The organism is Collimonas sp. GW821-FHT02H07 (assembly GCF_059421505.1).
The window spans coordinates 225,129-320,645 of sequence record NZ_JBWKVC010000005.1; the positions used below are offsets into that span (position 1 = coordinate 225,129).

74 protein-coding genes and 1 pseudogene (1 of these 75 cut by a window edge) are annotated in these 95,517 nt (G+C 59.8%); 28 read left to right on the forward strand and 47 right to left on the reverse strand.

Annotation, left to right across the window (positions count from 1 at the left end; genetic code table 11):
• Positions 1-670: the 3' portion of a LysR family transcriptional regulator gene (locus tag AC07V8_RS10650; RefSeq protein ID WP_494677836.1), read on the forward strand. It extends 212 nt beyond the left edge of the window; the window shows 670 of its 882 coding nt (coding positions 213-882); its start codon lies beyond the left edge, outside the window; the stop codon is at positions 668-670.
• Positions 671-685: 15 nt separating this feature from the next.
• Here AC07V8_RS10650 and AC07V8_RS10655 read toward each other — a convergent pair whose 3' ends face one another.
• Positions 686-1,168 carry a GNAT family N-acetyltransferase gene (locus AC07V8_RS10655; protein ID WP_494677835.1) on the reverse strand — a complete coding sequence of 161 codons (483 nt, stop codon included), beginning with the start codon at positions 1,166-1,168 and terminating at the stop codon, positions 686-688.
• A 230-nt stretch (positions 1,169-1,398) separates the two neighbouring features.
• On the opposite strand from AC07V8_RS10655, the gene AC07V8_RS10660 reads away from it, so the two are divergent.
• The gene (locus AC07V8_RS10660) at positions 1,399-2,190 is read left to right on the forward strand and encodes a ParA family partition ATPase (RefSeq protein WP_494677834.1); all 792 of its coding nucleotides are present in this window, start codon (positions 1,399-1,401) and stop codon (positions 2,188-2,190) included.
• Positions 2,191-2,297: 107 nt separating this feature from the next.
• On the opposite strand, the gene AC07V8_RS10665 is transcribed toward AC07V8_RS10660, so the two are convergent.
• Positions 2,298-4,418 carry a carboxy terminal-processing peptidase gene (locus AC07V8_RS10665; RefSeq protein ID WP_494677833.1) on the reverse strand — a complete coding sequence of 707 codons (2,121 nt, stop codon included), beginning with the start codon at positions 4,416-4,418 and terminating at the stop codon, positions 2,298-2,300.
• Positions 4,419-4,990: 572 nt separating this feature from the next.
• A complete protein-coding gene (locus tag AC07V8_RS10670; RefSeq protein ID WP_494677832.1) occupies positions 4,991-5,113 on the reverse strand; it encodes a hypothetical protein in 123 nt (40 codons plus the stop codon).
• Between the two features lie 87 nt (positions 5,114-5,200).
• Here AC07V8_RS10670 and AC07V8_RS10675 point away from each other — a divergent pair, with 87 nt between their 5' ends.
• From AC07V8_RS10675 to AC07V8_RS10685, 3 genes are all read left to right on the forward strand, one after another.
• Positions 5,201-7,174 carry a phosphocholine-specific phospholipase C gene (locus tag AC07V8_RS10675; protein ID WP_494677831.1) on the forward strand — a complete coding sequence of 658 codons (1,974 nt, stop codon included), beginning with the start codon at positions 5,201-5,203 and terminating at the stop codon, positions 7,172-7,174.
• Positions 7,175-7,239: 65 nt separating this feature from the next.
• Complete coding sequence (locus AC07V8_RS10680; RefSeq protein ID WP_494677830.1) at positions 7,240-7,731, forward strand: hypothetical protein; 492 nt, start codon at positions 7,240-7,242, stop codon at positions 7,729-7,731.
• 136 nt (positions 7,732-7,867) lie between these two features.
• Positions 7,868-8,281: a hypothetical protein gene (locus AC07V8_RS10685; protein WP_494677829.1), complete on the forward strand. Its 414-nt coding sequence runs from the start codon at positions 7,868-7,870 to the stop codon at positions 8,279-8,281.
• A 47-nt stretch (positions 8,282-8,328) separates the two neighbouring features.
• Here AC07V8_RS10685 and AC07V8_RS10690 read toward each other — a convergent pair whose 3' ends face one another.
• From AC07V8_RS10690 to AC07V8_RS10720, 7 genes are all read right to left on the reverse strand, one after another.
• On the reverse strand, positions 8,329-8,757 hold the full coding sequence (locus AC07V8_RS10690) for a TOBE domain-containing protein (RefSeq protein ID WP_494677828.1): 429 nt from the start codon (positions 8,755-8,757) through the stop codon (positions 8,329-8,331).
• A 163-nt stretch (positions 8,758-8,920) separates the two neighbouring features.
• Positions 8,921-9,886 carry a Gfo/Idh/MocA family protein gene (locus AC07V8_RS10695; protein ID WP_494677827.1) on the reverse strand — a complete coding sequence of 322 codons (966 nt, stop codon included), beginning with the start codon at positions 9,884-9,886 and terminating at the stop codon, positions 8,921-8,923.
• 36 nt (positions 9,887-9,922) lie between these two features.
• Positions 9,923-10,354, reverse strand: coding sequence for a GNAT family N-acetyltransferase (locus AC07V8_RS10700; protein ID WP_494678036.1), 432 nt, complete (start codon positions 10,352-10,354; stop codon positions 9,923-9,925).
• An 85-nt stretch (positions 10,355-10,439) separates the two neighbouring features.
• Positions 10,440-12,368 carry a retroviral-like aspartic protease family protein gene (locus tag AC07V8_RS10705; RefSeq protein WP_494677826.1) on the reverse strand — a complete coding sequence of 643 codons (1,929 nt, stop codon included), beginning with the start codon at positions 12,366-12,368 and terminating at the stop codon, positions 10,440-10,442.
• A gap of 40 nt (positions 12,369-12,408) precedes the next feature.
• On the reverse strand, positions 12,409-13,035 hold the full coding sequence (locus tag AC07V8_RS10710; RefSeq protein WP_494677825.1) for a helix-turn-helix domain-containing protein: 627 nt from the start codon (positions 13,033-13,035) through the stop codon (positions 12,409-12,411).
• A 254-nt stretch (positions 13,036-13,289) separates the two neighbouring features.
• Complete coding sequence (locus tag AC07V8_RS10715) at positions 13,290-13,517, reverse strand: hypothetical protein (protein WP_494677824.1); 228 nt, start codon at positions 13,515-13,517, stop codon at positions 13,290-13,292.
• A gap of 76 nt (positions 13,518-13,593) precedes the next feature.
• The gene (locus tag AC07V8_RS10720; RefSeq protein ID WP_494677823.1) at positions 13,594-14,268 is read right to left on the reverse strand and encodes a M24 family metallopeptidase; all 675 of its coding nucleotides are present in this window, start codon (positions 14,266-14,268) and stop codon (positions 13,594-13,596) included.
• A gap of 193 nt (positions 14,269-14,461) precedes the next feature.
• Here AC07V8_RS10720 and AC07V8_RS10725 point away from each other — a divergent pair, with 193 nt between their 5' ends.
• Complete coding sequence (locus AC07V8_RS10725) at positions 14,462-15,430, forward strand: GlxA family transcriptional regulator (protein ID WP_494677822.1); 969 nt, start codon at positions 14,462-14,464, stop codon at positions 15,428-15,430.
• An 18-nt stretch (positions 15,431-15,448) separates the two neighbouring features.
• Here the strand turns inward: AC07V8_RS10725 and AC07V8_RS10730 are convergent, their stop codons facing one another.
• Both AC07V8_RS10730 and AC07V8_RS10735 read right to left on the reverse strand, forming a co-directional pair.
• Complete coding sequence (locus AC07V8_RS10730; protein ID WP_494677821.1) at positions 15,449-16,111, reverse strand: YcbK family protein; 663 nt, start codon at positions 16,109-16,111, stop codon at positions 15,449-15,451.
• A gap of 97 nt (positions 16,112-16,208) precedes the next feature.
• On the reverse strand, positions 16,209-16,523 hold the full coding sequence (locus AC07V8_RS10735; RefSeq protein WP_494677820.1) for a hypothetical protein: 315 nt from the start codon (positions 16,521-16,523) through the stop codon (positions 16,209-16,211).
• On the opposite strand from AC07V8_RS10735, the gene AC07V8_RS10740 reads away from it, so the two are divergent.
• A complete protein-coding gene (locus AC07V8_RS10740; protein ID WP_494677819.1) occupies positions 16,508-17,968 on the forward strand; it encodes an HD domain-containing phosphohydrolase in 1,461 nt (486 codons plus the stop codon). The genes AC07V8_RS10735 and AC07V8_RS10740 overlap by 16 nt on opposite strands.
• 55 nt (positions 17,969-18,023) lie before the next feature.
• Here AC07V8_RS10740 and tssM (AC07V8_RS10745) read toward each other — a convergent pair whose 3' ends face one another.
• The 10 genes from tssM (AC07V8_RS10745) to AC07V8_RS10790 are packed head-to-tail and all read right to left on the reverse strand — an operon-like array spanning position 18,024 to position 34,559.
• Positions 18,024-21,947 (reverse strand): type VI secretion system membrane subunit TssM, encoded by a 3,924-nt coding sequence (gene tssM / locus AC07V8_RS10745; protein ID WP_494677818.1) that lies wholly within the window; start codon positions 21,945-21,947, stop codon positions 18,024-18,026.
• Between the two features lie 14 nt (positions 21,948-21,961).
• Positions 21,962-23,488: a type VI secretion system protein TssL, long form gene (gene tssL / locus AC07V8_RS10750; RefSeq protein WP_494677817.1), complete on the reverse strand. Its 1,527-nt coding sequence runs from the start codon at positions 23,486-23,488 to the stop codon at positions 21,962-21,964.
• A 19-nt stretch (positions 23,489-23,507) separates the two neighbouring features.
• The gene (locus AC07V8_RS10755; RefSeq protein WP_494677816.1) at positions 23,508-23,792 is read right to left on the reverse strand and encodes a PAAR domain-containing protein; all 285 of its coding nucleotides are present in this window, start codon (positions 23,790-23,792) and stop codon (positions 23,508-23,510) included.
• A 13-nt stretch (positions 23,793-23,805) separates the two neighbouring features.
• Complete coding sequence (locus tag AC07V8_RS10760) at positions 23,806-25,101, reverse strand: hypothetical protein (RefSeq protein WP_494677815.1); 1,296 nt, start codon at positions 25,099-25,101, stop codon at positions 23,806-23,808.
• On the reverse strand, positions 25,098-28,331 hold the full coding sequence (locus AC07V8_RS10765; protein ID WP_494677814.1) for a metallophosphoesterase: 3,234 nt from the start codon (positions 28,329-28,331) through the stop codon (positions 25,098-25,100). The genes AC07V8_RS10760 and AC07V8_RS10765 overlap by 4 nt, the downstream gene beginning before the upstream one ends.
• Positions 28,328-29,395 carry a DUF4123 domain-containing protein gene (locus AC07V8_RS10770; RefSeq protein WP_494677813.1) on the reverse strand — a complete coding sequence of 356 codons (1,068 nt, stop codon included), beginning with the start codon at positions 29,393-29,395 and terminating at the stop codon, positions 28,328-28,330. The genes AC07V8_RS10765 and AC07V8_RS10770 overlap by 4 nt, the downstream gene beginning before the upstream one ends.
• 32 nt (positions 29,396-29,427) lie before the next feature.
• Positions 29,428-31,005 (reverse strand): T6SS phospholipase effector Tle1-like catalytic domain-containing protein, encoded by a 1,578-nt coding sequence (locus AC07V8_RS10775; protein WP_494677812.1) that lies wholly within the window; start codon positions 31,003-31,005, stop codon positions 29,428-29,430.
• A gap of 17 nt (positions 31,006-31,022) precedes the next feature.
• Positions 31,023-31,490 carry a DUF3304 domain-containing protein gene (locus AC07V8_RS10780; RefSeq protein ID WP_494677811.1) on the reverse strand — a complete coding sequence of 156 codons (468 nt, stop codon included), beginning with the start codon at positions 31,488-31,490 and terminating at the stop codon, positions 31,023-31,025.
• Between the two features lie 17 nt (positions 31,491-31,507).
• A complete protein-coding gene (locus tag AC07V8_RS10785; protein ID WP_494677810.1) occupies positions 31,508-31,984 on the reverse strand; it encodes a DUF3304 domain-containing protein in 477 nt (158 codons plus the stop codon).
• Positions 31,985-32,006: 22 nt separating this feature from the next.
• Complete coding sequence (locus tag AC07V8_RS10790) at positions 32,007-34,559, reverse strand: type VI secretion system Vgr family protein (protein WP_494677809.1); 2,553 nt, start codon at positions 34,557-34,559, stop codon at positions 32,007-32,009.
• Between the two features lie 357 nt (positions 34,560-34,916).
• Between AC07V8_RS10790 and copC the strand changes: the two genes are divergently transcribed.
• The 4 genes from copC (at position 34,917) to AC07V8_RS10810 (ending at position 37,864) form a co-directional block, all read left to right on the forward strand.
• Entirely contained in the window at positions 34,917-35,300 is a 384-nt protein-coding gene (copC, locus tag AC07V8_RS10795) for a copper homeostasis periplasmic binding protein CopC (RefSeq protein WP_494677808.1), read from the forward strand.
• The gene (copD, locus tag AC07V8_RS10800) at positions 35,297-36,178 is read left to right on the forward strand and encodes a copper homeostasis membrane protein CopD (RefSeq protein WP_494677807.1); all 882 of its coding nucleotides are present in this window, start codon (positions 35,297-35,299) and stop codon (positions 36,176-36,178) included. Before copC ends, copD begins: the two co-directional genes overlap by 4 nt.
• Positions 36,179-36,376: 198 nt before the next feature.
• Positions 36,377-37,153: an alpha/beta fold hydrolase gene (locus AC07V8_RS10805; protein WP_494677806.1), complete on the forward strand. Its 777-nt coding sequence runs from the start codon at positions 36,377-36,379 to the stop codon at positions 37,151-37,153.
• An 87-nt stretch (positions 37,154-37,240) separates the two neighbouring features.
• Positions 37,241-37,864, forward strand: a complete 624-nt coding sequence (locus AC07V8_RS10810) for a LysE family translocator (protein ID WP_494677805.1) — start codon at positions 37,241-37,243, stop codon at positions 37,862-37,864.
• Positions 37,865-37,895: 31 nt separating this feature from the next.
• Here AC07V8_RS10810 and pstS read toward each other — a convergent pair whose 3' ends face one another.
• Both pstS and AC07V8_RS10820 read right to left on the reverse strand, forming a co-directional pair.
• Complete coding sequence (pstS, locus tag AC07V8_RS10815; RefSeq protein WP_494677804.1) at positions 37,896-38,939, reverse strand: phosphate ABC transporter substrate-binding protein PstS; 1,044 nt, start codon at positions 38,937-38,939, stop codon at positions 37,896-37,898.
• Positions 38,940-39,250: 311 nt separating this feature from the next.
• Positions 39,251-45,337 (reverse strand): autotransporter-associated beta strand repeat-containing protein, encoded by a 6,087-nt coding sequence (locus AC07V8_RS10820; RefSeq protein ID WP_494677803.1) that lies wholly within the window; start codon positions 45,335-45,337, stop codon positions 39,251-39,253.
• A 595-nt stretch (positions 45,338-45,932) separates the two neighbouring features.
• Between AC07V8_RS10820 and AC07V8_RS10825 the strand changes: the two genes are divergently transcribed.
• Positions 45,933-46,445 (forward strand): GAF domain-containing protein, encoded by a 513-nt coding sequence (locus AC07V8_RS10825; RefSeq protein ID WP_494677802.1) that lies wholly within the window; start codon positions 45,933-45,935, stop codon positions 46,443-46,445.
• Positions 46,446-46,475: 30 nt separating this feature from the next.
• On the opposite strand, the gene AC07V8_RS10830 is transcribed toward AC07V8_RS10825, so the two are convergent.
• A complete protein-coding gene (locus AC07V8_RS10830; RefSeq protein WP_494677801.1) occupies positions 46,476-47,402 on the reverse strand; it encodes a LysR substrate-binding domain-containing protein in 927 nt (308 codons plus the stop codon).
• 184 nt (positions 47,403-47,586) lie between these two features.
• On the opposite strand from AC07V8_RS10830, the gene AC07V8_RS10835 reads away from it, so the two are divergent.
• The 4 genes from AC07V8_RS10835 (at position 47,587) to AC07V8_RS10850 (ending at position 51,633) form a co-directional block, all read left to right on the forward strand.
• Entirely contained in the window at positions 47,587-48,909 is a 1,323-nt protein-coding gene (locus AC07V8_RS10835) for an MFS transporter (RefSeq protein WP_494677800.1), read from the forward strand.
• Between the two features lie 35 nt (positions 48,910-48,944).
• Positions 48,945-50,183: a CaiB/BaiF CoA transferase family protein gene (locus AC07V8_RS10840; protein ID WP_494677799.1), complete on the forward strand. Its 1,239-nt coding sequence runs from the start codon at positions 48,945-48,947 to the stop codon at positions 50,181-50,183.
• Positions 50,183-50,980, forward strand: coding sequence for a methylmalonyl-CoA decarboxylase (gene scpB / locus AC07V8_RS10845; RefSeq protein WP_494677798.1), 798 nt, complete (start codon positions 50,183-50,185; stop codon positions 50,978-50,980). The genes AC07V8_RS10840 and scpB overlap by 1 nt, the downstream gene beginning before the upstream one ends.
• A 353-nt stretch (positions 50,981-51,333) precedes the next feature.
• Positions 51,334-51,633 carry a hypothetical protein gene (locus tag AC07V8_RS10850; RefSeq protein ID WP_494677797.1) on the forward strand — a complete coding sequence of 100 codons (300 nt, stop codon included), beginning with the start codon at positions 51,334-51,336 and terminating at the stop codon, positions 51,631-51,633.
• A 115-nt stretch (positions 51,634-51,748) separates the two neighbouring features.
• Here AC07V8_RS10850 and AC07V8_RS10855 read toward each other — a convergent pair whose 3' ends face one another.
• Together AC07V8_RS10855 and AC07V8_RS10860 are read right to left on the reverse strand one after the other, a co-directional pair.
• A complete protein-coding gene (locus AC07V8_RS10855) occupies positions 51,749-53,176 on the reverse strand; it encodes an MFS transporter (protein ID WP_494677796.1) in 1,428 nt (475 codons plus the stop codon).
• Between the two features lie 133 nt (positions 53,177-53,309).
• A complete protein-coding gene (locus AC07V8_RS10860) occupies positions 53,310-56,858 on the reverse strand; it encodes a pyruvate formate lyase family protein (RefSeq protein ID WP_494677795.1) in 3,549 nt (1,182 codons plus the stop codon).
• A 261-nt stretch (positions 56,859-57,119) separates the two neighbouring features.
• Between AC07V8_RS10860 and AC07V8_RS10865 the strand changes: the two genes are divergently transcribed.
• From AC07V8_RS10865 to AC07V8_RS10880, 4 genes are all read left to right on the forward strand, one after another.
• Complete coding sequence (locus tag AC07V8_RS10865) at positions 57,120-58,289, forward strand: JmjC domain-containing protein (protein ID WP_494721459.1); 1,170 nt, start codon at positions 57,120-57,122, stop codon at positions 58,287-58,289.
• A gap of 472 nt (positions 58,290-58,761) precedes the next feature.
• Positions 58,762-59,721 carry an alpha/beta hydrolase gene (locus AC07V8_RS10870; RefSeq protein WP_494677793.1) on the forward strand — a complete coding sequence of 320 codons (960 nt, stop codon included), beginning with the start codon at positions 58,762-58,764 and terminating at the stop codon, positions 59,719-59,721.
• Positions 59,722-59,885: 164 nt separating this feature from the next.
• The gene (locus tag AC07V8_RS10875) at positions 59,886-60,584 is read left to right on the forward strand and encodes a dienelactone hydrolase family protein (RefSeq protein WP_494677792.1); all 699 of its coding nucleotides are present in this window, start codon (positions 59,886-59,888) and stop codon (positions 60,582-60,584) included.
• A 165-nt stretch (positions 60,585-60,749) separates the two neighbouring features.
• Positions 60,750-62,006 (forward strand): MFS transporter, encoded by a 1,257-nt coding sequence (locus AC07V8_RS10880; protein ID WP_494677791.1) that lies wholly within the window; start codon positions 60,750-60,752, stop codon positions 62,004-62,006.
• 88 nt (positions 62,007-62,094) lie between these two features.
• On the opposite strand, the gene AC07V8_RS10885 is transcribed toward AC07V8_RS10880, so the two are convergent.
• Positions 62,095-64,635: a S9 family peptidase gene (locus tag AC07V8_RS10885; RefSeq protein ID WP_494677790.1), complete on the reverse strand. Its 2,541-nt coding sequence runs from the start codon at positions 64,633-64,635 to the stop codon at positions 62,095-62,097.
• Positions 64,636-64,883: 248 nt separating this feature from the next.
• Here AC07V8_RS10885 and AC07V8_RS10890 point away from each other — a divergent pair, with 248 nt between their 5' ends.
• From AC07V8_RS10890 to AC07V8_RS10905, 4 genes are all read left to right on the forward strand, one after another.
• Positions 64,884-65,147, forward strand: a complete 264-nt coding sequence (locus tag AC07V8_RS10890) for a ParD-like family protein (RefSeq protein ID WP_494677789.1) — start codon at positions 64,884-64,886, stop codon at positions 65,145-65,147.
• Entirely contained in the window at positions 65,144-65,938 is a 795-nt protein-coding gene (gene map, locus AC07V8_RS10895; protein ID WP_494677788.1) for a type I methionyl aminopeptidase, read from the forward strand. The genes AC07V8_RS10890 and map overlap by 4 nt, the downstream gene beginning before the upstream one ends.
• Positions 65,939-66,111: 173 nt before the next feature.
• Entirely contained in the window at positions 66,112-66,729 is a 618-nt protein-coding gene (locus tag AC07V8_RS10900; protein ID WP_494677787.1) for a DJ-1/PfpI family protein, read from the forward strand.
• A gap of 243 nt (positions 66,730-66,972) precedes the next feature.
• Complete coding sequence (locus AC07V8_RS10905) at positions 66,973-67,509, forward strand: DUF2058 domain-containing protein (RefSeq protein ID WP_494677786.1); 537 nt, start codon at positions 66,973-66,975, stop codon at positions 67,507-67,509.
• Positions 67,510-67,651: 142 nt separating this feature from the next.
• On the opposite strand, the gene AC07V8_RS10910 is transcribed toward AC07V8_RS10905, so the two are convergent.
• The 6 genes from AC07V8_RS10910 to AC07V8_RS10935 form a co-directional block, all read right to left on the reverse strand.
• Positions 67,652-68,560 carry a hypothetical protein gene (locus AC07V8_RS10910; RefSeq protein ID WP_494677785.1) on the reverse strand — a complete coding sequence of 303 codons (909 nt, stop codon included), beginning with the start codon at positions 68,558-68,560 and terminating at the stop codon, positions 67,652-67,654.
• Between the two features lie 107 nt (positions 68,561-68,667).
• The gene (locus AC07V8_RS10915; protein ID WP_494677784.1) at positions 68,668-69,147 is read right to left on the reverse strand and encodes a hypothetical protein; all 480 of its coding nucleotides are present in this window, start codon (positions 69,145-69,147) and stop codon (positions 68,668-68,670) included.
• Between the two features lie 288 nt (positions 69,148-69,435).
• Positions 69,436-70,083: a hypothetical protein gene (locus tag AC07V8_RS10920; protein ID WP_494677783.1), complete on the reverse strand. Its 648-nt coding sequence runs from the start codon at positions 70,081-70,083 to the stop codon at positions 69,436-69,438.
• 183 nt (positions 70,084-70,266) lie between these two features.
• Positions 70,267-72,807, reverse strand: a complete 2,541-nt coding sequence (locus tag AC07V8_RS10925; protein ID WP_494678035.1) for a glycoside hydrolase family 15 protein — start codon at positions 72,805-72,807, stop codon at positions 70,267-70,269.
• Between the two features lie 112 nt (positions 72,808-72,919).
• Positions 72,920-73,252 carry a hypothetical protein gene (locus AC07V8_RS10930; RefSeq protein WP_494677782.1) on the reverse strand — a complete coding sequence of 111 codons (333 nt, stop codon included), beginning with the start codon at positions 73,250-73,252 and terminating at the stop codon, positions 72,920-72,922.
• Between the two features lie 143 nt (positions 73,253-73,395).
• Entirely contained in the window at positions 73,396-74,289 is an 894-nt protein-coding gene (locus AC07V8_RS10935; RefSeq protein ID WP_494677781.1) for a LysR family transcriptional regulator, read from the reverse strand.
• Between the two features lie 194 nt (positions 74,290-74,483).
• On the opposite strand from AC07V8_RS10935, the gene AC07V8_RS10940 reads away from it, so the two are divergent.
• The 4 genes from AC07V8_RS10940 to AC07V8_RS10955 all read left to right on the forward strand — a co-directional run bounded on the left by AC07V8_RS10940 (position 74,484) and on the right by AC07V8_RS10955 (position 78,524).
• The gene (locus tag AC07V8_RS10940; protein ID WP_494678034.1) at positions 74,484-75,347 is read left to right on the forward strand and encodes a pirin family protein; all 864 of its coding nucleotides are present in this window, start codon (positions 74,484-74,486) and stop codon (positions 75,345-75,347) included.
• Positions 75,348-75,449: 102 nt separating this feature from the next.
• Positions 75,450-75,872 carry a DoxX family protein gene (locus AC07V8_RS10945; RefSeq protein ID WP_494677780.1) on the forward strand — a complete coding sequence of 141 codons (423 nt, stop codon included), beginning with the start codon at positions 75,450-75,452 and terminating at the stop codon, positions 75,870-75,872.
• An 84-nt stretch (positions 75,873-75,956) separates the two neighbouring features.
• On the forward strand, positions 75,957-76,610 hold the full coding sequence (locus AC07V8_RS10950; protein WP_494677779.1) for an NADPH-dependent F420 reductase: 654 nt from the start codon (positions 75,957-75,959) through the stop codon (positions 76,608-76,610).
• 555 nt (positions 76,611-77,165) lie between these two features.
• Positions 77,166-78,524 (forward strand): amidase, encoded by a 1,359-nt coding sequence (locus tag AC07V8_RS10955; RefSeq protein ID WP_494678033.1) that lies wholly within the window; start codon positions 77,166-77,168, stop codon positions 78,522-78,524.
• Positions 78,525-78,739: 215 nt separating this feature from the next.
• Here the strand turns inward: AC07V8_RS10955 and AC07V8_RS10960 are convergent, their stop codons facing one another.
• From AC07V8_RS10960 to AC07V8_RS11020, 13 genes and pseudogenes are all read right to left on the reverse strand, one after another.
• Positions 78,740-79,849, reverse strand: coding sequence for a type VI secretion system protein TssA (locus tag AC07V8_RS10960; RefSeq protein ID WP_494677778.1), 1,110 nt, complete (start codon positions 79,847-79,849; stop codon positions 78,740-78,742).
• The gene (gene tssG, locus AC07V8_RS10965; protein WP_494677777.1) at positions 79,843-80,985 is read right to left on the reverse strand and encodes a type VI secretion system baseplate subunit TssG; all 1,143 of its coding nucleotides are present in this window, start codon (positions 80,983-80,985) and stop codon (positions 79,843-79,845) included. The genes AC07V8_RS10960 and tssG overlap by 7 nt, the downstream gene beginning before the upstream one ends.
• The gene (gene tssF, locus AC07V8_RS10970; RefSeq protein WP_494677776.1) at positions 80,985-82,865 is read right to left on the reverse strand and encodes a type VI secretion system baseplate subunit TssF; all 1,881 of its coding nucleotides are present in this window, start codon (positions 82,863-82,865) and stop codon (positions 80,985-80,987) included. Before tssF ends, tssG begins: the two co-directional genes overlap by 1 nt.
• A 53-nt stretch (positions 82,866-82,918) precedes the next feature.
• Positions 82,919-83,476, reverse strand: a complete 558-nt coding sequence (gene tssE / locus AC07V8_RS10975; RefSeq protein ID WP_494677775.1) for a type VI secretion system baseplate subunit TssE — start codon at positions 83,474-83,476, stop codon at positions 82,919-82,921.
• A 20-nt stretch (positions 83,477-83,496) separates the two neighbouring features.
• Complete coding sequence (locus tag AC07V8_RS10980; RefSeq protein WP_494721460.1) at positions 83,497-84,333, reverse strand: type VI secretion system accessory protein TagJ; 837 nt, start codon at positions 84,331-84,333, stop codon at positions 83,497-83,499.
• The gene (locus tag AC07V8_RS10985) at positions 84,330-85,538 is read right to left on the reverse strand and encodes a TagK domain-containing protein (RefSeq protein WP_494677773.1); all 1,209 of its coding nucleotides are present in this window, start codon (positions 85,536-85,538) and stop codon (positions 84,330-84,332) included. The genes AC07V8_RS10980 and AC07V8_RS10985 overlap by 4 nt, the downstream gene beginning before the upstream one ends.
• 15 nt (positions 85,539-85,553) lie before the next feature.
• Positions 85,554-86,489, reverse strand: a complete 936-nt coding sequence (locus AC07V8_RS10990; protein WP_494677772.1) for a TagF domain-containing protein — start codon at positions 86,487-86,489, stop codon at positions 85,554-85,556.
• Positions 86,489-90,520 carry a type VI secretion system membrane subunit TssM gene (gene tssM / locus AC07V8_RS10995; protein WP_494677771.1) on the reverse strand — a complete coding sequence of 1,344 codons (4,032 nt, stop codon included), beginning with the start codon at positions 90,518-90,520 and terminating at the stop codon, positions 86,489-86,491. The genes AC07V8_RS10990 and tssM (AC07V8_RS10995) overlap by 1 nt, the downstream gene beginning before the upstream one ends.
• 14 nt (positions 90,521-90,534) lie before the next feature.
• The gene (tssL, locus tag AC07V8_RS11000) at positions 90,535-91,932 is read right to left on the reverse strand and encodes a type VI secretion system protein TssL, long form (protein WP_494677770.1); all 1,398 of its coding nucleotides are present in this window, start codon (positions 91,930-91,932) and stop codon (positions 90,535-90,537) included.
• 57 nt (positions 91,933-91,989) lie between these two features.
• On the reverse strand, positions 91,990-92,247 hold the full coding sequence (locus AC07V8_RS11005; protein WP_494677769.1) for a PAAR domain-containing protein: 258 nt from the start codon (positions 92,245-92,247) through the stop codon (positions 91,990-91,992).
• A gap of 59 nt (positions 92,248-92,306) precedes the next feature.
• Entirely contained in the window at positions 92,307-93,599 is a 1,293-nt protein-coding gene (locus AC07V8_RS11010) for an SEL1-like repeat protein (protein WP_494677768.1), read from the reverse strand.
• Positions 93,600-93,654: 55 nt separating this feature from the next.
• The gene (locus tag AC07V8_RS11015; RefSeq protein WP_494721461.1) at positions 93,655-95,253 is read right to left on the reverse strand and encodes an SEL1-like repeat protein; all 1,599 of its coding nucleotides are present in this window, start codon (positions 95,251-95,253) and stop codon (positions 93,655-93,657) included.
• Positions 95,254-95,262: 9 nt separating this feature from the next.
• Positions 95,263-95,517, reverse strand: a pseudogene (locus AC07V8_RS11020) (phospholipase D-like domain-containing protein); the annotation flags it as partial.

The following is a 95,517-nucleotide window of genomic DNA, read 5'->3' on the forward strand; positions in this document are numbered from 1 at the left end:
CGTGCTGAGCAGCGTGCAGGCCGCCGACTATGTCGCCGAAGCCTTGCGCGACGTCCCGCGCGGCAAGCTGCGCATGACTTCGCCGGTGACCTACGGCGCGCACCGGCTGGTGCCTTTGATCGGCGAATACATGACGCTGTATCCGGAAGTGCAGGTGGAACTGGTCTTGAACGACCGCGTGGTGGATATGGTGGAAGAGGGCTTTGAAGTGGCGCTGCGCTCCGGCGCGGTGGATGGCGCCAACTTGATCGCCCGTCCGCTGCGCTCGTCGCGCATGTTTGCGGTGGCCAGCCCGGCCTATTTGAAACGCCACGGCACGCCGCGGCATCCGGCCGAGCTGGCCGGGCACAATTGCCTTGGCTTCATGTCATGGGGGAAGGATCACTCCTGGCGCTTCACCCAGGGCGAGCAGCTTGAGGAGGTGCCGGTGCGCGGTTCCTTTGTCAGCAATAACGGCCAGGCGCTGTTGACCGCGGCGTTGAACGGCATCGGCGTGGTGGTGCAAGCCGATGTGCTGCTGGACGCTGCCATCGCTTCCGGCCAGCTGCTGCAGCTATTGCCGACGTGGAGCTTGCCGGCCCGGCCTATCCATCTGGTGCGCACCCGCGATTCGCGGCCGACCGCCAAGCTGCGCACCTTTGTCGATTTTCTGGTGGAGCGGCTCGGCTAGGCTGGGGCCTCGTTGTTACAGGCTGAGCCGGTAGAATTTGGTGTCCAGCGCCATGCGCGGGAATGCTGACGGCAGATCCGCCGGCGCAATCTCGATGAAGCCGTTCTTTTCATAGAAACGATGCGCCGCCAGGAAGGCTGCGGTCGTGCCGAGAAATACGTCCTGCAATCCCTGTTCCCGCGACCAGTCGACCAGCGTCTGCAGCAAGCGCTGCGCGACCTGATGCTCGCGGCCGCGGAACGGCGCCTGTACGAACATCTTGCGCAGCGCGCCCTGGCGGTTGCCGATGTCGCGCAGAGAGATGCTGCCCACCACCTCGTTCGCCGCCAGCGCCAGCCAGAAATTGCCATGGCCGCTTTGATAAAAATGTGGAATGTCGAGCAGGTCTGGCTGGTCCTGCAAGCTGATGGCGAGGCCGAATTCCTGTTGCTGGATCGGCAGGATCAGCTTGGCGACGCCGTCGCGATAAGTATTCGAGTAGCTGCTGATGGTGATCATTTTGTATTGCGCCTGAATGTGGATTCGTCGATGAGGATTGATCCTAGCACGCTTGCAGCAGTCCTCGCTGAGGCCGTCCAGGGCGATATTTTTAGCGGACGTTTATGCCGGGGCGCCGTTTTTTTACGACATCTTTATACGCCTCCAACTACACTGATTCTGTCACAGCGATCCATGCCCTTGCCGCTATGCGTAGCGCATCGCACTTCAAAATGCGCATAGGAGGAAATATGATCATCACTATTTTCAGCGAAGACGACAGCGCCAAACGCTCCATCCTGGCTGTCAACCTGGCGACCTTCTGCGCACAGCAGCATCGCAAGGTCCTGCTGATCGACGCCACTTCGCTCAAGTATTCCCTGCACTGGGGCGAGCGCCGCGCCGCCGCCGACGCCAGGGTCAAGCTGGCCGTGCGCGGCATGGAGGGCTTGCCGTCGGAATTGGAAAACCCGCTTTCCTATTATCGCAGCCACTTCCAGGACATCGTCATCGACACCGACGGCAGCGATTCCTGGAATGCCGATTCGGCGCTGGTGGCGACCGATGTGCTGCTGGTGCCGGTCGGTTCGCGCAGCGGCGACCTCAGGCGCCGCGAGAACCTGATCCAGCGCATCGAAGCCCTGCGCCTGTTCAATCCGGCGTTGCGGGTGCTGGTGGTCGGGCTGCAAGCCATCAGTGCTTTTGGCGATGCAGCCGGGGCCGAAGGAAGCAGCGATGCCCGCGTCTTCTCCGACAAGGTCCTGACGGCGGCGCTGGCGCAGACCGTGATCCACGAATGGCTGGAAGACAACCGCCTGCTGCAGCAAGGGCAGTCGGTGTTCGACAGCGAGCCGCGCAACCGGCGCGCCGTCGCCGAGATCGAAGCGCTGTACCAGGAGATTGCCCACGCCAGGGATTTGCGGCTGGAAGCCGGCGCCTACAGCCTGGCGATCCTGAATGCGATACAACGACGCACCTTGTCATATGAAACCGCCGAGGCGGACCTGCTCAGCGGCGCTTCAGCGGGCGGCAACAGAAACTGAGATCCGCATCGTCCGGCTTGTTCCCAGACGAAAAAAAGACAGGCATCTGCCTGTCTTTCAGCGGCGCCGCGGACACCTGCTTCAGCGTCGCGGCGTTTCCGGATGCGTCATTTCGCCGGCACGGCTGCCACCGGCTGCACCGCGAATTTCGGATTGTTCTTCTGCAGATCCGACGCGTCGCTAAGGATATGCGCCGCTTCGTTCAACAACACGTCCTTCGCGCTCTTGGCTTTTTTCTCGGCCGCCAGTTCGGCGCTCAGGCTGCGCTCATTCGCTTGCAGGCCGTCGTCCTTGGTGTCGGCATCGACGACATCGGCGTCCTTGCCCTTGGCGGCATCGCTGGCGCTATCCTTGGCGCGGGCTTGCTGGCGGGCTTCCTGCTGCGTCATTTCAGCGCGGCGGTCGGCTTCATTGAGAGAGATGGAGCGTTTCTTGCGCTGCGTGTTGACCTCAGTCACGTCTTCCACGAAGCGTTGGTAATCCTTGTCTTTCTCGACCCGGGCGTCATGCCGGATCTTGAGCTGCGGCGCCAGGTCCTTGATGTCGCCCAGCTTGGCATAGTCTGCCGCCTTGACTTCCGACCATGGCAGCGCATTGTCGTAGCTCGACTCGCCGAAATTCTCGGTATCCGAGAAACCCGGCAGGCTGACGTCCGGCGTGACGCCGCGCAGCTGCGTGGTGCCGCCGTTGATGCGGAAGAACTGGGCGATGGTCATCTTCAGTTCGCCGAACTTTGGCTTGTCGTTGTGCGCCAGCTGGTCGAGGTTGACCATGGTTTGCACGGTGCCCTTGCCGAAGCTGCCTTCGCCGATGATGACGCCGCGCCCGTAGTCCTGGATCGCCGCCGCAAAAATTTCCGAGGCGGAGGCCGAACCGCGGTTGATCAGCACCGCCAGCGGGCCGCTCCACACCGGCGTGGTGCGGTCGTCGGCTTCGACATTGACTTCACCGCGGGCATTGCGCTGCTGCACGATCGGTCCCTTGCCGACAAACAGCCCGGTCAGGTCCACCGCTTCAGTCAGCGAGCCGCCGCCGTTGTTGCGCAGGTCGACCAGCACGCTGTCGACCTTTTCCTTCTTCAGCTCGTTCAGCAGCGCCGCCACATCGCGGCTGGCGCTGCGGTAATTCTTGTCGCCCTTGCCGCGCGCATCGAAATCTTCATAGAAGGCCGGCAGGGTGATCACGCCGACCTTGCGGGTGCTGTCGCCATTCTTTACCGAGAGGATGGTTTTCTTGGCGGCCTGCTGTTCCAGGCTGATCTTGTTGCGCACCAGGCTCAGCAGCTTGTGCTTGGCGTCCGGACCGGCATCGGCCGGCAGGATGTCGAGCTTGACCACGGTATCCTTGGCGCCGCGGATCAGCTTGACGACGTCGTCGATGCGCATGCCGACCACTTCGGTCATGGCGCCCTGGGCGCCTTGCGCCACGCCGACGATGCGGTCGCCGACGGCGATCTTGCCGGACAATTGCGCCGGACCGCCTGGCACCAGTTCGCGGATGGTGGTGTACTCATCGCGCTCCTGCAGCACGGCGCCGATGCCGACCAGCGACAGCTTCATGGCGATGTCGAAATCCGCCGCCGCGGTGGTGCCGAGATAATCGGTATGCGGTTCGATCGATGTCGCGTAAGCGTTCATGAAGATCTGGAACACGTCATCGCTCTTGTACTTGTAGGCACGCGCCAGCGAATTTTCGTAGCGCTTGCTGAGCGTGTCGCGGATCGCCGCATCCTTCTTGCCGGCCAGTTTCAGGCGCAGCCAGTCGTTCTTGACCCGCTTGCGCCACAGGTCGCGGCTCTCGGCTTCGGTTTTCGGCCATGGTTCCTTGTCGCGCACGAAGGCGTAGTCTTCCTTCTGGCTGAAATCGAAACCCTGCTTCAGCAATTCGCGCGCATAGGTCAGGCGATCGACGATGCGTTGCTGATACAGGTTGAAAATGCTGAAAGGGATGCTCAGATCCTCTTTGTAGATGGCATCGTCGAGCTTGCTGGTCTGGGCAGTGAACTGGTCGATGTCCGACTGGATGAAAAAGAATTTTTCCGGATCCAGCGATTTGACATAGCGGGTGATGATTTTTTCCGCCAGCGCGTCGTCCAGTTTCACCGGCTTATAGTGGAAGCGGGTCAGGAACTGCGCGCTCAGGTGGGCCGCCTGCGCTTGCTGCTGCAACGGCGTCAGGACCGGCGGCGGGCCCGACTCCAGCGCGTGGGCTGCGGTCGAGATTGCCAACAAGATACAAAGCAGACTATTTTTTAGGCGCATATAACCTTCAGTTCGATGTTCGTACTTACGTGAGCGGCGGGAAACAGTAGTAACAATAATATTCCTGCCCTTGCTATCAATAATGGCCGCCTGCGGGCCAGGGCCGGCTTGCCATGCAATTGGACTGGCATAGGAGGCAAGCGTTCATTTCGGGTAATTCTACTTGGCTTTGCTTAAGGCTTGCTTAAATCGGCGATTTCCCGACGCTGCTACAACCCTCGTGCAGCTACTTTGAGTTGCAGGGCAATCGGCGCTCAGGAGTGCGCTCCGCCCGCCGCTGCAGTTGCCCGGGTTTCCGCTTTTGCATCTTCACATCCGTTTTTGTTCGCGTATCCGTGATCCTGCAGGTGTAATACTGACAATGATGATTCAGGCTTTCTTCCACATTAATCGGGGCAGAATCATGAGTCAAGAAACAATCAAATTCACTTGATTGGGCGCGGAACGTCGGCAAGAGTCAGCAAGGGTCGGCAAGGGTCGGCAAGATCTGGCCGCGCACCGGCTGGCACATCGCGTACAACCGTAATCTGGCGCATTCATTATGGTTGCGCTAACACGCCGGCCGGAAAAATGAAACCGGCTTTCGCACCGCGAATGTCGCCCACGTCATGCATCGCGATGCCGCGATTTCCAGTGCACATCCAGGATTTTTTCTGCTTCATCAAGCGTCATCGACAGGTAACTTTGCGGTCATGCGCAGGTAATACAGCGGCTATAGAGTCGGGCTTTTCTTTCTATATGGAAATGACATGGCGCACTCAAGTCGTAGAAAATTTCTCAAAGGTTCTATGGCAGCGATGGGGGCGACCATGTTGCCGCCGGCTGTCCAGCAGGCGCTGGCGGCGCCCGCTGTCAGCGGCACGCTGGGTTCGATCGGACACGTCGTCATCTTTTGCCAGGAGAACCGCTCCTTCGATCATTACTTCGGCACCATCAAGGGCGCGCGCGGTTTCAACGACGATCACGCCGCCACCATCCAGGGCACGTCCCGCAACGTCTTCAGCCAGGCCGACAGCACCGGCGCCCTGTACACGCCGTGGCGCCTGAATTCCGGCACCTCCTCGGCGCAGTGGCTGTCGGATGTGCCGCATGACTTGAATACCGGCACCGCTGCCTGGAACAAGGGCCGCAGCGACAAGTGGATTCCCAACAAGGGCATGAATTCGCACACCTACATGACGCGCAGCGACCTGCCGTATCACTATGCGCTGGCCGATGCCTTCACCCTGTGCGACAACTATTTCTGCTCGGCGCGCACCTCGACCAATCCGAACCGCCTGTACCTGATGAGCGGCACCATCGATCCGCAGGGACTGAACGGCGGCCCGGCCACCACCAACGGTTTTACCTACGGATCGCTGACCTGGCAGACCTATCCGGAAGCGCTGCAGGCGGCCGGCATCAGCTGGCGCACCTACCAGGAGGTCGACAACTACGACGACAACGCGCTGGCCTGGTTCAAGCAGTTCCAGAACCTGCCGACCAATTCGCCCCTGTATATCAACGGCGTGCAGACCCGGGTGCTGGCGGACTTCCAGAACGATGTCGCCAACAACACCCTGCCGGCGGTGTCCTGGATCGTCGCCCCGGCGGCCAAGTCGGAACATCCGAGCGGCTCGCCGAATGTCGGCGTCGATTACGTCAACCAGTTCCTGCAGGCGCTCGCCTCGAATCCGGCAGTGTGGGCCAAGACCGCTTTCATCTACACCTATGATGAAAATGGCGGCTTCTACGATCACGTCACCACGCCAACGCCGCCAACCGGCACCGCCAACGAATTCGTCAGCGGCGTGCCGATCGGCCTCGGCTCGCGCGTGCCGACCATCGTCTGTTCGCCGTGGAGCCGCGGCGGCTGGGTCGCCAGCGAGGTATTCGATCACACCTCGACCATCCAGTTCCTGGAAAAATGGACCGGCGTCACTTGCCCTAACATCAGCCAGTGGCGGCGCGACATCTGCGGCGACCTGACTTCCTGTTTCGATTTCACCACCAGCAATGCCGCCTTCCCGGTGCTGCCGAATACCGCCGCGCTGGCAACCCAGGCCGCCAGCCAGCAAAGTCTGCCGAAACCGGTGCCGCCGGCAGCCAACACGGTCATGCCGCCGTATGAAGCCGGGCAAAAAGCCTTGCGCGTGCAGCCTTACCAGCTGAACGGCTGGCTGACGCAAGACCTGGCCAACAAGCAGATCTGGACCAACTGGAGCAACGGCGGCAGCAAGCCGGCGCCGTTGCAGATCAACCTGGACAACTATCGCACCGACAACCCGTGGATGTACACCATGGCGGCCAACGCCACTTCGCGCGACTACTGGCATGTGATCAGCTACGGCAATGGCTACTACGACCTGGAAATGCTGGCGCCGAACCAGTTCTACCGCCGCTTCAAGGGCTATCTCAGCGCCACCGCATGGCAGGGCCAGCCGCAACCGCAGGTGCAGCTGACCAACAACGGCGCCGGCCAGGCTGTCAGCATCCTGTTCGACAACAGCGGCACCAGCAACACCGCGGTGTTCACCCTGCTGGACCGGATCACCTCAGGCAGCGCCAGCAGCCAGACCGTCACGGTGGCGCCGAAGCAGAGCACGACTATCCAGTTCAGCACCACCAACGGCTGGTACGATCTGAAGATCACGCTGGGCGGCGACAGCAACTTCATGCAGTCGATGGTGGGCTACACTGAAGGCCAGCAAGGCCTGACGCGGCCGCCGGTGCTGCGTTGGTAAGGTAGGATCCCGGCCTGCCGTCAAGAACTATGGCGGCGGACTGGCGACTGGTAGCGGGCATCGGAATGAATGAAAAGAAATTCGCGCTAGGATTGGGTCTGGCCGGCTGTGTGTTCGTCGCACTGCTGGTGTGGCTGACCATGCCCGCTACATCTTCGCAAGCGCCCATCGCGTTGCTGCCGAGGAGTGGTGTGGTTGTCGCGGCAGAAACGACAGCTTCCGCCGCGGTTGCACCGGCAAGCATTGCGGTTCAGGCGGCAAGCGATTGTTCGATGCAGCGCCTGGATTCCTGGCGCCTGATCAGCGTCGAGATGGGCGGTTACCGGCAAGCCGGCATCGCCGTCTTCAACAATGACCGGCGCGGTTCGCTCACAGTCAGCGAAGCGCAAAGTTTCGACGGCGACCTGCTGCTGGAAAAAGTGAGCAGCAATTCGGTGACCCTGCGCTGCGGCCAGTTACGGCGGACGCAAGTGCTGGGTGAAAGCCGGGTCTCGGTGGAGGCGCCGGCCAACCCGGAAATGCGTACCGCGCTGCCGGCGCCGGCTGACGCCAATTGAAATAGGGTAGGGTGGGCACCTGTGCCCACGCAGTGCCGCTCATCCGCGTGGGCACGGGTGCCCACCCTACGAGACTTGCACATGGCCTGCCGTGTTTACTGCTATCCTTGATTTTTCAGGTCCAGCGGACGCCCTCATGAAATGCCATTTTCTTATCACGGTTGCAGCACTGATCCTGATGCCGGCGCTATCGAGCGCGGCGCCGGCCAGCCATGATTTCTCCAGCCGTTTCAAAGCCTGTTATGCCGCTGCCGGCAGCGACGAGTCGAAGTCGGCCTGCCTGGCTGAAGAACTGGACGTGCAGAACAAGGCCGTAGCCGATGCGCATCAGGCAGCCGCGCAGGTATTGGCCGGCGCCGAGAGGCAAAAGCTGGCGGACGATTTCGTGGAATGGAAAAAAGCGATACTGCTGGATTGTTCGCTGCAGGCCGACAGCCAGAAAGTGGCGATCGCAAGAGAAAACGCCAGGAAGCACTGCCTGATCGAGCGCAGCCTGGCGCACAGGAATGCCGATGAAGTCATCCGGCAAGGCAAAACCCTGAACCGCTAAAAAACAAGGCCGCCGGGTCTGGCCCGGCTTGCCGTATTCCTATGTCATCAGGCCTTGACGCCGACAATCACATGGGATGCCTTGAAAATCGCGACCACCGCCTTGCCAGCCGCCAGGCCCAGGTTTTGCGCGCTTTCCTGGGTGATGATGGCCGCCAGCGTCTGGCCGCCCTTGAGGCTGACTTCCACTTCGGTATTCACTGCGCCCGGCTTCACTGTCTTGACGACGCCTTCCAGCCGGTTGCGGGTGGAAAACTTGATGCCGGCGTCCGCTGCCGACAAGATGATCCAAGGCGCCTTGACCAGGGCCAGTGCGTCCGAACCGGTCTTCAAGTCCAGGTACTTGGTGCTTTCGCGGGTGATCACGGCCACGATGCGCTCGCCGCCGGCGAGCGTGATCTCGACTTCATCGTTCACCGCACCGGCGTGAATGGCTGTGACCTTGCCGGCGAATTCATTGCGTGCGCTTGTCAGCATTTCAAACTCCTTGTTTGTCTATCGGGTCCCAGGCCAGGCGCCTGGAAAAGGGGGAGTTTTATCATACTCCGATGCGCCGCGACGGCGTTCATGCGCTGCTGCTAATCGCTATGTCATTGGCGTGATAAGCAACTGACCATGGCGCTGATGTTGCGATCGGGCGCTACTCGAAGGGAAAGCGCAAGCCGGCATCCGCGCGCGCCATGTCCAGCGTCGCGATCATGGCGCGCGACAGTTCAAAGCTCATGATCTCGCTGCGTATCTTTTTATCTTGCAGCAGATGGGTGAAATGCTGGGCTTCATGGCACAGGCCATCGCCCTGATACTCGGCCGACAGTCTCTCGCTGGCGCCGGACTCGCGCACCAGCAGCGCCCTGGAAGGATTCCACCATTTGCCTTCGATCAGCAGATGTCCCTTGCTGCCGCCGATCAGCGCGCGGCCGTCGCTGGCGCTGCGCATGCCGGAAAACAGGCTGGCCATGCCGCGCGCATGGCGGGTGCTGAGCACCGCCGTTTCGTCGACGCCGCTGGCGCCGATATCCAGCAGCGCCTTGACCCGGGACGGCGGGCCGAGCAGGTCGCAGGCCAGGAAGGCCGGATAGATCGCCACGTCCAGCAGGCTGCCGCCGGCTTGGGCCGGATCGAACACCTTGTGCGCGCGGTCGTGGAACAGGTAAGAGAAACCGGCGTCGACAAAATTGACCTCGCCGATCGCGCCATCGCCGAGCAGGGCCTTGATCTGCCGGTAAAGCGGGTAGAAGGCCGGCTTCATCGCTTCCATGAACAGCACCTGCTGCCGCTCGGCCACCGCCAGCACCGATTCCAGCTGCTGCAGGTTGGGCGCGGCCGGTTTTTCCGACAGCACCGCCAACCCGGCTTGCAGGCAGGCGATCGCGTAAGAGGCATGCTCCATGTGCGGGGTGGCGATGTATACGGCGTCGAGATCCGCTGCCAGCAATTCATCCAGGCTGGCATAGCTGTGCGGCAGCTGGAAACGCGCGGCAAATTCCTGCGCCGATGCCAGCCGGCGCGAGAACACGCCGGCCAGCCTGGCGCCCTGTACGTATTGAAAATCAGCGGCGAAACGTTCGGCGATGCCGCCGCTGCCTATTATTGCCCATCGAATCATGTGCGTTCCGGGGAAAAATTCTCAGCAGGGTTCAACTCAGGATTCATTCAACAGCCCGGTCTTGAGCGCGCTTTCCTGGTTCCTGAATATCGCCATGGCGGTGCTCATGCGCTTGAATCCCAGTTTTTTGTAGAAGCCTTCCTTGCCGGGAACCGCGTACAGGATGATCTTCTTGTGGCCGGCGGAGAGATCGCGCAGCCGGGTGATGATGGCCTTGCCCAGGCCGGTTCCCTGGAAATCGGGATGCACCGCGACGTCGCAGATATAGGAACAGTCGACGCCGTCGGCCAGCGCCCGGCCGACGCCGACGAGCTGGCCATGCTCAAAGACAAAGCATTTGTAGCGGCTGTTGGAAAAGGCCAGCTGCAACTCGGCCGGGTCCTTGTCGCCCAGCGGCGCGATCCGGTAAAGCTGCGACAAGGCGCTCCAGTCGATCGCCGCCTGTTCGTAAATCCATTCCATCTTCAGTCCCTTTGCATACATGCCAAAACGCTACTTTAGTGGACTGTAACAGCCGAATCAAGAGCGCCTGTCACGTATCCGACGCGCAGATTTACAGCTGGTCGCGCAGGGTGATCTGCAATTCGCGCTTTTCCGTGCCGGACAAGACCGAGACCTTGACCGTGCTGCCGGCCGGCTCGGTGCGCAGGCGCTTGCGGAAGGTGGGCAGTTCGGCGGACGCTACCGCTGCGCCGTTGACCGCGACGATGCGGTCGCCGACCAGCAGGCCGGCCGCAGCCGCCGGCCCGCCCGGGGTGACGTCGACCACGTCGAAGGCCTGGTCGCCGGCATTGATCCACATGCCGGCACGGTCGAACACGCCGCTGTCTGCGACCGGGGCGGCGCGCGGCTTGAGGTACATGATCCGGTTGCCGTAGTCGAAGGTGACGACGAAACGCTTCATGAAGCCGCTGCCGACATTGCCATCGTAATTGGTGTCGGAAAATGCGCCCTTGTCCTGCAGCGCCAGGCTATTGATGACGTTTTCCTGCCGCACATCGCCCAGCGTCAGTTCGCTGCCGCGCACCACGTACGAGTGCGACGGTCCGCCCACGCCCCAGCCGTCTATCGCCAGCGCGCCGTGCGGATGGCTTTCGCGCCATTTGTTTTTATCGACAAAGGGCTTGGTCAGGGTGATTTCGGAACGCGAGCCGGTGTCGATATTGAAGCGGCCGGGGACGCCGTCGACCGTGCCCGTGACCTGCACGCTGTGGTCGTAAAACTTGAACGGCACCGGCCTGCCGGCCTCGGCCGGCGAGAAGCTGGCGGGATCGGTCAGGGTCAGGGTTTGCGCGCCGTAGTCGAAGGTGGTGACGAAGCGGCGGAACACTTCAAAGCCGATCATGCCGTCTTCGTCGAAGCCCTCGGTTTTGGCCGAACTGAAATTGAGCACGAAGGCCGGCGTGTCGCTCATGGTCATGGCGCCGACCTGTATCTTGTCGACCTTGACATAGCCGGTGCTGACCGTCTTCTCGCCGGCGCCGCCGGATTGTGCATCGCCCTTGGGCTTGAGGCCCAGCGCCGCGGCAGTCGCCGGCGTCAGGATATTGTGGCCGCCGGTGTCGAAGATGAAGCGGAACGGGCCCTTGCCGTTGATGAAGACCTTGGCGTAGACATGGTTGTTGAGAAGCTCGAACGGGATCGTGGTGCTGCCGCCCGGCAGGCTCAGGTTGCTGCGCGACCAGGACGGCGGCGCATAGGCGCTGGCCGGCCGCGCCGGCAGGAAACTGGCTTGCGTCAGCGTCTGCAGCTCGGGCGGGCCGCCGCTGTCGCTCTTGATGCTGCCGGCCAGCATGACGCCGTCGACCGTGCGATAGTCGGCATAGCGGATGGTGGTGGTGAGGAACAGCTGCGCTTCGACGACCTTGGCCAGCAGATGCGATTGCTGGTCGAACCATGCCTCGAACGGTTTGCCGCCCTTGGGAACGATCTTCAGCACGGTGTAATTGCGTTCGCCATCCTGCTTGCTGCCAAGGCTGCCGATGGCGGCGCCGCCGTGATCCGGCAGCCACCACTTGTTAGCGTTTCGATAAGCTTCGTTGACGGCCAGCTGGATGCGGTCGCCGCCTTGCTCCGGCGTCACCGCGCCGGACTGGTCGCGCATCCAGGGCAGCCGGCCGTCGTAGCCGTTGGCGCCGCTGGTCGGGTCGGTATCGAAGGCATCGATGAAAAAGCCGTGGCGGGCGTCGCTGACGGAAGTCACCGTGCCGCTGAGATCGTTGCCGCTATAGGCATAGACCGCCTGCAAGGTCGCCTTGCCGCGCCAGGCAGCGCCGCCGGCGGCGCTGCGGTAGGCTGCCAGCACCCTGGCGGCGTCTGCTGTCTGCTGCGCGCCGGAGGCGGCAGGCTGGGTGGCCGGATTCTCTGCGGCTTGCAGAGCGCTTGTGCAGGTCGCGGAAGCCACGGCGCAGGCCAGCATCAAGGCATTGATGCCGGCGTGGCGGCGGCGCGCCTGTCCCATCGGAGAAGTTTTTGGTTTCATGGCCAGATGATGTCGCAGCGGCGCAGAAACTGTCTTGAATCTATTTGACCTCGTTGCGCCAGGCGCCTGGCGAGCGGCCGGTGACGGCGCATACCGTGCGGGTCATGTGCGACTGGTCGGCAAAACCGCAGTCGATGGCGATGTCGGGCAGGGACTGTTCGCCGGCGACGATGCGGCGCCAGGCCAGCCGTCCGCGCAACTGGGCGCGATAGGCGGAAGGGCTGACGCCGAATACCTTGCGGAAGCCGCGCGAAACGGTGGCGTCGGCCAGGCCGCGTTGCTGCGCCCAGCTCTGCAGGCGCAGGTGCGGATCCTGCGCCAGGTCGGCGGCCAGCTGGTCCGGCCAGTCGGCCATGGGCAGCGGCGCGGCGCGCATATTGGAGAGCACGAATGCGACCGCTTCGCGCGGGTCGCGCTCGGCCAGCCGCGCCGCGCTGTCCGGATCGGCGATCTGCATCCGCGGCGCCGCCGGTTCCTGCCAGGTGTGCAAGGGAATGTTCAATATCAGGGAGCTGGCGGAAATATAGCGGTTCAGGTGCGCCTCGAAGGCGCCGTGCACCACGATGTCGCCGGCGCCGACCAGGAAGCGGCCGCGATCGCCAGCTTCCTCGTAGCGGCCCGAGAGGACCAGCGCCAGGTAGCTGGCGTCGTGGCGATGGCGCGGCATGAGCTGGTCGCCGCGCTGGTATTGCAATTGACAGGGAACCGGACTAAAACAGGATGCACTCACATTCAGCCTCGCCGCAAGATGGAATCAGGTTGCCGTCTTTATATACTACGAGCGGCCGCTGCGGCAATCCTGGAAGCGGCAAATCCGCTGTTTTTTTAGTTGCCTGGCCAGGCGGGATTCATGGCGCGGCGGTTATCCGCAATAAAGATGACGTTCCGGCAAGCCTTCTTTCACCAACGCATGCCGGCGGGCTAGGCCGGAGTGCGCCGCGCCAGCAGCTGCGCGCCCTTGGCGGTAAGCGACACCAGGCCGTCCTTGCCGGGCTGCGAATCGACCAGGCCGTCGGCGCAGGCATCTTCCCAGATCATGAAGCGCGGGCAGGAAGTCTTCCAGACGTCGATGGTTTCAGAGTAGGGATGCGCACCTTGTGCGATCCATTCCAGCAGCTGCAAGGTCAATGAATGGTGGGCATCGGCCATGATGATTCTCCCTTCGGACTGCGGCATCATCGCCAGCCTACGCCTGTTTGCTGATCCTCGCAGCGCTGCGCCGGCGCTAGGCGTAGAACTGGTCGTCCAGCAGCATGTCCTCGAAAAAGGCGCCAAATTTTCCCTGCGGGTCGCGCAGGTGGATTTCCAGTATCCAGCGTAGCGGCAGGGGAGTTTGCTGGAAATCCGCCAGCGACCCGGTGTGGATCGCCGCATGCGGAAAATCGGAAACGCGATGGCCGGGCAGGTCGAAATTCAGCTGCCAGCCCATGCTCCTGGCCTTCTGGTCAGCGTATTTATACAATTGCTGGCCTGTGAGCTTTTCGCTGCTCCAGATCGCCCGTACTTGATGGAACAGGGTTTCCGCATCCGCCGCGCACTTCGCATATTGCTCGCTTTGTCCCACCACGAAGGAGGCGCCGCCGTCGCCCTCCCAGGCATCGACCCTGGGTGCGATATCGAGAAAGAAGATGTCATTCTTTTGCAGCACGACACCTGCTTCTGACTGCTGTTTCATCGGCTTGGTCGTATTCCTGCCGAAACGGACCCGGGTCGGATGCCAGCTCAAGGCATGGCCCTGGGCCAGCAGGATTTTCTTGGCCTGCTCGACGGCAAACTCCTCGACCATGCCCGGTTCAACCATGGCGGCGATGGCGTGGATCGCCTGCCGCGTCTGGTTCCTGGCATGCAGCATGCCGTCCACCGAAAATGCCGGTCCTACCCGTTCTGCGCTGTCGCTCATGGTTCTCTCCTGTTGAAAAATGCGTTGCAATCGACCTGGAGAAAGTATGGACAACAAGTGGCCATGACGAAACCGCTGACAGGGCTGTTATCCCGCCAGCCTGGGCGGGATTCCTGCCATTTGAGGCTGGTCACGCGCAACAGCCGGCCGGCGGCGCGTTATGCTGGCGTTCCCGCCAGCAAAGGAACAAGCGATGCGTACGATTGCAATTCTGGTTTTCCCCGGCGTCCAGTCGCTGGACGTTTCCGGCCCGATGGATGTGTTCGCCGAAGCCAACCGTTTCCTTGCTCCGGCCGACCACTATCGCCTGCTGGTGATCGGCACGGAGCGCGGCACGATCGGCTGTTCCAACGGCTTGCAGATCACCGCCCACAAACACTATTCGGAGGCGGAGGAGAGCTACGACCTGGTGCTGGCGGCGGGCGGTCCGGAGCTGGCCAGGCAGCAAGACGATGACGCCGTGTCCGCCTGGCTGCGGCGAAGCGCGGCCAGGTCGGCGCGCATCGGCTCGGTCTGCAATGGCGCTTTCCTGCTGGCGCGCGCCGGCCTGCTGGCTGGCAAAACCGTCACTACCCACTGGAATGACGGCGCGGCGCTGGCAGCCTTGTTTCCAGAGACGCTGGTGCAGGCCGACCGCATCTTCCTGCGCGACGGCAATCTGTATTCCTCGGCCGGCGTGACCGCGGGCATCGACCTCTCCCTGTACCTGCTGTTTGAAGATTTCGGTCCGGAGCTGTCGCTGAATGTCGCCAAGCGCCTGGTGGTGTTCATGCAGCGCAGGGGCGGGCAGTCCCAGTTCAGCCCTTATCTGACGCCGTATGCGGAGGAACTGTCGGTGACCGGCCAGGTCCAGCAATATGTGCTGGCGCATCTGCAGGCCGACCTGACGGTGGAAGCGCTGGCGCGGCAGACCGCCATGAGTCCGCGCAATTTCGCCAGGGTGTTTGCCAGGGAGGCCAAGGTAACGCCGGCCGAATTCATCGAAAGCGCCAGGATAGACGCCGCGCGCGCCTTGCTGGAATCAGGCAATGCGCCTCTGAAGACTGTCGCCTTCCATTGCGGCTTCAGGAATCGCGACCATATGCGGGCAGTCTTCATGAAGCGGCTGGGTATCACGGCGCTGCAGTATCGCGCCAATTTCGCCAGTTTCACCTCGGCCTGAGCCGCGCGCTTGCCGCGGTCAGCCTTTCCAGGTCCGCTGCAGGCCGGTATCGGCATGGATCCAGCCGCCGCGCTTGCCCGGCCGGTAGTAAAAGCCGACGCCGCCCTGGCGGAAGCTGCGGATCAGGCCGCCGAGAACGTCAGGTTCCAGCTGCGCCAGGCGGATGTCGGCTGCGCGCCCTTCCAGATGCAAGGACTTGCGCGCCGCCGGCACGCCGCTTTCGATCAGGCCCTGGTTGGTCGCCGGGGTACGGTATCCCGACAGGATTTCCAGCGGCTGCACCATGCCGTAGCGGGCGATGAATGCCTGCGTGCCCCACAGCGTTTCCAGCAGCTTGGGGTCGATCGCTTCGGTTTTCTTGGCTTGCACGTCGCGCAGCAGATGGCACAACTGCTGGTAGGCGGAATCCTGCACTTCGCCGTCTTTCCAGTACAGCAGCTTGGCGTACTCGCCGCTGGCCGGGCGCGAAACTTCCAGCACGCGCGGCTTGAGCCAGAAATCCATGTCTACCAGCTGGGCGTCGAAGATGTCCGGTGGTGGATCCATGGTGGCCTGCATGCCGGCCGCGGCTTCGGCAGCGCGGCCGTTGACAGCCGACTTGGCGATGGCCAGTTCGCCGGAAAACAGCCCGGCGGCGCCCAGGAACAAACTTTTTTGCAGGAATTTTCGGCGCGTCGGCATGGCGGTCCAGATAGAAAGGGATGCAGAATTTTATCTCACCACCTTCTGTTTGAGTAGCACTGCCTGCCGCCGGCGCCGATCCCGCCGATTCAAGAAGTCAGCGGCTGGCACCCAGCGGATGCCCGAGCGGCAATCGGGTCGACGCTTCCGTGACGGCCGGTATCATATGGAACAGGACCGTGGCGGAGTAACCGATCACAGCAACGTAGCGCGCCAGGCGCCCGAACAACGCGGTTTGTTCCTCCAGCGCAGCGATGGCCAGGGCCAGCAGGGTGATGATTCCCAGCGCATGGGGTTTGCCGAAACCGCCATGCCGGCAGCATCGGTCAGATATCCGATGGCGCGGCGACCATGGCGGCAGGATAGTACGGAATTGATTGAACGACAGGGGTACATTTGAACAACGACGCAATCGCCGCTGCCGATGCCTTGCAGGTGCTGGCGTTCATGGGCGACCTCAGCATGGGGCAGCCGGCCGGCCATTCGAAACGGGTGGCATGGCTGAGCCGCCGCATGGCGCAGGAATTGGGCGCGGATGAGACCTTCTGCCGTGGCGCCGGCCAGGTCGCCCTGCTACGCTGGGCCGGCTGCAGCGCCAACGCCGCCGAGGTAGCGCGCTTGATCAGCGACGACGTCGGCGGCCGCGGCGCCATGCTGGCGCTACGGCCGGACGACATCAAATTGCTGGTTTCGCCCAGCCTGGTCGAGCGCCGGATCGCCGAAATCAGCGCGATTCATTGCGAAGTAGCAGTGCTGATCGCCGCCACGCTCGGCCTGGCGCCCATGGTGATCGAAGCGCTGGCCGCCATCTTTGAATGCTGGGACGGCAGCGGCCTCCCTACCGGCATGGCCGGCGACGCAATCCCCTTGCCGGTGCTGCTGGTGAGGCTTGCCGGCGACCTGGAGATTTTCAACCGCGAGTATGGCTTGGCCGGCGCGCAGGATCTGCTGCGGCAACGTGCAAATGCAAGCTACCCGCGCTGTCTGGTGGATATGCTATGCCGGGCCGCGGCCGGCTGGCTGAGGGAACTGGAGATGCGGGAAGAAACGGTCGCTGATGAGCAAGCGGATGCAGGCGCCGCGCCGGTGAGCCTGTCGCTGGTGGCCGATGCGATCGATCTCAAGCTGCCCTGGCTGACCGGCTATTCGCGCGCCGTGGCGCAGCTGGCCGCGACCATGGCGATGCGCCTGGAGATGACGCCCGCCGCCCAGGCAAGGGTAAGGCGGGCGGGGTTGCTGCATGGCCTTGGCCGGGCGGCGGTACCGAATGCCGTGTGGAACCGGCCGGCGCCGTTCTCGCTGGCCGACTGGGAACAGGCGCGGCTGAGTCCCTACTGGACCGCGCGCGCGGCAAGCCAGGTCAAATCGCTGGCGCAAGAGGCCGAGATTGCCTCCACCGTCTATGAGCGGCTGGACGGCTCCGGCTATTTCCGCGCAGCGCGGTCCGCCGGCACGCCGCTGGAGTGCCGCATCCTGCCGCTGGCGGCCAGCTGGCTGGCCTTGCAGGCGCCGCGCCCATGGCGTCCGGCACTGAACGCCGGCGCCGCCATCGAACACTTGCAGCGCCAGACCGCGCTCGGCCGCTTCGACCAAAGAGTGCTGGCCGTGCTGGACAGCACGCCGCCGCCGAGCGCGGGCCCGGCGGCAAGCAAAGAAGCGCCTGGCGGCATCCTGTCGCCGCGCGAAGTGGAAGTATTGCGCCGCATCGCCCAGGGCGACAGCAACAAGGAAGCGGCGCACAAGCTCGGCGTGAGCCCGTCGACCATACGCACCCATATGGAAAACACCTTCCGCAAGCTGGAATGCAAGAGCCGGGCGGCGGCGACGCTCAAGGCTTCCTTGCTGGGTTTGCTTTAGGGGCTGTTTTTAGGGTCTATTAACAACGCAACTGTCGAAATTGGCCGATTACCGATTAATTACTTCCCGGACAAGAAAAATCTTTCAACAGATGCGACAGCAAGGGATTCGGGAGATTACCCATATCCAAACCAATCCGCGCTTTATATCCCTCAAAATCAAACGACACTGTCGACTGCCCAACCACGCCTGCCTCACGCAGCGTACCGCGCTCCAGCAAGCGAAATAGCGCCCACGGCCCGTTCGTGGCGATAACGGGGATATGGGAACGCAGGCCGGATGTGACGCGCATTTCTGCCGATTTGCCACCGTCAGGTCCCGGCCAGTTGACGGTAAAGGAACGTACCGGACCATGCGCGTAACGTTCTTGTTTGCCATCAAAATCCATGATCAATTCATTGATGGCCGTATCCAGATCACTCATTTTCATATTCACTTTCCACGACATTTTTTTGCTGCTCGGGTCTTGGAAAAAAACATCATGAATGACTTGCATTTGCGCAAAGCGATCAGGGTTCGGTCCTTGTTGCGCCAACAGTGTCAGCAGTTCGCTTAGCAAGGTCGGACTCGCATTCGGATTCGCCATTGGCGCGCCCGCGCCAGCGATCATCGCATCTGCCGGCGACAACAGCGTAGTCACTGCAGGGTTTTTATAGCGCCATGGCCGGCGGCTGGTATCGACGAACGGGGCGAGCTGCTTCTGGAAGAAAACGTCGGCTGCGTTGCCGGTGCCGAATAGGCGCGCAAAGTCATCCAGTGATACTTCTTGCGCACTAGCTGCAAATGGATAGCGCCCCGCAATGGATTGTTGACAGGCATGCGTGACTTGGGATGCCAGCATATCGTTGATCAGATCGACTTGCTGCTGTGCTTGCACGCGCAAGATGGCGGCAACGCCATCCGCTATTTGTCGTGTGCCGCTGTCAGCCAATGCTGCCAGAATCGCCTTGAACGGGGCCGGCAGTTTATCGCCTTCCAGCTTGAGGCGCATTCCGGCTTCTATGCTGTTCGGGGGCAAGCTCTTGTTATTCAGAGCATTGTCGGCCACTACCAGCAATGTGTAATAGGCATTGAGCAATGCAGAGATGTTTTCTAAACCGGGCTTTACAGCGTCGCCAGAACCGGGTGTCCGCACCAAGGCAATATCGGCTTGACCGGTGACGACTTCGCGCAATGCTGCAAAATGGTTATCGACCAGTTCCTTTTCCTGTTTCGCTTGTGCGCTCATGCCTAACACGGCCTGGCTCTTTTGGCTGATGGTGTCGGTTGCCTTGTCGAAGAAATTTTTGTCTGCTTCGCTTTTCGCCGCTAGTGGACGCGATAAAGTGGTTTCTCGCGCCGCTGCCCGTGCCAGACGTGACAATGGCGAATCAGGGGCGGCGAACGCGCGTAGTACGGTCAAATCAAACGACAGATTGCTGCCGGTAATGGTGCGAATATCGTCTAAAAAACTTACCCACTGCTGTGCATACTCTTCCAGATACTGGCGTCGGATATCCTGCATGAGCACATCCTCCGTGCGGGCTGCTTTGGTCGTGTCGCTGGTATGTCTGGATGTATCTCCCATGACCCAGGCATCGTCCAATCTTGCCTGACGCACGAACTCGGGCAGGCGTTTGTCAAACACATCGTGATAGCCATCGTAGGTGAATAGCCCGGGAATGCCCTTGCCTAATGGCTCACCCGACGCACGGCTAAACACCGTGCCCGCTTGCGGCCCGATCACCTGATGCAACGTGAACTCCGGTGGCGCATCGTCTTGCATGGCGATTTTTGCGCGCGCATAGAGTCGCCGGGTTGACGGATTGTCTCCTAAAAACTTGCGTGCCGCTGCCACCAAGGCGAGATTTTGCAAGAAAGGAGACTGCACCACACGTTGCCCTGAAAATAAGGTATTCATATGTGCCGCCATCACGGAATTATTGCCAAATGCGACCGCGACAGCACTGTTATTTTCTGCGCTGTCATGTTGCAACCACGTCTTGAGATCGCTGGCGTTGTAGCGGCCTTTGTCATGCAATTGCAAATACACGCGCAAGGTGTCGTAAGCGGTTTGACTGTCCTTGTTACGAATCGCGGTGGTGATGTCTGCTTCCATGCGGGCGACGATGTGCGGCAGCAACAAGGAATCCTGCAGGCGGGCATAGGTGTTGTGCGCCGCCTCGGCAATCGGTGGTGCGGCATATAAACCATAACGGAAATTTCCGGCCGGATCATCCAGGTTGAGTCCCTTGAACAAGGGGAGTTCTTGTGCCGCGCTCAGTGTATCGGGGACGGCGTGCATTTTCTCATCGCCCAATGCGGCAAACAGGTTGCCCACGCGTTGCTTCAGATGACCGGATTTTTCTGCTACCGCCTGTAGATACGCGCGATTGTTGACAGATGAGAGCATCAATGCGCCGGCTAACCAGGCAAACAGGATGGCGATGATGGCGTAACCGATCAAGCGCTGCAGGTTCAGGCGAAACAACGCCCGACGATTCGCTTGCACCAGGTGCGCTTGCGGGATGATGATTTGATGAAATACGTCTGACAGAAAATAGCTGCGCCTCTCATCAGGCACGGCCGTTGCCATCGCCTCACGCAATGCAGAAAATCGCGTTGCCGGCTGGTCCTCGGTTTGGGCGGCACGGTGACGCTGCGCTATCGCCAGGCTGCCGGCCGGCACATGTACATGCGTTTGCGCAGCGCTGGTGAAATACACGCCGCGCAAGCTGAAATCCGCACCGCGCATGCCATACGCATCGCGATCAAATACCGCATCCATCCAGTGACTCAATGGATCGATGATCGCTTCAAATTCTCGCGGCAGCAGGGTTAATGCAGTCTTCGCATCGGCCGCGAGTTCACACAGCAGACGCTGTGGAACCCCGTCTTCCAGGCGACGCAGCAGGTGCTGGCATTGCCGTTGAATGGCGATTGAAATCTTATCGCCAGGGTCGGTATTGTCAGGTAAGCCAATACCCCATGCCTGTGCGCGTTCGGCGGGCAGCAAGGAGGAAAAATACGCTGCAAAACCTTCCAGCACATCCGTCTTGGTGACGATGACATAACATGGAAAGCCGATGCCTAGCTCAGAGCGCAATTGCTCCAGGCGGGTACGCATTTGCGCAGCGTAGACAAGGCGCTGCTCTGGCGTTTGCATGATCAGCTCGCCCATATCGAGGGCGACAATGACGCCGTTGATCGGCGCCAGTTCCCGTTTCTGACGCAGCAGCGCTAACAAGCCCTGCCATTCCGTTCGGTCTTTACCCGATTCTGCTGTCTGCAGGGTGTAATGCCCGGCAGTATCAATCATGACTGCATCAGGGGCCAGCCAGATATCGCAGTGCGCAGTTTGGTTGTTGCCGGCAACAATCACATCCTGCAATTGCCCGGTCGGGGGAATGCGCAATCCGCTATTGATGAGCGCCCAGGTTTTACCGCTATTGGGCAGGCCGATCACGAGATACCAGGGATACTGGTACAAATAACGTTTTCCACCAAGCAGCCAACGCAAGGGATGCATGCCGCGTAGCGATTTGAGGCGTTGCGCGGCAAAATTGATGGCGCGTGTTACATGCTGCATGTCGGCATGGTTTGCCTGTGAGCTGCTCCGCTGCTGGTTGGCCCGTTGACGTAACCTTGGCAACAGAACCACCAATGCGCCGAGCAACACGATCATCGCCATCAAGCTGATCCGCACAATCACCGGCGTCAACGGTTGTGCTTGCCCAAAGCTGAGCGTGGGACCGAAAAACCACACCAGCGCACAGGCGGTAGCAACCGCAAACAGAGGCTTGGCGACAGGAGCGCGCAGACAAACCGCCAATAGGCATAACAAAGCAATCACGGTAGCGCGCAGCGGCATGGAGGCTAATGGATGCAAGCCGCCGACGGCCAGAAGCGGCCCAAGAAACCAGATGATTGCCGCCATAAGTAACATTATGACAACGATCAATGCCTGACGAGAAAACACAAGCGAGAAAAATTTTGACATGGGCGCGATACCGATTAACGGCTTGAGACGACGGAAGGAGAGTTGGAAGGTGCGTCAGTTGCACGTACGGGTGTATCGAGGTCACCTTGAGACGCAATGATTTCTACACGCCGGTTTGCCGCACGGCCGGCGGCGCTGGCATTGCTGGCCACGGGTTCGCTATCGCCACGGCCAATGATGTCCAAGCGATTGCTGGCCACCCCGGCTGCGCGCAGCACATCGCCCACATTGGCAGCACGTTCTTCCGACAAGGCCTGATTGTTCGGGAAGGCGCGGGTCTGGATCGGCACGTTGTCGGAGTGGCCGATCACTTGCACCCGGCCGGAGGCTTTCGCCATCTCGGCGCCCACCTTGTTCAACAAGGGCAGCATATCGTCACGGAGTGTCGCGGCGCCCGCCGCGAAGAGATCGTCGCCCTTGAACAGCAAGCGGCTCTTGCGCGCTTCGCTCTCATCGACGGCCACTTTACCGCTGGCGATGTCTGCCTTGAGCAACGGCAGCAGATGCAACGGCATGGACAGCGCAGGCGGCGGCGTCATCTTGCCGATATCGGCAATTTCCTGCACCAGTTGTTCGCTTTGCGTGAGGAGTTCGTATTTGTACCAGCCAAACATGCTCAATGCCGCCACCACCGCCACTGCCGCCACCAGCCCCACCGGAATGTGACGCATCGGCATGAATTTGCCAGGCACGACAGGCATCAAATTCGGCGACAGCGCCGCCGGTACAGACGGTTGGTTGGCATATAAAATATCGTACATGCCTTGGCAAATCTGATGGCACTTTTTATCGCCATCGGGATCCTCGCGGTACATGCCCTTGAATCCCAAGCTGAGAATGTAATACTGCACCTCCAGCAAGTGGCGGTGCAGTTCCGGCTTGGCGGCAATGCCCGCCGCCATGGAGAAGAAATTTTCACCGCCTTTGCTATTTTGATGAAACTTTGCCGCCAGCATGCCGCCGCCGGCCCAGGCGCCGGGGTCGCCCGCTCCCTGGCTGCCGCCCCACTTGGTGCCGCAAGCGAATTCATCCAGGGCCGTGCATAAAAAATAGCTCGCTGCCGTCCTGTGCTCTCGCAAGATGTCGGCGCGATTGCACAGCACGGAAAAATTGATGATCTCCTGATGCAGCAGGCGCCGGAACGATTCGATTTGAATGTGCGTCGTAAAGTCGGTTTTGCGCATGTCGGCCAGCATCCAGATCAACGGCTTGGCGGCCTGGTGCAAGGGGTTGTTCGCCGCCTTCACCTTCAACAATTGCGCCTCCAATTGCTCGGGCGTGCTATTGGCTCTCTGAACGATGGCGTTGATTTCTTGTTCGATGCGTTCTTGTTCTTGCTTCTGCTCTGCTGCAATACGCGCCGCTTCCAGCAACTCTTCTTTAGAGGGTTCTGCTGGCGCTACATCGTTGCCGGCAGGGTCAACGTAATCAATACCGGTAAGCGGTGAGGACGCGGATTGGGGAGATGGAGGTGCCGCCTGACTAGCTGGGTCTAGCGGATGAAGTTCAAACAATGGAATTTTTTTGGGATTGTTTTGCATGCTGTGCATTCAGAAAATATCAGCCGCCGACAGACGCAGTGTCTTCGCTGGCGACCAGCACACAGCCGCATTCTGCTTTGTGCCCCTCCAGTGCCACCGGTATGCCGCCTATGGTGTAGCCTTCGTCGCCTTCGGCGATTTTATTCAAACCGTGCGGACGACCATCAGGATATGTTGCACGGCAATCGACCAGGTCATTTTTACGCGCAACGGGGCGCCCGAAGCGAGTGTTGATTTCGTCGCCGGAGATGACAGTGCCGTCAGGGGCGAGTTTGTCGCCGAGCAGGATGATGCGTTTTGACATGAAAATTCCTCAATCAATGTTCTAACAGTGTGATGTTTGAACCTGCCATCACATCGACTCGGCCATTCTTTCCACCGGCAACGAGTTGCACATTCTGTACTTTGGCTTGGGTGTCGGTGAAGTCGAGTTTTTGGCTAATGGTGGTGCCGGCGATTTCCAGCTTGCCGATGCGGCTTTTGCTGAAATCCGCTGTGGTGAACGTGCAACTATTCACAGCAAGGTTGCTGGTATAGAGATAGCTTGCATCAAGCGCTGAGATCTTGCTGTTACGGAAAATAATTTCATGTGTCAGTCTTCTTGGCGCATCATCTGGTTCGCCAGCGATGGCTAAACGCGTGAAACCAAATTCCACTGACTTTTCTCCGCCTGAAATAGTCACGTTATCTATCAATGCGGATTGTGTTAATGAGGTTGTGATTTGAAATTTAAAGACGCCGCTTGAGTTCGGCGTAAATTTACTATTTTTGATGGCGACGTTAGGCGCACCGTTAATAAACGCTTTCACACTTCCCCCCGTCACATTCTCAAACAGCACATCGCCCTTGATCATGGCATTGGAGAGGTCGAGGTTGTCTATCGAGGTGTCGCGGATGGTGAGGGATTGCATTTGGGCGTTGATCATGCGCGTGTTGCCGCGAAATGTTGATTTTTCGATGGTGACTTCGGAAATCAGGAAATTTGTGCCGCTGTTGTTAAAGCTATCGGTCGAAATTACCGGGTCTTGCATGTCGCAATTAACGATGGACAGCTTTTTCGCACCTCTGAAGATAAACCATTGTGCTTTGCAATCTTTAAATGTCACTTCCCCATAATTGCCGATCGCCCCAAAATGATTGCGATCGTTACTTTTGCCGATGAATTCACATTGCTCATAAAGGACGTCCTTACTGCTTACATCGCCGGTGATATAGCTTTCGCCAACTACTTTGCAACGCAAATATCGCACCTTGCTCTCATCGCCCCAGCCGATAATTCCAGCAATACTGCAGTCTTCAAACAGACAATTTTCTAGCCTGTCCAACTTGATTTGATAAGCTCCGCCAAAGTCACAATTTTTAAAATGGATATTGCTCCAGATGATTCCATCAAATGGCGTACCGAAAACCTGAGCATTCTCAATAGTCAGCAAAACATTGCCGGTTTCTTTGGTACGCAGATCTGGATTTTTAAGATATTCGTAAGTCTTTCCAAAATCACTGATTGGTTTTTTATTGTTCATGGCATTGCATCCTGTGAGTAAATTCAACCCCAATACATTGATGGCGATAGCTCCGCTATAACGGAAAAAATATCGGCGCTGCATGGTCATTTACCAGCCTTTTTTTTCGGAAGGTCAATTGCATCTTCTTTGCTGATATACCCCTTCTCAGGATAAGTCGCCGCCAACCAATCCCAATCCGGCACCTCCCCCTTCTCCCCCAACCGCCGACGCAACACAAACTCAAAACGCCCAGCTCTTTTCTCGTCAAGGCTACTTTGCTGCAATCCGATTTCTATCGGAAATACCCATGGGTCATCGATGTGCATATCGGCTGCCCAATCGGCCGCCCATGAGCTGAGTTTTTCGTCGCTGACCGCGGTATCCGGCTTTTGCAGAACGACTTCACAGAATGCTTGGGCTGCCCAACCTGTACCGCTAGCGGCAACGGCTTGCGCCAAGGTGGCGCGGTCTGCTGGGCTGAGACTGAATTTGAAGACTGCGCCACCGGGCTGATCTTTCGAGAGCATGAAGGGCTTTTCTGCACGAGTGATGCTCGCTGTTAGGCGATGCCATGTTTTTGTTTGCTTACTCGTGCCATTCGGTAAATTAATGGCTCCTTCTTCAAACACCCACAAATTAATCTGCTGAATACAATGCAACCGCGCCAGTTGCGCACTGAGCACCATATAGAAATAATCCGGCCATTTGTTGCCCTTGCTGGCGCCAAACAAACTGAAATTGCTCGGATCGCTCCAGCTGATCGGCGTATGCATATTTTTATCCGGGTCGCAGCTCATGATCGCCAGATAATCAAGCACCACACAGAGCCGTGGTTTTTCGTTTTGCTCATAACGATTGTGGCGCATCGATTTGATCTGCCTGATATTCCCGCTGACCGGATTGAGCAAGGTGCCGCTCGGTGGACGCAAAGTCCAACCGGACAACTCGCCATGGAGATTCTGCACACCGATCGGACCGCCGCAAGAACTCACGATAAAGTGTGTTTTGGTGCGCGGTTTGACGGTCAGTGCCTCCACCATGCCGGGGTCTTGGGCGTTGCTGACGGTGATGCGGTCAATGCTCTTGATAGAGACATGGCTGCCAGGCAGCGCCACGCTGCGCTGTTGTTTGCTCACCGTGTACACGCCGGATCGGTGACTGTGCCCACTGAAATGCCAATCCACCATCGGGGCACTGGGCGTGTTGGCCTGGCCGCTAGTTTCTCCCTGCACGCATTGCGCAAAATAGGTGGCTAAGCCACGTTCGCAAGTACCGGTGTTCACCTCGCTAAAGCCTGCCTCGCCAATGCCGGAAGATGTGTTGTTTGGAAAAAAAGAAAGCCGATCGCTGAACGCCGCCTCGCCATAATTGATGATGGTGAAATGCGTTGCCACCACCAATGGCGCATTATTTGCAATGCGTTTGTAGGATTGCGCCTGCGTCAGCAAGGTGAATTGGACATCGCTGAACGATGTGCTCGCCCGCGGCAAAATCCCTGCGCCTTGACGATCAATGCCTTGTTTGGTGACGCCGGCAAGATTGGTGTAGTTTTCTCCTTGCCCCCATTCCAGCGCGACCAATATTTGATTCGGCTTGCTGCCGACAGCGTCGGCTTCTGCGCCAAATGCAATCACCACATTCGACAAGGGGGTAAACAGCGTACTGAACCAGTCGTAATGCGCGACCTGATAGTTTTGAGCGGTGAGCGCTTGGCCGTAACTTGGCCCATAAGCCAGCGTCGCCTCATAGATTGTCATATTGTGATCCGCCGCGATGCCTTCGTTAGCTTTGTTTTTGTTCCAGGCGCTGGCGGAATCGAAATCGCGATACTGATCGGTGACATTGTTGATGCTGAGGTCTTTTGCTGTGTTAACCACTTTGGCTTGCACCGCCAATGCGCCGCTACGACCAGCCAGGCGAGACAAATTCAAGGAGCGATCTCGGCCATACTGGGTATCTCTTAGTGCACCTTCCGCCTCCAGGATGCCCATCGCTGCCCCCCATTCCCCAATCCGGGGGCTTATCCCATACGGCACTTCATACGCTTCATGATTGCCGCTGGTCATGAACACCGGCAGCTTGAGCGTGTTGTACGCATAGCGCACCAGGCTAAACGCCAGCATGTCGTCCTGCCCGCGCTGATACAAATCGGCATCATTGACCTTGTTGAGCACGTTGAAATTTTTCCACTGCTCACCAATGGTTTTACCCACGTTGTCCGGCACGATATTGCGGTTGAAGTCGATCAGGTCGCCGGTAAGCAGCACGGCGGTATCTGGTTTTTTATTCTGCCCCATCTGATCGAACAGGTTCTTTAACGCCATGAAGCTGTTGCAGACCTGATCGCCCACCCGCACGCCCAAGCCAGGTTTGCCGGCGGCTTCCTCGCCTTCGATCACTTTGGCATCAGAGCGCGCCAAGGCGTTGTGGCGCACGTTGATGTGCACGTCGGTGAGCTGGCCGAGGTTGAGCGGGGCGGCGCTGGCGGCGCGAATGACGGGATGCCAGGCAGCGAGGTCGAAGCTGCCTTCGCCGCATTGGGGAACGAGTTGTTGCACTTGCTTGCCGCAATAGTCGACATGGTATTCACGCTTTTGCTTGATGTGCTGGTGACGCGCTCTTTGCTGTTCTAGAAAACGTGCAATCAGGCGATCTTGATAGTGGTAAGACTCGTCCTTTTTCAGAGAAAATGCCGGGTCTTGTTCTGTTTTTTTGGTGGTCGTTTTTGTGATGGCGGTGACCATCCAGGCAAAAGACAGAAATTCGCTGCTGGTAATTTTTTGTGCGATGTTGTCCAGATCAATTTCCACCGCATAGACAGAGCCGCCTTTTAATTCTCCATACGATTGCACTGCCTGCGGTGAGACGGTGGCAAACGGGCGGCCGAAGCGGTCGCGAATCAAGGCATCGGCTTCAAATTTTGCCACTTGCCAGACGTGGATGGCATCGTAGGCTTTGTGATAGCGGTCGCTATCGCCATCGCCGCAGAGTTCCCCTGTGTACGTGTCCACGTTGGCCGGCTTGGCTTTATTCATGGCCATCAAGCGCAGGTGGCGGTCTATGAGCGGATAGGCCGAGGGGGCATACACGATACCTGCTACGGGGCTGACATCGCGGGCAGTGCCGACGCCAAATTGCGTATGCGCGCGCGTTTCAGCGGCAATATAAATACAGCATTTCTTTTGATTCGGCGCCAGCACCAACGGTGTGCCTAAACTGGGATACAGAATAATCGCTTTCAGTGGATCAGCCGCATCGCACTCCAGACAAGCGCCGCCTCTTGGTGGATTGTTATGCACCTCAGTGATTTCAAAAATGTGGTTCCGTGGCGAACTCATGGCTGCTCCTGACGATATGGATTACCCGGCGAACCAGCATGGCGGCTGCGTAATTGCTCAGTAAAGTGCTGGTATAGCCCGGCAAGAAAATCGTTGCGGCCAATGCGCCAAAAATCCGCAATATCATGTCGCAGCACATTCAATGCATTGACAAAGCGATCAATGATGCTGGGATTTTTTTCCAACGCTTCCTGAAATTGCGGACTGTTATAAAACGTTGGGTGCACTGTCAGCGCATAGCGCACAAACAGCTGGCGTTCGGCGCTAGAGTAAATTTTTTGCGTGTCAGCAAAGGCGAGCGCCTGTTTTGCGATTTCATATTGCAGCAGAGGCGCGGTATCTTCGAGGCCGGTGACTGCTTTGCGCTTGTTCTTATGGTCTTCACACAGTTTGCCAATGAGAAGATCGCACTCGTTGATGCTGTCCAGATAATCCATTAATGCCTGATTCAACACCAAAGCAAACGCCAACGGTGTTGTCGTATGTCGCAGCTGTTTTCCTCTGATTTGCAGTGGCTCAAACGCACGATCCCAACTAGCCCAGCAACTAAAGGGCAACATGAATTGCTGTTGTATTTCTTCCGGCCAGGTTTTGTAAATCTCAAAGCCGACGCGTGGGTCAAAATAACGTAACAAACCAGATTTTCCATTAAGCATTTCACAGTTCATATAGGCGCGCAAATGCTGATGCAATTGAAAGCCGGGAAGTGGGCTACAGAGTAAGCTCATCGCTTGATGAACCGCAGCATCACGTGCCAGATCCGCGATCAAGGCACGGCTGGGCTGCTCAGGCAAAGTGATTAACCACGGGCCAGTCTGCGCAGAATGTGCTTCCGGCATGGTTAAAAACAAGGGTTCGTAATCCAGGCCGTGTTTGGCAACTAATGCGGCAATGGTATCGGACGGACACTGGCCGACATTGATCAAGGCACGGAAACGGCAACCATCAGGCTGTTCCGATTCAAATAGCTTGAGTAAATCAGCTTGCAAGGCTTCTTGCAATGCGGCGTTGAAAGCGGCACGCGGTGACTCGGGTGCGACGGCTTGCAGGGATTCTGTTTGCATGGTGGCTCTTGTCTCTTATCTTGTCTTTTATATTATGCGATGGCCGTGTTGCTCCATCCATTCGTATCATTGCTGGCCAAATATTTTTTACCGTCGCAATACACACCACGCGGCTCGTACAGCGCGCACGGCCAACTGGTGAAATGGGCAACGGAATCATGGATGCCATAAGCAAACAGCCCCTCTATTTGTTGAACGGCAGCGCTGGTGTTGACGTTGTCCCACGCAGACAAAATGAGCTTGTCGTAATACGTCAACGTATAGTCACTGCCGGGCTGGCTGCGATAAGGGTCTGCTACGGGATTGCGCAAAAATTCCACACGCTGCACCAAGCGCCGATGTTCTGATAACAAGCGCTTGGCTTGCACCGGCGTGCTGTCTGCATTGGCATAATCCCAGGTGAGCGGATCGCATTCAGGATGGTCGGCATCGGTGGCCGGGGCAACCGCCTTGCACAGCGCTTGATCGGTTTTTTCTGCAAGCAAACCGAGCAGCTGTTCATCCTTGCCAATACGCGTCATATTGGCGCGCCACATAAACTGCAACACGCGGTGTGCCTGCATCAATGATTCGACATCGTTGCCAGTGGCGTTGAGTTGCGCTTGATAACTACGGAAGGCTTGTGCTGTCTGGCTGGAGGGAGCAAGGGAGAATTCATTTCTATCATCTCGTGTTAACTGATTGAGCCCGTTTAGCATTACACCAGCTTCCAATGCTGCTGCATACATATGCCGTAACGGAATGCGCGACAGCAGATTATTGCGCCCCTGATAAATGGAGGCGTAACCACCACCCACATCGGAATGGACGCCGGGATAAACAACCTCTTCACAATTTTTGGGGTAGCTGTTTCCTACCCGTACCGAATCGAGCGGAAAAGCGGAGCGGACTTCATGCGCGGCAACATAATGGACGCAGCGTTTGACTTCTTCCGGCACCGCCAGTTGTGCACCCCAATCCAGATGCAGACCCGGGCCGCCGACTGAGGCCACGGTATCAAACAAGCCCATGAAATCAATCTTCACCTCGACACGCCGTTGTCCCGGTGCATTCCAGACCAAGGTGCCATAGTTATAAAAGCATTCTTCTTTCAGAAAGCGCCGCACAAACGTCCGTGCTGCGGTGGCGCCGCGCGAAAAACCGAATACCGACAGGCTGATGTACTGGATGTCGCACCATAAGGAAGGATTAAATTCTTCCGTCATGATGCGATTGAATTCATGCAGTGCGTACCGGATGCGCATTTCACCGCCAGCGCCTAGGGCCAATCCAGCAGCACCACCGTTATCTTTGAATCCTGACACAGCAGGTTCCACATTAAAAGGTGTTCCTACACCGGGTATATAGCGACGAAAAATTCTCTGGGATTCCATCTGGTTATCCATTGCTGCAATATACAGTTTGGCGACATTTGATAGGGCTTGTTCCTGTTTTGGCTTGGCTTGTTCCTTTTTTAAATTGTTGCCGGTGCCGTCAAAGAAAAAAGATAATTTTGGGTACAAATAAGCTGAACTTTTACGTTCATTCTTGTGGCGATCAGCGCTGCTTTTTGCTGCAATTTCTACGAGTTCTTCATCCGTTATAGGGGCAGCAGCTTGGCGTATAGTCATTTCCTCTCCTGTTGAATTTATTTTTTAGCACAAGTGCTACCGCTTCTTGAAAAAGCCAGGTCCACTTTATCGAAATCGCGCAGAATCACGCACAGATAGGTTTCAGGATGATCAGGGTCGCTGCGATTGGGGCCTTCTGGTGGAAAGTGGGCTGCGTACGTTTTACTCTCTTGTGACAAGATAAGAGTGCGTGTAACCGGATCTTCAGTACTTCCCCAAACCACCGTTACAGTGCTTGGCTGATGCCAGTCTTTGGCAAGGGGGTAACAACAAACACCACTTCCTCCTCCACTTTTTGGATAAATATTTCCTGCCCAAGATTTGTCAATAAAGATACTAGAGGCAGGGCGATCAGTATGATTTATTGGAACCATCGTTAGAAATTCTCCACTAGCAGAGAATGGGTCATCAGGTAAATCATTTGTGCCAGCACAGGCAGATATCATCAGCAGTGAACAACATATTGCGCAAATAGATTTCATCATCGTTTTTCCTTTTGAATTTATTTTTTTGTGCAAGCGCTACCGCTTCTGGAGAAAGCCAGATCGACTTTGTCGAAATCGCGCAGAATCACGCACAGGTATGTTTCGGGATGATCAGGATCGCTGCGATTGGGGCCTTCTGGGGGAAAGTGAACGATGGCTGTATGTTCTTCCGCAGTGCGTGTGATTTTTTTTGTATCCCAATCACGCTCATATCCCCATGTCCACTTTACGGTGACGGGTTGACTCCAATCGTCAGTATTCGGGTAACAGCAAACGCCACCTCCACCGCCGCTATGGGCGCTGACATTTCCAGCCCAGTTTTCACCAACAAATATGGGATAGGCATATCTACCCGTATGATTTACGGGCACCATCGTCAATGGCTCTTTACCGCCAGAGAATAGATCATCAGATAAACCATTTGTACCAGCACAGGCAGATATCATCAGCAGTGAGCAACATACTGCGGTTACGGCTTTGATTTTATTTTCCATATGATTTTTTGATTTGTTTTTATCAGGTGCGCACTACAGCAGTAGATGCGCGATTGTTGGCCTTAAGCAGGCACTCAACACAAACATTAGGCGCAGTTGGCACCGGCAACGCCTCCTTAGTCGGCGAACTATGGCTAGCTGCATGTTCCACCCAATCACCGTTAGTGCCATGTGTAATCCCCGCCTTGTTCCAGCGTGAATAACTGCCACCGCCATTGATAACAACTTCATCCTGACCGGTGATATAAACGGTGTTGCCGATACTGGTGATGCGTAGGGCGTCTTGTGATTGCAATTCCATTTCGTTCGTTTCTGCGCGCAGCGTGATTTTGCCTTGGGCGGCGACCATGATCAGATCGAGCCGTTGCACAAACACGGACCATTTTTCGGCGACGCTGGCAAACAGGGATTTTCCGACTGACAGGGACAAATGCTGGCCGCTGGTGAGCGCGGTATGTTCGCCGCTGGCGATGTGGGTTGATTGTGCGCTGGTAGTTTCGATGCCGGCAGGACTGGCAAGCACCAAATGTGGTTCGGCCAATTCTGGGAACTTGCCTGCGGCAGGATCGCCGCCGTCGCCTTTGATGCCATTGTTCTGGGCTTTAATCGCATTGGCGACATCGCTCTGATCCGTGCCGCTGCTTTGTGCCAGATGCTGTTGTGCAGCGCCTGCCAGGGTTTCATGCTGCTCCCGCGCCTGCTGCAAGCGCTGCACGGTTTCGTCCATGCTCGTCATGTGGCCTTGGGCGTTGTGCCTGGCTTCGGCGCTGACGAGCACACCGGCGCCGCCGCGCAGCGCCAAGGGGCCATCGGTGCGGACTTCGGCGCCGTCGCCGCGCAGATCCTTGCGGCCGGCGTTGTTGTCGATGCGGGCGATGCTGCCGAGCGAGATCGAACTGGACAGATGATCGCTTTTCAGCTGCGCTTGTATGCGTTGGGCCGTGTCATCGAACACCAGGTGGTTGCTGCGGCCAGCAGCGGAGTTGCCCTGGTCGTCCAGCAGTTCGCGGGTGCGGATGCCGGACAGAGCGCTTTGGTCAGGCAATGACCAGGGCGGCAAATTATGCTGGTTATGGACCCGGCCGGTGCAAATCGGCAAATCCGGATTGCCGTCGATGAAGCCGATCAGCACTTCCTGTCCCAGTCTTGGCAGGTGCATGCTGCCCAGCTGATTGCCTGCCCAGGCGTTGGCAACGCGCACCCAGCAACTGCTGTTCTGGTTTTTCACGCCGAGGCGATCCCAGGGAAACTGCACCTTGATTCTGCCCAGGTAATCGGTCCAGAGATTATTCTTTTCTGCACCGACCACGATCGCTGTAGCGATATGCATCACCGGCCTTGGCGTGAGGCGTTCCGGCCGGTAGCTGTTGCCCTTGACTGGCACGACCTCGAATTCGACGTCGATGTGATATGGCGCGGCGTTGTCGCCAGGCTGGGATTCCTGGGCGATATCTTTGATCGTCAGCGTGGCGGAGAGAACCAGATAGGCGATGTTGGCCTTGTCCGTGGGATGTCGGGCAAGCGTAAAAATGCAGCCTGGCACGATGCCGCGCAGATGGCCGGCGCCGGTGGCGCGGCGGCCATTGTTGCGCAAGCGCTCCATGCGCATGCGAGCGATGTATTTTCCTTCGTCTTGCGGGTCGTTGCTTGCCTGCTGGACGCCGGCTTTGGGCTGCACGTAAAAACTGTCGGCATGATATTCATAGACTTCCGCTTCTTGTCCTGCGATGCGCGGTTCGCTGTGGGTAATCGTCAGATCGGCGCGAGGGCGGGTGTAGTCGTAATCGCCGCTGGTGTAGGCGCCTGAAGTGATGCGGTTGATGGGGGAAAAGGAATGGATGAATTCTTCATCAATGCGCCGCGGCTTCTCTTCGTAATAGTGGATGACGTGATACGCCTCGCTATGGAACGGCGCATGCGACGTGTTGGCGTCCGTCAGCGTGAGAGCATGCTTGCCGTCCTTGTGCTCGAAGTAGTAATTGATGCCCCAATTTTCCAGCAAGCGGCTAATGAAATTGAAATCGGATTCGTTCGATTGCGTCGTGTAATCGCGCTTTGGATAACGTTGCAGATCATACAAACGCTTTTCGATCGGAAAACCATACCCGCCCAGTACGGCATCGATGATCTCTACCACGGTCTTGTCCTGAAAAATCCGGTTATCGGCATTCGTCGTCGCCAGATACAGCCAGGGTACGAGGGTAATCTCATAATGCACATGCCGCCCGACTTGCCGCACTATCTGGGCATCCAGGATCACTCCGGAAATTTCCCGTGTGCCGGCGCCGATATTGCCCATGCCGCTGGTGCCCGCCATGCCGGCAACAAAGGTGCCATTGCCCTCCAGGGAAATCGTCAGCGTGAGTTCTTGCCCGATGAAGTCATCCAGATCGTAGTTGGCTGCCTGGGCTCCCAAGTGCGCTAGCGTGTCCGGGGTGCGAAATCCAATGTTGTATTTGTAAAGTTTGTTGAGGGTTTCTGTACCCGTTATGCTGATCGGCACTAAAGCGGGCTGATCCAGAATGATCGGAATGGCGGTGCTGGAAGCACTCAAGATGCGTGGCGAACCAAACAAGATTATCTCCTTAACAATGGATTACAAATGTTATGTTTATGATAATTTCATTCTCAATCGCAAATAGGATTTTGGCAACAGAAAATTGCGCTGGAGAGGATGCGAGGGGATGTCGTGGCACCGCCCCGCCAACGCTGGCAGGGCTTGCGGGGAAGATCATGCTTGATGACGGCTGCGCGTCATGTCGTTCAGATCTATCTGAATTGAACTGTTTACATTTAATGCGGGAGTGCGAACGCACGGCAGCGTAAATATCCGGTTACTGGCATCATTCGTGGATATTCCGGCTGGTCCGGCGATCGTCGATGCGTGCGGATAGCCGGGCGCCTGTCATGTTTTATTTCAAGGATGTGGTCTATGTCAGTTATTTCTTCCGCGTGCAAGACCGCTGCCATCGCAGCGCTCCTCAGTTTCTCCATGGCGGAGAGCGTCTTTGCGCACGCCCACCTGAAAGCCGAAGTGCCGGCGCACGACGCCGTCGTTGCCGCCGCGCCGACCTCGCTGAGGCTGGAATTTTCCGAAGCGCTTGAACTTGCATTCAGCGGTGTGGCTGTGAGCGACGCCGGCGGCAAAAGCATCGCTACCGGCGCCGCCACGCTGGCGCCGGACAGCAACATGGTCTTGCTGGTCCCGCTCGGCAGCCGCCTGGCGGCTGGCGTCTATACGGTGACATGGCATGCGCTCTCGCGCGACGGCCACAAGAGCAAGGGCAGCTACAGTTTCACGGTCCGTCCTGGATGACGCTGGATGCTGTCGTCGCAGGCAACCGGCTGCTGCATTACCTGGCGCTGATGCTGGTCTTCGGCAGCAGCGTCTTCCTGTGGAAAATCGCGGCGCCCGGGCTGTGCGTACAGACCGATCGCCGCCTGATGTTGACAGCGCGCATGGCAGCGCTGCTGGCGCTGCTGACGGCGCTGGCCGGACTGCCCCTGCAAGCCGGCGAGATCGTCGGCAGCTGGCAAGCCGCCGTCGATCCGGCTGTGCTGCAGAAACTGCTGTCCACCGCTATCGGCCAGACCTGGCTGTTCCGCATGCTGCTGGCTTTGCTGCTGCTGGCGCTCAGCATGCTGCGGCAGCCAGGCAGGCTGCGCGGCGTCGCCATCGGCGCCGGCGTCCTGCTCGCTAGCCTGGCGCTGAGCGGACATGCCGCCATGGATCAAGGCTTGCACGGCTTCCTGCACGGCGCGAATCATGTCGTGCATCTGCTGTGCGGCGGCGTCTGGCTCGGCTCGCTGCTGCCTGTCCTGCTGTGCCTGCGGCTGCTGGCCGATCCTGTCGCCTGCGGCGATGCCAGCCTTACCCTGCGGCGCTTCTCCAGCGCCGGCCATGCCGCGGTCGCCGGCGTCCTGCTTAGCGGCGCCATCAACACCGTGCTGGTGCTGGGCCGCTGGCCGACCGACTGGTCCTCGCCTTACCAGCTGCTGCTGTCGCTGAAAATCCTGCTGACGGCGGCGATGGTGGCGCTGGCAATCCTGAACCGCTATGTATTCGTGCCGCGCATGAAGAACGCTGCGCCAGCCGCCATCGCTTCGATCCGGCGTTCCACTCTGATCGAAATCTGCCTCGGCATGGCAGTGCTGGCGCTGGTGTCGGTATTCGGCATGCTGGAGCCGGCTTGAATTTGGCGCCATCTGGTTTTCCCTGAGCAAGCGGCGGGCGCTCCTTGATGACGAATCTGTCATACGAGTGTCACGCGATTGCCCCGGCTGCAGTTCTAGACTTGCGTTCAGCGAAGTCGAACCGCGACTTCGCCCGACGTCAAAATTCCAGGACATCATCCGGTGTGCTGTAAAGACCAATCTTGCAAAGGCCAACCAATGAAAACCCATCTCAAGCTCACCCTGATCGCCTTCGGCATGGCTGCGGGGGTATTCGCCTCCTCGCCGGCGCTGGCGCAAGCGGCGGCGCCGCTTCCCGCAGTCAATGTGGTGCTGGTGCACGGCGCCTGGGCCGACGGCTCCGGCTGGGCCAAGGTCATTCCGCGCCTGCAGGCTGCCGGCCTCAATGTCACCTCAGTGCAGAATCCGTTGACTTCGCTGGCCGACGACGTGGCGGCGACGCGCCGCGCGCTGGCGCTGCAGCAGGGACCAACCGTGCTGGTCGGGCATTCCTGGGCCGGCACCGTGATCAGCGAGGCCGGCGACGATCCGAAGGTCAGCGCCCTGGTGTACGTGGCGGCGCGCGCGCCCGATGCAGGAGAGGATTTCGGCGCCCTGGCCGCCAAATATCCGACCATGCCGGTGCGCGCCGGCGCCAAGGACCACGACGGTTATGTGAGCCTGACCGAGGACGCCTATCTCAAATACTTCGGCGGCGACTTGCCGCGCGAACAGGCGCTGGCGCTGTATGCCACCCAGCAGCCGATCGCCGCTACCTTGTTCAGCGGCCGCACCACCGTCGCCGCATGGCATACAAAGCCATCCTGGTACGCCGTCTCTCGGCAGGATCAGACTACTTCCCCCGATCTGGAACGCTTCCTGGCAAAGCGCATGCATGCGACCACGGTCGAGCTGGATTCCAGCCACCTGTCGCTGGTGTCGCATGCCGATGAAATCGCCAACCTGATCCTGGCGGCTGCCGGCCGCAGCCGATAGCTGTTCGGACCGACAGTGGCCAGGCAACCGGCGCGCCGGATTGCCTTATAATCGGCTGCACCGCCCGTTCAACCCTTGGGGATCGTCATGTCGCTTTCGCTCTGGCTTTCTTTCGTCGCCGCTTCCGCGCTGGTCATTGCGATTCCGGGACCGACCGTCGTTTTAATTGCCACCCATGCCGTCAGTTTCGGTCCGCGCATCGCGGCAGCCATGGTGCTGGGTTCCGCCTTGGGTGGAGCGAGCGCCATGGCGCTGGCGATGGCCGGCCTGGGTGTGCTGCTGACTGCCTCGACCGTCGTTTTCAGCGGCCTCAAGCTGCTCGGCGCCGCTTACTTCATCTATCTGGGGATCCGCATGTGGCGGCAGGATGCCGCAAGTCTGGCTGACGCGCAGTCGGCTGCGCAGGCCGGTCTGCTGAAAGCGTTTTTCCATGCCTTTGCGGTGACCGGGCTCAATCCGAAAGGCATCGGTTTCTTTGTCCTGTTCCTGCCGATGTTCATCGACAAGCACGCACCCTATGTGCCGCAGATGCTGATCCTGATACCGACCATGGCGGTGATCGGCCTGATCAACGATAGCCTGTATGCCGCTTGCGCGATACGGCTGCGCCACCTGATCCGGCGCGCCGCGGTCATGCGCCGCATCAACCGGGCCGGCGGCGCAATCCTGACCGGCCTCGGGATCGCCATCGCGGCGCATCGTTCATCGTGAACCTGCGCGGCCTGGCGTCCGGCTAGCCAGGCTATTTCAGGAACACCGGCATGGACAGCTGCTTGCCCTTGGCGTCGACCACGTTAGACATTTCATGCACCACCCGCGCCTGCACATTGTCCGGCAGCCTTACGTAATCCAGGCTGCTGGCAAGCGTGTCGCCTTCCATGAAGGCCCAGGTAAAGAACTGGATCACGGCCTTGGTCTGTTCCGGCTTGCTGGTGACGCGCGGGACATAGACGTAGGTGGCGCCGGTGATCGGCCAGCTGCCGGAGCCCGGCTTGTCGGTCAGCATTTCTTCAAAATTGCCAGTGTTTTTCCAGTTGCTGTTGGCCAGCGCGCTGCTGAAGGAGTTGGCGTCCGGACGCACATACTGGCCGTCGCGGTTTTTCATCTGGGCATAGTTGAGGTTGTTTTCGATGACATAGGCAAACTCGGCGTAGCCGATCGCGCCCGGCGTCTTTTTCAAGGCGGCGACCAGGTCGTTGCTGCCCTTCAGGGCCTTGATGTCGGCCTGCCACGCGATGCTGAAATTGCGGCCGTACTGCTGCTTCCATTCCGGGCTGACGGCGCTGAAATAGTCGGTCAGGGTGTAGGTGGTGCCGGAACCGTCGGCGCGCGCCAGCGGCACGATGTGCAAGCTGGGCAGCGTCAGTTTCGGATTGTCCCTGGCGATGACGGCGTCGTTCCATTTATCTATCTTGCCGAGATAGATGCCCGTGATTGCCTCCGCGCTCAGGCGCAGCTCGCCGTCCTTGACGCCTGGCAGGTTGATGATCGGCACTACGCCCGAGATCACGGTAGGGAAATCCAGCAAGTTGAATTTCTTTAAATCGGCCATCGACATCGGTGCGTCGCTGGCGCCGAAATCTGTTGTGCCTTCTTTAATTTTCTTGATGCCGCCGGAGGAGCCGATCAGTTCGTAGGCCAGCTTGTTGCCGGTTTTCTTGTTATAGGCGGCGTCCCATTTGAGGTAGAGCGGAGCCGCAGCTGTCGAACCGGCGCCGTTGATATCGGTGGCATGGGATACGCTCAGGCCGAGCGCGCAGGAAAGCACAAACAAATATTTCAACATTTACAACCTTACGCGTGAGTGTCTTTAAGAGCTGCAGCAAATTCTGTATTTTTACAGCTGGTCCAATTAAGCAGAGCGGCATTTTCGCAGAAATGCACGGCAAGGGCATAAATGGACTGTACTGTGCAGTCTCGCGCGGCAAGGAGCCGTGGACTTCCTGGCCCTGGATGGGAAAGAAAAACGCCCGGACCATTGCGGTGCCAGGCGTGTCGGCCGGGAGGATTCCTGTTGTCGATTCAGTGTCTACCGTCTCGATGCAAGCCGCGGCTTGCATCGGTTTAGCGCCTCAGATGCGCCTTATCCGCGGCGGATCAGAATCGCCACAGGATGTTGGCCTTGATGGCGTTGTCCCTTGCCTTGTTGCCGAACTGGCCGGAATAACCCAGGCCCAGCGTCACGCTTTTGCTGACATCGGCGTCGACTCCGGCTTCCAGCAGCATGCTGTCGCGCGCCACCGGCACGCCGCTGACATTGAACGCTGCCGCGCCATTGCTGCTGAAGGCCAGCCGTGTGACAGGCGTAACGTCGCCGAAGGCATGGCGCCAGCCGACCGTGCCGTATACAGCCACGGTCGAGCTGGCGGCGCCAAGGCGGCTGCCGGCCCGCAATCCGAGCGTGGAGAACGTCACGTTCTGGCTTTGGCTGCTGCTGGTCAGCGCTGCCGGGCCACCGCTTTCGCTGAAGCTGTCGCCATGCACGTTGACATACGCCAGGCCGGCGAACGGTTCCAGCGCCACCTGGCCGGCGCCGACGCCGTAGCCGACCTCGCCGAACACCTGGGTGGTGTCGGCGTGATAGCTGGCCTTGGTGCTGTCGGCAAAGCTCGGGAACACGATGCTGCGGTCGGCGTCGACCTTGTTGCGGGTATAGGCGCCGCCCATGCGCACCCCGGCCGCGCCGAACTGCGCGCCGGCATACAGCGCCAGGTGGTAGCTGTCGACCGAGGCCGAACCGTTGGCGCGGCTGGTGTCGAACGACGAGTGGCCGATGCCGCCGGCCACGCCGACGCGCCATTGATCGTTCAAGGGGGTGTCGGCGCCGATGATGAAGCCGCCGCCGCTGCGGTCGACATCGGCGCTGCCGTCCTTGCCGTCAAGCTTGCTCTTGGCGCCATACAGCTGGCCCCACGCCACCTGCGCATTGCGGCGCTCGTCCTTGCAGGCATCCTGGGTATTCAGCTGGCTGTTCGGCTGGGTGGCGCTATCCGCGATGCAGTTAGCCACGCCGCCGCCGGCCAGCGCCGACAGCACGCCGGAACGCGGCGCCGATCCCTGCCGTGCGCGCGCCGTCACTGCATCGCGCAGATAGCGGCTGTCTTCCGTCAGGACGCTGTTGGCGCTGGCGTAAATCTCGCCCGACAGGCCGTCGAAGGCCGCCCGCGCCGAGGCCGGGTCGAGCGAGGTGACGGTGTCATAGATCGTGTTGCCGCCGGCCAGCGCGGTGACGGCGCCGGCCGCGTTGAACTGATTCGGCGTGTTGGCAACCTGCGGGAACTGGACCTGGTTGCGCGCCAGCTGCAGGAACACATTGTTGGCGTCGTAGCGCAAGCTCGGCGTCAGGAACACCAGGTTGGTGGTGGTGCCGGCAAAGCTGCCGCTGAGGCCGCCCGCGGCGGTCAGGATGGTGTAGTTGTTGGTCGGCTTGTAGTCGCCGGTGGCGGCAAGGACTTGCACTGTGCCGCCGTTCAAGGTGGCGCTGCCGGCAACGCTGATCAGGTCGCTGGTTTGGGCCGTGGCCTGCACCCGGTAAGTCGATCCGGGATTGAAGGCGGCGTTGCCGGCCACCGTCAGGCTGCCGACAGGCTGGCCGACGCCGGCGATGGCTGCGGTGCCGCCGCTGTTGACCACCAGTCCGCCTATCGTGCCCGGCCCCTGAACGGTGGCGCCGCTGTTGACGGTGACCGTCGAATTGGCGATCGAGCCGGTGACTGCCAGCGTGCCGCCGTTCACCGCGGTAGGTCCGCTGTAGCTGCTGACGCCGCTCAGTCCCAGCACCCCGGCGCCCAGCTTGACGACGCCGCCGCTGCCGCTGATGACGCCGGCGAAGGTGGTGTCGTCGGAACGGTTGAAGCTCAGGGTGCCGTTATCGACCACATTGCCGCTCAGGCTGCCCGTCGTGCCGCCATTGCCGATCTGCAGGACGCCGCCGTTGATGGTGGTGCCGCCGCCATAGGTGTTGGCGCCGGTCAGGGTCAAGGTATCGCTGCCGCCCTTGGTCAGCGAGCCGCTGTCCGACATCACGCCGCCATAGACGCCGCCGCCGTTCACCGTCAGGCCGCCGCTGCCGAGGTCGATATTGCCGTTGCCGTTCAGGCCGGGTACGGTCACCTGGAAGCCGTTCAGGTTGAGCGTGCCGCTGTTCAACGCCAGGCTGCCGCTGCCCAGCGCCGCATTGTTGCCGACGATGATGTTGCCGCCGTTGAGGATGGTGCCGCCGCTGTAGGTATTGGCGTTGGCCAGGGTCAGGCTGGCGGCGCCATCCTTGGTCAGGCTGCCGCTGCCGGAGACGACGTTGCCCAGGGTCAGGTCGTTGCTGCCGGCGATGGTGAGGCCGGCGTTCAGCACTACGGCATTGTTCAAGGTCAGCGGCACGCTGTTGTCCAGCGTCGCTGCGCCGCCGACAGTCAGGGCGCCGCTGCCGATGGCGCCGCCGTTGCCGAGCACCAGTGCGCCGGCGTTGAGGGCCGTGCCGCCGCTATAGGTGCTGGCGCCGCTCAGGGTTTCCGTTCCCGTGCCTTGCTTGACCAGGCCGCCGCTGCCGCCGATGGCGCCGCCAAAGGTTTGATTAGTCGCGTCGCCGAAGGTCAATGTGTTCGCGCCCAGCGCCACCGTGCTGCCGGCCGCGCCGGCCAGGGAGCCGATGGTCTGGTTGCCGGCGGCGGAGATATCAAAACCTGCTCCGCTGCCGGCGAGATTCACGGCGCCGGTGGCCGCCAGGCTGCCGCCCGCACCCAGCACCAGCTTGCCGGCATTGATGGTGGCGCCGCCGGTGAAGGTGTTGGCGCCGCTCAAGGTTTCAGTGCCAGCGCCTTGCTTGACCAGGCCGCCGCTGCCGCCGACCGCGCCGCCAAAGGTTTGATTGGTGGCGTCGCCGAAGGTCAATGTGTTCGCGCCCAGCGCTACCGTGCTGCCGGCCACGCCGGCCAAGGAGCCGATGGTCTGGTTGCCTGCAGCGGAGATATCAAAGCCGGTCCCGGCGCCAGCAAGATTCACGGCGCCAGTGGCCGCCAGGCTGCCGCCCGCGCCCAGCACCAGCTTGCCGGCATCGATGGTGGCGCCGCCGGTAAAGGTGTTGGCGCCGGTCAGGGTTTCGGTGCCGGCGCCTTGCTTGACCAGGCCGCCGCTGCCGCCGACCACGCCGCCAAAGGTTTGATTAGTCGCATCGCCGAAGGTCAATGTGTTCGCGCCCAGCGTGACCGTGCTGCCGGCCACGCCGGCCAGCGAACCGATGGTCTGGTTGCCTGCGGCAGAGATGTCGAAACCAGCGCCGGCGCCGGCGACATTCACCGCGCCGCTGGCCGCCAGGCTGCCGCCCGCGCCCAAGGCCAGTGTGCCGGCATTGATGGTGGCGCCGCCGCTAAAGGTATTGGCGCCGCTCAGGGTTTCGGTGCCAACGCCTTGCTTGACCAGGCCGCCGCTGCCGCTGATGACGCCGCCGAAGGTTTGATTGGTCGCGCCGCCAAGGGTCAGCGTGTTCGCCCCCAGCGCTACCGTGCTGCCGGCGACGCCGGCCAGTGAGCCGATGGTCTGGTTGCCTGCGGCGGCGATATTGAAGCCTGCGCCCGCGCCTGCAAGATTCACCGTGCCGGTGGCCGCCAGGCTGCCGCCTGCGCCCAAGGCCAGTGTGCCGGCATTGACGGTGGCGCCGCCGGTAAAGGTGTTGGCGCCGGTCAGGGTTTCGGTGCCAACGCCTTGCTTGACCAGGCCGCCGCTGCCGCCGACGGCGCCGCTAAAGGTTTGATTGGTCGCGTCGCCGAAGGTCAGCGTGTTCGCGCCCAACGCGACATTACTGCCAGCCACGCCGGCCAGTGAGCCGATGGTCTGGTTGCCTGCGGCCGAGATGTCAAAACCGGCGCCGCTGCCGGCGACATTCACCGCCACCGTCGGCGCCAGGCTGCCGCCTGCGCCCAAAGCCAAGGTACCGGCATTGATGGTGGCGCCGCCGCTGAAGGTATTGGCGCCGGTCAGGGTTTCAGTGCCCGTGCCTTGCTTGACCAGTCCGCCGCTGCCGCCGATGGCGCCGCCAAAGGCATGATTGGTCGCGTCGCCGAAGGTCAGCGTATTGGCGCCCAGCGCTACCGTGCTGCCTGCCACGCCGGAGAGGGAACCGATGGTTTGATTTCCTGCAGCAGAGATGTCAAAGCTTGCGCCAGCGCCGGCGACATTCACCGCCGCGGTTGGCGCCAGGCTGCCGCCCGCGCCCAGGGCCAGCGTACCGGCATTGATGGCCGCGCCGCCGGTGAAGGTATTGGCGCCGCTCAGGGTTTCAGTGCCCGTGCCTTGCTTGACCAGTCCGCCGCTGCCGCCGATGACGCCGCCAAAGGTCTGGTTGCCGGCGTCGCCGAAAGTCAACGTGTTGCCGCCCAAGGCCACCGTGCTGCCGGCCACGCCGGCCAGGGAACCGATGGTCTGGTTGCCGCCGGCGGAAATGTCAAAACCGGCGCCGGCGCCCGCGATATTGACCGCGCCGCTGGCCGCCAGGCTGCCGCCTGCGCCCAGGGCCAGCGTGCCGGCATTGATCGTGGTGCCGCCGGTATAAGTATTCGCTGCTGTCAGGGTAGTGGTCGCGGCGCCGTTCTTCACCAGGCCGCCGGCGCCGGAGATCGCGCCGCCCAGGCCCAGGTTATTGCTGCCGCTCAGGCTCAGGTTGGCGCCGCTGGCCAGCGTAATGCTGTTGCCGATAGTCAGGCCGGTGCTGCTGTCCAAAGTCGCCGAGCCGCCCACCGCCAGCGTGCCGCTGCCGAGCGCAGTGGCGTTGCCCAGCACCAGCCCGCCGCCGTTCAGGCTGGTGTTGCCGCTATAGGTATTGGCGCCGCTCAGCGTCAATATGCCGGCATCGTTCTTGGTCAGCCCGCCGGCGCCGCCGATGAGGCCCGACAGCGTGAGTCCGTTGGCGCCCTGGACGGTCAGGCCGCCGGCCTGCAGGCCGATGCTGTTGCCGACATTGAGCCCGCCGGCGCTGGCCTGGATGGCGCCGCCGTTGGCCGTGATCGCACCGCTGCCGAAAGAAGCGGCGTTGTCGAAAATGGCCAGGCCGCCGTTCAGGGTGGCATCCTGGAATGTCTGCGCGCCGCTCAGGGTCCAGCTGCCGCTGTTCATGCCCAGGTGCTGGAAGTTGATATAGGTGCCGCTGGTGATCGTGCCGGAGCCGCCTATCCCGCTGCCGGTGCCGGTCGCCGAATTTTGCAGCAGCAGGGTATTGTTGCCGCCGGCGCCGCCGTCGATGGTTCCGGTGGCGGCGAAGCCGAGATTCAGGCCCGCCACGCTGAGCAGGTTGAGGCCGAGGCTGCCGCCTGCGCTGACCGTTGAACCGGTCACGGCGGTAAAGGTATTCGTGCTGCTGGCGCCCATCGAGACGCTGCCGTTGATGGCGCCGGCATTGATGAAGGTGTTGCCGGTCCCGGGCGTGCCGGAAGCCTCGAACGCAACGCGGCCGTTGATGGCGCCGCTGCTGGTGTTGACGAAATTGACCTGGCCGCCGCCATAGGCGGCGACCACCGGCGCATCCGATGACAGCACCGAGACGCCCAGCAAAGGCGTGCTGCCGATGCTGCCGCTGTTGGAAAGATTGCTGACGCCGCCGGTGCCGTTCTGCACCGCCAGGGCGACGCCGTTCAGGTTCGGCAGGCTGACGCCCAGCAAGCCGGCGGTTCCTTTCATGGTGCCGCTGTTGTTGACGCTGACGGTGCTGGCGGCGGCGTTGCCGATCACGGTGCCGGTCGAGAGCAGGCTGCCGATGCCGAGCAGCGAAGGGTCGATGGTGCCGCCGTTATTCAAGGTGACGTTATTGCCGGTCAGGTTCATCGCGGTGCCCAGCAGGCCCAGCAGGACGCCCGAGCTGGCGCCGCTATTCACATTGACGGTCAGGTTATTGGCGGCGCTGCTGAACGAGGGCGCCAGCAGATTCGCGGCGCCTGAGCAGGTGACCGTGGCGCCGTTGGCGGGGTTGGCCGGCGTGCAGGTGGCCCATGCCGCCGAGCCATGCAGGGCCAGCAGGCTGCCGGCGGCGAGCCCAAGCAGCGCCGGCAGGCGCGAGCGCTGCGGCGCTCCGCCGCCAAGCGCGGGCCCGCTGGATACCAGCTGGCTGGCGGATCCCTTGCCGTTGGATTTGGCCAGTTCCGACACCACCACCAGCGCACCCTGCGATCTGCTCCACACCACTCGATAGCTCTTGCTCATGAAATTCTCCGGAAAAAAAGAAAACAGGGCCCCGGCGCCGCAACGGATGCGTGGCGCTTGCAACAGGGTGAATAATCAGGATTGCCGGATCTCAGGCTGGGCTGAGAGCGAGGCGCGCTGCTGGGGGAGTTGCGTGGTAATCATTCACCATTGGCGTTGCCGGCAGCGTTTTCAGATAAGGGCTATCCCCAGCGCATCGCCGCGGCGATGCAATCTTCCATGAAGCTGGATATTGCCTGTGCGAGAGCGGGCGCATGTCGCGACGGCGTGTTTGCGATAACCAGGTAAGCCTGCCTTGCCATGACTTGATCTACTCCCATCTGATTCGGACTACAAGTTGCAGCCGGCATGTTCGAGCGCAAATGTTAACCATAAATGTCCAGGACGGAATAAATTGGCAACATATTAATTGTTTGCCCAGTATAGCGAGCCGCCCAAAAAATAAAGCTGTCAATATTGTCAGCTTGATATTTGTAAAAATGTCTGTGCACTAACAATCGTCGGATACTGTCCGACGCAAGTTTTGCGTTGGTGCCGCCGCAAAAGGAAATCTCCGTTTGCATGTAAACTTGCAGCACATTTTTCCAGGATATCCATGTTCACTTCCACTACCGCAGAGATCGATGTCGATTACGCTCTGCTGGCGCGCCAGGCCGCCAGCATCCTCGACCAGGAACGCGACCAGAACTCCAATGCGGCGCAGTTCTCCGCCTTGGTCTACCAGACCGTCGCCGATCTGAACTGGGTCGGGTTTTACTGGGTGCGGCCGCGCGGCGCGGCGAGCAGCCATGGCGACGCGCAGGAACTGCTGGTCGGGCCGTTCCAGGGCAAGGTCGCCTGTGCGCGCATCCAGTTCGGCCGCGGCGTCTGCGGCGCTGCTGCCGCCAGCCGCGAATCGGTGCTGGTGCCGGATGTGCATGCCTTTCCCGGGCACATCGCCTGCGATGCGGCATCGAATGCCGAGATCGTGATTCCGGTGATCAAGGATGGCAAACTGTACGGCGTGTTCGACATCGACAGCCCCAGCCTGAACCGTTTCCGGCCGCAGGACCTGCAGGGCCTGGAAGCCTTGCTGGCGGTGTTCGTGGCGGCGACGGATTTCGAATAAAAGTCCTGTGCCGGCGTGAAGCCGGCGCGGTCAGCTACCCTTGCCGGCCGCCAGCCACTCGCGGCGCTGTCCCAGCGCGGCGAACAATTCCACAATGATGGCCTTGACCTTTTGCACCGCATTGCTGAGCAATTCGGTGTCGTGCCAGCACAGCGACAGCTCGCGCGAAAACAGCCGGTGGTCGACCGCGGCCAGCTTCAGCTTGTGCTCATCCAGTTCGACGTGGGCGGCCGACCAGGGCAGGATGGTGACGCCGAGGCGTGCGATGACGGCGGCGAACAGCAGCGCGGTAGAACTGGCCTCGAAGCGCACTTCGGACGCCAGGCCCGCCTCGCTCAAGGCCCAGTCGACGCGGCTGCGGATCGAGTTCGGCGCGCTTGGCAGGATCAGCGGCATGCGCGCCAGCTCGGCCAGCTGCACCGGCGCCGCCGGCAGCGGAAACTCCGGCCAGGCGATCAGGTGCAAGGCTTCGCTGATCAGCCGCTGCGCCGCCACGCCGCGCGTTTCGGCCGCGTCGGCCACCACCGCCAGCTCCACCCGGCCGCCGCCGATCAGGCCGCCGAGGTCGGCGCTGGGGGCCTCGATCAATTCCAGCACGATGCCCGGAAAGCGTTCGCGCACCATGCGCGCCAGCGGGATCGCCAGCACCCGCGAGGTGCTGGACGGCATGCCCACCGAGACCTTCCCTTGCGGGAACTCGGCATCCTGGCGCAGCAGTTCGCGCGTGCCGTCGGCTTGCCGCAGCAGCCCGGTCGCATGGCGGTAAAGGGTGAGGCCGGCGGCGGTCGGCGCCACGCCGTGCACGCTGCGTTCCAATAGCTGCATGCCGAGGTCGCGCTCCAGGTTGCGCATCTGCTGGCTGACCGCCGGCTGGGCGATATGCAGCGCCTCGCTGGCGTGCGTGACGTTGCCGCATTCAACCACTTTGACGAAATACCGCAATTGGCGCAAATCCATGTCCAGCTCCTCCGGCCTGTTGATCTTGTCGCGTCATCCTATACGTTAATCCTATGAAGCCAGCGGAATAACATATTTTTAAATTATTGACCGTCTTTCTATACTTGTGCCACAAAACCAGCGGGCGCGGCGACCAGCCGTAGCTGCACCACCACGGCCGCCACAGGCCGACAAGGAGACAAGCATGGACAAGGCAATCGGATTAACCGCGCCCGGCGTCAAGCCGCGGCGCACGCCTCTCAGCCGCGAACAGATCGGCGGCTTCTGGGCAGTGTATTCAGGATGGGTGCTGGACGGCGTCGATTCGGTGATCTATGCGCTGGTGCTGATCCCGGCGCTGACTGAACTGCTGCCGGCCTCGGGCATCGCCGCCACCCCTGGCAATCTCGGCATGTACGGCTCGATCCTGTTCGCGCTGTTCCTGATCGGCTGGGGTTTGTCCTTCATCTGGGGTCCGCTGGCTGACCGCTTCGGCCGTGTCAAGACGCTCGCCGCCAGCATCTTGATCTACTCGGTATTTACCGGCGCCGCCGCCTTTGCCCACAATGTCTGGGAGCTGGCGGCGTTCCGCCTGATCGCCGGCATCGGCGTCGGCGGCGAGTGGGCGCTGGCCGGCACCTATGTCGCCGAAAGCTGGCCGGAGGACAGGCGCAAGATGGGCGCCGGCTATCTGCAGACCGGCTACTACGTCGGCTTTTTCATCGCCGCCTGGCTCAACTACACCATAGGCGCCACCTACGGCTGGCGCGCCATGTTCCTGTGCGGCCTGGCGCCGGCCTTGCTGGCGATCTTCACGGTGTTGCGGGTGAAAGAGCCTGGCCAATGGCGCAAGGCGGCGCATGGCAAGGTGGCCGCCAGCGCGACCGTGGTGCGCAGTTCTTTCCGCGAGCTGTTTGCGCCGGCCTTCCGCCGCCGCACCATCACCAGCGCTTCGCTGGTCGGCGTGGCGGTGATCGGCCTGTGGGCCGGCTCGGTGTACGAAGCCAGCGCGGTCGTCACACTGGCCACGCGCGCCGGCATCGATCATATCGGCTCCGTGCACCTGGCCTCGATCGGCGCGGCGATCCTGTCGTTCGCCACCATACTCGGCTGCCTGGCGGCGCCCTGGCTGGCCGAGCGGCTGGGCCGCCGGGTGGCGCTGGGCATCTATTTCGCCGGCATGGCGCTCTCCATCGTATTCGCCTTCGGCTGGGTGTTCTATCTGGCGGATGGCCTCAAGCTGTTCATGGTGTCCTTGTTGTTCCTGGGTTTCTTCGGCGGTAATTTTGCGATCTTTTCGCTGTGGCTGCCGGAACAGTATCCGACCCGGATACGGGCCACCGCGTTTGCCTTCAACGCGTCCATCGGCCGTTTCCTCGGCGCCGGCGTCAACTTCCTGCTGGCGGCGGCGATCCAGTGGCAGGGCTCGCTCGGCCTGCCGGTGGCCTGGACCGCGGCGGCTTTTGTGGCCGGCCTGCTGATTCTGCCGTTCGCGGTGGAAACCCGCGACCAGCACCTGCCGCAATAGCCGCCATCGCTGTCATCATTCGACTGGAGAAACAAATGCAAGCATTACAAGGTATCAAGATCGTCGACCTCAGCCGTGCGCTGTCAGGGCCATTCTGTTCCATGGCGCTGGCCGACATGGGCGCCGAGGTGATCAAGGTGGAATCGGGACCGTGCGGCGACATGAGCCGCGGCTGGGGCCCGTTCGACCGCGGCGTCAGCACTTACTATTTGTCCTGCAATGCCAACAAGCGCGGCATCTGCCTCGACCTGCGCAATGCGCAGGGAATGGCGGCGCTGCAGCAACTGATCGACGGCGCCGATGTCGTCATCGAGAATTTCAAGCCGGGCACCATGGCTGCCATGGGGCTAGGCTACGAGGCGCTGAGCGCGCGCAACCCACGCCTGGTGATGGGCAGCATCAACGCTTTCGGCGCCGACGGTCCGCTCAGCGGCTGGCCGGGTTTCGACCAGATCGCCCAGGGCTATTCCGGCATGATGAGCCTGACCGGCTTTGCCGACGGCGATCCGACCCGCACCGGCACCGCCATCGGCGACATGAGCTCCGGCATGTGGCTGGCCATGGCGATCCTGGCGGCGCTGCTGGAACGCCAGCGCACAGGACGCGGCCAGCATGTCGGCAGCTCGCTGCTGGCCAGCCTGGTCGGCTTGCTGAGCGTGCATGGCCAGCGCTACCTGAGCCTGGGTGAAATCCCGCAACGCACCGGCAACGCCCATTCCGTGATCGCGCCCTATGGCGTCTTCGAAACCGCCGACGGCCCGCTCAACCTGGCGCCGATCACCGCCGACATGTGGCTGCGCCTGTGCCAGCTGCTGGAATTGCCGGCGCTGCCGGACGATCCGCGCTTCGCCAGCAATGAGCTGCGGGTCGCCCATCGCGAAGAGTTGAAGGTCTTGCTGGAAGCGCGCCTGAAGACGCGCAGCAAGCGTGAATGGAGCGAGCGCTTCGTCGCCGCCGGCTTGCCTGCCGGACCGATCAATACCCTGGCCGAGGTGTTCGCCGATCCGCAGGTGCTGCATTGCCGGCTGGTAGAAAGCACGCAGCATCCAATCCTGGGCGAGCTGCGGCAGGTGGCGACGCCGGTGACCAGTTACGGCGCCGATGCGGGTCCTGCGGCCAGCCGGCGGCCGCCGCCCGGGCTCGGCCAGCACACCGTGGAGGTGCTGCGGGAAGCCGGCTTCGAGCAGGCTGCGATCGATGCGTTGCTGGCCTCCAGGGCGGCGCATCAGGAGACTGCGCCGGCGGCATCGGAACCGCTGGCGGAGGTGGCGTGATGAATCCCTCTGATAACGCAGCCACGGTCACCAGCCGCATCATCGAAGAGCGTATCGGCCATGTCGTGTTCAGCAATCCGGCGCGCCGCCATGCACTGAGCGCCGATCTGCTGGGCGCACTGGAGCAGCGCTTGCTGCAGCTGGCTGGCCAGCGCGTGCCGGTGCTGTTGCTGGGCAGCGGCGTCGGGCAGGAAGTGTGGAGCGCCGGCCACGATCTCGGCGAACTGGCGCTGGACCGCGATCCTGTCGCCTACGGCAAGCCGCTGGAGCGCGTCTTGCGTGCGATACGCGCCTATCCGGGAGTCGTGATCGCCATGGTGTCGGGATCGGTGTGGGGCGGTGCGGTCGACCTGGCGATGAGCTGCGACCTGGTGGTGGCGGACCGCAGCGCGCGCTTTTCCATGACGCCGGCCAATATCGGCCTGCCTTACACCACCAGCGGGCTGCTGCGCTTTTTCCACAACCTGCCTATCCATGTGCTCAAGGAGATGTTCTTTTGCGCGCTGCCATTGACGGCAGAGCGCGCGCTCCAGTTCGGCGTCATCAACCGCATGGCCGACAGCAATATGCTGCAGGCCACGGCGCTGGAAATGGCGCACGGCATCGCCGCCAAGGCGCCGCTGGCGGTGCGCGCGGTGAAAGAGCAGTTGCGCATCATGGAAGACATGCAGCCGCTGCCGGTGCAGGCAATGGAACAGATCGCGGAACTGCGGCGGCAGGCTTGCGCCAGCGCCGATTTCAGCGAGGGACTGGAGGCGTTCAGCGGACGCCGTCAGCCGGTGTTCCGCGGCGTCTGACCGGCCGTCGGCGGCAGTGGAATCGCACTCTCAGGGATAGATTCATTTCAACTATATAACTGTTGAAAGCGCATAAGGAAATGTGTCGCGACCGATAAAAATCAGCGTTTCATTCGAGGCGCATGTTCTTCTTGATTTTGGCCGCAACCGTATCGGAAGCTTGTTGTCTTTTTCACCTGTCACTATTCACAGCTGCGGATGCGAGCAGCGCAGACTAGTCTGAACTGACTGGCCCAGGGACGCAAAATAGTGGCGCTGCAAACAGCGCCATGATTATTTCAAGCCGGAGCCGGTGCAGCATTTCTCGTATCCCGATCAATTGCAAAACGACTTATCTCAAAGGAGTAATAGCGATGGCACAACTTCTACTGTGGGGCAGTATTGAAAAAGATGGAACGATCGTCAGCAGCTCTGGCGGTTTCAGCGTGAAGCGTGAAAGCACCGGCAATTATTCGATTCTGTTCAAGAACCAGTTCACCAACAATCCAGCCATCACCGGCGCGCAATGGGGTTACGGCACCGGCCAGAGTACCTTGGACAACGTCATCTTCCCGTCGCTGTCGGGCGGCGGCGCCAACGTGCAGACCGGCGACTCCTACGGCAAGTATACCGACCGCAATTTCAGTTTCATCGCAGTTGGCAATACCGCTTGACGCCAGCAGCAGATCGTCGTCCGCCTGATGCTGGATGAACGACGCTACAGATGCATGCCGGAAGCGCAGGCTGGTTCGGCTTCCGGCAGCTGCATCGATCATCGGGCAATCGCATTTATCGCAGCGCGGCGTTCTTCGATCGCGCCTGGGCGCTCGGCAAGCATGCTGAAGACCTGGTGGAAAGCCACCATAGCAACGCAGCTGCCAGCGAGACGACAACGACCATTCCAAGCACGACGTGCAGCGCGTGCGCGAACGGCTGCAGCGTCGCCAGCAGAGCGCCGAAAATCGCCACCCCCAATGCCGCCCCAGTCTGTCTTGCCGAATTCAGCACGGCCGCCGCGATTCCCGCGCGGCCTTGCCCGACCGTGCCCATGGCAGGCGCAGTAGCAGCGGGAGAGATGAAACCGGAAGCCAGGCCGATCGCCAGCATCGGCAGCACAGCGAACCAGTAGGGCGAGCCCGGCTCGGGCAGGATCATGCCGGCGGCGCCGGCGGCATACAGGCAGAATGCCGCGCAGATCGACGCGCGCACACCGGACAGCCGGGCCAGGCGGCCGGAAGCCAGGCCGCCGATCGCCACCATGACGGTCATCGGCAGGAACGCCAGGCCCACCTGCAAGGGCGAGTAGCCCAACTCCCTTTGATAGTAGAGGCTGAAAGCGAACAGCATGCCGTAAAAGACCAGGGCGGAGGCCATGGAGACCAGCGCGGAAGCGGCGAACAGCCCGTTGCGGAAGAACGATAGCGGCAGCATGGGCTGCGGCTGCCGTGTTTCGATCCTGATGAACAGCAGGATTGCTGTGCCGCAGACGATGATGCCGGCGACGATGGGAAGCGAGCCCCAGCCCAGCGCCGGCGCTTCGATCAGCAGCGCGATCAGGCTGCCGAGCGCGACGGTCGCCGCCAGCTGGCCGGCCAAGTCGAAGTGGCGCGCACCTGGCGCCCGATCGCGCGGCAGCGGCCAGGTGAGCCAGATGCCGGCCAGGCCGAGCGGCAGGTTGACGAAAAAGATGCTGCGCCAGCCGAAGCCGTGGATCAGCAGGCCGCCCAGCAGCGGACCGGAAGCCATGGCGATGCCGCCGCAGCCCATCCACATGCCGATCGCCGCGGCGCGCCGTGCCGGATCGGGATAAGCCTGGTTGATCAGCGCCAGCGAGCAGGGCACCAGCATGGCGCTGCCCAAGCCCTGCAGCGCCCGCGCCAAGGCCAGCGTGCCCAGGTTGGGAGCGAAGCCGCACAGCGCCGACGCCAGCGTGAACAGCATGAGGCCGGCCAGGTAGATGTTTCTTGCGCCGAGGCGGTCGCCCAGCGTGCCGCCCGTCATGAGAAAGCTGGCGAAGCTCAAGGTGTAGGCGTTGACGATCCATTGCAGCCCGCTGACGCCGCTGTCGAGCGTGGCGCCGATCTGTTCCAGGCCGATATTGACGATCGATGCGTCGATCAGCACGATGGCGTAGCTGATGCTGGTCGCCGCCAGTATCTTGCGCGCCGGCTGGCCGTCGCCGGTGCGGAAATTCACTGCGCCAGTGTTCTCTGTCATTGCTGTTCTCCAGGCAAGGGGCTGGAGAACAATATACGTGCCTGGCTCGGTCAGATGCTTCGGCGTGTATCGAAGCAAGCGTGCGGCAGGGGCGGCCGGCTGTACGGCGCGGCCGCCCGCACTGCACTGCCGGCTACTCTCCGGGCGTGAAATACTGCCGGCGCTGATGCTGTTCCTGGTGCATCGGAAACATGGTGGCATAGAACTCAGTCCAGCCGCCCATGCGCACCCGCACCAGGTTGTAGCGCTCCGGATCGTTCACTGCCGCCTGGTAGGTGGCCAGGTCGGCGCAGGTGAGGGTGATCAGGTTGGAGCCGGTTTCGCCGCGCGCGTAAGCTTTCACAAAACGCTGCAACTGCTGCAGCGGGAAATCCTCCTCGATGTTCATGTCGACCGGCGAGGCGTTCGACAAGCCGTATTCGATGGAGTCGACGCGCCAGCTTTTCAGCGCCTGGTAGATGTTGCGGAAGGCTGGCGCCGGCGGCAGGTCTTGCGGCGCGGGCACCGGCGACAGGTCGGAGGCGATCGGCATGCCGTTGCGGCGGCCGTCGGCCGAGGCGCCGCAGGGCAGGCCGTCGCCGACATAGCCTTCGAAGGTGCCGATGCCGGGCGTGATCACGAACTCGGCATTGCCGTAGGTGCTGGCGATGCCATCGAGCACCGGCTGCAATGCCGGATGCGGCTTGCGTATCACATCGACGCAGATGCGCACGGTGTGGTCCATGACCCATTTTCCCAGGGCGTCGACCTCGGCGTCGCCGCTGCCCCACTTGGGCAGCGCCAGCGCCGCGTTGCGCAACTCCTGGTAGCGGCGGCCGCGTTCCGCGGCGTCGGCCGGACCGAGCAACTGGCTTTGATAGGGCTCGATCATGTTGAAGCCCCAGTCGTTGATCAGGCAGTCGACCAGTTCCGGCAAGGTGGTGAGGGCAGTGGCGGGATCGAACACCAGCTTCTGGATTGCATACAGCGAATCGATGGTGTTGGAGACGCCGACGCAGAGCGGCGCGATCATGTTGAAGCGGGCGCCGCCGGCGGTCAGGTCGCGCCCGGATTCGGCGCAGCCTTCGATCAGCGCCGACAGCAGCGGGCTGGGGCAGATACCGGCCAGGTTGCCGAAGCCGCCCAGGATCACGTTGTAGCTCTGGATCGTGATCCACTCCAGCTGCTGCAGGAAGATCTCTTGCAGCATCTCGAAGCTGGCGATCTCGGCTGCCGGCGGCGAGCGGAAGGTTTGCTTCAGCCCGCGCAGGTAGACCGGGCCGGCCTCGCCGTAGCAGGCGCCCTGGTTCAGGGTCTGCTCCAGCGCCGTCATCGGCGTCACGTTGTTGAAGGAAAAGCCGGTGGCGCCGGCCAGCATCGGCTCGTAGCAGCCGTCCGCCGCGTAGTCGCGCGACCAGCGCAGCGTCACCTGGCTGCCGGAGGCATGCAGCGCCCTGCAGAGACGGTCGTCCTGGTACAGGATCGGATGAGCGCCGCCGGCCAGCAGGCATTTGGCGGCCTCGTCCATGATGTCGTCCGGAATGCCGTCGTACACCCGCAGCGACAGCGTCGGCGCGTTGACCGGGATGCGCCGCGCTGCTTTCAGGCACAGCATGGTGACCGGATTGACGCCCCCGGTCGGGGTGGCGTCGTCATTGGCGATATAGCCGCCGACCGTGATCTGCTGCACCCACTGGTTGATGCCGCCGCCCTGCGGGAAATTGCCGCCGTAGCCGCAGACGGCGGTGGTGCCGTAGTTGACATAGTCGGTCACCAGGCCGCGGTTGACGAAGGCATTCTCGCCGATCTTCAGCCACAGGCAATCGACGATTTCCTGCGCCCGCTCGGGAGCGATGTTGTCGCGTTCCAGCAAGGGCCACAGGATCTGGTCCAGCCGTCCCAGCGAGGTCAGCTCGCCCACCAGGTGCAGGCAGCAATGGAAGGAAAACACCAGCTGCACGCCATCCTGGAAACTGAGCGGCGGCTCTGTGCGCAGGCGGTGCAGGCGGGCGGCGACGTCGCGCATATTGGCGGCGTTTTCCTCGGTGCCTGAGCGCTGCGCGGCGTTGGCGGCGGTGTCGGCCAGGGTGGCCCAGTTGCCCAGGTATTCCTGCACGCCTTCCAGCGACAGCATGGCTGAAATATAGAATTCCAGCCGGTCTTTCAAAGCGCTGTCGCCGGGATTGTCTTGCTGCAGCAGCGCAGTCGCTTCCATCTGCCGCTTCAGCTCGGCGATCAGGCCGCCCAGTCCCAGCGTCACCAGTTTCTGGTAATGCGGCACCACGTGGCCCATCGCCGACCATTCGTTCAACTGGCCCTTGAGCCAGGCCGCCACGGTTTCGTCCTGGTTCAGGTAGGGCACCACTTCCTTGCCGCGGCCAAGGGTGAAATCGGGAATCACGCCGACCAGCAGTTCTTCCGGATAGATGCGCAGCAAGCCGTTGCTGCGGGCGATATCGGACTGCGGACTGGACAGCAGGCCGGCCAGCGTCTTGTGATTGGCCAGCCCCTTGCGCAGCGCCACGGAAGAAGTCAGCGACGGCGCTTCCGCCTCGCTCACCAGTTCCGACAGATGCGGCAGGCGCGGGAAAGGATGGCGCTTGAGCCAGCCGTCGTTCCAGTGCGAAAACGCGCGTCCCAGCAAGGTCAGCAGGCGCGGGCTGGGCGGATCGCCGGCAAGGTACTTGCCTTCGCTCATCTGGTGCAGATAGTCCTGGCCGTTGTAGAACAGGTAGCCGTTCTTGCTGCGCACCTGCCAGTGCGGATCTTCCTGGACATCGTCGATGCCGGCCGCCGGCACGTTCAGCTCCTGTGCATTCGGCACATACCAGTAGCTGCCGGCGATACCTTGCACCACGCTCATCAGGCGGTCCGCCGGCCGCTCCGGCAGCTCGCCCATCATGTGCTTGATGATGGTTTCGAAGCGCGGCTGGGCATTGCAGAAGGCGACGAACATCAAGCCTTTCTCGCGCGCGGCGCTGCCCGCATGTTCGCCGAACGGCAAGGCCTGGCGCAGCAGCTTGAGGTTGTCGCCGTTGCTGTCGAGTACGTGTACGCGGCGGATGTGCGCGTTGTGATCGTGCTGCGGCAGGATGGCGCCGGCCGGATCGCGGCCCAGCATGGCGTCCTGGGCATCGGGCAGCATGTCGCCGATGCTGCTCCATTCGAACAGGAATTTCTGCGTGAAGCCGTAGCAGGCGCCTTGGAATTCGCCGTCGACCAGGATGTCGGCCGCCAGGCTGACCGGATCGTTGGGATTGGTGATGCCGTCCAGGTAGCGTCCGCCCATCACCTTGCCGTCCGGCCGTTTGCCGACCGCCAGGATCTCGATCTGCGCCGCCAGCGCTTCCAGCCCGGGGCGCACGCTTTCCATCAGCTGGGCCGCGGCCGCGGCGTTGTCGGCTTTCAGGTAAAGCAGGACATCGCCGCCGCTGTCGCGCAGCTTGGGCGAGTTGTTCAGCACCGTGCGCGATACCGGAATATCTCGGTCGTGCCAGCCGCCCCACAAGTTGGGATCGAAGGCCGCCACCAGGCCGGCCTTGGCCGGCGATGCCTTGGCCGCCTGCGCCAGCGAACGGATCAGGCTGAGCAATGCCGCTTCGGTGGCCTGGCTGTGGTCATGCAGCGTGATGGTGGCGATCTGGCCGAAAATGGCCCGGGTCAACAGGCCGTACTGGGAATGTTTGATAGCGTCGATAAACATCTTGAGATCCTTATCTGAACGTGGCGCGAGGCCGTGGGAGAGCGATTGCCGCTGGCAGCGGACCGGTGTGGCTAGCTTGTTTTAATTTCTTTGAGGAAATTTATTTTATCGGAAAGCCATGCCGCGGATAGTGCCAATCTGCAGCTACTGTCAAATTTGACAGTAGCTGCTCCCGTTATATTGCAATATGGAAATATTAAGTCTAGTCTTTATGCAAAGCAGTCAGGCTCGGGGCTGGTCCCTGAATCGACGGGAGTGATGATGAAAAAGCTGGGAATGGCTGATCTGATCCATCCGCTGACGCTGGATGCTTTCATGGCGCGCTACTGGCAAAAGAAGCCCTATGTCGGCCACGGCTCGCCGCAGCGCTTTGCCGAAATCGCCGCCATTCCCGAGCTGGCCAGCATCGATGCGCTGCTGGAAGCCTGGCGCGGCGACGCCGATGCATGGGCCCCGCGCGACACCAAGAACCCGCTGATCAACGCCAGCGCGCGGCAACTGCCGGCGTTCTACGAGAGCGGCTACACGCTCTACCTGAGCAAGGTCGAAGACCATGTGCCGGCGCTGGAGCCGATCGCGCGCAAGCTTGAGCGCGACCTCGGCCTGCGCCGGGACGATGTGTATTTCGAAGCCTTCATTTCCAAAGGCACCGGTTCGGGCTTTCATTTCGACCCGAACGTCACCATCAACATCCAGCTGATCGGCGCCAAGCAATGGTGCGTCGCAGAAAACAAGCACCTGGTCAATCCGCATGTCGGCTGGTCGGCCGGCGCCGCGGTTGACGAACACATGCAGCGCTATGCGCGCCAGCCGTTCCCGACCCGCATGCCGCCCGGCTGCCGGCGTTTCGAGGCCCGGCCCGGCACCCTGGTGTACCTGCATCCGGGCTACTGGCATTGCACCCTCAACCACGAGCCATCCCTGTCGCTGCTGTTCACCATCAATCCGCCGTCCTGGACCGATTTGCTGATGGATGAAATCAGGGACCTGATGCTGAAACATGACGCCGGCCGCGAGCTGGCCTTCGGTCTCGCGTCCACTGCCGGCCATGAACAGAAGCGGCAACGCTTGCAGCACCTGATCGAAGCCGCCGGCGCAGCAGTGGCGCAGCTGTCGGCCGACGACTTGCTGGCCGACTGGGGCGGCGCGCTGACTGCCTCGTTTGAACGCAATCCGCAGATCGCCTGCCGCGTTGACGCCGGCCGGGGCGGCCAGGATGATGTGCTGGTGATCCAGTCCGGCCGCAAGCAGGAGCGCAGCGTGCTGGCGCCGGATGCGCGCCAGGTGCTGAAGTGGGTCAGCGCGCGCAAAAAATCTTTCCATGGCCACCAGGCCGCCGAGGCGACCACGACCGTGGCGACCACGCGGGTGGCAGAAATACTGGAACAGTTCGCCGATGCGGGCTTGATCTTGAGGGAGGGTAGGGCTTAGTGGACTGTAACTGCCCACTGGGCGAGAGACTCCTGCGGCGCTGCCGCGGGAGCGCCAGGGTCGTCAGCCGGATCGGATGCGATATGGCCGACCTGACCTGACCTGACCTGACCTGACCTGACTGTCACAAGAACTTATAGCTGGCGCCGACGGTAAAGAAGCGGCCGCGCGGATCGCCCTGCAAGCTGTTCTGGTCGATCTTGTAGCCGCCGGTGCAGTACCAGCTCAGGGTGCTGGAAACATTGCGGTAATCCCAGGTGAGCTCAGTGGTGCCGCGCCATGATGATCGACGCCGCCGGAGAGATTGGCTTCCAGCGTCTTCAGTACGGGACTGCGGTAACGAAAGTTCATGCGTTCGCGCAGAATTCAGGATTCGCGGCTATGCTCTTGGCATCCGTCAAGGCCAGGCAATCCCGTCCGGGATATGACCGAGCCTGCGGCAAACCTTGACTACCCCGGCGGAATGTTTGAAATGGACACCATGAAACGGCGCACCCTGTTAGGAATCGGCATGCTTGGCGCATCGGCGCTGGCCGGCCCTCGGCAGCTGTACGCTGCGGCTCTGTCTGCCGAAGACACGGAGATTTCTCTGTGGCCCGGCGACAAGCCGCCGGATGGCAGCGGGCCGCAGGGACCGGAGCGGACCAATGCCAAAGGATCGCTCACCAACATCGCGCGCCCGCGCATGGTGGCATATCGCCCGCAGCGCCCCAACGGCAGCGCCATGCTGGTGATCGCCGGCGGCGGCTATGCGCATATCGAGCGCGGCACGGAAAGCATCCCGGCGGCGCGCTGGCTGCAAGCATTGGGCGTCACCGTGTTCGAGCTGATCTATCGCTTGCCTGGCGAGGGCTGGAGCAAGCTCGCGCCGTTCCAGGATGGGCAGCGGGCCATGCGCCTGATCCGGGCTTCGGCGGCGAAGTACGGGCTGGACGCCAGGCGCATCGGCATCATGGGATTTTCCGCCGGCGGCCATCTGGCCGGAACCACCGCCGCCGAACCGGACGCGCCGCGTTATGCGGCGATCGACGCGGCCGATCAGCTTTCCGCGCGGCCCGACTTCGCCGGCCTGATCTATCCGGTGCTGACTTTCATGCCCCCATATGACAATACGCATTCGCGTCGTGAAATCGTCGGCAAGCGTCCGGACCTGGCTGAGAGCGAAGCGTTTTCGGTAGAGCGGCATGTCGGCGCCGGGATGCCTGCCACTTTCCTGGCGCAGGCCGCCGATGATCCGATTTCGCCGATTCAGAACAGCCTGCTGATGTTCAATGCGCTCAAGGCCGCGCGGATTCCGGCGGAAATGCATGTTTTCCAGGAAGGCGGACATGGCTGGGGCCTGGGGCCGGAGGGCAGCCTGGTGCATGCCTGGCCTGGCTTGTTTGAAACCTGGATCCGGCATAGCGGCTGGATGGGATCGGCCCAGGACTAGGACCCCCGGACTGCAATCGCCGGCTTCTGGTAGCATGCTATTCGGGCTTAGACTTGCTCCGGTGCTGACGTTTGCCTGGAGGCGGAGGCCGATGATTTCAGCCGCCGCAAGCTACCTCTCCCGCAATATCCCGACATTCATTCTTCATCCAGATAGGAATCACCATGAGCGTTACCACCAAATGGATAGACATCGAGGCCGCCGACGGCACTTTCGGCGCCTACCTGGCCATCCCGCACACCGGCAAGGGCCCGGGCATCGTGCTGCTGCAGGAAATCTTCGGCGTCAACGAACACATCCGCTCGGTCGCCGAGCAATATGCCGCCGACGGCTACATGGTGCTTGTGCCGGATCTGTTCTGGCGCAACGGCAAGCGCATCGAATTGACTTATGACGACGCCGGCTGGAAGCGCGCGGCCGAACTGATGAGAGCTACCGACGTCGCCAAGGCGCAGGCGGACATCGCATTGACCGTTGCCGCCCTCAAGGCGCAGCCCGGCCTGGAAGGCAAGCTGGCGGTCATCGGCTATTGCTTCGGCGGCATGCTCGCGTATAACACCGCGGCCAACGGCCTGGTCGATGCAGCGATTGCGTACTACGGCGGCGGCATCCAGAACCAGTTGCAGCGCGCCGACGAGATCGCAGTGCCGCTGCTGATGCACTTCGGCGCCGCCGACAGCCACATTTCGCTGGAGGCCGTGCAGACCATCGCCGAGCGTTTCGAAGACAATGACGATGTCGAAGTCCATGTCTACCCGGGTGCCGAACACGGCTTCAGTTGCTCGCACCGCTCCAGCTATAACCAGCGCGCGGCGGCGGAAGCGCATGGCAATTCCTTGACTTTCCTGAGCGATCATCTATAAAACGTACTTGGCCGGCGGCTGGTTTCGGCCGCTACCGCCGGCCTTGCAAAAACGCCATCCTCTGATGAGCGACGTTCCGGAGATGTGTTTTTGCACCCCGGATCACTTTGCAAGAATATTTTCGTGCCGCCACAATATTCCTTCCTGTGAAACGTCTCCAGTGGCATGAACCCAATATCCTCTACCCCGTCTACGCAATTCTCCCGCTACCAGAAATTTGTCGTCGGCATGCTGGCGTTCCTGCAGTTCGCCGTCATTCTCGATTTCATGCTGATGTCGCCGCTGGGCGCCATGATCATGCCGGCGCTGGCCATCGAGCCGAAGCAGTTCGGGCTGGTGGTTTCCGCCTATGCTTTCAGCGCCGGCATCTCCGGTCTGCTGACGGCCGGCTTTGCCGACCGCTTCGATCGCAAGAAGATCCTGCTGTTCTTTTATGCCGGCTTCATCGTCGGCACGCTGTGGTGCGGGCTGGCGCAAAGCTTTGAGATGCTGCTGCTGGCGCGCATCGTCACCGGCTTGTTCGGCGGCGTCATCGGCTCCATCGTGCTGGCCATCTCGACCGACCTGTTCCCGCCGCAGATGCGCGGACGCGTGATGGGCCTGATCCAGACGGCCTTTGCCGCCAGCCAGGTGCTGGGCATTCCGATCGGCCTGTACCTGTCGAACCGCTGGAACTGGCATGTGCCGTTCCTGGCGATGGCCGGCCTCGGCGTGCTGGGCGGCCTGTTCGTGGCCTGGCGCATGCAGCCTGTCGCCGCGCATCTTGGGCTGCCGCAGGAACACAGCCCGTGGATGCATCTGTTCCATACGCTGACCGAGCGGCGTTACCTGATGGCCTTTGCCACCACCTCGCTGCTGACCACCGGCGGCTTCATGCTGATGCCTTTCGGCAGCGCGTATGCCGTCAACAACCTTGGCATCAACCTGCACGACCTGCCGACGGTCTATCTGGTCACAGGCTTATGCACTATCTTTATCGGGCCCTTGATCGGCAAGGCCGCGGATGCCTTCGGCAAATTCAGGGTGTTCACGCTGGGCACCGCGCTGTCGATTACCATGGTGCTGATCTATACCCATCTCGGGCCGACTTCCCTGGCGGGCCTGATTGCCGTCAATGCGATTCTGTTCGTCGGCATCTTCTCGCGCATGATTCCCTACCAGGCGCTGGTGTCGTCGGTACCGAGTGCGACCCAGCGCGGCTCGTTCAGCGCCATCAGCGCCTCCATCCAGCAACTGTCGGGCGGCATCGCTTCGGTCGTCGCCGGCCACATCGTCACGCTCGGCGCGGACGGCAAGCTGCAGCACTTCGATGTGCTGGGCTATGTGCTGGTCGGCACTTCGCTGGCGGCCTTGCTGCTGCTCTGGCGCCTGCAGCGCAGCCTCGGCGCGGCAGCGGCGCCGCTGCCGGCAACGGCGCTTTAATGGCGGATTTTGGCGGCAAAAAAAACGCCAACCGGTGCCGGCTGGCGTTCGTAAGGGCTAATTCTAGCCCCGCTACTGCCGGTTGTTTCTAAGGCGCCGCGGCTGCTACCGCCGGTGCGCGCGGCGGCGCATTCTTCACATAGGTGTCGAACCAGCGCAGCATTTCATACACCAGCTGTTCGTTCGATTCCATCGCTGCATACCAGTGCGGTTCATGCGGCAGCATCACCAGGCGCGTGGTGCCGCCATTGCCGCGGATCGCCTCATACAGCTTGCTGGCCTGCAGCGGCGTGGTGCCCGGATTGGCATCGTCCGCGCCATGCACGATCAGGATAGGCGTCTTCATCTTGTCGGCGTAGAAGAATGGCGAAACCTTCAGGTATACATCCTGCGTTTCCCATACCGAACGCTGCTCGTTCTGGAAGCCGAACGGCGTCAGCGTCTTGTTGTAGGAACCGCTGGTGGCGACGCCGGCCCGGAACATGTCTGAATGGGCCAGCAGGTTGGCGGTCATCAGCGCGCCGTGGCTGTGGCCGGTGACGCCGATGCGTTCCGGATCGGCGACTCCCAGCCGCACTGCTTCGTCAACCGCGCCCTTGGCATCGGCCACCAACTGCTCCATATAGGTGTCGTAGGCTTTCTTCGGATCGCCGACGATAGGGAAGGCGGCGTTGTCGATGATGGCGTAGCCGGCCAGCAGCAGCAAACGGTACTGGCGCAGGCGCGTGAAGGTTTCCTGCGAGCCGGTGGTCTGGCCTGCCTTGGACGCATCGGCGTAGTCGAGCGGATAGGCATACAGGATGGTCGGCACGCGCTGGCCTTCCTGGTAGCCGGGCGGCGTGTACAGGGTGAACGACAAATCCAGGCCGTCGGCGCGCTTGTATTTCACCAGCCGCTTCTTGATCTGGCGCACCACCGGCGTCGGATCCGGGATGTGGGTAATGGCGGCGCTGCTCGAAGCAAAGACGGCTTCTCCGGCGGCGGCGTCAAGCGGCGCACCGATAGTGCGGATGAACGCATTAGGCGGATCCATCACCGACTGGCGCCAGGTCAGGAAATTTTGCGCACCCGCTCCGGCGAAGCCCAGGAACTGCTCGTAGGAGCTCTTGTCGCTGCGGAACAGGCGTTCCGATTTCAGCGTCTTCAGGTCGAGCTTGTCGAGGAAGGGGCGGTCGCCGTCCGGCGAAGCGCCGACGCCGCTGAGGAAGATGGCATCGCCGTCCTGGCGCAGCACCATGGCGCCGTTGGACAGCTGGCGTTTGACCGGGCTGCCCGGATTGGCATATTTTTCATCGGTCGACAAATCCCACAGCAAGCGCGGCTTCTGCTGGGCATCGTCGACATTGACCAGGAAACTGCGCCGCCAGTGGCGGTTGCGATCGTATTCGGTCAACAATGCAAGATCCGCCTGCTCGCTCCAGGAGATGCCGACATAGCGCTGTTCAGTGCGGGTGATCTCCAGCGGCGCCGCATCGAACGGCGCCTTGGACAACATCAGCTTGTCGCGCGCCGGCACCTTGGCCTTCCAGTCGCCGCCGTCGAGCGCTTCGGCCCAGACCAGCGTCGCAGGCTCGGTCGCGCGCCAGGAAAAGTCGCGCGGTCCGAGCGCAACGCCGCCGATCGGGACCCGGTCCGCCAGCGGCAGCGAGGCGATGCGATGCACCCCTATGTTCGGGCGCTTGGCGAGATCCCAGACTTCCACGTCATGCGGAAAACGGTCGGAGGTGGTGACGTAGGAATACGGCTTGCGGATCGCGCTGACCAGCACATGCCGGCCATCCGGCGCAGCTGCCACCGATTCGTAGCGGCCGGCGGCGCCGATTGGCGTGACGGCCAGGCTGCCGGCGTCAACCAGCGCCAGCTGCGCGGCGGCGTAGTAGTCGAACAGATCTTCGTCGTGCGGGCTGCCCAGCGTATCGCGGTTTTCATAGGTGCTGCTCTGTCCTTTGCCGCCGCCCGATTCCTGGATGCTGGGGCCGGCCGGGATCAGCGGTTCCGGCGGCGGCGGACCCATGCGCGCGGGAACCAGCTTGACCAGCAGCGTCTTCTGGTCCGGCATCCATTGCAGTTCGTCTTCCAGCATCGGATTCAGGTGCGCGCCCGGCACGCGCCTGATTACGCCGGTGCTGGCGTCGCCGATCCACAGATCAACCGAATCGGCGGTGATGTTTTCGAAAGCGAAGCGCTTGCCGTCGGCGCTCCACAGCGGCCGGCCGGGGCAGGCGTCCGCCGGCAGCGCGATACGCGTCTGCGCGCCGTCCGGGATATGCACCAGCTCAAAGCTGCTGGCGCAGGGCGTGATGCCGTAGCCGCCCGGGGTATCGTGCTTGCTATGGTTCTTGGGTTCGACCCGTACCCCGGCCAGGCGCAGGAAAGGCGCCGCCACCCGGGAAATCGACGGATAGTCCTGCCAGGACACCAGCAGCATGCGCTCATGCGTCGGGCTCAGCACCGGAACTGGCGGCGATGGCGCGCGCATGACATCGAGGATGTTCTTGGGAGGCTGGTTGTAGCCGGAGGTGGAACTGGCCGCCGTTGCAGGCGCGGCCGGCGCAGCGAGCGCCGCCGACGCGACGCCGGTCGCCAGCAGCGTGACCCAGAGACAGGTCAGGGGGGATTTTATTGCCATTAGTGTCCTCAGTTTTGTTTCGGATGCAGTATGGAGTGTGTCGGCTTGGTAGGCGACCCTACTGATATTGCCATCCGAGATTGAAAAAGGGGTCACTTTTAAAGATTTTTTTAGCAATTCAGCGAACCCCCGGCAGGTGATGAACATGCCGCATCGCCGTGGCCGCATGAAATCCTCCATGGATTCACTGACGGGGCAGATATGATAATATACGTTTCGTATATAAAACGTATATCAGGAAAATCACCATGGGCATCGTCAAAATCTCCGATCTAATGCACGACAACCTGCGCAGCGCGAGCGATGCGCTGAGCCGTTCCATCAACGCCCAGGCCGAACACTGGATGCGCATCGGCATGTTGTCCGAACTGCATCCGGGCCTTTGCCATGGCGATATCTGCCAGCTGCTGATGCGCGCCAGGCAGGCGGGCGACCAGAGCCTGGCGTTCTTTACGCAGGAGCTTCAGCCTCCGCCTGCGGCGCCGAAGCCGGCACGAAAGGCCTTGCGATGAGCCGGCCGGGCATGATCAAGTCGGCGGCGGACATCGCCAAGGCGCGCATCGCCGGCACCCTGGCCGCCGATGTGCTGCGGATGATCGCGGAACATGTCAAGGCCGGCGTCAGCACCGAGGCGCTGGACCGCCTGTGCCATGACTACATCGTCCATGTGCAAAAGGTGATACCGGCCAACGTCGGCTACCACGGCTTCCCGAAGACGATATGCATCTCGGTCAACGATGTGATCTGCCACGGCATCCCATCGCCGAGCGAGATTCTGAAGGATGGGGACATCGTCAACATCGACGTGGCAGTCATCGCGGATGGCTGGTTCGGCGATACCAGCCGCATGTACTATGTCGGCGAGCCAAGCGCGCTGGCGCGCCGGCTGGTCGACACCACCTACGAGGCAATGCGGGCCGGCATCCTGCAAGTGCGCCCCGGCGCGACGCTGGGCGACGTCGGCCACGCCATCCAGAGCGTGGCGCAACGGGAGCGCTTCAGCGTCGTGCGCGAATACTGCGGCCATGGCATCGGCCAGGTCTACCACGAAGATCTGCAGGTGCTGCACTACGGAAATCGGGGGGAAGGAATGCGCCTGAAACCCGGCATGGTGTTCACCATCGAGCCGATGCTCAATGCCGGCAAGCGCGAAACCCGGGCGCTGGAAGACGGCTGGACGGTGGTCACCCGGGACGGCTCCTTGTCGGCGCAATGGGAGCATATGGTGGCCGTGACTGCCGATGGCTTTGAAGTGCTGACACCGTGGCCGGATGGCACGGGTTCTTATGAGGCGATTGCCTGAGCGGCTGCCGCGCCAGGCGGTGATGGGCACTGAGCCCGGCAAGGTTTGTATCCGACTGAATGCCCGTTATCGAGAAAAGAGGTAACTTACAAGTGTGTCACACGCTTTCCGATAGCAGGGAAATCGTGGCCGGCAGCTCCGTTCTCAGAAATTCTACACAGGAAGACGACACCATGCACATCGCTATCCTCACCTTCGAAGGCTTCAACGAACTCGACTCCCTCATCGCGCTCGGCGTCCTCAATCGCGTCAAGAAGCCAGGCTGGCGCGTGTCGATCGCCAGTCCTGCTGCGCGAGTGCGGTCGATGAACGGGGTGGTGCTCGAAGCGCAGGCATCCCTGCGCGAGGCAAGCGCTGCCGATGCGGTCATTGTCGGCAGCGGCATGCTGACGCGGGAAATTGTCGCTGACGCGGCGCTGATGGCGCAGCTGCAACTCGATCCGTCGAAGCAATTGCTGGGCGCGCAATGCTCCGGCACGCTGGTGCTGGCCAAGCTCGGTCTGCTGGATGGCGTTCCCGCCTGCACCGACCTGACGACCAAACCCTGGGTCCAGGAAGCCGGCGTGGATGTGCTGAACCAGCCGTTCTTTGCCAGCGGTAATGTCGCCACCGCGGGCGGGTGCCTGGCGTCGCCTTACCTTGCCGCCTGGATCATCGCCCGCCTGGAGGGGACCGAGGCGGCGGAAAGCGCGCTTCACTATGTTGCCCCGGTGGGAGAGAAGGAAGACTACGTGGCGCGTGCGATGCGGAATATCGCGCCTTACCTGAACGAGAAATTGGCGACCGCTTGAATAAAAAAGCCAGGAGAAAACAAATGTGCGTTCCTGAATTCCCAATGGTCGCCTGGTAACCCTCGCGCTGATTCTCATTAGGAGGGCTAGCAGCAAGCCGCGATCGCGGGTCTGTGGAGTCGATGTTTGCTATGCTAGCGACTTTCCACTGGCCGGCGCCACTGTCCGGGCCGGCCTGCCCTGACCGGGCGTCCCTATACCGGGCGTCCCTGACCGGGCGTCCCTATTTACGGAGCAGCATGTATGGCCTCATTGCAAGAGCAATTTTTGAAAGCCGGACTGGTCGACAAGACCAAAGTCAAACTGGTCAATCAGGACAAGAACAAGCAGAAGAAGGCCGAGCGCCGGAGCGGCACGGCCAGCATCGATGAGACGCGCCTGGCGGCGCTCGAAACGCAACGCAAGAATGCCGACCGCGCCCGCGAACTGAATGCCCAGCGCGATGCGGCCGCCACTCAAAAAGCGATCGCGGCGCAAATTGTCCAGATGGTGCAGAAAAATCGCCAAAGCACGGGTGGGGGCGACATTGCCTACAATTTCACTCACGACAACAAGATCGAACGGCTGTATGTCTCGGCCGCGGTCCAAGCGCATTTGATCGCCGGGCGCCTGGTGATCATCTGCCAGGGCGCGGCCAGGGACCTGGTGCCCAGGATCATCGCCGACAAGATCGCGGAGCGCGATGCTTCGCTGGTCGTGCGGGTGAACAAGACCAGCACCGAGATCGATGCGGACGATCCGTATGCGGCTTTCCAGATTCCAGATGACTTGATGTGGTAGCGCCGGCGCCTGCCTGGTTCAGGGCGGCAGGGATTTGCACAACAAATGGCGAGAGTCCGACGGGCCGACTTTTGCGCTCCCCAAAACAAAAAGCACCAACCTGCATGGATTGGCGCCAAGCTGCCCCAGCTCACGAACCCATCTACTCTTGCGATGAGGGACGATTTTTCTTGCAGCAGGCGGCTGCGATTTGCTTGCCTGTTTGCAGGGCGCTGGCAAAATCCGCGTCGGACATTTGCGCGCCGGCATTGCGCCTGAGCTGTTCTTCCGACAAGGCGCTATTTCTCGCATCTGCCTCGGCTACCTTGTAGGCGAGGGATAGTCTTGCATCGCGTGGCAGCAGTTCTCCGGCGCCGTACACTTGCGCCAGCAACGCCAGGGCAAATGGCTCTCCCTGTCCGGCGGCGGATTTCAGTTCTGTGACGGCTTCGGTTTTCCACTGCTGTACGACGGGATCGTCCGCGCTTTTCGCCAGGTCGGTGTCACGGCCATACGGCCCTTCCATGAAGTAATCGATTTGCGCTTCTACTTTTCCCGCGCGCGCGGCCAGGGCCAGGAAGGAGAGGCGCTCCTGCAGTTGCGCCGAATTGACGCCTGCGCACAATGCCAGCAATTTTTTTCGTTGATCCAGAAATTGCGCGAGCTCGGCGGCGCTATCGTAGGCGGGGGCGGGTTCGTCGTTACTGGCGCAAACCGCTGCCGCCTGGTAAACATTGTAGGCGGCGTCTTTGTCGCCGGCCCTTGCCAGGCTATTCCATTTTGAAATGTACTCTTGCACCGTAAGCCCGCCCAGGTCGACCTGGCGGCCGTTGCGCGCATACACAGCGGCAGGCGGTTGAGGGGGCGCGGCGAGGCCATTTCCCTGGTTTGCCGTTCCTGGCGCAAACGGCGATATCAATTCGCCGCTGCGGGGAGATGGACTGGAGACGGGATCCTGGCTTGCGGTCTTTACGCTCAGCGTTTCCCCGGAACCCTCTGTCGTCGACAGATACATTCCAAGGCATGCGCCGGCCACTGCGAGCAGTAGCGAGTAACGGATGGTCGGGCTCACGACATCGGGAAAACGTAGGGAGGCAGTTCGCTATAGGCCTGATGCCGGCGCAGCGCAACCGGCATCAGGTGTCAAACATCAAACATCAGGCATCAAACAAGCGGCGCTTAATTCCACAAATAGCAATAAGCCTCGCTGGCTTCCAGATTGTCGCCTTCGCTGCCATCGGCCAGCAGTTTCTTGACGAATCCGTTTGGATGGGCCTCGTCCGGCGTGACGTTGCAATTGTCGTGGACCCAGTGGATGCCATAGCCGCTGGTATACAGCTGGCCGCACATTTCCACCTGGTCGCCGATCTTGAACGCCGCCAGCGACTTCGGTATCGAAGTCGAATTCTTTTGGTAGTCCGCGGCGTAGACGTTGTCCATGGCGACGTCATAAGTCCTGCCGTCCTGGTCCGCTTTTACGCGGATATGCGTATGCGAGAGCTTGACGCCCTGGAGTGCTTTGCCATCCGCAAATGTCGGTTTGGCGTTGACGGTGCCAGAGAGATAGCTGCCTGCGGCGGCGTCGCAATCCGATTGGCCATCGGCCATGGCGTACATTGCCTGAGTCAGCAGGCAAAGGGAAACCAGGAATTTTTTCATTGATCTTTTCTCCTTCATGTTTCTATAAGGTCCAGCGGTTAATAAAACAGGGGATGACTGTTGCTTTCACCGCGGCGCGGCACAGATTTTCTCCGGGCAGCGCCGTCGACATGCAAACCAGATTGTCGCCCTGGCAGCCTGCAAAAAATAACAGTTATTTATTACGCAATGATGACTTGCGACAACATTTCCCATTGTTTTGAGGCGCCGCCCCATGTCGCCTGTCAATTAATGTGAGGTAAGGAAGGTAGTTCCTGCGAGCTCAGACCCTGCGGGCTGCTCGGCCAGTCAGCGCCCGGTGTGCAGAAGCCTGGCGTGATCTCCCATGGAGTCCCTGACTTTTTGCGCGTCGACATTTCCTGCCGCGACTGCCTCTGCAAGCAGCGCAACTGCCCGCTGCAATTGCGGATCCTGGGCGACGTCGGCCTCATTCAGGATCTGGCGGCCGGAGCGTTGCTCTTCGCGTTGGAGCTGCATGCTCAACTCAACGCGCGCCTGCGAGTTGCCTCGTCTGGTCAGTTCTTCAAGCTGGCTGACCATGCCGGCTTCCGCCGCGGCAGAATGACGGCAATCGGCCGGCGCTCCGGTTCCATTGCTGCGCGGCGTATTGCATGGCTCTAGCGCATGAAGCGTTTTGCCGATGGCGGCGGCGCTGGTGTCGGCCGCTTGCCTGGCCGGCGGAGCTGAGGTGTCGCTGCCGTTGCTGCAGTGCGCCGGGGTTTGCCCAAACGGACTTGCCAATGCATTGGCGGCGCAATCAAGTGAGGCTGATGCGGATGCGGATAGGATCGCCTGCGGCTTGGAATAACCGGCGCCAACGGCGGGGAGCACCGCTTCGCGGCTGTTGTCCGTGCGCTGAATCACGACTATATACACGACGGCCAGAGCGGTGACGAACAGGATCAAGGCTTTGAGGGATAGGACTTTGGCAAGCATGATTTCCTTTCTTGTACTTTGACGCTAACCCGACTCTTGATGACAGGAGCGCTCCGTGGAACCAAGTGCGTCCAGGCTTCGCGCGCGATGGTGCCGGGCGTGTTTACGATGCCACAAGAATTATTAGCCGGAGGCGACCCTGCCGCGATGCAGCGCGACTATTGCAGCGGGTCGCCTGCAGCATTACCAGCTCACCTTGTCAGACAAGGTAACGGTTCCGGAGGCTGGCGTATTCAGCGCACGGTTGCCGTTATTTGGCAGATTCTCCCACGTGACTGAACCATCGCTATTCTTGCGATAGTACTTGTAGGTGATTCCAGAGTTTGCAGGCAAGTTGACCTTGTTTGCCCAGACCGGGTAGCTGGCCGGATCCACGGGCGTGCCCAGATCGGTGTTCCATGATCCCAGTTCGGCCACGCTGCCGGTCACGTATACCCATTGCCCGGGGGAGGTATTGGCCGTCACGTTCACAGCCGCCTGTACCTGGCCGGCGGAGGGAGCGATTGCGCAGTTGTTGTAACGAGCGCAGACAGGTTGAGGAATATCGATGACATTGTTGGCGTTGATCGATGCCAGCAGGTTGATGTACTCGCCCATGGCCCAACTCAAAGGTGCAATTGATTTGGTCGGGCTTCCCGGCACATAAGGGGCGGGCGTCGTCGCTTGCCAGCCGCCATCGATACCGGGCGTGACCGACGCCGTGTTATTCCAGACCTGTTCCGAGACGAAGCCTTCGGGCGTGGAAAATGCCTTCACCGCGCTCAAGAAAGTGCTGCCGCTGCTGCCGAGGCCGCTCTTGGCAATCTCGTACATCCCGCGTTCAGCGGTAAAGATCGGCCACAGCCGTCCCCGTCCGGACGAGCCGTTGTAATTCGTGCCATCGTTTTGTTCTCCATAGCCGTCGAAGTTATAGCGGAACCATGCATCGCCTTTCCCGCTCACGGTCTGCTTGATGGCGCCGTCATACACCGGTATGGTCGAGACGATGGTGCTGTCGTTCGGGCTCTTGATCCCCATGCGCACCAGTTCGAGAAAGCCGCCGTCGATTATCTTGCGTTGATCGTGCGAGCCGCCGCCATTTCCTATCGTATATATCGACGCTGCATCCGGGCCGCTGGCCGGATTGTAGATCTGAGGGCCGCTGCCTGTGCCGCTCTTTCCTGCCGGATTGATCCTGATGTAGTACTTGCCGTTGCCGAGCGGGCCTGTGTTGGTAAAGGTCCATCCCGCCACATTCTGTTGCCAATAGTCGGCGATGCGCAAGTATGTCGCCGCGCTGGTGCTGTCGTTGTTGACGATGGCTATCTTGGCCGCCGCCACCAGGCCGGCAATTTCCGCGGCGATGGTCGATGGCGAATAGCCAGAGGTCTCTTCCCAGCGTTCCTGTTGCGTCCAGGGACCGTTGGCAACGATATAGTCGGCTGCCAGCTTGATCTTCGGCCAAATCGGATTATAGACAGCCGGACCAAGGCGATAAGCAAGCAGGATGGGCATTGCCTGCTCATCCATCTGGGTTCCGTTCCAGTATGGCGTGCCGTTGATGTGCGAATTCTGAGGAAAACGCCCGCTCGCCTGCTGCTGTACGTTGAACAGGAAGCCGACGGCGGACGATGCCGACGCCTTATCTCCCGCCGTAATGAGCGAATTCGCGAACTTGAAAAGATCGCGCGCCCATACGAGATGATAACCACCGGTATTGACGGTGTCGTCCGCGGTTTCTCCCCACGGCGTGCCCATGCCGGCAATCATCGCGCCATTCGATTTGTCCTGTATCGACTTGAGCGACATCGCCGCAAGATAGTACTGATCGTCTGCGGTGCCGCCCTGTGTGCTCAGGGCGTTGTTATAAGCATGCCATTCGTTATCGTAAGTCGTTCCCAGCGTGGAGATGTTGTCCGCCAACGTTGCGTTGGCTGTGTTCATCGCCTCTGTTTCGGTAGCGCCAAAACCGACGGCGACATCGAAAGAGATGCTGGTTGCAGTGCTGCCGCCAAAGTTGATCCAGCCCATCTGCGCTACATTGCCGTTCGCAGCGGTGTCGTAGGTGTAATCCATGGTCTTGTCGGACGCACCGCCAAGCAAGTCGGTCCAGCCGTCGTTGACGCCGACAAAGCCAACCGAGGCCATGGTGGCGCCAGCGACATTTTGCCAGGGAAGGGATACGCCGATTGCAGAAGCGCGCGTCGATTTCGAGGCGACAAGCAAGGTGCGCCCGCCCGATACAAGGGTTTTTGCGGTATCGCCCGAGCCCGCGTCATTCATCGAGGGATTGTGGAGGAGGTAGAGATTGAAATTGCTGACGTTCTTGCCGTTGAGCGCAGTGAATGTAGTGCGCTGGATCAGGGTATTGCGAGTCGGGTCGACAAAAATGGTTTTGCTGAGTTGCCAGTTGTGGCCGCTATTGGCCGTGCTTGCAGTCCAGGTCATCGACCGTTTGTCCGCTCGCGTCGCCGTATAGGCCGTTTGCACTTTTTCTTCGTCGACAAAGGTCTTTGCCGTGTCGCCGACCAGGAATTGCAGATCGACGTTATTCGGATTATCCAGGGTCGGGTAGAAGACCTCCGTGATAATGCTTCGGTACCCGGTAAAGTAGACCCGCGATGTATTGCTGGCCGAGGTGCCGAGCAACGACTTCTGCGCGGGCGCCCAGCTGGATCCGAGACCCGGACCGCCCGGTGCGGCGCCGCTGGCAAATGCCTGCGGCACGGTCAGAAAAGCCGCCATCAGGGAGGTAGCGATAACGGTCAATGTCATACGTCGATTCATGTTTGTCTCCTGCAATATTGCTCTTCTAGTTAAAAAGGACCCGCCTCATTGCCTCCGGCAGTCAGCTGACTCACGCTGCCGTTTGGGCCGAAGCGGCTTTGAATATCATTTTTATGCAAAAAAATTCACAAGAAACTGTGAGCAATACGGGTGCGGCGGTGATACGCGCTGACGGACTGGACTTTGCCTTGCCAAACGCATGTTGTTCCGAACGGCGTCTGGATGACTGTGCCAAATTCCATACTGACCAGAAGCAATTCGAACCAGCTTGGCAAAATGCAGCAAAGCAATAAAGTAGTAAAACTACATATTGCCAAGGAAAATAATAGTATTTTTCTTTCTTGCTGATGTCAACGGGATATTTTGTTGCCGATTCGGCGCCCTCCATTTGGCAGGCAGGCATGTCAAATGACCAAAATGACCAACTTGCTTAAGCCAAGTTAGTCAGCGAGATGTTGTGTGAAGAGGGGGGAGCGAGCGGCGGAGGGGGCTGCTGCCCCGTGCCATGTGCGGTGCGGCCAGGATTTGTGTCTGGCGAGCCGGTAGCTAACTGATTCTTTTTAACTGACCTACAAACCACCTTCCTGCAGGGCCGGGCGGCATATCCTTGCGGTATATGGCATGCATGGAGAAGGCTGAGCCAATCGAAGGATGGGCCTCCAATTCAATCGTCACGAGTGTGCCGCGTGCGATGTCTTCTTCGACCATGTGTCGCGGCATGATGCCCCAGCCCAGGCCCGCACGCAAAAAGGCATGCTTGGCGCCCAGGTCGGCAAGCCGCCATACCAGCGGCGATAGGACGCCAAAATTACGACCTTCCGTGAGATTGGAGCGGTCCGTCAATACCAGCTGCACATGACCGGCGGCAGCGGCGCGAGGAATCATGCCGCCCAGGCTTGCGAGTGGATGAGAGGGAGACACCACCGCAATTGCGGGAACACTCAATAGATACTCGGATCCGCAATTGCTTGGCACTTCCGGCAAAGAACCGATGATGCCGATGCGGCTGCGGCCATCCAGGACTGGCTGGACTACGGCGCCAAGCGCCTCGACATACAGCCTCAGCGGCGTGATGGGAAAGGCGGCATGAAAGGCGCGTACAGCTTCCGTGAGCGCTGCAATGGGATACATCACATCCACAGCTACGGATAATTCAGGTTCAAGACCTTCCGCCAGCGTACGTGCCCTCGCCTTGAATCCATCCATGCTGTCAGCTGCGGCACGGGCATCCGCCAGCAGTGCCTTTCCAGCCTCCGTCAATTGCGGATAACGGCCGGTTCTTTCAAACAGAGGGAATCCGATTTGCTGCTCAAGATTCGCCAGCGTCTGGCTGACAACCGATTGCGCGCGCCGCAGCTTGCGCCCCGCAGCGGAGAAGCTCCCTTCGTCTGCTGCGGCAATAAACGTGCGCAGCTGGTCCATGGACATTGCATCTAGCATGTATCGCTCCCGACGATTGATTCCATCGAAATATATAGGCTTCCGCGATATCAGTCTAGTGCCTACCATGCAGTCATTGGTTCAGGACATCTCGAACATCCATGACCAACGCGTTACCGGCAAAAGGCGGCACAGTTTTGAGAATTAAAACTCATGTCGCTATGGAAATATTTCACTCATCAAGGAGCCTAATTATGTACGCAATTGTTACCGACAATGCTGCTCTGCCCGAGCAAGCAACGCCGCAAGCACGTCAAATCGTTTATCGCACAAAAGGGAAGCGTCAGGAATGGTTTACGCGCCTTGCGAGCCCGTCAGGCATCGGTGAAAAAATCAAGCCTTTCGTTTTCTTGGACGACTTTGATATTCGTTCCACCGGCAAGCCCCTTGAGGGCATGCACCCGCATTCCGGCATTGCAACCGTCACTGTCGTCGTGTCCGGCAATATGGATTACCAGGATACGACGGGTAAAAGCGGCACCCTCTCGCCCGGCAGCGTCGAATGGATGAACGCCGGCGGCGGAGTCTGGCACGCCGGCGGCGCTGCCGAAGGCGAGCGCGTGCGAGGCTTTCAACTGTGGATTGCATTGCCGCCGGAGGACGAAAACGGCGTCGCACACAGCCAGTATCTGGCGCCCGAACAAGTACAAACCCATGGCCCGGCCCGCGTCATTCTCGGTCGCTACGGGAATGCGACAAGCGTCATCCCAACCCGCGCATCCATCAATTATCTGCATGTCGTACTAAAAAACGGACAGCGCTGGCGCTATCAGCCGCCTGCCGGGCACACGGTCGGCTGGGTCGCTCCCTATGCAGGCAAGCTGCATGCGGCAGGCATGGAGTTACAGAACGAGCTCGCCGTATTCGAAGAATCGACAGCCGCCTTGGATTTTTTTGCAGAGGGTGATACCGAATTCGTTTTGGGCTCCGCCGTCAAGCATCCCCACGATCTGGTGCTGGGTTATTACTCGGTCCACACGGACGGTTATGCGCTGGAACGCGGCGAAACCGAGATCGAACGCATCAGAGAGCAATTGGAAGCAAATCGCAGTTTGTAGTTTCAAGGATTTATCCCGCAACTTGGCAGCACGGCAGCAGGCACCAGAGCAATTTCCAATCATTTATTTTTTCACCAATTTTCTATTTCATCAGGAGCTAACATGCAAAACGCAACTAACACCTCACCCTCTTTTCCCTTCATTGGCCGACTCATGATGGCGGCAATTTTTCTCATCAGCGGCGCCGGCAAGATTGCCGCTCCCGCCATGACGATAGCTTACATCGGCGCCATGGGGTTGCCGTTCCCGACCTTGGGATTCGCAGCTGCCGCAGCAGTCGAAATCGGCGGCGGCCTGTTGCTGGCGTTCGGTTTCCAGACACGCATCACAGCCTTGGTGCTGGCCGTATTTTCTGTGGTCACCGGCCTGGTGTTCCATCACGCAATCGGCGACCAGAATCAGTTGTTCAATCTGCTCAAGAACATTGCAGTGGCAGGCGGCCTGCTTCAATTCATGACTTTCGGCCCGGGTGCATTCAGTCTTGACGCCCGCAAGGCATCGAAAATCACGCCGCGCGCAGCCTGAACCGTCGCGCAATAGTCCTCCACGCAATGCAAGAGCTCGTGCGTCCTTGCGAGCTACGTTTATCGGCCTCAACTACGACAACGAATGAAAGGAATCATCATGTCGAACAACGCACAAGCTAACAAAGAAGGTATCCAGCATATCGGCATCATCGGCGCCGGCGCTATCGGTCAGGCTATGGCAAAGCAGGTTGTCCGCGCCGGCCTGAAAGTCACACTCAGCAACAGTCGCGGCCCTGAATCGCTCGCTGATGTGGTTGCGCTGCTAGGCCCTAATGCCCGCGCAGGCAGTGTCCGTGATGCGGCTGCGGCTGATATCGTGGTGTTGAGCGTGAACTGGGCGCAACTACCGTCGGCGCTGGCCGATTTGCCATCCTGGGAAGGCCGCATCGTTATCGACGCGACCAATCCGGTGATTCAACCCGGATTTCAACTGGCCGAACTCGGCGGGCGTAATTCCAGCGAGGTAGTAAGCGATATGTTGCCCGGAGCCAGGCTCGTGAAATCATTCAATACCTTGCTTGCAGCAGTGTTGGCCAGCGATCCGAAGCAAGCTGGCGGCAAGCGCATCGTATTTTTATCGGGCGACGATGCCGTAGCCAAATCCATGGTCGAACAGTTGATAGACCGATTGGGATTTGCCAGCATTGATTTAGGCACCCTGGCGGTAGGCGGCAAGCTGCAACAGTTTCCGGGCGGCCCATTACCTGCAGTGAACCTGATCAAACTCGCAAACTAACGTTACGATCAAAACAACTATGCTAGCTGGTGCGTCGAAAATCCGCAGGGCGAAGGATTCTGTGGATTGCGCGCACCACACCGGCCGATCGATTTTCCAGGCACTATGTCCTTGCCAGGATGATGGAACAGTGCGGGGTAGCATCGTGCGTTTCCCTTGCTTGGGGCGTTCATGCGTAGGGGGTTGTATAGCCCGAAAACTCCAGCGCTGACAGGCGGCGAAATTGCATGAGGGCCGATTCATATTTAGTCACGTTTCCCGGAATTTTCCTTCCCTTCCGTGCGGATTTACATCCATTTTGTTTCTTGTATCGGCTTGCGCAACAATAAAAAATCGTATTTTCATGCGTTTATCAATTTATGTGCAAATGGCATGGCCTTTGCTTATGAATAAATAGCGGAGGGGTACGAAAGCCTCGTCCAATAAATTTAAAGGGGGAGACAAATGGATATCCAGCGACGTAATTTCCTGCAGAAAACTGGCAAGTACGCAGCCCTTGCGGGAGTCGGCACGATAGCACCAGGGGCTTTTGCGCGAACGACTGCCAGCACTGCCATGGGGCACATTTCAATGACGGAAATGTCTCGCCGTCTCGCTGCCGGCTCCTTGAGCAGCCGCCAGTTAGTTGAAGAAGCACTTGCCGCCATCAGCGATCCCAATGGAGAAGGCTCACGCGCCTTCATGACCGTCTACGCCGAAAAAGCTCGTGCAGTTGCGGCCGAGATCGATGCGCAGCGCCGTCGCGGCATGGTTGCCTCTCCGATTGCCGGCATACCTGTTTCAATCAAAGATCTGCTCGACGAGGCTGGACAAACTACCCTGGGAGGTTCCACGGTTCTGGTCGGCCAGCCCCCCGCGCTGCTTGATTCGACCGTAGTGGCGAGATTGCGCAAGGCCGGTGCAGTCATCATCGGGCGCACCAATACTGTTGAATTCGCCTACACAGGGCTGGGTATCAATCCGCACTACGGCACGCCGAAGAATGTCTATGATCGTGCTACCGGCCGCATTCCCGGCGGCTCGACATCGGGCGGCGGCATATCGGTGGCTGACGGCATGGCTGCCGGCGCTATCGGAACCGACACCGGCGGCTCGCTGCGCATTCCCGCCGCGCTCAACGGCCTGGTGGGATTCAAGCCGACGCAAAGCCGCGTGCCGCGCGAAGGTGTGATGCCGCTATCGACCACCTTGGATTCGGTAGGTCCGATCGCCTGGAGTGTTGCCGACTGCGCATTGCTCGATGCCGTACTCGCAGCCGAGGCTGTGCGAGCACCTCATGCGCCGGCGTTGCGCGGGCTGCGATTCGCTGTGCCGAAGACTTACTTTCAGAACGATTTGTCCGAACCTGTCGCGCGCGCATTTGATCTCGCCTTGTCCCGTCTGTCTGCGGCGGGAGCGGCCATTGTCGAGTTGCCGATGATCGAATTTGCGCAGGCGCCGAACATCAATCCACGCGGCATGATCACGGCGTCGGAGGCGTATGCCTGGCACCGCAAATATATTAAAGACGGCGCAGATAAGTACGATCCGCGAGTACTAGCTCGCATCAAAACCGGCGAAGCCATCAGCGCGCCAGACTATGTTCAACTTCTGGCCCTTCGGCGCGAATTCATCCGCTCGATAAATCAAGCCGCGGCTGGCTATGACGCGATGCTGATGCCGACAACCCCCGACATTGCGCCAGCCATCGCCGACGTGATCAAGGACGACGAGAGCTACTATCGCATTAACGGACGCATGCTGCGTAATCCATCGGTGGTCAACTTGTTCGACGGCTGCGCGCTCTCGATACCCTGCCACCAGGCGGGCGAGGCACCGGTCGGACTCATGATTGCAGGTATTCAACATACCGACCACCACATTCTCTCGGTGGGACGGTCGGTGGAGGCGATTGTTTCGCCGCCTCGAAGCTAACGGCGATTGCCCGGCAAGACCGTTTGGCCGGGTCGGTAACTCATCATCTTGATAGTGTTGGATCTTCCATCGCAAGCCGAGCTAGCGGGAACGAATGGTCCTGGTTCCAGGAAGAGGAGGATACTCGGACAGACTTTATTGTTCGTGATTACTTTTGAAAGCAAACAATAAAGTCTGTTGGGTGCCAGCTCATGTCTGTGCGGACGGAGAAGCAATCACTCTTGTTCCCAGCGTGCCAGCAAATCCGGTGGAATCGATTGCGCCACTTCAGAAAATCGCTTCCCAACCATTTTTTCCGCCTGGCGCAGGAGAATTGCAACTGGGCTGCTAGGCTCCACCAGTTCGAACCATTCACGGGCTTCCTGTATGGCTTGCAAAGCCGCCTGCCGTCCATTGATGGTGTGATTGGACATATCTGTCGGGGTCATTGATGGTTTCCTTTGGCCGCTAATGGCATCCAGGTATTCGCGAATGCTGCTTTGAGAGGGGGCGGATGGCTTGACATCTGCCATGCTGGTTTCTTGGATCGTCTTACTCACCTTGGCGTCCGGCGCCGGTGATTCCGCCGGCTTTGCCATGGCGATGCCCGACTTCGATGCGAACAGTCCGAGCAGGCGCACGAGGGGCGCCAGGTCTGGGGCATAATCTTGCAAATCGCTTTGACACCACAGCTGCAAACGCCCGACAAGCACCGATGCCTCCGACAAGTCTTGCAATGCAGGATTGCGGGCATGGCGTAAATCTGCCAATTGGCGTTGTACCGCCTCCACCGACAGCGCGTCAGGATGACGTGGGGAGGTAAAGGCACGTTCTACATCACGTACCTGCAAGCGCATGGCTGAATTTTTGGACAACGTGATGTCTCGGATATCGGACAGCAGTCCTTCAGGGTCGGCCAGCGCAGACAGTGCATTGGCGCGCATCGCAAGGTCCCGCTCGCCCTCAATCAGCAACTGCGGATGAATATGCTCGGGATAGTGTTCCAAAAACCCCACTAGCTTGGTCAAGCCTTCCTGCAACCCCACCGCTTGCGCACTGCGTGTGCGACACCGCAGCAGCAATACCAACAACGTAATATCGCGGGAGCGCAGCAACAAGCGTTGGCAATCGCGTTCGATGTCAGCCCAGTTTGGCCCTTCCGGCGTATCCACAAAATCACCATACTGGGCATCCTTCCTTGGCGCTACCTTTGCCATTAACAGCATATATTCCGGGTCATATTCCAAATTCGGCCCGCACGGCTCGCTCTCTGACAGCGGCGCCAGCCATTCTGGCGTCGCCGTCCCGATCAGGTTTTGCAGTGTTTGCGTGAGTTTGTTCAACATTGGCAGCTTCCTTGGCGCATCTTGTTCCGTTGTGATTCTTGACGCATGTAGTGTTCAGGTTCAAAGACCATGCCGGTAGTGGCGGCCTGCGATGTGTCGCTGTCGCCTAACCAGGTCGCCCATCCCAATTTTTCCTCGCTGCCAATGCGGGCCGGCGTGGCCGCCGTGGCGGCAACCTTGAGTTCGACTTCCCACTGGTACTCCAGTCCGACAAAGGCTCTGACCCATTCGACCAACAGCGGCAGGTCGCGCCCTTGCGGTGTCAGATGCAGATATTGCGCCAACGACAATGGACCGATGACGATACGGAATTTATGCTGGCGATCCGGCACCGCCTCGCCCAGCAGCGCTCCCTCGCTCATCACGCTCGCCACCGAGGCCCGTCCCAGCAAGGTGTGTTCATCCTCTGAGACACTAATCCAGTGCAATACATGCTCTTCAATCTGTACCGGCACGCCGAAGAAATGTGCCAGGGTCGTCGCCAAGCCATCAGGATTCCTGGCCTCGCGCACCAAATGCGCAGAGGCGGCCATGCGGGCATGGGGCGGCAGGGGCGACGATTGGATATTCACCGGATCATTCCCCGCCAACCGGCTGACATACTGTGAGAATTGCTCGTCATCGGCACGGTCCAGGCCCGCCGCCGATTGCGCTTGGGACCAGGCGCGATACATGTGCGTCATGTAACGATGGTGAAACTGGTCCAGGAAATTGACCAGGGTTGCATCGTGCCGATTATCCAGCCGGTCTTTGGCGATTTCCGTAAAGTGAATCGGCAAGGGACCGTTCGGCCCGAGCATGCCTAATCCGAACAGACGAATCTGTGGATGTTGTGTATGTGGGTCAATTGCGGCAATTTCCCGCGGGGAGAAGGTCATCGACGGTTGCTGGCCAAGCCGAAACGGCTCTTGTCTCGGCAAAGTGGCCCGACCGATTGGCGGTAAGTGGGGATGACGCGCAGCCGTCGCTCGCAGCAAGCTCACAAAGCCGTATCGCCACGGATGGGCAGCAGCGTCTATCAGGCGATAACGCCAAGTCGTCGCATCGGCCACTTTCATATTTGCCTTGTCGGTCGCCTCACCATGCGCGGGCAGATCTTTAGCGACGAATTGGTCGTCTGAGTCAAGTATCAGCATCAAACCACTCCTCGGCCGCCCATGCGCACCGGCCAGCGCGCCACCAAGCCCCGCTGCATCGAATGCAATTCAGTTTGGGTAAACACATTAATCGATACATGACGCGCGAGCCAATGTTCCAGTATCAAGCCGAACAGGTATGGACTGGTGCCGGAGAAGCCGGTTTCGTCCACCGTCAGCTTGCAAGCGACACCGCGGCCATACACCAGCGGGCCCTTGCCCGGCAAGCGGCGAGTCACAGGCTCCACATCGGAACCAATCAGGCTCTGCACTTGCCGCATCTGCGCCGAGTCCTCGCCAGTGACAAATAAGCGCAACATATCGCGCAACGCCTGTCCGCCCTCGCGGCCGCTCATATCGGTCAATGGCAGATAATTAAAACCCAATTGCCGAATCAGGCGCCAGGCCATTTCGCGCTCCGCAAAAGGCGCTTGCGGCGTACTGGGAGGGCGAATCAAGCCGACGCAGGCGACCGGCAGTGAATCAGCCACGCGTAAATCGGATTGGCCATTGCGCGGAACTAATCCGGGAAGGTCTCGATTGGTCAGCAATGCGTTGACCGCCAGATGCGACAGATTCTCCGCATACGGCGCTTCGTTTTGGTCGACCAGAGAAAGAAACACTTCGGTGCCGGTATATGGAGTGCGCGTCCCGTATTTGCGCGCCGTGGAAGAAGTCAAACGGCTTTCGCGGCGCATCGAGAAATAGCGCCCAAAATTACCTTCGTCCTGGTTCAAGGTCTGGAACAAGGGGCGAAAAGCCATCGCCTCGGCATTTTTATCCTCCTGGGCGCTGATTTCCTGCACCGAAAACACCTCAAAATCCATCGGCCGCGCGCGGTCCGGCACCAAATGGAATTCCGCCTGAGCCGTGTTCAGCTCGACCCGGTCGGTACGCTTCGGGAACAGGTTGATGACCGGTGTGCAGTGCAAGGCGAACTGCTGCGCATCGACGTGATTGCTCAGCGCCCCAGGCGGCTTGGACAAAAGAATCACGATTTCCGCCTCTTTGCCGTGTATTCGCGCTAAGCCAGGCGCCAATTGCGTCAAGGCGAAGAAATAGAAGCGGCTCGGGCAGGAGAAATATTCGTGCAGCAGGTTATGTCCATGAAAGGTGTTCCAGGCCAGCGGCAACAGGCTTTGGTCAGGCTGCAATCCTTCATGCACCAGAGCGTCTTTGACTATGACATGCGGATTATTGCCTATTGCACCCGGCGTGCCGGTAAAGGTCGCCACAGCCGCCGTGTGCAACAACTCGAATAAATGCGAGGCCATGCCTTCTTCGCCGCAGAGATAGATGGGCAAACGGTCCAGTCCCTGCAAATCGGAAAAATTCAACTCGCCATCGATGCGCAAAGTCAGGCGCAGCGCGCCTTGCACCTGAAGATGCGCCGGCAAATGCCTATCCATTGAAGGAATATCCGGCGGTGCGCCGGTCAGCCGTGCCGCGACAATCTCAATCGGCCACAGCATGACATCGACGCTGCTGCGAAATTCGCAGGCTGTTTTTTCTCCTTGGGGGATTTTGGCGTGAAATGCCGTCTGCCTTGGCACCTTGAAACCGCGCCGCAGGTCGCCTTCCTTCGCATTCGGATGCAACTGCGCCACCGCCATCGACGGCGTCGGGCAAATGTAATTGGGATAAATCACTTCCAGCAAACGCTGCGTAAAACGCGGAAATTCCGCATCCAGCTTGATTTGCATACGGGCCGACATAAAACAGAACGACTCGATTAGACGCTCTACATATGGGTCGGCCACTTCGATACCGTGCATCCCCAGCCGTTTGGCAATCTTCGGATGTTGCTCCGCAAATTCGCCCGCCAGTTCACGCATATAGACGAGTTCGCGGTTGTAGTAATCGAGAAGAAGTGGGTCCATGCTATTTTTGCCTAAAAAATGTGTGTGCTTCGTCGCCGGAACAGGTTCGGCTTTTACTTCTCGTTTATGGACATGCGATTGGTCTCTAAATCGACCGAGCTTTGCACTATGAAGGTCATGGGATACGGGTCCATGCGAATCGCCCCGCGGATTTCGAACAGCAGCACGTTATATTGCCGTGCCGCGCCTTCTTTCATCAGCGGTACGATTTGCAGCGTTTCCTGCATCAGGCGTGGCTCGAAGTCGAAAATCGCGCGACGCAGGCGCTGCTCGATATTCGCCCACTTATGTTCGGACAGATAGCTGCCGGCCAGCGGCGGCACACCGTAATTGATAGTGGAGGCTGCGGCTTCCGCGTGATGGTCGCGGTCCAGCAAATCTTCCATGTTCACCGTGTTCAACAGGAAGGCCAGGTCGCGCTGGATGATTTGGCGCATTTGCGTGCGCGTTACCGTATATTCCCCTGGTGCTTCTGAGCTGCGCAAGGGTTCGTCATCGCGCAGGCGGTCGAACAGTGTCGGCAGCAAATGCGCGTTCGGTTGTCGCGGCGCATTTTGCTTGCCGATGGATTTGTTATCCGAGACGGGATGACGCCAGGCTGCTTTTTCCATGATGTATCCGTGTTCTCTGGCTAAGTATTTTGTGCAAAAGTGATAACTCGCAAGTCGAGCAGTCCCATGTCGCCGACATCGGTCATCCAGGTTTTCTGACCCAGGCCAAAAACACCGGTTTTCCCTTCTTCCCGCCAACGCGTTTCGCGCGCAAGGCGGATGGCGTCGTCAGCCACTTCGGAGCCCGGATAACGTATAGGCAAGTAAGCTTTCAATGCGGAACCGTCGCGCAGACTGACCTCGGCGCGAGTCCAGATGAGGTCGAGCAGGCTGTGCGGTGGCTGAATGTTGAGGGTGGTGATTTCACTGAACGGGCACCAGCGATACATGCCAGCGACCACCATTTCGCATACCGGGCCGAGGCGGGAATCGCTCTCCGTTATCCAGGTAAATGCACCGATATTGCTCTCGCCCGCGACTTCCGGCGCTGCCGACAATGCATCCTCACGCGCTACATCGGCAGCGTTGACGTCGCCGTTCCCCGCCGCGGACAAGGCATCCAGCAAACGCAACAACCAGCTTGGCGGGGTGCCCACCATGTGACCTGGCTGCTTTTTCCCCGCGAAAACGGCAGCCCGCAGCATTTCGCTACGAATCAGGTCGCGCATCACTTGTGCGGTCGGCACCAGTTCGGCGTCCAGCTTGGCGCAAACCTGCAATTGCTTGAGCGCGCGCTCCCACTGGCACAGCAAGCATAGTGTTTGAAACAGCCCCCAGCGCAATCCAAGATCAGTCGGCGCCGAACGGATGTCGTTTTCCAGGCGCACTAAAACACTCACCAACGAATCTTGCTGGAGCCAGCTATTGAGTGCGCTGCCTTGGTCCGGTGCATTGTCTTTTGAGGCGTGCGTAGTCATGTTGGATCGGAGTCCTTAGATTCTGGTAAGTCCTGTTGCTCTGCATCCTGCCTGGAGTCGGTAGCCGCCCAATAGGAACTATCGGGACTAAGAGCGTGATGCTCGCGGCGGGTCAGAGAAGGTAAATTGGAGCGTTGTTTAGGTATCGCGATGCCTTGCGCGAACAGATTGAGTACGTCGTTGTCCGGTGCCGAAGAAGGCAACTGCCACACTTGCGTACCGAATTGTTGAAACAAATTCTCTATCCCTAATTCCCCCGACACTAAATCTACTATCGAAATATGCTGTGGAATATGGGCCGCCAGCTCGGTCGGTGTACTCAGAAGGGAGTCAGTGACCTCTGGCATCGCTTGCATATTGAGCTGCGCGTGCAAAGACGCAGGGTCTTGCACCGCCTGAATATAATCTTTGCCAAGCTCTTCAACGATATTACTGCGGGTATCTTGGTCAATAATCTCATCTTCTCTGCCTTGGTTCTCCTGCTTAATATAGGCATCCGATGGAGAAGAAAGAGCAGGGGCAACCGGCGCTTCCATTGCGATTACGTTGGCTTTAGTCTGCGCAATATAAGCAGCATCAAGGTGCTTGCCATTGATAATGTCTTGGTCGCTAAGGACTGGAACCGAAGAATGCGGCGGTTTTTGCCTACCAAAATCCGTCCCGAGCGTTTCGGGAACGATATCAAACAGACTCGCGCCGGCCACTGGCTCTGGCGGAACGTGTTTGCCACCTATCAAACTGGTCAGTGACCCTGCGACATCGTCTGTCCCGGTAGGGGTGTGCGGCATTTTTTCCGCGAATGTTGCGACGCTGGCAGTCTCCAGACCAGCCGAGTATGGCCCCTCATGCTGACTAACTGTCGACGTATTGGTTTCGCCGACTTCCAGATGCAGCATCCCTAACTCAATCCGGTCTCCTGCATGCAAAGGCAGACTTTGCTGATAGAGAAGCGGTACATCGTTGACTGAACAGGCCCAGCGCTGGCCATTACAGACTAACCACCATCCACCTGCCGCGGCCCCGAAAGCGCGCCAGCATACGGCGCATCGCATGTCATTCAACCATCTACGCTCCGTTTCCGGTACATAATCGGCGAAATGTTTCTCGCCCAGCGCCGTATCCTCGGTAAGAATGAGCGTGGCTTGCAGCGTCGTACCGTGTCGATGCAAAACGCGCAGATGTAAATCGTGTTTCAAAGAAATCATCAATTGTCTGCCAAGTTAAACCACGTCCTGTATGCGCTGCGCCGCTCCTACAAAGCGCCCCTGCAAATCCTGCTGCCAGAATGCTGCGTGTTGTATCTCGCCACCGGTCAGGCGCTGTGGCCAGTCTGCCCAAGGTAAGTAGCGTACTCCGTGCAAACGGTGTATCGGGTCTTCCTTGTGCGGAGGTGGGGTGAAGCGTCGGATATTTTCCTGTTCCGGTACTTTTTTAAAGCCGCCGAACAAACCACGCCAACCTGGCTGATATAGCGCCCACAGTTGTTCCAGTTGCGACACCAGCGCAGCCAGATGATCTGGCTGCTTTTGCGGATTCTGCTGATGGCCGGGGCGGTCCAGTTCCGTTTCTTCCGCGTACACTGCATGCGCCATCGCGCGTGCAGCGGCGAATAACCAATCACGGGGCTGCAGTGCATAGTCTTTGAAGTATTGTTTAATCCAGCGCGGCGATGCCGTTTGCGTCATGACCAGTGGATAAACGCGCCCAATCTTGTCCGACGACGCCATCCAGACACCGACTACATGCTCTTTGGCCGCAAAAGGGAAACTGCCTGGCGGCAGTACAAAACACCACGGCAAACCAGCGTGGCCAGCTTTGGGGGGGACTATTTTGTTTTGCGGAGATACCTGGATGATTGGCATCGGCGGTTTCGGCATGATTGCGCGCGGGTCGACCAAATCGGTGGGCGTCAGATGACTCCATTTCACGTCTTCAGCGCGCTTGCGTTTGGCAGCCACCGTTTTCAATTGCGGCGCCGGTGTTTCGATAACCGGTCGCGCGGCTTGCAGATGCTGGCCTATCCAAGCCTGTAATGCCTCGCTCTGTGCATGTTTGACGTTATGCCGGATAAAATCTCCGCGACTCGGCATCTTCCCCCATAACGTCGGGTTGCTAATCGTTGATTCACGCAGAAATTCCGGTAGCCACGTTGCCATTACCGCGCTCCCGGGCACTGAAAGGATTTTAATAAATCCGTCGTCAATGGGCTGGCCAGACTGCTGCCGGTATTGATATCCAGAACCGCCTTGCGGCCATCCAAGTTGAAATTGGCGATAACGCGTCCTGCCGTGGCAGTATTGACCAGCTTGGCGCGTTCGATCAGACGCATCAGCGCCCATGGCCCGTTGGCGACGATGGACGAGGTGGAAGCGCTGATGCGTGGCGTGGCAGTCAATTCAGCATTGGCGCCGCCGCGGGCGCCGGGCCAGGCCACGGCCAAGGTTTGCACCGGACCGTGAGAATAACGTTGCGTCTGGCCATCGATATCGATAATCAGCTCGGTGATGGTGGGGTCAACATCGGTGGCCTTGATGTCCATCTTCCAGGCCATTTTCTTGTTGCCAGGCTCCCTGAAGAAAACATCCCGGATGGTGTTCATGCGCGCAAACGCGTCGGGATTAGGTCCTTGCTTGGCCAGCAGTTTCAATAGCTCGCCCATCAGGGTCGGACCGGAGGCTGCACCCACGCCGGTTGCCGGTACACCCGATGCCGCGGAGCTGGCCAAGGCATCGGAAGATGCCATTTGACTGGCGGTTTCCGGATTCTTGTATCTCCAGGGACGACTACTGGTATCGACAAACGGCGACAGCTGCTTCTGAAAGAAATCGTCTGCAGCGCCACCGGCGGCAAAAATACGGGTGAAATCTTCGATGCTGACTTCCTGCGTGCTATCCGCAAATGGATAACGGCCTTCGATGCTTTGTTTGCAAGAATCGCTCACCTGATATTTCAGCGCACTGACAAGCCGGTCCAGCTGCGTTTGAGCCTGGGTGCTGAGAAGCGCCGAAGCACCTTGGGCCACCTTTTCGGTGCCGCCGTCGGCCAGCGCCGTCAGGACTGCGTTGAACGGCGCAGGTAATTTACCCGCTTCCAGTTTCAATTTCATCCCTGCGTCGACGGCACCGGGCGGCAGGCTATTCGCACCCAAGGCGGTGTCGGCAACAACCAGCACCGTATAGTACTCATTGAGCAAGCTTGCAATATTTTCCAGGCCTGGTTTGCCGCCGCCGGCCGCGGGTGTTGCCGCGTCATCGGCTTGACCGGTCACCACTTCACGCAGTGCAGCAAAACGACTATCAACCAACTCGCGCTCCATCCGTTCCTGCGGGCGAACATTGAGGCTTTTCGATACTTTGCTGGCTTGTTGGTCCAGCTTATCGGTGGCCTTGTCGAAAAAACCTTTATCGTCATTCGATTTGGCTATCAGCGGCTTGGAGAGCGAGATCTCGCGCGCCGCGGCACGGGCCAGGCGCGAAAGCGGCGAATCGGGCGACGCAAAGGCGCGTAGCACGGTTAAATCGAACGTCAGGTTGCTACCTGTGACGGTGCGGATATCCGCTAAAAAGTCATTCCACTGATTCGCATATTCAGTCAGATACTGGCGGCGAATGTCTTCAGTCAGCTCATCGTCACCCAATGCATTGACAACGTCGTCCAGTGTTTTTTTTTGCGCGGCTGCGGCATTTCCCATGACCCAGGCATCGTCCTGCTTGGCCAGCTTGACGAACTCCGGCAAACGCTTGTCGAACAGCTTGAAGTAGCCGTCATAAGTGAACAGCCCCGGAATTCCCTTATCCAACGGCTTACCCGAAAAACGGGTAAACACCGTGCCAGCTTGAGGACCCACTGCACGCGTCAGCGTGAAGTCCTCTGGCGATTCTGAGGACATGGCTTGTTTGGCCCGTTCATACAAGCGCTGGGTGGACGTGTCGGCATTCAAGAAATTCCGGGCATCCTGCACCAGCGCTTCATTTTTGACGAACGAGGATTGGACTACCTGTTCTTCAGAGAACAAGTGGTTGATATGACCAATCATCGACGCCCGTCCGCCAAATACCGATGCGCTATCCGATGCCTCCCAGTCCTGCAGTACCCATGTTTTTACATCGGCGGCGTTATAGCGGCTCTTGTCATGAATGAGCAAGTAGACGCGCAAGGTGTTGTAAGCGGTCTTGGCATCCTTGGCGTCAATCGCGGCACGCAATACCACTTCCATGCGGTGCACGATCTGCGGCAGCAGCAAGGTATCTTCCAGGCGGTTGTAGGTGGTATTCGCTGCGGCCAGAATCGTGCTGCCGGTATATAAGCCATATCGATAGCTCATCGCAGGGTCGCTAACATCAAGACCGCGATGCAAAGGCATATCTTGTGCAGTCGTCAATGCATCGGGCACATGCTTCAATCGCTCTTCGCCCGACTTGGCGAACAGATTGGTGACCAGCGTTTTGAGCATGTCCTTCTTTTCCGTCACCGACTTCAGGTATTGCTCGTTATTGGCAAACGATAGCGACAACGCACTGGCCAACGCCAGAAAAAGAACAATGGACACTGCATGACCAGTCATGCGCAACACCCTGAAGCGGAACTCCCAGCGCAAATTGGGACGGACCAGATGCGCTTCCGGGACAATCAGGCGGGTAAACAAATCGCTCAGGAAGTAGCTGCGATTTCCGCTCAGCGTAGTGCCGACGAGCTCGGTGCGGCCGGCATTGCTGTTGTCCGACGGGTTCGCATCCCGAGCTTGGCGCAAGCCCAAGGCGACCAAGACGCGTTCCATGAATGTCAGGCGATTGCCGGGGATGATATCTTCCGATTGCGCGGCGCTTGTAAAATAGACGCCACGCAAGTTATGGTGCAATTCCGTCGCGTCGAAACGGGAATCGAGAAAGATGGCTTCTATCATCTGCGCCAGTTTCTCCGCCAGTCCATCAAAAGCTTGCGGCAAGGCGCAGAGCAAGCGCCGGCGTCCGGTATCGAATTCTTCTTGTGCGCGTGCATCCAGGCCGTGGTCCAGACGTTCTGCCAGGGCGCTCAGTTCCGCGCGCACCTGCAACAGCAAGGGGCTGTCGCCCGCCTCGTTCTTCCGTTGCGGAGCCGGCTTGGAGGGATCTAGATACGGCAGCGTGAAGCCCCACGGCTGCGCGCGGCCTTCCGCAGTCAAGGACTGGAAATACTCATTAAAGCCTTCCAGCAAATCCATCTTGGTAATCGTCACATAGACGGGGAAACGTATTCCCAACTCGCTACGCAGTTCTGCCAGGCGCGCGCGCAGGTCGACTGCCAGCTTTTCTCGATTTTCCGCCATCGGGTCCAACAATTGCTGAGCATCGATGGTCAGAATCGCGCCATTAATCGGCGCACGGCTGCGGTGCTTGCGCAATACGGTCAAAAAGCCATGCCATTCAGCCGCATCGGGCTGTTGGTCGACATCTTGCGATACATAGCGCCCGGCCGTATCAATGAATACCGCCTCATTGGTCAACCACCAGTCGCAATTCGTCGTGCCTGCTTTGCTGGCCTGCGCCGCGCTTGAGTGCTCCGTCGACGGAAATTTCAAGCCGGAATTGAGCACCGCAGTGGTCTTGCCGGCGCCAGGGTTGCCAATAATCATGTACCACGGCAGTTCGTACAGATAGCGCTTACCTTCCACCAGACGACGCCAGCTTCCACCGCTCGTACGCATGACTTTCAACTGCAGCATGGCGCGTCCGATTTTACTGCTGACGGACTTTAAGGCCTCCCGGGCATCCTTGCTCGCCTGGCTCTGATCGTCCGTCTTTAAGCGAAACAGGGTATCGCGCAAGTTTTCATTCGTGCGCATCATTTGGTATAAATGGTAGAGGCCGTAGACCGCGTAGATCAGCAAGATGGCAGCAATGGCTGCTATCCGTTCAAAGACGGTGACCAACGGCTGCATTGCACCGATGGCCAGCAAGGGACCGGCGTGCCAGATCAGCAGGCACAGGCAAGCCACGCCGATGATGTGCAAAGGTATTTTGAGAAAGAGCGTCGGTATCAGTGCCAAGGTCAAAATCAGGAGGGTGACGCGCATGCCCACGGTAGCCAGTGGATGCATGCCGCCGAAAGCAAATAACGGCCCCAAAAACCAAATTGCCGCAGCGAGCAGCGCGATGAGCAGAAACGCCAGCATCTGACGTGAAAAGATGAATTCGGTAATTTTTTTCATAATAGTTTGTCAGCTCAGCGGGCAGCAGCTACGGGAACAGGGAATGGCGTCGCAATAGTCGTTTTTGCAGCGCTGCCATCGGATTGCCTGACGATAATTTCGACACGACGGTTCTGCGCACGTTGTGCACGCGTCGCATTGCCGACAACGGGCTCCGTGTCCCCCTTGCCGCTGATATCCAGGCGAGAAACAGAAACACCTCGCACCTGTAAGGCGTCTGCCACGCTGGCAGCGCGCTCTTCAGAGAGCATCTGATTGTTCGGGAACTTGGCAGTCTTGATGGGGACATTGTCGGTGTGGCCTATCACCCGCACCGGCCCGGAAACCTTGGCTATCTGGTCCGCCACCTTATCCAGCAGCGGCAGGATTTTAGGAGAGACCTTGGCCTGCCCAGGGACGAACATGTCGTCGCCCTTGAAGATCACCGCACTGTGCTTGGCGTCCTCGTCGACCTTCACCTGGCCGCTGGCGATTTCGTCCTTGAGCAGTTCCGCCAAACGTAAAGGAGGGGCAATCGGCGCCGGTGGCGGCGCCATCTTGCCGATGGCATTGATTTGCTCCTCCAGCGCGTTGCTTTGGGTGAGCAATTGATATTTGTACCAGGAGAAGAGACCAAACGCGGCCAATGTCAGCACCGAGGCTGTCACCCAGACAGGGACACTGCGCAACAAGCCTAGCTTACCTGCCGCTTCGCCTTTCCAGTGCGGCGACAAGGCCAGCGGTACCGGCCCGCGCGCCTTTGACAGCTCCGCATAGATATGGGCCCGGATCGTATCGACATCGCGCCGGCCGTTGGCTTGCGTGCTGTATTGTCCTTCGACGCCCAAGGCCAGAATACGGAACATGACCTCCAGCAAATGGATATGTTCTGCTGGATTGCTCATCAAACGGCCGATCAGCAGAAATACCTTTTTACCGCCCTGCGTATCGTTATGGAAGTGCGAAGCCAGCATCTGGGTTGACCAGACTCCTGCCTCGGTACCTTTGCCGCCGCCCCAATTTGTATGATTGGCAAATTCGTCCAGCGCGCTGCACAAGGCATAGCTGGCCGCTATCGTATGCTCCCGCTTGATGTTTGCCCGGTTGCATAGATTCGTAAAGGTGATGACTTCTTGCTCCAATGCTCGCCGAAAAACCGTCACTTGATCCTGATGAGGGAATACTTGCCTTGGCAGTTGCGCCAACGCCAGCAATAGCGGTTTGGCTGCTTCTAGCAAAGGATTGCGGGCAGCCTGGATTTTTGCAAAGCGACGGTGAATTTCTTCGGTTGGCTCGCTCGCGGCTATTACCCGACTTTTGATTTGCAGATCCAGCAGATCAGGATCGTCGGAAGGATTTTCTTCCGATTCTGCCGAACGTGAGGTGGCAACCGGCATCTTCATGGTGCTATTGTCGAGATCGTCGATTTGCATGGAAGTATGAGAGGGATGTTGGGGCATAAGGGAATATTGAAATGTAAATAAATAACATCACGAATTGACAACGGTCTTTCCAGTGGCGATGACCGTGCTGCCGCATGCGGTTCGGCATGCATGCAGCACGACCGCAACGCCGTCATCGAGCGTGCTGCAACCTTCGACAATCTGATTGTCGCCGTGCTCAGGACAACTAACCGAATCACCGAGACGTGCATTGCGGCGGCCGTCAATCGACATGCTGCCGCTCACCTTGGTAACCAGGCCACCGTGGCTGGTGGCGTCACCTTCACAACAAATTGGACGATCCATTTTTTACCTGTTCCTGTTATTGCCGAGATAGTAAATAGAGAAACCCCAGACCTCTGTCCTCATGCAGCTTCCACCAGATGCCACGTCAACTCATGGCTTTCCACATCCACCAGCCAATCCTTTTTCGGATCGGGGAAATCTTGTCCTTGCATGACAACGGCTTCGCGCCAGCACCAATTCACCAGCAGTCTCTGCGGATGTTCCGCCGGCAGCGATGGTTGCCAGATGCCGCTGTGCGGGCGGGGGTTTTTCGGCAACACCCAGCCTGCCGGAATATGGGCACGGCCGGATAGATTGGCGCCGGGAGTAGTGACCGGAGGTGGTGGCGCCGGGACGACCGGCTTGGCGGCGTCGAGCAGCGACTCTATTTTGCCGTCCCATTGTGGGAGTTTGGCGGGAGGCAGCGGCAGGATTTTGTCGAGGTTGGGGAAGCGTAGATCGGGGTTGTGGTAGAGGGCCGCACCTAATGCACGGTAACGGTCAGAACGGGCTGTGTCGATGAAATTGTGAGTAAGAGGTTCTATATCATCAAAACTGGAGGAAAGATAATTTGCACAATCCTCGCATCCCATTTTGACGCCTTCATGAAAGATTTTGAGTGCTCGTGGGTAATCCTTATCGGTATTATCTAATGTAACGCCAAGTTCGTATGCCGCTTTACCATAGCCCTGCGCAAAAGCACATTCCAGCATTTTTAGCCCTATCTTGCGGTTTCCCCAGAACCCTTCTTGCGGGTTATCGTAGGCGGCTTTAAGGGCTACACCTAAAAATGTCTGCGCGCTGGGACTGCCCTTATCCGCCGCCAACTCCCAAAAGCCATAGGCACGACTGACGTCACCGGTCACACCCGCGCCGTTTTGATGGAAACTGCCCATCAGATCAAAGGCGGCAGGAATACCGAGCTGCATGCCGCGCTCTACCATTTGCACCGCCCGTTCCGGATCAGCCGCGACTTCGTAAAGTGCAAAACCATCGCCATTAATTAACACTCCCGCCAGGTTCATCATGGCCTTCCAGTGGTTTTTATCGGCCGCCTTCTGCCACAGCTCTACCGCCTTCGGATAGTTGCGTTGGTTCGGCGGCAAATCGCGGCTGGTCAGGCGCAGGCCTTCCTGAAACCAGGTGTCCGCTTGCGCATCTATCGGCGGCACGTTGTTGATTTCGTACTGACAAATAAAATCTTTGCGGTGGGGATCGAAGGCTTTCAAAGCCATATTACGCGGCAACGCCGGTTTCATGGAACAGGCATTGAAGGAAAGCATGGCCAGCAAAGAACTGGCGATCAGGTAGCGTAAGCGATGCATTATTCTGATGACGTAAAAAAAAGATAGTTGTATTGCAGCGATTGGCATCGGTTTTCAGTCAAGCTGCGTTTGCAGCAATCGGCACAAAACCGAAGCCCTGTCCTCATGCAGCTTCCACCAGATGCCACGTCAACTCATGGCTTTCCACATCCACCAGCCAATCGTTTTTCGGATCGGGGAAATCTTGTCCTTGCATGACAACGGCTTCGCGCCAGCGCCAATTCACCAGCAGCCTCTGCGGATGTTCCACCGGCAGCGATGGTTGCCAGATGCCGCTACGCGGGCAGGGTTCGTCGCCCATGCATGTCAATGCGGCAGGATTGGTGTCCGCCATGCGCCAGATGCCGCGGCGCACTTGCGCCGGCAATGCGGGCGGCTGTACTTTTTCCGGAACGCCCATGTAGTGCCACATGATGCGGCCGTCGTTTGCGATCAACCCGGAACGCGTTCCGTCGAACGCTTCGCCCTTTGCGTAGTGTTGCGGTACCTGATGTCGATTCCATTCCCGGTGGTGCAAGGCAATCGGTTCCAGCAATTGCGGCAGCCAATAGCCGGTAAAACCGGCGGCGGTGTTTTCATACTGCGGTCGAAGATAACTGACGTCACGTGCTTCATCGGCCTGCGGCCAGGGTTTTTTCGGCAGCACCCAGCCTGCCGGAATATGGGCGCGGCCGGACAGGTTGGCGCCGGGGGTAGTGACCGGAGGCGGTGGCGCTGGGACGACCGGCTTGGCGGCGTCGAGCAGCGATTCTATTTTGCCGTTCCACTGTGGGAGTTTGGCGGGAGGCAGCGGCAGGATGTTGTCGAGGTTGGGGAAACGCAGATCGGGGTTGTGGTAGAGGGCGTCACCTAGGGCGCTGTAGCGCTCATAACGGGCGGTATCAATAAAATTATTGGTTAAAGGCGACATGTTCCGAAAGTTGGAAGAAAGAGAGTTTGCACAATCCTCGCATCCCATTTTGACACCTTCATGCAACACTTTAAGAGCGCGATTATTATCCTCATTTAACGCTGGTCGAGTACCTCTAATTGTCATCCCAAGTTCGTATGCCGCTTTGCCATAACCCTGCGCAAAAGCGCATTCCAGCATTTTTAGCCCTATCCTGCGGTTTCCCCAGAACCCTTCTTGCGGATTATCGTAAGTCGCGCTTAATGCCTTTCCTAAAAATGTCTGCGCGCTGGGACTGCCCTTATCCGCCGCCAATTCCCAAAAACCATAAGCACGACTGACGTCGCCCGTCACCCCGGCGCCGTTTTGATGGAAACTGCCCATCAAATCAAAGGCGGCAGGAATACCGAGCTGCATGCCGCGCTCTACCATTTGCACCGCCCGTTCCGGTTCAGCCGCGACTTCGTAAGGTGCAAAACCATCGCCATTAATTAGCACTCCCGCCAGGTTCATCATGGCTTTCCAGTGGTTTTTATCTGCCGCCTTTTGCCACAGTTCTACCGCCTTCGGATAGTTGCGTTGGTTCGGCGGCAAATCGCGGCTGGTCAGGCGCAGACCTTCCTGAAACCAGGCGTCCGCTTGCGCATCTATCGGCGGAACGTTGTTGATTTCGTACTGACAAATAAAATCTTTGCGGTGGGGATCGAAGGCTTTTAAAGCTATATTGCGCGATAAGGTCGGTTTCATAGAGCAGGCATTTAAAGTAAAAGTGGCGAATAATAGGCAGATAATCAGGCAGCGTAAGCGATGCATTGTTTGTCCTTAACCGTGTCGGAAAGTGATTGCGCGCATATCACGGAAAGGGACTAGAAAACCGGCGAGAGGATCACTCTTATATACAGATCCACTATTAATCTCCATTAACTCTTTCCAATCTTTAAACGCATTAGCAATCGCAGTGACACTCCCATCCCCGCCATTGCATTCTCCAAATCCTTCAGCATGCAACCCCCAAACCCGCTTCCGCAATTCCGCAGCCTTGGCCGCATCATCCGTCACCATATTGATCTCGCTATC

Bases quoted from the DNA above. Each gene is read 5' to 3' on its own strand.
- tssF (WP_494677776.1), bottom strand. From the start codon at position 82,865: ATGGACCCACTTCTTCTCGATTACTACAACCGCGAACTCGTCTATATG.
- AC07V8_RS10680 (WP_494677830.1), top strand. From the start codon at position 7,240: ATGAATGAAAAGAAATTCGCGCTAGGATTGGGTCTGGCCGGCTGTGTG.
- tssE (WP_494677775.1), bottom strand. From the start codon at position 83,476: ATGGAAAAAGCAGCCTGGCGTCATCCCGTCTCGGATAACAAATCCATC.
- AC07V8_RS10985 (WP_494677773.1), bottom strand. From the start codon at position 85,538: ATGATTTCTTTGAAACACGATTTACATCTGCGCGTTTTGCATCGACAC.
- AC07V8_RS10830 (WP_494677801.1), bottom strand. From the start codon at position 47,402: ATGGATTTGCGCCAATTGCGGTATTTCGTCAAAGTGGTTGAATGCGGC.
- AC07V8_RS10925 (WP_494678035.1), bottom strand. From the start codon at position 72,807: ATGGCGGCTTTTCTGACCGTGCCGCAGGCATTTGCCAGCGGCGCCGCA.
- AC07V8_RS10825 (WP_494677802.1), top strand. From the start codon at position 45,933: ATGTTCACTTCCACTACCGCAGAGATCGATGTCGATTACGCTCTGCTG.
- AC07V8_RS10960 (WP_494677778.1), bottom strand. From the start codon at position 79,849: ATGTTGAACAAACTCACGCAAACACTGCAAAACCTGATCGGGACGGCG.
- AC07V8_RS10930 (WP_494677782.1), bottom strand. From the start codon at position 73,252: ATGCCTGCCTGCCAAATGGAGGGCGCCGAATCGGCAACAAAATATCCC.
- AC07V8_RS10715 (WP_494677824.1), bottom strand. From the start codon at position 13,517: ATGGCCGATGCCCACCATTCATTGACCTTGCAGCTGCTGGAATGGATC.
- AC07V8_RS10865 (WP_494721459.1), top strand. From the start codon at position 57,120: ATGAAAAAGCTGGGAATGGCTGATCTGATCCATCCGCTGACGCTGGAT.
- AC07V8_RS10730 (WP_494677821.1), bottom strand. From the start codon at position 16,111: ATGCCGACGCGCCGAAAATTCCTGCAAAAAAGTTTGTTCCTGGGCGCC.
- AC07V8_RS11010 (WP_494677768.1), bottom strand. From the start codon at position 93,599: ATGCCAATCGCTGCAATACAACTATCTTTTTTTTACGTCATCAGAATA.
- tssL (WP_494677770.1), bottom strand. From the start codon at position 91,932: ATGCAAATCGACGATCTCGACAATAGCACCATGAAGATGCCGGTTGCC.
- AC07V8_RS10770 (WP_494677813.1), bottom strand. From the start codon at position 29,395: ATGCAAACAGAATCCCTGCAAGCCGTCGCACCCGAGTCACCGCGTGCC.
- AC07V8_RS10660 (WP_494677834.1), top strand. From the start codon at position 1,399: ATGATCATCACTATTTTCAGCGAAGACGACAGCGCCAAACGCTCCATC.
- AC07V8_RS10870 (WP_494677793.1), top strand. From the start codon at position 58,762: ATGGACACCATGAAACGGCGCACCCTGTTAGGAATCGGCATGCTTGGC.
- AC07V8_RS11015 (WP_494721461.1), bottom strand. From the start codon at position 95,253: ATGCATCGCTTACGCTGCCTGATTATCTGCCTATTATTCGCCACTTTT.
- AC07V8_RS10695 (WP_494677827.1), bottom strand. From the start codon at position 9,886: ATGATTCGATGGGCAATAATAGGCAGCGGCGGCATCGCCGAACGTTTC.
- AC07V8_RS10920 (WP_494677783.1), bottom strand. From the start codon at position 70,083: ATGCTTGCCAAAGTCCTATCCCTCAAAGCCTTGATCCTGTTCGTCACC.
- AC07V8_RS10820 (WP_494677803.1), bottom strand. From the start codon at position 45,337: ATGAGCAAGAGCTATCGAGTGGTGTGGAGCAGATCGCAGGGTGCGCTG.
- AC07V8_RS10900 (WP_494677787.1), top strand. From the start codon at position 66,112: ATGCACATCGCTATCCTCACCTTCGAAGGCTTCAACGAACTCGACTCC.
- AC07V8_RS10705 (WP_494677826.1), bottom strand. From the start codon at position 12,368: ATGAAACCAAAAACTTCTCCGATGGGACAGGCGCGCCGCCGCCACGCC.
- AC07V8_RS10840 (WP_494677799.1), top strand. From the start codon at position 48,945: ATGCAAGCATTACAAGGTATCAAGATCGTCGACCTCAGCCGTGCGCTG.
- AC07V8_RS10885 (WP_494677790.1), bottom strand. From the start codon at position 64,635: ATGGCAATAAAATCCCCCCTGACCTGTCTCTGGGTCACGCTGCTGGCG.
- AC07V8_RS10880 (WP_494677791.1), top strand. From the start codon at position 60,750: ATGAACCCAATATCCTCTACCCCGTCTACGCAATTCTCCCGCTACCAG.
- tssL (WP_494677817.1), bottom strand. From the start codon at position 23,488: ATGCAAAACAATCCCAAAAAAATTCCATTGTTTGAACTTCATCCGCTA.
- AC07V8_RS10785 (WP_494677810.1), bottom strand. From the start codon at position 31,984: ATGGAAAATAAAATCAAAGCCGTAACCGCAGTATGTTGCTCACTGCTG.
- AC07V8_RS10915 (WP_494677784.1), bottom strand. From the start codon at position 69,147: ATGAAAAAATTCCTGGTTTCCCTTTGCCTGCTGACTCAGGCAATGTAC.
- AC07V8_RS10805 (WP_494677806.1), top strand. From the start codon at position 36,377: ATGAAAACCCATCTCAAGCTCACCCTGATCGCCTTCGGCATGGCTGCG.
- AC07V8_RS10710 (WP_494677825.1), bottom strand. From the start codon at position 13,035: ATGCCGCGCCATCGCCACGACGCCAGCTACCTGGCGCTGGTCCTCTCG.
- AC07V8_RS10685 (WP_494677829.1), top strand. From the start codon at position 7,868: ATGAAATGCCATTTTCTTATCACGGTTGCAGCACTGATCCTGATGCCG.
- AC07V8_RS10725 (WP_494677822.1), top strand. From the start codon at position 14,462: ATGCGTACGATTGCAATTCTGGTTTTCCCCGGCGTCCAGTCGCTGGAC.
- AC07V8_RS10780 (WP_494677811.1), bottom strand. From the start codon at position 31,490: ATGATGAAATCTATTTGCGCAATATGTTGTTCACTGCTGATGATATCT.
- map (WP_494677788.1), top strand. From the start codon at position 65,144: ATGAGCCGGCCGGGCATGATCAAGTCGGCGGCGGACATCGCCAAGGCG.
- AC07V8_RS10720 (WP_494677823.1), bottom strand. From the start codon at position 14,268: ATGAGCGACAGCGCAGAACGGGTAGGACCGGCATTTTCGGTGGACGGC.
- copC (WP_494677808.1), top strand. From the start codon at position 34,917: ATGTCAGTTATTTCTTCCGCGTGCAAGACCGCTGCCATCGCAGCGCTC.
- pstS (WP_494677804.1), bottom strand. From the start codon at position 38,939: ATGTTGAAATATTTGTTTGTGCTTTCCTGCGCGCTCGGCCTGAGCGTA.
- AC07V8_RS10775 (WP_494677812.1), bottom strand. From the start codon at position 31,005: ATGACTATACGCCAAGCTGCTGCCCCTATAACGGATGAAGAACTCGTA.
- AC07V8_RS10675 (WP_494677831.1), top strand. From the start codon at position 5,201: ATGGCGCACTCAAGTCGTAGAAAATTTCTCAAAGGTTCTATGGCAGCG.
- copD (WP_494677807.1), top strand. From the start codon at position 35,297: ATGACGCTGGATGCTGTCGTCGCAGGCAACCGGCTGCTGCATTACCTG.
- AC07V8_RS10835 (WP_494677800.1), top strand. From the start codon at position 47,587: ATGGACAAGGCAATCGGATTAACCGCGCCCGGCGTCAAGCCGCGGCGC.
- AC07V8_RS10810 (WP_494677805.1), top strand. From the start codon at position 37,241: ATGTCGCTTTCGCTCTGGCTTTCTTTCGTCGCCGCTTCCGCGCTGGTC.
- AC07V8_RS10980 (WP_494721460.1), bottom strand. From the start codon at position 84,333: ATGACTACGCACGCCTCAAAAGACAATGCACCGGACCAAGGCAGCGCA.
- tssM (WP_494677818.1), bottom strand. From the start codon at position 21,947: ATGTCAAAATTTTTCTCGCTTGTGTTTTCTCGTCAGGCATTGATCGTT.
- AC07V8_RS10850 (WP_494677797.1), top strand. From the start codon at position 51,334: ATGGCACAACTTCTACTGTGGGGCAGTATTGAAAAAGATGGAACGATC.
- AC07V8_RS10945 (WP_494677780.1), top strand. From the start codon at position 75,450: ATGCAAAACGCAACTAACACCTCACCCTCTTTTCCCTTCATTGGCCGA.
- tssG (WP_494677777.1), bottom strand. From the start codon at position 80,985: ATGCTGATACTTGACTCAGACGACCAATTCGTCGCTAAAGATCTGCCC.
- AC07V8_RS10755 (WP_494677816.1), bottom strand. From the start codon at position 23,792: ATGTCAAAACGCATCATCCTGCTCGGCGACAAACTCGCCCCTGACGGC.
- AC07V8_RS10860 (WP_494677795.1), bottom strand. From the start codon at position 56,858: ATGTTTATCGACGCTATCAAACATTCCCAGTACGGCCTGTTGACCCGG.
- scpB (WP_494677798.1), top strand. From the start codon at position 50,183: ATGAATCCCTCTGATAACGCAGCCACGGTCACCAGCCGCATCATCGAA.
- AC07V8_RS10855 (WP_494677796.1), bottom strand. From the start codon at position 53,176: ATGACAGAGAACACTGGCGCAGTGAATTTCCGCACCGGCGACGGCCAG.
- AC07V8_RS10990 (WP_494677772.1), bottom strand. From the start codon at position 86,489: ATGGCAACGTGGCTACCGGAATTTCTGCGTGAATCAACGATTAGCAAC.
- AC07V8_RS10905 (WP_494677786.1), top strand. From the start codon at position 66,973: ATGGCCTCATTGCAAGAGCAATTTTTGAAAGCCGGACTGGTCGACAAG.
- AC07V8_RS10935 (WP_494677781.1), bottom strand. From the start codon at position 74,289: ATGCTAGATGCAATGTCCATGGACCAGCTGCGCACGTTTATTGCCGCA.
- tssM (WP_494677771.1), bottom strand. From the start codon at position 90,520: ATGAAAAAAATTACCGAATTCATCTTTTCACGTCAGATGCTGGCGTTT.
- AC07V8_RS10955 (WP_494678033.1), top strand. From the start codon at position 77,166: ATGGGGCACATTTCAATGACGGAAATGTCTCGCCGTCTCGCTGCCGGC.
- AC07V8_RS11005 (WP_494677769.1), bottom strand. From the start codon at position 92,247: ATGGATCGTCCAATTTGTTGTGAAGGTGACGCCACCAGCCACGGTGGC.
- AC07V8_RS10690 (WP_494677828.1), bottom strand. From the start codon at position 8,757: ATGCTGACAAGCGCACGCAATGAATTCGCCGGCAAGGTCACAGCCATT.
- AC07V8_RS10950 (WP_494677779.1), top strand. From the start codon at position 75,957: ATGAAAGGAATCATCATGTCGAACAACGCACAAGCTAACAAAGAAGGT.
- AC07V8_RS10765 (WP_494677814.1), bottom strand. From the start codon at position 28,331: ATGAGTTCGCCACGGAACCACATTTTTGAAATCACTGAGGTGCATAAC.
- AC07V8_RS10760 (WP_494677815.1), bottom strand. From the start codon at position 25,101: ATGACCATGCAGCGCCGATATTTTTTCCGTTATAGCGGAGCTATCGCC.
- AC07V8_RS10875 (WP_494677792.1), top strand. From the start codon at position 59,886: ATGAGCGTTACCACCAAATGGATAGACATCGAGGCCGCCGACGGCACT.
- AC07V8_RS10670 (WP_494677832.1), bottom strand. From the start codon at position 5,113: ATGAAGCAGAAAAAATCCTGGATGTGCACTGGAAATCGCGGCATCGCG.
- AC07V8_RS10940 (WP_494678034.1), top strand. From the start codon at position 74,484: ATGTACGCAATTGTTACCGACAATGCTGCTCTGCCCGAGCAAGCAACG.
- AC07V8_RS10890 (WP_494677789.1), top strand. From the start codon at position 64,884: ATGGGCATCGTCAAAATCTCCGATCTAATGCACGACAACCTGCGCAGC.
- AC07V8_RS10655 (WP_494677835.1), bottom strand. From the start codon at position 1,168: ATGATCACCATCAGCAGCTACTCGAATACTTATCGCGACGGCGTCGCC.